Below are 115,343 nucleotides of genomic sequence, written 5' to 3'. Positions count from 1 at the left end.
TCGAGGAACGCGACGGCTCGCACGTCCTGCTTTCGGGGCCTGCGACCCTCGTCTACTCGGGCGAGGTCGCGCTCGCCTGATCGCCGGCGCGGCGGATCAGGCGCCGAGGCTCTCGAGCAGCACTGGCGGCGGGATGAAGAACACCGACCCGGTGCAGGCGCTCGAGGCATCCAGGATGCGATCGTGCTTTCCGGGCGGGTCGCCGATGAACATCCGCTCGAGCATGCGCTCGATCACCCACAGCTCGCGCGCGTAACCGATGAAGTACGTACCGAACTCGCCGTGAGCGGGCGAGCCGAAGGGCATGTTGTCACGCAGGATGTCGTGTTCCACTCCGGCGTCGTCGGTGATGGTCGACAGCGTCTTGTGCGACTTCTGGTCGGGCGCCGCGGCGTCGTCGAGCTCGACGTTGTCGAGCTTCGTGCGCCCGATGATCGCCTCCTGCGTCTCGGTCGAATGCGCCCGCCACACGCCCATGTCGTGGACGTACTTCTGCACGACGAGGTAGCTCCCGCCTTCGCCGGCCGGATCCTCCGCTCCGATGAGGGTGGATGCCGGCAGGGCGTCGCCGACCGGGTTCGCGGTGCCGTCGACGAACCCCAGCAGGTCGCGCGCATCGAAATAGCGGAAGCCGACGGTCTCGTCGGCGACCGCGACCGCTCCGCCGAAGGCGTCGAGGATCTGGCGCTCCAGTTCGAAGCACAGGTCGTGACGCTCCGCGCGGATGTGCACGAAGAGGTCGCCCGGGGTCGAGGGGGCCGTGTGCACCGCGCCGCGGACTTCACGGAAAGGGTGGAGCTCGGCGGGGCGCGGCGCGCCGGTCACGGCATCCCACACGTCCGAACCGATGCCGACCGTACACGCCAGCGCGCCCGACAGGTCGCGGACGGCGACGTTCTTCACGAGGTCGCCGACGGATGCCAGTGCGCTTCGCACCGTCGCGACCGCGTCGGGCGCGCTCGTCAGCGTGAGGGTCAGCATGATCGCGTTCGAGGTGAGCGGAGCGTCCACGCGCTGCGGCTCGATGGGGACACGGCGCTGCGCGGAATCGCTCACGATCACTCCTCGGGTGCAGACTCGGGAAAGGCGTTCACGGTGGGGACGGGGGCGGTGGGGGTCGCGCCGTGACGGCGCACTTTCAGCACGCGGAAGCCGCGCGCGGTGGCGGCGCGCGTCACGGAGTACCCGTCGTCGAAGGTCGCCGCGAGCCAGCGCTGCAGCGAATCGGAGCCGAGGTTCCGCTGCACGACGAGCCAGGCGTCGCTGCGCTCGTCGAGGCGGGGGAGCCAGCGCTCCATGAGTCCGTGGAGCTCGTTCTTGCCGACACGGATCGGAGGGTTCGAGCGGATCGAGCGGAAGACCACGTCGCCGGGAATATCGTCGGGGAGCACGGCGTTGACGTTGGGCAGGCCCCACTCCTCGGCGTTCCGACGCACGAGGTCGAGCGCCCGCTCGTTGACGTCGACCGCCCAGACGGTCGCGTGCGGCGAGGCGACCGCGAGGCTCAAGGCGATCGGGCCCCACCCCGCGCCGAGATCGAGCAGGTGGCCGCCCGGCGGAGGCGGGGGCGTGTTGGCCAGCAGCACCGCCGTCCCGCCGTCGACGTGGCCGGGGCTGAACACCCCGCCCGCGGTCGTCACCTCACCCGCGCGACCCCCCAGGGTCACCGGAATGCGGCGCAACTGCTCGGCACTGGACGGGGTGGCACTGAAGTAGTGGTCGCTCCCCATCCTGCGAGCGTAGCGGAGGCGCCACGCGCCGCACACGATGCTCCATCCGCTCTCACCGCCCGTACGTCCCCCGCCTTCTCGCCTCCGCCCCTGATCCGGTGGGAACGGCTAGACTGCAAGGCTCAGCACGAAAAGGACCGAATGACCCAGAACACCGGCACCACCCGCGGCACCGACACCGCCGACACCACCCCCACTCCGACGACCGGCGACGACGCCGTCGCCTCGGCCACGCCTATCGACCCGGTCGAGCGGGTGCTCGCGCGCGCGCAATCGCACGCCGACGTGCACGTGTTCGGTGCGCAGCAGGGGATCGGCACAGCGCAGGGGATCGGCACAGCGCAGGCGCTCCAGGACGCCGCGACGGTCGCGTACGGCGACACCGACGGCGACCAGTGGGATCGCGAGGAGCGCGCGGCGCTCCGCCGCGTCCCGGGCCTGTCCACCGAGCTCGAGGACGTCACCGAGGTCGAGTACCGGCAGCTGCGCCTCGAGAACGTCGTCCTCGTCGGCGTGTACCCGCAGGGGTCCCAGGAGGATGCCGAGAACTCCCTCCGCGAGCTCGCCGCCCTCTCCGAGACCGCCGGCGCGGTCGTGCTCGACGGCGTCCTGCAACGGCGTCCGCACCCCGACCCCGCCACCTACATCGGCCGCGGCAAGGCCGCCGAGCTGCGCGACCTCGTCGCCGCCGTCGGCGCCGACACGGTCATCGCCGACACCGAGCTGGCGCCCAGCCAGCGGCGCGCCCTGGAAGACGTCGTCAAGGTCAAGGTGATCGACCGCACCACCGTCATCCTCGACATCTTCAGCCAGCACGCGAAGTCCCGCGAGGGCAAGGCGCAGGTCGAACTCGCCCAGCTCGAGTACCTCCTTCCGCGCCTGCGCGGCTGGGGTGACTCGATGAGCCGTCAGGCCGGTGGCCAGGTCGGCGCGGGCGGAGCGGGCATGGGATCGCGCGGCCCCGGTGAGACGAAGATCGAGCTCGATCGGCGCAGGATCCGCACCAAGATGGCGCAGCTGCGTCATCAGTTGCGCGACTTCGCGCCCGCGCGCGAGGCGAAGCGGGCCGAGCGCAAGCGCAACACGATCCCCGCCGTCGCGATCGCCGGGTACACGAACGCCGGCAAGTCGAGCCTGCTCAACCGCCTGACCCGCGCCGGTGTGCTCGTCGAGAACGCGCTGTTCGCGACCCTCGACACCTCGGTGCGGCGCACAGAGACGGCTGACGGCCGCGTCTACACGCTCACCGACACGGTCGGGTTCGTCCGGAACCTCCCGCACCAGCTGGTCGAGGCGTTCCGCTCGACGCTCGAAGAGGTCGGCGAGGCCGACGTCATCGTGCACGTCGTCGACGGGTCGCATCCCGACCCCGCCGCGCAGCTGCAGACCGTGCGCGACGTGATCGGCGACGTCGGCGCGCGAGACCTGCCCGAGATCGTCGTGTTCAACAAGGCCGACCTCGTCGACGACGACATGCGCCTCGTGCTGCGCGGCCTCGCGCCGCAGGCGCTGTTCGTCTCGTCCCGCACCGGTGAGGGCATTGACGAGCTCCGCGAGCGGATCGAGGAGACCCTGCCGCTTCCGGCCGTCGAGGTGCACGCCGTCGTCCCGTACGACCGGGGCGAGCTCGTCTCGGCGGTGCACGAGCACGGCATCATCCTCAGCGAGGACCACGGCCCCGACGGCACGATCCTGCACGCGCACGTCCCCGCGATCCTCGGCGGGCGTCTGGCTCCGTTCGCGATCTGACGCGGCGCGCAGGTGCGGGCCGAGCGCCTCGGCGCCGGTGCTTCGGAGTCGCGGTTCTTCGGAGATCCTGCGTTCCTCGGAGGGTCGCGGTTCTTCGGAGATTCTGCGTTCTTCGGAGATCCTGCGTTTTTCGGAGATCCGGGGGCGAATCGGTCCGAAGTACGCGTGATCTCCGAAGGTGGGCGGGGCGATGCGCGGCGTCAGTCGAGGGCGATCGGCGGGATGCCGGGGGTGTCGAAGCCGAACACCGCGCCCAGGAACGCGAGCTCCGACTCGAGCGAGTGGACGATCGTCTCGCGGCGTCGGAAGCCGTGGCCCTCGCCTTCGTAGAGAACGTAGGCGTGCGGCACGCCGCGCGCGGCGAGGGCGTCGCGGATCGCCTCCGACTGGGCGGGCGGGACGACGGCATCCTCCGACCCCTGCAGCAGGAGCGTCGGGGTGCGGAACTCGTTCGCGCGCCCGAGCGGCGAACGCTCCCGGTACAGCGCCTCTGCCTCGGGGAGCGGGCCGATGAGCCCGTCGAGGTAGCGCGCCTCGAAGTCGTGGGTGTCTTCGGCGAGGGCGCGTGCATCGCCGACGCCGTACCGCGAGATGCCCACCGAGAAGACATCGGTGCCGACGAGCGCGCCGAGCACCGTCCAGCCGCCCGCCGATCCGCCCTCGATCGCGATGCGTGCGGGGTCGGCCAGGCCCGCGTCGATGAGCCCGCGCGCCGCGGCGGCTACGTCGTCGACGTCGACGATTCCCCACTGGCCGCGCAGCCGCTCGCGGTACGCGCGCCCGTATCCCGTCGACCCGCCGTAGTTGACGTCGAGCACGCCGATGCCGCGGCTGGTGAAGAATGCGGTCTTCGCGTCGGCGACGCCGCCGGCGTGCGCGGTCGGCCCGCCGTGGACGAACACGACGTACGGCGGGAGGGCGCCCTCTGCCGCGGCCGCGTCCGGATTCGTCGGAGGGAAGTCGAAGGCGTGCACCTCGCCGTGCGGCCCGGCGAAGGTGACCGGGCGCCCCACCGGCATCCACTCGGCATCCCCGGAACTCCCCGCGACCTGCGTGACCGCGCCGTCCGCGCCCACGAGCCAGATCCCGGTGCTGCCGACGCCCGCGCCCGAGACGAGGATGCCGTCGCCTGCGGCATCCTCGATCGACAGTCGCGCCGTCGCGGGCAGATCGACGATCGTCTCGGTGCCGTCGGCGTCGATCAGCACCAGCTCGTCCGCGCCGTGCGTACGGATCGCCGCGATGCGGCCGTCGGGGAGCAGCGCGTACCAGCGCGAGCCGAGAGCCCACAGCGGGCCGCCGGTGTCGGCGTCCGCTTCGGCGAGGGGCGACGGCTCGCCGAAGCCGTCGGGCCCTGAGACGCGGTGCCAGATGTTCCAGCGCCCCGTCGGCTCGTCGAGGTAGACGATCTCGTCGTCGCCACGCCATTCCGGCTGGAGAGCCGCGGTCGTGCCGTCGGTCATCGACGCCCACGAGGTGACGCGATCGTCTGTGAGGCGGCCGACGCGCACCTCGGTGCGGTCCCACGGCATGTGCGGGTGGTTCCACGCGACCCAGGCCAGGCGCGAGCCGTCGGGAGAGAGAGCGGGCTGGGCGACGAAGTCGCTTCCGGCGACGAGCTGCAAGACGTGCGGCGAATCGTCGACGGTGATCCGCACGATGCCGCGTCGAACCGCGGCGCCGTCGCCGTGCCACTCCCGGACGGCGAGCAGCGCGCCGTGCGAGAAGCGGAGCCCTCCGTAGCGGGTGGCGGGGTCCTCCGGGGTGAGCGGGCGAGGCTCGGCTCCGGGCGTGAGGAGCCACACGCGCTGGTCGCTCTTCTCGACGAATGCCAGTGCTCCGGCACCCGTCGCCGCCCACGCGCCGCCGCCGTACTCGTGCACGCTCGAGCGTGCGTTCCAGGGCGCGGGCAGGACGGTCTCCGTGTCGCCTGCGGCGGTGCGGCGACGGACGGTGGTGCGCCCTCCCTCGGCGGGGAGGGACTCGCCCCACCACACCTCGTCGCCGACGAACGCGGCGCCCTCGAAGCGCGGTGAGGCGGCGGATGCCCATTCGGCCGACAGCGGTGAGGGCCAGGAGCCGGGGGTGGAGACGGTGACCATGCCCTCACGGTACCCGTTGCCACGCACGCGGCGGCGGGTCGTGCGGGTCTCAGACGGCGCGGAGAACGGCGACGACCTTGCCGAGCACCGTGGCGTTGTCGCCGACGATCGGCTCGAACGCGGAGTTGCGCGGCAGCAGCCACGTGTGGCCGTCGCGCTGGCGGAACGTCTTGACGGTCGCCTCGCCGTCGAGCATCGCCGCGACGATGTCGCCGTTGTTCGCGGTCGACTGGGTGCGCACGACGACCCAGTCGCCGTCGCAGATCGCGGCGTCGATCATCGACTCGCCGCTCACCTTCAGCATGAACAGGTCGCCCTTGCCGACGAGCTGGCGGGGGAGCGGGAAGATCTCCTCCACCTGCTGATCGGCGGTGATGGGCACGCCCGCCGCGATGCGGCCCACGAGCGGCACGAGCGCGGCATCGCCGACGCTCGGCGCCTCGTCGGCGGGGTTCTCGGTCGCCGCGCCCGGCAGATCGATGAGGACCTCCATCGCGCGCGTCTTGCCCGCATCGCGCCGGAGGTAGCCGCTCAGTTCGAGCTGATTGAGCTGGTGGGTCACACTCGACAGCGACTTGAGCCCGACGGCGTCGCCGATCTCGCGCATGCTCGGCGGGTAGCCGTAGCGCGCGATCGACCGCTGGATCACCTCGAGGATCGCCAGCTGCTTCTCGCTCAGGCTCTTACGCCGACGCGTCTGCGGCTTCTCCATGGATCCTTCTCCTTCACTTCCCGTTCGTATGGCACTTGTGTGTCGTCCGCCTCGGTGCTCGTCTTCGAATGTCCGAGGTTGGTGATGGGGTCCTGTTGTCGAAACCGTATCCGGTTCCGACGGTCGGGGCCGGGAAGCGATCGCGTGTCGCGTTCGATCCGATTCCGACCGATTCATCGGTTGACAAGAACACTGTATCGAAGATAGCTTCGGAATGGAAGTTCGCTCCTGATCTCCCCGGCCGGAGATCGCGAGCGAAGATTCCGACATCCGACGCTCCAGATCCGAGTCCCACCTCGAGGAGGACCCCATGAGCACGATCGAGATCCACCCCCGCACGGCTTTCGACCCGCTGGCCACGACCCAGCCGCACCCCACCACGCGCGCGCACCCCACCACGCGCCCGCACCCCACCACGCGCCTGCGCCTCACGGTGCGTGGCCGCCGTGTCATCGCTGCAATCGCCGCCCTTCCCGCGGTCATCGCCGTGACGATCGCGATCCTGTCCGGTGGCGGAGCGCTCGCCTCCGGCGAACAGGGAGCTGCGGCGGGGACGTTCCAGTACGTCACCGTCATGCCCGGCGACACCCTGTGGTCGATCGCCGAAGAGGTCGCGCCCGCCGCCGACACGCGCGACGTCGTGGATGACATCGCTCGTCTCAACGCCCTGTCCTCCGGAGAACTCGCCGCCGGTCAGAGCCTCGCGATCCCCACCGAATACGCCGAAGCGCGCTGATCTCGACGCTCGGCGGGTGTCAGCGCGATCCTGTTCGCCGTCCCCGCACCGCTGAGCGCCCCTACGATGGATGCCGTGAGTGCCAGTCTCGACGACCTCCCTCTTCGCTCCGACCTGCGCGGCCAGATGCCCTACGGCGCACCGCAGGCTCCGCTTCCGGTCGCTCTCAACGTCAACGAGAACACGCACCCGGTGCCCGAAGAGGTCGCCGACGACATCCTCGACTCCGTCGCCCACGCCTTGCGCGAGGTCAACCGCTACCCCGACCGCGAGTTCACCGCGCTGCGCGAGGGTTTCGCGGACTATCTGGGTCACGGCCTCACCGCCGACCATATCTGGGCGGGCAACGGCTCGAACGAGGTTCTGCAACACCTGCTCCAGGCCTTCGGCGGGCCGGGGCGCACGGCGTTCGGTTTCGCGCCGACCTACTCGATGTACCCGTTGCTGACACGGGGCACCGGGGCCGAGTACGTCTCCGGGACGCGCGGGGTCGACTACACGCTCTCCGCGGAGTCCGCCGCCGAGCAGATCGCGGATGCCGCGCCCGACGTCACCTTCCTCTGCGCGCCGAACAACCCCACGGGCACACCCCTCGGCGTCGACGTCATCGAGGCGGTCTACGACGCGACCGACGGCATCGTCATCGTCGACGAGGCGTACCAGGAGTTCGCGCCGCGCGACTCGCGGTCGGCGCTCACGCTCCTTCCCGGCCGCGAGCGGCTCGTCGTCTCCCGCACCATGAGCAAGGCGTTCGCCTTCGCCGGCGCTCGCGTCGGCTACCTCGCCGCCGACCCCGCGCTCATCGACGCGCTGCGCCTCGTACGCCTGCCCTATCACCTGAGCGCCCTCACCCAGGCGGCCGCCACGGCGGCACTCCGGCACGCCCCCGAGATGCTCGCGATGGTCGACGAGATCGTCGGGCAGCGCGACCGCATCTCCGCGACGCTCGACGCGCTCGGCTACCACCCCTACGAGAGCTGGACGAACTTCGTCCTCTTCTCCGACGTCGACGACCCTGCTGCGACGTGGCAGGCGCTCTACGAGCAGGGCGTGCTCATCCGCGACATCGGGCTCCCGCGGAGCCTCCGGGTCACGGCCGGCACCGAGGCGGAATCGACCGCGTTCCTCGACGCTCTGGCGTCGCTCGGCCCCGGCGGCGCGCACGGCGTCACGGAGGAACGCGGCTGATCCGCCCTCGCTAGACTCGGCACCATGAGCACCCCCGCGCCCCGCACGGCCGAGATCCGTCGCGCGACGAGCGAGTCGACCGTCGAGCTCTCCCTCGACCTCGACGGCACCGGACAGAGCACGATCGACACGACCGTGCCGTTCTTCGACCACCTGCTGACCGCGTTCGCGAAGCACTCGCTCACCGACCTCACCGTGCGCGCGTCGGGCGACACCGACATCGACGCGCACCACACCGTCGAAGACGTCTCCATCGTCCTCGGCCAGGCGATCCGACAGGCGCTCGGCGACAAGTCGGGTATCTCGCGCTACGGCGACGCCCTCGTCCCGCTCGACGAAGCGCTCGCGCAGGCCGTCGTCGACATCAGCGGGCGGCCCTATCTCGTGCACACCGGAGAACCCGCCGGGTTCGAGTACCACCTCATCGGCGGCCACTTCACGGGTTCGCTCGTCCGACACACGTTCGAGGCGATCGCGTTCAACGCGGGGCTCACCGTCCACGTGACCGTCCTCGCGGGTCGCGACCCGCACCACATCGCCGAAGCGGAGTACAAGGCGTTCGCGCGCGCGTTCCGTCAGGCGAAGGCGCTCGACCCGCAGGTGCGCGGCATCCCCAGCACGAAGGGCGCCCTGTGACCGACGCCGGGGCGCCACGCGGCGGGGAGGTCGACGAAGGCCGACCCCTCGTCGCCGTCCTCGACTACGGCTCCGGCAACGTCCACTCCGCGGTCAAGGCCCTCGCCGCCGCCGGCGCCGACGCCCGGCTCACCTCCGACCGCGGCCTCATCACCGAGGCGGCGGGGCTCGTCGTGCCGGGGGTCGGGGCCTTCAGCGCCGTGATGTCGGCGCTCCAAGCGAGCCGCGGTGACGAGCTCATCGGGCGACGGCTCGCAGGAGGTCGTCCCGTGCTCGGCATCTGCGTCGGCATGCAGGTGCTGTTCGAGCACGGCGTCGAGCGCGGCGTCGAGACCGACGGCCTCGGCGAATGGCCGGGCGCGGTCACCGAACTCGATGCGCCCGTGCTGCCGCACATGGGCTGGAACACCGTGCGCGTCGGCGAGGGATCGGTCCTCTTCGACGGCATCGCGGACGAGCGCTTCTACTTCGTCCACTCGTACGGCGCGCAGCACTGGACGCTCGACGCGATGCCGCAGTTCCGCGCGCCGAGCGTGACGTGGTGCGACTACGGCACGCCGTTCATCGCCGCCGTCGAGAACGGTCCGCTGTCGGCGACGCAGTTCCACCCCGAGAAGAGCGGGGCGGCAGGCATCCGACTCCTCCGCAACTGGGTCTCCTCCCTCCCCGGCTCCGCGTGACCGCGTCGCCCGGGTAGTCTCTCTGTTTGTGCCCCGCCCGCTCGGGCCTGCGCGCACCCACCACCCCTTTCTGGAGCCATGAACGATTTCGCGTCGACCCCTGAACTGATCCTCCTGCCGGCCGTGGACGTCGCCGACGGCAAGGCCGTGCGTCTCACGCAGGGCGAGGCCGGCTCTGAGACGAGCTATGGCGACCCGGTCGACGCGGCGCTCGCCTGGGCGCATCAGGGCGCGCAGTGGGTCCACCTCGTCGACCTCGACGCCGCCTTCGGTCGCGGCACCAACACGGGTGTCATCCGCAAGGTGATCAAGCAGCTCAAGGGCGTGCAGGTCGAGCTCTCGGGCGGCATTCGCGACGACGCGACGCTCGAGGCGGCGCTCGAATCGGGCGCGTCGCGCATCAACCTCGGCACCGCCGCGCTCGAGAACCCCGAGTGGGCGGCGGATGTGATCAGCCGCTACGGCGAGGCGATCGCCGTCGGACTCGACGTCCGCGGCACGACCCTCGCCGCGCGCGGGTGGACCCGCGAGGGCGGTGACCTGTGGCAGGTGCTCGATCGCCTCGAGGACGCCGGCTGCAGCCGCTACGTCGTCACCGACGTCACGAAGGACGGCACCCTCAAGGGCCCGAATCTCGAGCTTCTGCGCGACGTGACTTCGCGCACCACCCGTCCTGTCGTGGCATCGGGCGGCATCTCGAGCCTCGACGACATCGCGGCGCTGCGCGAGCTCGTGCCGCTGGGCGTCGAAGGCGCGATCGTCGGCAAGGCCCTGTACGCGGGGGCGTTCACCCTCGCCGAGGCGCTGGATGTCGCCGCAGGCTGACCATCCCGCCGACTCCGCCGGCGTCCCCTGGGAGGGGCGGAGCTTCGAGCCGAACCCGCACGCCGGTGACGACGGGTCGGCCGACCCCGCCCTGCTCGCGGCGCTGACGGCCTTCCGCGCAGGGAGCGGGGATGCCGCGGCGATCGTCGACGCCTATCGTTCCGCACGCCTGCTGATCCCGCTGGTGGCCGAGGCGGGCGACGTCGGCGTCGCCCCGTCGGGGCTCGCCGTCGACAAGACGCAGGAACTGTCGATCGTCACCGTCGCCGCACCCGACGGACGCCGCGTCCTGCCGGTGTTCACGTCGGTGCAGGCGCTCGCCGCATGGGACCCGAAGGCGCGGCCCGTCCCCGCAGACGGAGTGCGAACGGCGCTGTCGGCCGCCGCCGACGACACCGACCTGATCGTCGTGGATCCGGCATCCGTCACGGAGTTCGTCCTTCGCCGCCCTGCCGTCTGGGCGATCGGCCAGGGACTTCCGTGGGAGCCGGCCTGGCGCTCACCCGAGGTCTACGCGGGGCTGCAGGAGTCGATCGGCGGAGAGCTCGGGGTCCTCGACCTCGCGGTCACCGACGGCGACCCATCGGGGCGGCTCCGCGGGCCGGAGCTCATCGTGCGCCTCCACCTCGTCGACGGACTCGATCAGGTCGAGCTCGACGCGATCCTGCAGCGCCTCGCCGCGCGCTGGGCGGCCGACGACCGCATCGCGGTGCTCGTCGACTCACTGACGGTCAAGCTTCTGCGCGGCTGATCCGTCCCGCGCGTCGCGTCGCCGGCCAGGTGACCGGGAACTCAGGTGACCGGGGACTCAGGTGACCGGGGACTCAGGTGACCGGGCCGGTCCACTTCTCGCCGGGTCCCTTGCCGATCGGATCGGGGATGACGGATGCTTCGCGGAACGCGAGCTGCACCGAGCGCAGCCCGTCGCGGAGCGACCGAGCGTGCATGTCGCTGATCTCGGGGGCGCCGGCGGTGATGAGGCCGGCGAGGGCGTTGATGAGCTTCCGCGCCTCGTCGAGGTCGGTCTGGGTCTCCGGGTCGTCGGCGAGGCCGACCTTGACGGCCGCGGCGCTCATCAGGTGGACGGCCGCCGTCGTGATGACCTCGACGGCCGGCACGTCAGCGATGTCGCGGCTGGCGGCGGCCGCCGCGCGCTCCTGCTCCTCCCAGCGGGCGAGGCGTTCGGCCTCCTGAGCATGGGCCGCGGGGTCGTGCGTGGCATCGTCGCGGGGGGCGGGGGAGGAGGAGGTCGTGTCCACGGGGGGCTTTCTGCTAGACTGGGCGCGCACCGGAGTGTTCTGCTCCGGATCGAAAGTGGATCACATCCCACCCGCGCTTGCCGCTCCAGGCTACCGGGTCCCGCACTCCGCCCCGGCATCGGGGTAGCCACGACCTGGGTTCAGGGCATGGGTCAGGGTGCAGAACTTCCCGCAGCGAACCGAGCTGCGCGGGGTGGATGAGAGGCGCTTCCGCCCGCGGCACACCCGTGCCCGGGGCATCCACCCGTACGACAGAGGAGTTCCGCATCAGCGATCCCCGCACCAACGACCGCATCCGCGTCCCCGAGGTCCGCCTCGTCGGGCCGAACGGTGAGCAGGTCGGCGTCGTCCGCATCGAGGCCGCTCTGCGCCTCGCGCAGGAAGCAGACCTCGACCTGGTCGAAGTCGCCCCCAACTCGAAGCCGCCCGTGGTCAAGATCATGGACTACGGGAAGTTCAAGTACGAAGCGGCGCAGAAGGCCAAGGAAGCACGACGCAACCAGGCCAACACGGTCCTCAAGGAAGTCCGCTTCCGCCTGAAGATCGAGGCGCACGACTACACGACCAAGCTCAAGCGCGCCGAAGGCTTCCTGCAGGCGGGCGACAAGGTCAAGGCCATGATCCTCTTCCGCGGTCGCGAGCAGTCCCGCCCCGAGCAGGGCGTGCGCCTGCTCAAGAAGTTCGCGGAGGATGTCGCCGAGTTCGGCACCGTGGAGTCCAACCCCACGATCGACGGCCGCAACATGGTCATGGTGATCGCACCGCACAAGAACAAGTCCGAGGTCAAGACCGAGCAGAACGCCCAGCGCGCTGCGAACAAGGAGGCGGCGCGCCAGGCGCGAACCGGCTCCGGTGAGACCGAGACCGCCCCTGCCGCCGAGGCCGTCGCCGAGTAAGCGGCGCCCCGGCCCCACAGACTCCCGCCGCGCGGGAACCACAACGAAGGATAGAGACATGCCGAAGCAGAAGACCCACTCGGGCGCCAAGAAGCGCTTCAAGGTCACCGGAAGCGGGAAGATCAAGAAGCAGCAGGCGAACCTCCGCCACAACTTCGAGGGCAAGCCCACCAAGCGCACCCGTCGCCTGTCGGCCGACAAGATCCTCGCCCCGGGTGACGCCAAGGTCGCCAAGAAGCTCCTCGGCATCTGACGCCGTCGCACGTTAGGAAAGACAAGAAATGGCTAGAGTCAAGCGGGCCGTCAACGCCCAGAAGAAGCGTCGCGTCATCCTCGAGCGCGCCTCCGGTTACCGGGGTCAGCGTTCGCGCCTGTACCGCAAGGCGAAGGAGCAGGTCACCCACTCACTCGTCTACGCGTACCGCGACCGTCGCAAGCGCAAGGGCGACTTCCGCCGCCTGTGGATCCAGCGCATCAACGCCGCGAGCCGCCAGAACGGCCTCACGTACAACCGGTTCATCCAGGGACTCGGCCTCGCGGGCGTGCAGGTCGACCGTCGCATGCTCGCCGAGCTCGCCGTGAACGAGCCGAAGACGTTCGCGTCGCTCGTTCAGACCGCGAAGGCGGCTCTTCCCGCCGACGTGAACGCGCCCAAGGCGTAAGTACCACGCAGCACCTCGAAGGGGCGTCCTCCACTCGGAGGGCGCCCCTTCGTCGTGAGTCGTGCTCCGCTCCCGCCCGTGCCCCCGTCTGGGCTCGCGAATCACCCGTGCCTTCCCGAATCACCGCCGAAATCACGCGAATCAGGCGGTGATTCGCGAATCAGGCGGTGATTCGCGAGAGAGAGGCGGGGCGAGGGGATGCCTCCGCTCGGCGCGGCACCCGCGCCTCCGCTCGGCGCGGCGCCCACGCCTCCCGACGAGCGGCCCTCTCGTCCCTAGGATGGGACCGTGCTCGAGAACCCCCGCTCCCCGCGCGTGCGCGCCGTCGCCAAGCTGACCAAGCGCTCGGCCCGTCAGGAGACCGGCCTGTTCCTCTTGGAGGGTCCGCAGGCCGCGCGCGAGGCGCTGGCCTACCGTCCCGACACCCTCGTCGAGATCTTCGCGACGCCGACCGCGATGGAGCGGCACCCCGGCATCCGCGACGCCGCCCGCGAGGCGGGCCTCGACGTCGAATACACGACCGAGGCCGTCCTCGACGCGATGGCCGACACCGTCACCCCGCAGGGCATCGTCGCCGTCGCCCGCCAATCGCCGACGGCACTCAAGGACGTGTTCGCGGCATCCCCCCGCCTCATCGCCATCTGCGAGGAGGTGCGCGACCCCGGCAACCTCGGCACGATCATCCGTGCCGCCGATGCGGCAGGTGCGGATGCCGTCATCCTCACCGGTCGGACGGTCGACCCTTACAACCCCAAGGTCGTCCGCGCCACGACGGGGTCGCTCTTCCACGTGCCGGTCGCCGTCGGCGCGGAGCTCGGCACGACCGTCGCGCGGGCCCACGAAGCGGGCCTGCGGGTCATCGCCGCCGACGTCGGGGGAGACGACTTCCTCGCGCGGCGCAGCCTGCTCGCCGAGCCGACCGCCTGGCTCTTCGGAAACGAGGCCCGCGGCCTCGACGAGGACGCCCTAGGCCACGCAGACCTGTCTCTGCGCCTGCCCATCTACGGGCGGGCCGAGTCGCTCAACCTCGCCACCGCGGCGAGCGTCTGCCTGTACGAGACGGCCTTCGCGCAGCGCGCGACCGCCTGAGCGGTCGATTGTTCCACCCGGGTTACGACTCGGTCAAGATCCTGTGCAGAAGTTGAGAGAGCGCCGGGTGCTCCGCCTAGGCTGACCCCATGGCGACACCCGATCCGGCTCCGCGTACCTCGAACATCTCGGTTCGCCGCGGCGATCCTCTCGTCGTGATCGACGGCGTGGAGAAGTACTACGGCGACTTCCATGCGCTCAAAGACATCGACCTCACCGTCAACCGCGGCGAGGTCGTCGTCGTCATCGGGCCGTCGGGATCGGGCAAGTCGACCCTCTGCCGCACGATCAACCGCCTCGAGACCATCTCGGAGGGCACGATCACGATCGACGGCAAGGAGCTCCCCAAGGAAGGCAAGGCGCTCGCCAACCTCCGCGCCGATGTCGGCATGGTCTTCCAGTCGTTCAACCTCTTCTCCCACCTCACGATCCTCGAGAACGTGACCCTCGGGCCCATCAAGGTGAAGAAGATGAAGAAGGCGGATGCCGAGCGCGAGGCGAAGACCCTCCTCGAGCGCGTCGGTGTGGCGCAGCAGGCGTCCAAACTCCCCGCCCAGCTCTCGGGCGGTCAGCAGCAGCGCGTCGCGATCGCCCGAGCGCTCGCGATGAAGCCCAAGGTCATGCTCTTCGACGAGCCGACGAGCGCTCTGGACCCCGAGATGATCAACGAGGTGCTCGACGTCATGGTGGGGCTCGCTCAGGACGGCATGACGATGATCGTCGTGACGCACGAGATGGGCTTCGCGCGTAAGGCCGCCGACCGCGTCGTGTTCATGGCCGACGGCCGCATCGTTGAGGAGAGCACCCCCGACGAGTTCTTCACGAATCCGCAGAGCGACCGCGCGAAGGACTTCCTCTCGAAGCTCATCACGCACTGACCGCTCCCGCACACGTCCGCGTCCTGCACCGTCGCGGCATCACAGAGAAACACACGAAACCTGGAGGATCACATGCGTAAGACCCGGATCGCCGGCGCCTTCGCCGGCATTGCCATCGCCGCCCTCGCCCTCACCGCGTGCAACAGCGGCACGCCGGGCGCCGAGACCTCGCCCTCGGGCGACGCGAGCGAGGCACCCGCGGGCAACCCGTGGACCGTCGCGACCGACGTCTCCATCGACGGCAGCCCCACCTTCGACCGGATCAAGAGCGCCGGCAAGGTCAAGATCGGGGTCAAGGAGGACCAGCCCGGTCTCGGCTACCTCGACCCGACGACGAACACGCGTACCGGCTTCGACGTCGACGTCGCCCGCTGGATCGCCGCATCGCTCGGCTACGACGAGGAAGACATCGAGTTCACGGCCATCCCGTCGGCGAACCGCGAGCAGGCGATCGTGAACGGCGACATCGACTACTACGTCGGCACCTACTCGATCACCGACAAGCGCAAGGAGCTGATCTCCTTCGCCGGCCCGTACTTCGTCACCGGCCAGGGCCTGCTCGTCGCGGCGGACAACGACACCATCACCGGTAAGGACTCGCTCACCGCCGAGGACATCGTGTGCTCGGCGACGGGATCGACCTCGATTCAGCGGATCAAGGACGAAACGCCGGCGGAGACGAAGGAGTACGACACGTACTCCGCGTGCGTCGAAGACCTGAAGAACGGACAGGTCGACGCCGTCACGACCGACGAGGCGATCCTCATCGGCTACGCCGCGCAGTCGCCCGACGAGCTGAAGGTCGTCGGCGACGTCTTCAGCGAGGAGCGCTACGGCGTCGGCATCGCGAAGGGTGACACCGCCCTGCAGGAGTTCATCAACACGATGTTCACCGACGGCGGCGACATCTGGCAGGCCATCTTCGACAAGAACCTCGGCGCCTCCGGCGTGAAGGCCACGCAGCCGGACGTCGACCCGGTCGGCTGATCCTGCAGACGGCCCTCGGGCCGTCACGGTGACCCGGGCGGCGGTATCCCCGCCGCCCGGGTTCCCTGTCCACCACCCCTTCTTCCTGCGAGGAGACCCAGCCGATGGGCGTCATCACCGATCACCTCGATCTCTGGCGTGAGGCGATCACGGGCACGCTGATCCTCTTCTTCGGCGGCGGCCTCATCGCGCTCGTCCTGGGCCTCATCGTCGGTGCGATGCGCGTGTCTCCGATTCCGATCGCCCGCGCCGTCGGTGCCGTCTATGTCAACTGGGTCCGCAACACCCCGCTGACCCTCGTGATGTTCTTCTTCGCGTTCTGCGTGCCGATCCTGCTGCGCGAGCGCATCGACCCGATCGTGCTCCCGACCATCGCGCTCGGCGTCTACACGGCGACCTATGTCGCCGAGACGCTCCGTTCGGGCATCAACACGGTGCCGATCGGGCAAGCCGAGGCCGCTCGAGCGCTCGGCCTCACGTTCTGGCAGGTCATGACGCTCGTGGTCCTGCCGCAGGCGACGCGATCGGTCATCCCGCCGATGATGAGCGTGTTCATCGCCCTGCTGAAGAACACGACCGTCGCGGCCGGATTCTCGGTCCTCAATCTCGGATCCATCCGTTCGTGGCTCAGTGAGCAGGGCGAGAACCAACTGGTCGTGCTCCTGTGGGTCATGGTCATCTTCGTCGTCCTGGTGCTGCTGCTCGCGTGGGTTCAACGCATTCTCGAGAACAAGTGGAGGGTCGCGCGATGAGCTCCGTCATGTACGACGTCCCCGGTCCCCGGGCCATCGTCCGCAACCGCATCATCGGTGTCATCACCGTCCTCCTGCTGCTCGCCGGTATCGCCTGGGTGATCTGGCGCTTCGCCGAGACCGGGCAGTTCACCGCGAAGAAGTGGGAGCTGTTCACCTACAGCTCGATCTGGGGCCTCTTCCTCGAGGCCACGCTCAACACGCTCGCCGCCTTCGCCGCGGCGGCGGTCGGCGCGCTGATCCTCGGATTCGTCCTCGCAATCGGTCGCCTCTCCGACCACGCTTTCATCCGTGTTCCCGTCGGCTGGATCGTCGAGGTGCTGCGCGCGGTTCCGGTGCTCATCTTCATGATGCTGCTGTACTACGGCCTGCCGGTCATCGGCATCCGGATGACCCCCTATTGGGCGGTGGTCATCGCTCTCATCGCCTACAACGGCTCCGTGCTCGCCGAAGTCATCCGCGCCGGCGTCGAGTCGCTGCCGCGCGGCCAGAAAGAGGCCGGGTACGCGATCGGCCTCCGGAAGTCGGGCGTCATGCGTCTCGTCCTGCTTCCGCAGGCGATCCGTGCGATGATGCCGGTCATCGTCGCCCAGCTCGTCGTCACGCTGAAGGACACGGCGCTCGGCTTCATCATCACGTACCAGGAGCTGCTGTACCTCGTGAAGCTCCTCGGTTCCAACGCGGTCTACGGTTCGCCGCTCATTCCCGCGGCGATGGTCGGGGGATCGATCTACGTCGTCCTCTGTCTCGCGCTCTCGTACGTCGCGTACCTCTTCCAGAAGCGGCTTGTCCGCCAGGAGAAGGCGCTGCGTCCGGTGGATGCCATGCACCACCCGGTCGGCGACGTCACGGACACCCAGCTCATCGGTCTGCAGGCTGCGACCGACCGGGCGACGGGCGCCGAGGGCGGCGGCTTCGCACGGCTGCCGCGCCGCGACGACTCCTGACCGCGCGGCTCCTGCCCGCCGGTCCTGATCTGAGGAGGACGACGGGCACGCCCGCGCCCCGCCGGTAGACTCGCTTCTTGTGTCCGACGCACCTCTCATCACGCAAGAAGCGGTGGATGCCGCTGTCGACGGCGCCCTCGCGGCGATCGACGCGGCCTCGTCCACGGCGGAGCTCAAGGCGGCCCGCGCGGCCCACAGCGGTGAGGCATCCGCCCTCGCCCAGCTGAACGCGCAGCTGCGGAACGTCCCGAACGACCAGAAGGCGGCGCTCGGCAAGCTCGTCGGTCAGGCGCGCGGCCGCGTGAACCAGGCGTTCACGACGCGCGAGGCGGCCCTCGTCGAAGCGGAGAGCTTCGCACGGCTCGAGGCCGAGCGGGTCGACATCACGGCGATCGCGCCGCGCGTGCGCGCGGGCGCACGGCATCCCATCTCGCTCCTGCAGGAGGAGATCGCCGACCTGTTCGTCGGCATGGGCTGGGAGATCGCGGAGGGACCCGAGCTCGAGCACGAGTGGTTCAACTTCGACGCGCTCAACTTCGACGTCGACCACCCGGCGCGCCAGATGCAGGACACGTTCTTCGTCGATCCCGTCGCGCGTCACCTCGTGATGCGGACGCACACGAGCCCCGTGCAGGTGCGGTCGATGCTCGAGCGCGGCGCTGCGCTGACCGAGGAGGGACGAGGGATCTACGTCCTGTGCCCGGGCCGCGTCTACCGCACCGACGAGTTCGACGCGACGCACCTGCCCGCCTTCACCCAGTTCGAGGGCCTCGTGATCGACAAGGGCATCACGATGGCGAACCTCAAGGGCACGCTCGACCACGCGGCGAAGGTGCTCTTCGGCGCCGAGGCGAAGACCCGCTTCCGCACGAACTTCTTCCCCTTCACCGAACCCTCCGCCGAGCTCGACCTGTGGCACCCGACCTTCAAGGGCGGGGCGCGCTGGATCGAGTGGGGCGGCTGCGGCATGGTGAACCCCAACGTCCTGCGCGCCACGGGCATCGACCCCGAGGTCTACTCCGGGTTCGCGTTCGGCATGGGCATCGAGCGGACCCTGATGTTCCGCTCGGAGGTGCAGGATATGCGCGACATGGCCGAGGGTGATGTCCGCTTCAGTGAGCAGTTCGGAATGGTGGTCTGATGCGCGTCCCTCTGTCGTGGCTGCGTGAGTACGTCGACGTCCCCGCGGATGCCGGGGTGGACGACGTCTTCGCGGCGCTCGTCTCGGTCGGCTTCGAAGAGGAGGAGGCGATCTCCTTCGAGGTGACCGGGCCCGTCGTCGTCGGGCAGGTGCTCTCCTTCGAGGCCGAGCCGCAGAAGAACGGCAAGACGATCCGCTGGTGCCAGGTCGACGTCGGCGAGGCGGAGCCGCGCGGCATCGTCTGCGGCGCGTCGAACTTCTTCGAGGGCGACAAGGTCGTCGTCGCGCTCCCGGGCGCGGTCCTCCCGGGCCCCTTCCCGATCTCGGCGCGGAAGACCTACGGGCACGTCTCCGACGGCATGATCGCCTCGGCGCGCGAGCTGGGTCTCGGCGACGAGCACTCCGGCATCCTGCGCCTGTCGGAGCTCGGCCTCGACCCGGGACCGGGCACCGACGCGATCGCGCTCCTCGGCCTCGACGACGTCGCGGTCGACGTGAACGTGACGCCCGACCGCGGCTACGCGCTGTCGATCCGCGGCATCGCGCGCGAGTACGCCCACGCGACGGGGGCCGCCTTCCGCGACCCGGCCGAGCATCTGTGGGACGACGTGCAGCCCGGCTCCGGCTTCGCGATCGCGGTCGACGACCAGAACCCCCTGCGCGGACGCGTCGGGGCGAGCGAGTTCGTCGCGCGGGTGGTGCGGGACGTCGACCCGTCGCGCCCGACCCCGGCATGGATGATCGCGCGGCTGACGCTCGCCGGCATCCGCTCGCTCGGCATCCTGATCGACATCACGAACTACGTCATGCTCGAGCTCGGAAACCCGATCCACGGGTACGACCTCGACCGGCTGCAGGGCGGCATCACGGTGCGCCGCGCCGCCGAGGGCGAGAAGATTACGACCCTCGACGGCAAGGAGCGGACGCTCTCTGCCGAAGACCTCCTCATCACCGACGAGTCCGGCCCCATCGGCCTCGCCGGCGTCATGGGCGGCGGCACAACGGAGATGACGGATGCCACGCGCAACGTGCTCATCGAGGCCGCGAACTTCGACACCGTGTCGATCGCGCGCACCGCCCGCCGGCACAAGCTGCCCTCCGAGGCGTCGCGCCGATTCGAGCGCGGCGTCGATCCGCTCATCCCGTTCGTCGCCGCGCGCCGGGTCGCGGACCTCATGGTGGAGCTCGCCGGAGGCACCCTCGACACCGAGTTCGGCGGCGCGCTCTACGGCGAGGTGTTCCTCGCATCGGTCGAGCTGCCGCGCGCCTTCGTGCCGCAGCTCATCGGCGTCGACTACACGGATGCCGAGATCACGGACGCCCTCGAGATGATCGGCTGCGAGGTGTCGGACCTCTCCGGCGATGTCAGCGGCGGGGGTGAGGGCTGGGAGGTCATCCCGCCGTCCTGGCGCCCCGACCTGACCGACAAGTGGACGCTCGCCGAAGAGGTCGCCCGCATCCACGGGCTCGATCGCATCCCCTCGATCCTGCCGACGCCGCCCTCCGGTCGCGGTCTCACGCCGCTGCAGAAGGGCCGCCGCCGCGTCGCGAACGCGCTCGCCGCGGCGGGCTACGTCGAGACGCCGTCGTTCCCGTTCGCGACCGCCGACGCTAACGACCTGCACGGGTCGGCGTCGGGCGAGCAGGCGCCGAGCATCCGGCTCGCGAACCCGCTCGACGGGCAGGCGCCGTACCTCCGCCGCTCGCTCGTGCCGGGCCTGCTGCAGGTCGCGCACCGGAACCTCTCGCGCGGCTTCACCGATCTCGCGCTCTTCGAGACCGGCCTCGTCTTCACCCCCGAGCCCGGCGTCGAGTACGGCACCGCCGAGGTGCCGCCCCTCGCCGTCCGCCCGGACGACGAGACCCTCGCCGCGCTGAACGCCGCGATCCCGCCGCAGCCCCGCCGCGTCGCGGTGCTCCTCACCGGATCGGTCACGGCGCGTCAGCCCGGGCATCCGCCCGTGCTCGCCGACCTCTCCGATGCGCTCGCGGCCGTCCAGACGATCGCGAGCGCCGCCGGCGTCCGCATCGACGTCGCCCAGGGCCAGCGCGCCGCGCTCCACCCGGGGCGCACAGGCGTGCTGACGGTGGGAGGCGTCGAGGTCGGCTACGTCGGCGAGGTGCTGCCGCAGGTGTCGGCGGACGCCGATCTGACCGGTCGCGTGTACGTCGCCGAGCTCGAACTCGACGGCATCCTCTCGCTTGCGGGCGAGCCCGACGTCGCCGCCTCGCTGTCGGGATACCCGGCCGCGACGCAGGACGTCTCGCTCGTCGTCGGCGAGGACGTCGTCGCCGGTGATGTCGCCGCAGCGCTCACCGACGGTGCGGGGGAGTTGCTGGAGTCGCTCCGCCTCGTCGACGACTATCGCGGCCAGGGTCTCGAGCCGGGCACCAAGAGCCTGACGTTCGCGCTGCGCTTCCGGGCACCCGACCGCACGCTCACGGCCGCCGAGGCGACCGAGGCGAAGCTTGCGGGCGTGGCCGTGGCGTCGGAGCGGTACGCCGCGACGATCCGCGAGTAGCGCCGGGAGCGCGGCCCGCCGGCCGCTGGCCGGGAGAATCGTCGGCGCGAATCGTCGCTTCCGCGCGGGATGACGACGATGTGAGCCGACAATTCCCCGCGTGAGCGCGATGTGCGCCGACGATCGGGCGCTCGGGCGCGAGGGCGCGATCTGCGCGACGATTGCCCACGCCGGGCGCGAGGGGATGCCTCAGCGCGAGCCCCAGTTCCACGCCGGGACGTCCATGAAGCCCTGACCGGCGACCTCGGTGCCGCCGGAGCCTCGGCGCAGCTCCACCCGCGCGGGGTCGGGGAGCGCCTCGACCAGGCCCGCCGCGTGCGAGACGACGAGCACCTGGGTGCGTGCGGCGGCGCGTTCGATGAGGCGGGCGAGGGGGCCGAGGAGCGACTCGTGCAGGCTCGCCTCCGGCTCGTTGAGGACGAGGAGGGGCCCCGGCCTCGCCGGCAGGAGCGCGGCGCACAGCAGCAGGTAGCGCAGGGTTCCGTCGGAGAGCTCTCCGGCATCCAGCGGGCGCAGGAGACCGCGCTGCCGCAGGGTCAGCCGGAAGACGCCGTCCTGAGCGGCCACGGTCGCCTGTGAACCGGGGAACGCCTCATGCACCGCCCGGTCGAGATCGGCGCCGAAGCCCGCGTCGACGATCGTCGCCCACGTCGCGGCCAGGCTCGCGCCGTCGTGCGACAGGGTCGGCGTCCGGGTGCCGACCTGCGGCCGGCGCGCGGGAGAGTCCTGATCGACCCGGAAGTGGTCGTAGAAGCGCCACCCGCCCATCATGCGACGCAGGGCCAGGAGTTCGGGTCCGGTGTCGCCGTCGGCGAGGTCGGTGATGATGCTCTCGTACGAGGCGAGTTGCTGATCGAGGGTGACCCACCCGGCGTCGCGGACGCGAGTTCGCTGGCGCAGTCGATCGATCAATAGGGTCGCCGGTTTCGCCACCGCGCCGGCGAACACCTGCTCCCGCTTGATCTCCGGGTCGCGGGAGAACAGCCCCGGTGAGGCGGAATCGGTCTGCGGGATGCCGAGATCGATCAGGTAGCCGAGTTCGTCCGACGAGAATCCCAGCTGCACGGCAATCGGCTTCTTCCGGATCGTGCCCTGGTCGCCGCCGTTCTCCGGCCCCGCCCACAGCACCGACGGCAGACCGCCCTCGCGGGCCAGCGCCCCCACGGCGCGCCCGTTGGCGGTCTGCGCCAGAAGGCGCAGCGCGCGGTACAGGTTCGATTTGCCCGATCCGTTGGGACCGGTGATGACGGTGAGGGGGCCGAGGGGGACGATCACGTCACGTAGCGACCGGTACCCCGCGACGGCGAGTGTGCGCAGCATGGGTTCAGCCTGGCATCCGCCGCGGACATCGCCGGGGCGACCCGGCCCTGTTCCGGCGGCGGGGCGCTCGGTAGGCTCGCGAAGGATGACCGAGACACCGCTTCCGCCCGCCGTCGCCCCTCCCGTTTCCACGCACGCGCAGGCGCTCCCGCCCGCCCTTGCCCTGACGGGCCTCGTCAAGCGATTCGGCGACACGCTCGCCGTCGCCGGCGTCGACCTGCTGGTGCCGCCCGGGTCGTTTTACGGCCTCGTCGGCCCCAACGGCGCCGGCAAGACGACGACGCTCTCGATGGCGACGGGGCTCCTGCGACCGGATGCCGGGACGGCGTGGGTGCACGGAGTGGACGTCTGGGCCGACCCGCCGCGCGCCAAGGCGATGATCGGGAATCTCGCCGACGGGGTGCGCCTGTTCGACCGGCTGACCGGCGAGCAGCTCCTCACGTACACGGCGATGATGTTCTCGGTGCCGCGCGAGGAGATCCCGACGCGCGTCGCCGATCTCCTCGACGTCATGGACCTGCGGGGTGCCGCGGGCGTCATCGTCGCGGACTACTCGGCGGGGATGACGAAGAAGATCGCCCTGGCGTGTGCTCTCGTCAACGCGCCGCGTCTGCTCGTCCTCGACGAGCCGTTCGAGTCCGTCGACCCGGTGTCGGCGGCCAACATCGAGGACGTCCTCCGTTCGTACACGGCATCCGGAGGCACCGTCATCGTCTCGAGCCACTCCATGGACCTCGTCCAGCGCATGTGCGACCACGTCGCGATCATCGCCGCGGGCCGCGTGCTCGCCGCCGGCACGGTCGACCAGGTGCGGGGTGCGCAGTCGCTGCAGGAGCGGTTCGTCGAACTCGTCGGCGGCCGGCACACCTCGGAGGGGCCGTCGTGGTTGCGACAGTCCTGAGGCTCCGGTACCGCATCCTCGGCAACACCCTCGCGCGGAGCCCGTGGCAGCTCGTCGGATTCTGCTTCGGCATCGTCTGGGCGCTGTCGATCCTGGGGCTCGTCGTCTCCGCGATGGTCGGCGCGGGCGCGCTCGCCGACCTCACCACGGTCCGCACGGTCGCGATCCTCGGCGGGTCCGCGCTGCTGGTCGGCTGGCTCGTCGGTCCGCTGCTCGTTGCCGGCACGGACGCCACGGTGGATGCCGTGAAGCTCGCGACCTTCCCCCTGACTCGGCGCCAGGTGATGCAGATCCTCACGATGGTGGGACTCACCGGCATCCCCGGCATCGCGACATCGGTCGCCGCGCTCGCCTCCGTCGCCCTGTGGGTGCGCTGGCCGGTCGCGGCCGTCGCCGCGGTGCCGTGCGCGGCGCTCGCCGTCGTGACGTGTGTGCTCGCCTCGCGCCTCGGCACCGCGCTGTCGGCGGGGCTCGGGGGGAACCGGCGTGGGCGTGAGATCGTCGGCACGGTGGTCCTCCTCCTCGTCGTGTTCGCGGGGCCTCTGCTGAGCGGCATCCTCGCCGTCGTGTCGGGGGCAGGGGATCTCGGCGGGCAGCTGCACCTCGCAGGAAGCGTGCTCGGGTGGACGCCGATCGGAGCGGCCTGGGCCGTGCCCGGCGACCTCGCGGCGGGAGCGTGGCTGACCGGCGCGGCGAAGTTCGTGATCGCTCTCGCGACGCCCGCGCTGCTCTGGCTCGCGTGGGGACGCGTGCTCGATCGCGCCGCGTCCTCGCCGCCGCGACGAACGGCGCGTACCGTGCGGGCCGGATCGTTGGGGCTGTTCGGGGTCATGCCGACGGGCGGCGTCGGCGCCACGTGGGCGCGGTCGCTGACGGGGTGGCTTCGCGACCCCCGCTACCTGCGGCAGCTCATCATCGCGCCGGTGTTCCCCCTGATCTTCGCGTTCACCGGTGGTGTGGACGGGTTCATGTTCATGGCCTCCGCGCTGTTCGCCGCGTTCGTCCTGTGCTTCGTCGGTTACACCGACATCTCCTACGACGGCACGGCGTTCGCCTCCGTCCTCGCGAGCCCCATCCGCGGGTGGGAGGACCGATGGGGGAGGGTGCTGGGGGCCGCGGGCGTCGGCATCCCGCTCGTCGTCGCCATCGCCGTCGTGACCCTCGCGATCGCGGGCCGCCTCGGGCTGCTGCCGGCGGTGCTCGGCGCGTCGCTCGGGCTGCTGCTCGTCGGGTACGGGGTGACGGCGGTCTCGTCGGCGCTCATCGTGACCCCCGTCGCCGCTCCCGGCGACAGCCCGTTCAAGACGGTGCCCGGGCAGACGTTCGTGAGCGGCCTGCTCGTCTTCGTCGTGATCGGGGTCAGCGCGGTCCTCGCCGCGCCCGCTCTCGTCGTCGCGGCGATCTCGCTGACCACGGGCGACGCGGCCCTCGCCTGGGTCGCGCTCGCCGTCGGCATCCTGACGGGCGTCGCGGTGGTCGTCGCTGGCGTGCTGCTGGGCGGGCGCACCCTCGAGCGGACCGGGCCGGACCTCCTCGTCCGGATCAAGGCGTTCCCCATGGGGTGAGCGGTCGCGGGGTCGCGTCGCGGCCGCAGGTTCCTGCACCGCGCACGGTGACTCCGTCGTAGGACTGGTGGGGCTGGTGTTATCTGGTGGGGCGTGGGAGTTCACTCCCGCACCACCGGGCCGACGACGGGTACCCGGCCTCGCCCGATGACGACGGGATGAGCCCGGATTTGCGCCCGCGCCCGTCCGGGCGCTATCGTCGCGGCATGCTCTCGGCCCCGATCACCGTCTTCGCGGTGTCCGGCGCGCGCCGACGCGGCATCCGTCTGGGCGACCGCCGACTCTAGGCGACCCCGCGCTCCTCGCCGTCCCGCGGCGGGTCGAGCCGTCGGAGTCGCCGTCGCCGGTCCCTGCCGCCCGCATCCCGCGTCGCGGCACCGCTTCAGACAATAAGGTTGGACAATGACCTATTCGGTCGCCGTCTCCGGCGCTTCCGGCTATGCGGGGGGCGAGATCCTGCGCGTGCTCGCCGCCCATCCCGACATCGAGATCACCACCGTCACGGCGCACTCGAACGCCGGTCAGCCCCTCGCGCTGCACCAGCCGCACCTGCGCCAGCTTGCGCACCTGACCCTCCAGGACACGACGCCCGAGGTCCTCGCCGGCCACGACATCGTCTTCCTCGCCCTGCCGCACGGCCAATCGGGGCAGTACACGGATGCCCTGGGAGATGTGCCTCTCGTCATCGACGCGGGCGCCGATCACCGCCTCACGTCGCAGGATGCCTGGGACGCGTTCTACGGCGGGGCGTTCCACGAGCCGTGGGCGTACGGCGTTCCCGAGTTGCCGGTCGCGGGTGCAGAGGGAAGCGGCACGCAGCGCGACAACCTCGTCGGTGCGCGGCGCATCGCGGCCCCCGGCTGCAACGCGTCGACGGTGTCGCTGAGTCTCGCGCCCGGCGTCGCGGCGGGGGTCATCGACCCCTCCGACATCGTGAGCGTCCTCGCCGTCGGACCGTCGGGCGCCGGCAAGAGCCTCAAGACCAACCTGCTCGCCGCCGAGATCCTCGGCTCCGCGAACCCGTATGCCGTCGGCGGCACGCACCGGCACATCCCCGAGATCCGCCAGGCGCTCGTCGCCGCGGGCGCGGCCGGGGACGTACGGATCTCCTTCACGCCCGTCATCGTGCCGATGGCCCGCGGCATCCTCGCGACCTCCTCGGCCCCGATCGCGGAGGGCGTGACGGATGCCGGGATCCGGGGTGCCTGGGAGGCCGCTTACGCCGACGAGACGTTCGTCGAGCTCCTTCCCGAGGGTCAGTTCCCGCGCACCGCCGACGTCCTCGGCGCGAACACCGCGCTCCTGGGCCTCGCGATCGACCGCGCCGCGAACCGCGTCGTCGTGGTCGCGGCGGTCGACAACCTCGTGAAGGGCACGGCGGGCGCCGCCGTCCAATCCATGAACATCGCCCTGGGTCTTCCCGAAGACCGGGGCCTCACCGTGAACGGAGTCGCCCCGTGAGCGTCACCGCACCGTCCGGCTTCGAGGCGGCGGGCGTCGCCGCGCAGCTCAAGTCCACCGGCAAGCCCGACGTCGCCGTCGTCGTCAACCGCGGCCCCCTGAAGGTCGGGGCGGCGGTGTTCACGAGCAACCGCGCGAAGGCGAACCCGATCCTCTGGTCGCAGCAGGCGATCGCCGACGGCACGGTCGAGGCGATCGTGCTCAACTCGGGCGGGGCGAACTGCTTCACGGGGTCGTTCGGGTTCCAGACGACGCACCAGACCGCCGAGAGTGCGGGGGAGCTGCTGGGGGTGAGCTCGGGCGACGTGCTCGTCTGCTCGACGGGTCTCATCGGCACGGGCGACGAGGTGTTCCGCGGCAAGGTGCTCGCCGGCACCGAGGCCGCGATCGCCGCGCTCTCCGCGGACGGCGGCGACGACGCGGCGCGCGCGATCATGACGACCGACACGGTCCCCAAGCTCAGCGTGTTCCACGGCGACGGCTGGACGATCGGCGGGATGGCCAAAGGCGCCGGCATGCTCGCGCCGGGCCTCGCCACGATGCTCGTCGTCCTCACGACCGATGCGGTTCTCACCGCCGCGGAGGCAGACGCCCACCTGCGCGCCGCGACTCGCGTGAGCTTCGACCGGCTCGACTCCGACGGCTGCATGTCGACGAACGACCAGGTGACGCTGATGGTCTCGGGGGCCTCGGGCGTGACGCCCGCCGCCGGCGCCTTCGAGGCGGCGCTCACGCAGGTCTGCGAAGACCTCGCGCGGCAGCTGCAGGCGGATGCCGAGGGAGCGAGCCACGACATCACGATCCGCGTCGTGAACGCGGCGAGCGAAGCGGATGCCGTCGAGGTCGGCCGGTCGGTCGCCCGCAACAACCTCTTCAAGGCGGCGATCTTCGGGAACGACCCGAACTGGGGCCGCGTGCTCGCCGCGATCGGCACCACCCAGGCATCCTTCGACCCCTACGCGGTCGATGTGTCCTTCAACGGCGTGCGCCTGTGCAGCGCCGGCGCTCCCGACCGTCCGCGCGAGGAGGTCGACCTGACCCCGCGCGCGACCGATGTGCTCATCGACCTCAAGGAGGGCGATGCGGCGGCGACGATCCTCACGAACGACCTGACGCACGACTACGTCCACGAGAACAGCGCGTACTCCTCATGAGCGATACGACGAGCGACACGACCGGCGACAACGTCCAGCGCACGACGCCCGAGCAGGCGGCCGAGAAGGCCGCCGTCCTGATCGAATCGCTGCCGTGGCTGCAGCGCTTCCGCGACCAGATCATCGTCATCAAGTACGGCGGCAACGCGATGGTGTCCGAGGAGTTGCAGGATGCCTTCGCGCAGGACGTCGCCTACCTCCGCTTCGTCGGGGTGAAGCCCGTCGTCGTGCACGGCGGGGGTCCGCAGATCTCCCAGATGCTCGATCGCCTGGCGATCCCGAGCGAGTTCAAGGGCGGCTACCGGGTGACCTCGACCGAGGCGATGGGAGTCGTCCGCATGGTCCTCACCGGTCAGGTCAACCCCCAGCTCGTGGCTCGCATCAACGCGTACGGCCCGCTTGCCGCGGGGCTCTCGGGCGAAGACGCGGGGCTGTTCGGCGGACGCCGGCGCGGCGTCGTCATCGACGGACTCGAGCACGACCTCGGCGCGGTCGGCGATGTCGTCGCGGTCGACCCGCGGCCGGTCCTCGACCAGCTCGCGGCCGGACGGATCCCGGTCGTCTCCTCGATCGCGCCCGACCTCGATCAGCCCGGCCATTCGCTCAATGTCAACGCCGACGCGGCCGCTGCGTCGCTCGCGATCGAGCTCGGCGCGGCGAAGCTGGTCGTTCTGACCGACGTCGCGGGCCTGTACGCCGATTGGCCGAACCGCGATTCGCTCGTCTCCCACCTCACCGCCGACGAGCTCCGCGCGATGCTGCCGAGGCTCGAATCGGGAATGATCCCGAAGATGCAGGCGTGCCTGGATGCCGTCGACGGCGGCGTCGACACGGCGGCGATCATCGACGGCCGCCAGCCGCACTCGGTGCTGGTGGAGATCTTCACGGAACAGGGAATCGGAACAGAGGTGGTCGCGCAGTGAGCGGGTCGGAGACGGGAATCCAGACGGCGGGGGTCCAGGCATCCTGGCAGGACGACGTGGCGCGCGACCTCGTGCGCAACTCGGGTGACCGGTACGCGCTGTTCGTCCGCGGCGAGGGCTCGTCGCTGTGGGATGCCGACGGCCGCCGCTACCTGGACTTCCTCGGCGGCATCGCGGTGACCTCCCTCGGCCACGCGCACCCCGTGTTCGTGGAGGCGATCGCCCAGCAGGCGGCGACCCTGGCGCACGTCTCGAACTACTTCGCGACCCCGCCGCAGCTCGCGCTCGCCGCGCTCCTCAAGCGCCTCGCGGGCACGGGGGAGTCGGGCCGCGTCTACTTCGGGAACTCCGGCGCCGAGGCGAACGAGGCGGCCTTCAAGCTCGCGCGCCTGCACGGCGGTTCCGACCGCCCCCGCATCCTGTCGCTCAAGAACGCGTTCCACGGACGGACGATGGGCACGCTCGCGCTCACCGGCAAGCCGCAGATGCAGGAGCCGTTCCTCCCGATGACCCCGGGGGTGGAGTCCATCGACTCGACCGTCGAAGCGCTCGAAGCGGCGATGGACGACTCGGTCGCCGCGCTCTTCGTCGAACCGATCAAGGGCGAGGCGGGTGTCGTCGAGCTTCCCGATGGGTACCTCGCCGCGGCGCGCGAGATCACGGCCCGCCACGGCGCGCTCCTCATCATCGACGAGATCCAGACCGGCGCCGGCCGGACCGGCGCATGGTTCGCGTTCCAGCACGAGGGGATCGTCCCCGACGCGATCACGGTCGCGAAGGGCATCGGCGGCGGCTTCCCGATCGGCGCGCTCGTGACCTTCGGCGCGGCGAGCGACCTCTTCTACCCCGGCACGCACGGCTCGACCTTCGGCGGCAACGCCCTCGGCACGGCGACCGCGACCGCCGTCCTCGGCGAGATCGAGCGGGCGGGCCTCGTCGAGAACGCGCGCGTGCGCGGTGACCAGGTGCGTCAGGCTGTCGCGGCGATCGGTTCGAGCCTCGTCGAGGGATGCCGGGGCCGCGGCCTTCTGATCGGCATCGCGCTCACCGCGCCCGTCGCGGGCGCCGTCGTCGCCGCCGCGCAGCAGCACGGGCTGATCATCAACGCCGCGAACGACTCTACGATCCGCATCGCGCCGGCGCTCACGATCGGCGACGTCGAGATCGACGAGTTCCAGGACCTCTTCGCGCGGGCCCTGCGCACCGTGCAGGACGCCCTGCTGCTCGATTCCCCGTCCACGCCCGACAGCCAGACGCCCGACACCTCGGAGGTGCCCGCATGACCCGCCATCTGCTCCGCGACGACGATCTGAGCCCGGCCGAACAGTCCGAGATCCTCGATCTGGCCGTGTCGCTGAAGAAGGACCGCTGGAAGCTGAAGCCCCTCGAGGGCCCTCAGACGGTCGCCGTCATCTTCGACAAGAGCTCGACGCGCACGCGGGTCTCGTTCGCCGTCGGCATCGCCGACCTCGGCGGCTCGCCTCTCGTCATCTCCACCGCGAACAGTCAGCTCGGCGGCAAGGAGACCCCCTCCGACACGGCCCGTGTGCTCGAGCGCCAGGTCGCGGCGATCGTGTGGCGCACATACGCCCAGGCGGGACTGGAGGAGATGGCGCGGGGGACGACCGTTCCCGTCGTCAACGCGCTGAGCGACGACTTCCACCCCTGCCAGCTGCTCGCCGACCTTCTGACGATCCGCGAGCACAAGGGAGAGCTGAAGGGACTCACGCTGACGTTCTTCGGTGACGGCAAGTCCAACATGGGTCACTCGTACGTCCTCGCGGGGGTCACCGCGGGCATGCACGTGCGCGTGGCCTCGCCGGCGGAGTACGCGCCGCGCGAGGACGTCATCGCCGACGCCGACCGCATCGCCGCGCAGACCGGCGGCTCGGTCACGCTGTACTCCGACCCGCACGAGGCGGCATCCGGCGCCGACGTGATCGTCACCGACACGTGGGTGTCGATGGGCAAGGAGGAGGAGAAGCTCCAGCGCTTGCGCGACCTCGGCGGGTACAAGGTCACCCAGGAGACGATGTCGCTTGCGAAGCCCGACGCCATCTTCATCCACTGCCTCCCCGCCGATCGCGGCTATGAGGTGGATGCCGAGGTCATCGACGGACCGCAGTCGGTCGTCTGGGACGAGGCCGAGAACCGCCTCCACGCGCAGAAGGCGCTTCTCGTGTGGCTGCTGCGCCAGCAGTAGCGCGGACGCCCACCGGCTACCTCTCCGGGCCCGCACGCCTGCAGGGGGTCGACCTCGCGCGCGGATTCGCGGTGCTCGGCATGCTCGCCGCGCACCTCGTGACCCTTCCGACGTGGCGGTGGGACGACCCCGCGACGTGGGGCGACATCGTGAACGGGAGGTCGTCGATCCTGTTCGCGACGCTCGCGGGCGTCTCGATCGCGCTCGTCTCCGGCGGCGCCGTGCCGCTCTCGCCCGGCCGGGCGCTGCGGCGTGTCCGGGCCTCGCTGGCCGTGCGCGCCGTGCTCCTGTGGGCCGTGGGCCTCGCGCTGATCGCGACGGGCGTGCCGGTGTACGTGATCCTGCCGGCGTACGGCGTCCTCTTCCTCCTCGCCCTGCCGCTTCTGCGCCTGCGGGCGCCCGCGCTCTGGGCTCTCGCGGCCGCGCTCGCGCTCGTCATGCCGTGGGTGCAGCCGGTGCTCGACGCGCTGCCGCTCTGGGCCGGCGACACCGGGCGTGACGTGTCGAACGCGGTCGGCTGGCATTACCCGGTGACGGTCTGGATCGCATTCGTCGTCGCCGGGCTCGCGGCGGGCCGGTCGGATCTCGCGGCCGCGCGGACGCCGCCCGTCCTCCTCGGGGCCGGCGCGTCGCTGGCGCTCATCGGCTACGGCACGGATGCCGCCGTCACCGCGTCGGGCGCCGTCCCGACCGGAGGTTACCTCTCCGAGGTGCTGGCCGGTGAGGCGCACTCGAGCGGACTGCTCGAAGTGATCGGCTCGGGCGGGTTCGCCCTGGCATCCCTCGCCGTGTGCCTCCTGCTGTGCCGGGTGCGCGCCGCCGCCGCCGTGAGCCTGCCGCTCCGCGCCGTCGGCGCGATGCCCCTCACCGCGTACGTCGGTCAGATTGTCGCCTGGGCGCTCGTGGCCGCTGCCGTGCTCGGAGACACCGGCGACCTCCTCGGCATGCGGGACCTCTCACCCTTCTGGCCGTTCGCGCTCGGCACGATCGCCTTCTGCACCGCGTGGGCGCTGCTGGTGGGCCGCGGCCCGCTCGAGTGGGTGTTCGCGCGCGTCGCCCGTCTCGCGACCCGCCGGGTCGCGTAGCGCGTCGCGCCGGGGTTTCGTCGGCGCGTATCGTCCTCACGTGGGGTTTCGTCGGCGCACCTCGTCGTCATGCGGGTGAATGACGGCGATATGCGCCGACGAAGACGGATGCCGACGATGACGGATGCCGACGATGACGGATGCCGACGAAGACGGATGCCGACGAAGACGGATGCCGCGCTCGCGCGGTCGCGGTTCGCGTGCCTGCCTCCAGGCGCGCGCGGCGGCCTCGGTAGGCTGTCGGGGTGAGCGAAACCACTCCCGGCGCACCCGAGAACCCCGACGCCGCGCACGGCACGAACGAGGGTGCCCTGTGGGGGGCGCGCTTCGCGACCGGGCCGTCGCCCGAGCTCGCCGCGCTCAGCCGGTCGACCCAGTTCGACTGGGTGCTCGCTCCCTACGACATCGCGGGCTCGCACGCGCACGCCGCCGCGCTCGCCGCCGCGGGCTACCTCACCGCCGATGAGGAAGAGCGCATGCACGCGGGCCTCGATGCGCTGCTGGCCGCATGGCAGAGCGGGGAGCTCACGGCATCCGACGCCGACGAAGACGTGCACGGTGCGCTCGAAGCCGCCCTCATCGCCGAAGTGGGTCCCGAGCTCGGTGGAAAGCTCCGTGCCGGCCGCAGCCGCAACGATCAGATCGCAACCCTCGTGCGCCTCTACCTGCTCGAGCACGCCCGCATCATCGCTCGCGACGTGCTCCGCCTCATCGACGCGATCGTGTCGCAGGCGGGCGCCCACCCCGAGGCGATCATGCCCGGGCGCACGCACCTGCAGCACGCGCAGCCCGTGCTCCTCGCCCACCACCTGCAGGCGCACGCCTGGCCGCTCGTGCGCGACCTCGAGCGCCTCCGCGACTGGTCGGCGCGCGCGTCGGTCTCGCCCTACGGCGGGGGAGCGCTCGCCGGGTCGTCGCTCGGTCTCGACCCCGCCCTCGTGGCCGCGCGCCTCGGTCTGTCGCGCCCCGCGGAGAACTCCCTCGACGGCACCGCCGCGCGCGACGTCGTGGCGGAGTTCGCGTTCATCGCCACGATGATCGGGGTCGACCTCTCGCGCTTCGCCGAGGACATCATCCTCTGGAACACCGCCGAGTTCGGCTTCGTCCGCCTCGACGACGGCTACTCGACCGGATCGAGCATCATGCCGCAGAAGAAGAATCCCGACATCGCGGAGCTCGCCCGGGGGAAGGCAGGTCGTGTCATCGGCAACCTCACGGGACTCCTCGCGACGCTCAAGGGCCTCCCGCTCGCGTACAACCGCGACCTCCAGGAGGACAAGGAGCCCGTCTTCGACTCCGTCGCCACCCTCGAGGTGCTCCTTCCGGCTTTCGCGGGGATGGTCGCGACGATGCGCTTCGACACCTCCCGCATGGCCGCGCTCGCCCCGCAGGGGTTCTCGCTCGCGACGGACGTCGCCGACTGGCTCGTGCGACGCGGCATCCCGTTCCGCGACGCGCACGAGGTCTCCGGATCGCTCGTCCGCGCGTGCGAGGAGCGGGGGATCGGGCTGGAGGATGCCGACGACGCCCTCCTCGCGAGCGTGTCGCCCGACCTCACGCCCGACGTCCGCGACGTGCTGACGATCGAGGGCTCGGTCGCGAGTCGCGCGGGCGCGGGCGGCACGGCTCCCGTGCGCGTCACCGAGCAGCGTGCGGAGTTGACGGCGCGCGCTCAGGCGGCCGCCCACGCGCTCGGGCTCTAGAGAGTCCCGCCCGCCCCACCGCCTGCGGCCGGGTCATTCGGCTCGGCCGTGAGCAGGTGCGCCGTGTCGGCGAGGATGCCGCGCTGCACCGCGACGACGGCGGCGACCGCATCGGCGTCGAGCGCTCCGCGCATGCCGTCGAGCCACGCGAGCGTCACGACGGCATCCTGTCTCTCGCCCAACGCGTCTTGCAGCGCACGCAGACGATCATGGGTGTCGTCGGCATCCGCTTCGAGCACGGGGCGTGCGAGTTCGACCGCGTAGCGGTGGCGCTTCGCGGCTTTGCGCGCGGAGTGGATCCGCTCGGCGGCGTCCGCCTCGCCGCGCGCGATCGCCCGCGCCGCGCGCCGCAATCTCCGGTCGAGGCTCGCGCCCGCCTCGTCGACCGCGGGTCGGGCGGCCGAGGCCGGGAGCATCGCCGCCGCACCGAACGGCGGAGCTGTTCGCCACCGATCGAGCTCCGCGGCGAGCGCGGCGAAGCGCGTGCTCGTCGCCGCGGTGTCGCACGCCCGCCACGCGGCGGCGCGGTCGTCGGCGAGCTCCGCGAGGGCGGAGGGATCCGTCGCGTCGAGCGCGGCGGTGACGTGCTGCTCGATGATCTGCAGATCGCGGAGGCGTCCGAGCGTCTCGCCCCACCACCGCAGTTCTGTCGCGAGGTGGTCGCGTCGCCCGCGCAGGTAGACGCGCGGGAAGGTCCGCAGCGTCGCCCGCAACCGGCGCACCGCGACCCGGGTCGGATGGACGGCCTCCTCGTCGTGGGCCGCGAGGGCTTCCGCGGCCGCGAGGATCGTGGTGCACTGGACGTTGACGTACGCCTGCGCGAGCGCGCCGAGTGTTCCAGGGGCGGAACCGTCTGCGACCGGCATGTGTCGAGTCTGGCATGGCGGAGTGGGCGACTTCAGCTATTCACTTATATTTGCCGAATATAAGTGATATACCTCTTTTGTGACGATCGCCGTGATCGCCGACATCGTCGGCTCCCGCGCCCTCGCCGACCGCACGGCGGCGCAGGCGGCGATCGACGACGCGATCCTCCGCGTCGAGCGAGACCTCCCGCTCGCAACCCGCCCGCTGATCCCGACGGTCGGCGACGAACTCCAAGGCACATACGCGACGCTCACCGACGCGATGGCGGGGCTGCTCCTCGTGCGTCTCGCGCTCCCCGACGGCGTCGACTGCCGATACGGCCTCGGGATCGGGGCGACGGCGGAGGTCCCCTCGCGCGCCGGCGCGCTCCCCGAGGGCCCCGCCTGGTGGGCGGCACGCGAGGCCATCGACACCGTCCATGCGCTCCAGTCGCGGACCGTCCCGGGCGCCCGCACGTGGGTGTCCGCGGCCGAGGGCGTCGACGAGGCATCCGTCGCCCTCTCCAACGCCTACCTGCTCGCCCGCGACGAGATCGTCAGCGGCATGAGCGCCCGAACACGCCGCCTCGCCTACGGCAGGATCCAGGGGCGCACGCAGGTCGACCTCGCGCGCGACGAGGGGATCAGCCAGTCCGCCGTCTCGCAGGCGCTCGCGTCGGCCGGCGTCGGTGCGCTCGTGGAGGGCTTCCGCCTGCTGCGCGGGGAGTGAGCCCTGCGGGGAGTGAGCTTCGCGGGGAGTGGGCCGCTCTCACACCAGCGCGAGCGGAACGATGCCGCCCACCGCGCACGCCCAGAGGAGGCTCGCGAGCGTCCCGACGATGAACCGCTCGCGGGCGGCGGGCGTCGCGAGCTCGGTGAACCGCCCGATGCCCTTCAGCGCGACGATCACGGCGATCGCGGCGGGGAAGCCGGCGACGATGCTGAGGGCCGCGGCGAGACGCTCGAGGTAGCCGATCGTCGTGCCGCCGCGGAGGATCTCCTCCTGCAGCGGAGGCGCGGGCGGCTCCGCCATGAGTTCGACGAGGATGCCACCGCGCGGTCCCTCCGGAGTGCGCCCGCCGTCGGCGGCGTTCAGCACCCAGCGCACGAGCGGATTGCCGCCGAAGGTGGCCAGCGCCACGGCGAGGAGAGCGAGCACGGCGACGGAGAGCGACGGCAGCGGCCAGGGCAGGATCGCGACCACGATGACGCAGAGCACGACGAGACCGGCGGCGATCATCAGCGGAAGACCGCGCGGGCGCCGCAGCGACACCGTCACCAGCACGAGCGCGGCGCACAGCGCGCCGAACACGAAGATCGCCACGATCGTCGTCGCGAGCAGGTCGGTGGTCACGCGCTCAGTCTGGCATGCGACTCCGACACGCGACCGGCGCGGCGCGAGGGAGGAGGCTCCGCCGCGCGCTGATAGCCTGAACGGGTGTCTGAAACCGTCTCCGTGAGCGCACCGGCCGCCGCCGTGCGCGCGCTGGCGCCGGCCAACGATCCCTCGTTCGACAACGTCTGGGACGAGATCGTCTGGCGCGGCCTGGTGCACGTGTCCACCGACCAAGAGGCGCTGAGCGCCCTCCTCGCCGGCGACCCGATCACGTACTACTGCGGCTTCGACCCCACCGCGCCCAGCCTGCATCTCGGCCACCTCGTGCAGCTTCTCCTGCTGCGCCGCCTGCAGCTGGCCGGTCATCGCCCGCTCGGTCTCGTCGGCGGGTCGACGGGTCTCATCGGCGACCCCCGCCCGACCGCTGAGCGCACCCTCAACACGCGCGAGACCGTTGCCGAGTGGGTGGAGCGCCTACGCGGCCAGGTCGAGCGGTACCTCAGCTTCGAGGGCGAGAACCCCGCGCGCATGGTCAACAACCTCGACTGGACCGCGCCGCTGTCGGCGATCGACTTCCTCCGCGACATCGGCAAGCACTACCGGGTCGGCACGATGCTGAAGAAGGATGCCGTGAGCGCGCGCCTCAACTCCGAGGCCGGCATCAGCTACACCGAGTTCAGCTACCAGATCCTGCAGGGTCTCGACTTCCTCGAGCTGTACCGGCAGTACGACTGCGTCCTGCAGACCGGCGGGTCCGACCAGTGGGGCAACCTCACGAGCGGCACCGACCTCGTCCACCGTGTCGAGGGTGCGAGCGTCCACGCGATCGGGACGCCACTGATCACCAACAGCGACGGCACCAAGTTCGGCAAGAGCGAGGGCAACGCGATCTGGATCGACGCCGAGCTCACGAGCCCGTACGCGTTCTACCAGTTCTGGCTCAACACGCTGGATGCCGATGTGATCGAGCGGCTCAAGGTTTTCACGTTCCTCTCGCGCGCCGAGATCGAGGAGTACGGGGCGCTCGTCGAGACCGAGCCGTTCCGCCGCGCCGCCCAGAAGCGGCTGGCGGAAGAGGTCGTCACCCTGGTGCACGGGGCGGCCGCGGCGCAAGCGGCCATCGCGGCATCCGATGCGCTCTTCGGCTCGGGCGACCTGCACGCGCTCGATGCGGCGACGCTCCGCAGCGCGCTCGAGGAGCTTCCGCACGCAGAGATTCCTGCGGGCACGCCGGTCACTCAGGCGCTCGTCGACACCGGACTGACGTCGAGTCTGTCCGAGGCGCGGCGCGCGATCGCGCAGGGCGGTGTCTCGCTCGACGGTGCGAAGGTCGACGATGAGGATGCCGTCGTGACCGGCTCCCTGCCGGGTGGCGTCTCGGTGCTCCGGCGCGGCAAGAAGACCCTCGCCGGACTGTTCGTCACGGCATCCTGACCTCCGACTGAGAGCCGCGCGACGACGACATGCCGTTCACACCGTCGCATGCCGTCGTCGCGCTGCCGTTCCTGCGCACGCCGCTGCTGCCGGCGGCGATCGCCGTGGGGGCGATGACGCCCGACCTGCCGCTGTTCCTGCGCGGCACCCCGCTCACGTATCAGGCGACGCATACGAACGTCGCGCTCTCCGCGGCGATCGCGCTCGTGCTCCTTGCGGCGTGGTACCTCCTCTTCCGTCCGGCGGTGCGCGAACTCGCGCCCGCGTGGCTGGCCGAGCGACTGCCGGGGGAGTGGGACACGACGGGGATCGCGGCGCTCCGGAGCGTCCGGTCCGGCGCACGGAGCGACGTATGGCGCACGCCCGTCGTCTTCGCCGTCGCCGTCGCGATCTCGCTCGTCCTCGGTGTGCTGTCGCACATCGTGTGGGATGCCTTCACGCACGAGGGTCGATGGGGCGTGCGCATGATCCCCGCGCTCGCGCAGATGTGGGGACCGCTGCCCGGGTACAAGTGGGTGCAGCACGGATCGAGCATCCTCGGCCTCGTGATGCTCGCGGTCTTCGGGGTGGTCTGGCTCTCGCGCCGGCGCCCGGCATCCGTCCGGCGCGTCCTGGCCGCCAGCGTGCGGACGGCGTGGTGGGTCTCGCTTCCGATCATCCTGATCGCGGCGTGGGTGTGGGGGCTCGTCGCGTACGGGCCGATCACCGACGCCTGGACGGTGCAGCATCTCGCTTATCGCGTGCTTCCGCCGGCGTGCGCCGTGTGGGGTGCGCTGACCCTCGCGCTGTGCGTCGTCGTCATCGCCCGGCGCCGTCTCGCCGACTGATTCGGGCGCTTTCGCCCCGTGACCGGCCGGAACCCGCCGGCACTGCGCACGCGACACGCCCGGGATGCGGGCACGATTTGCCGGAACCCCAGAACCCACGTAACTTATTACTTGTTCGCCCCACAGGGAAGAGCGAAGGGCCGGAAGGCCTCGCCCCCTCAAGCGGAGAACCACTCCATCCCAAACCTCTCGATTGAGAGAACAAGACCTCCTGGTCTAGGATGGAATCCCACTCCTCACCACGCGGTCGAAGAGTGCTGCTGGAGACGACAGAAATCAGTCACGGCGGCCGATTTGACACGCTGAGCGAGAGGGATAAGATAGAGAAGTTGCCCGGCGGGCTGGCTTGAAGCCGAAACGCCGAGCGCCGATCTAGCTTCGTGAACTGCGAGTCATCGCGTCCGACCTCGAGTCGAAAACGCCGATTTGACAAGCGAAACACGAAGTGTAAGATAGAGAAGTTGCCCTGCAAGGAAGGCCGAGAGGCCGAACGGCAGGAGCATCCGATCCTTGAGAACTCAACAGCGTGCACTTGTCAAATGCCAAATAACCTCGTGCCGGCCTAGCCGGCAGAGATTCCTTTGGATCAAAGTCGGGCACTTCGGTGTCCGCAACGGATAGTCAGCAATGACATCCCTTTGGTCAGATCAAACTCGCTGCTTCAGTCATTTTCCGGCTGATCGCAGCAACATTTCTTTACGGAGAGTTTGATCCTGGCTCAGGATGAACGCTGGCGGCGTGCTTAACACATGCAAGTCGAACGGTGAAAGCGGAGCTTGCTCTGCTGGATCAGTGGCGAACGGGTGAGTAACACGTGAGCAATCTGCCCCTGACTCTGGGATAAGCGCTGGAAACGGCGTCTAATACCGGATACGAGCTGCGAAGGCATCTTCAGCAGCTGGAAAGAACTTCGGTCAGGGATGAGCTCGCGGCCTATCAGCTTGTTGGTGAGGTAACGGCTCACCAAGGCGTCGACGGGTAGCCGGCCTGAGAGGGTGACCGGCCACACTGGGACTGAGACACGGCCCAGACTCCTACGGGAGGCAGCAGTGGGGAATATTGCACAATGGGCGCAAGCCTGATGCAGCAACGCCGCGTGAGGGACGACGGCCTTCGGGTTGTAAACCTCTTTTAGCAGGGAAGAAGCGAAAGTGACGGTACCTGCAGAAAAAGCGCCGGCTAACTACGTGCCAGCAGCCGCGGTAATACGTAGGGCGCAAGCGTTATCCGGAATTATTGGGCGTAAAGAGCTCGTAGGCGGTTTGTCGCGTCTGCTGTGAAAACCCGAGGCTCAACCTCGGGCCTGCAGTGGGTACGGGCAGACTAGAGTGCGGTAGGGGAGATTGGAATTCCTGGTGTAGCGGTGGAATGCGCAGATATCAGGAGGAACACCGATGGCGAAGGCAGATCTCTGGGCCGTAACTGACGCTGAGGAGCGAAAGGGTGGGGAGCAAACAGGCTTAGATACCCTGGTAGTCCACCCCGTAAACGTTGGGAACTAGTTGTGGGGTCCATTCCACGGATTCCGTGACGCAGCTAACGCATTAAGTTCCCCGCCTGGGGAGTACGGCCGCAAGGCTAAAACTCAAAGGAATTGACGGGGACCCGCACAAGCGGCGGAGCATGCGGATTAATTCGATGCAACGCGAAGAACCTTACCAAGGCTTGACATACACGAGAACGCTGCAGAAATGTAGAACTCTTTGGACACTCGTGAACAGGTGGTGCATGGTTGTCGTCAGCTCGTGTCGTGAGATGTTGGGTTAAGTCCCGCAACGAGCGCAACCCTCGTTCTATGTTGCCAGCACGTAATGGTGGGAACTCATGGGATACTGCCGGGGTCAACTCGGAGGAAGGTGGGGATGACGTCAAATCATCATGCCCCTTATGTCTTGGGCTTCACGCATGCTACAATGGCCGGTACAAAGGGCTGCAATACCGCAAGGTGGAGCGAATCCCAAAAAGCCGGTCCCAGTTCGGATTGAGGTCTGCAACTCGACCTCATGAAGTCGGAGTCGCTAGTAATCGCAGATCAGCAACGCTGCGGTGAATACGTTCCCGGGTCTTGTACACACCGCCCGTCAAGTCATGAAAGTCGGTAACACCTGAAGCCGGTGGCCCAACCCTTGTGGAGGGAGCCGTCGAAGGTGGGATCGGTAATTAGGACTAAGTCGTAACAAGGTAGCCGTACCGGAAGGTGCGGCTGGATCACCTCCTTTCTAAGGAGCATCTGGCACCCTCGGGTGTCCAGGCGCCGGATCGAGACGAACGTTCTCGCCGGTTAGCTCATGGGTGGAACATTTGACGAGGTGTCGAGGAGCGAACCTCGAGTCAGTACGGCCTTCGGGTCAGGAAAGCTCGAGTCGAGCAAGACGGCACATGCACGCTGTTGGGTCCTGAGGGACCGGATGCGGTTTCGACCGCGACCAACCTCAGGACCTTTTCTGATGCCGGCAGCGCCGGCGGCGGAGAAGGTACCGCCCGTACTTTGAGAACTACACAGTGGACGCGAGCATCTTCGAGATGAGCAATCATCTCGTGAAGATGATCTTAAAGATCATTAGTCAATTTCAATTGACGATTCAACTCATGTGATTTCAAGTCTTTAAGAGCAAACGGTGGATGCCTTGGCATCTGAAGCCGAAGAAGGACGTAGCAATCTGCGATAAGCCTCGGGGAGTGGATAAGCACACTTTGATCCGAGGATCTCCGAATGGGGAAACCCCGCTGGGCGGCGTGCCGACCCAGTGACTCCCGCCTGAATATATAGGGCGGGTAGAGGGAACGTGGGGAAGTGAAACATCTCAGTACCCACAGGAAGAGAAAGCAACCGCGATTCCGTTAGTAGTGGCGAGCGAAACCGGAACAGGCTAAACCGAGTACGTGTGATATCCGGCAGGAGTTGCGTATTCGGGGTTGTGGGACTTTTCAGTCATCTCTGCCGAGGTGGCGGCGTTACAAGAAGGTATAGACGAACCGCATTGAAAGGCGGGTCATAGAGGGTGCCAACCCCGTAGTCGAAATGCCTCCCTTGACGCGAAGAGTATCCCAAGTAGCACGGGGCCCGAGAAATCCCGTGTGAATCTGTCAGGACCACCTGATAAGCCTAAATACTCCCAGATGACCGATAGCGGACAAGTACCGTGAGGGAAAGGTGAAAAGTACCCCGGGAGGGGAGTGAAATAGTACCTGAAACCGTTTGCTTACAAACCGTTGGAGCAGCCCTAGCAGCTGTGACAGCGTGCCTTTTGAAGAATGAGCCTGCGAGTTAGCGATACGTGGCGAGGTTAACCCGTGTGGGGTAGCCGTAGCGAAAGCGAGTCTGAATAGGGCGATTCAGTCGCGTGTCCTAGACCCGAAGCGAAGTGATCTATCCATGGCCAGGTTGAAGCGACGGTAAGACGTCGTGGAGGACCGAACCCACTTAGGTTGAAAACTGAGGGGATGAGCTGTGGATAGGGGTGAAAGGCCAATCAAACTTCGTGATAGCTGGTTCTCTCCGAAATGCATTTAGGTGCAGCGTTGCGTGTTTCTTGCCGGAGGTAGAGCTACTGGATGGCCGATGGGCCCTACAAGGTTACTGACGTCAGCCAAACTCCGAATGCCGGTAAGTGAGAGCGCAGCAGTGAGACTGTGGGGGATAAGCTTCATAGTCGAGAGGGAAACAACCCAGACCACCAACTAAGGTCCCAAAGCGCGTGCTAAGTGGGAAAGGATGTGGAGTTGCTCTGACAACCAGGAGGTTGGCTTAGAAGCAGCCACCCTTGAAAGAGTGCGTAATAGCTCACTGGTCAAGTGATTCCGCGCCGACAATGTAACGGGGCTCAAGCACGCCACCGAAGTTGTGGCATTGACATTATTGGTAGGCCTTCGTGGTCCAGCCGTGTTGATGGGTAGGAGAGCGTCGTGTGGCCAGCGAAGCGGCGGTGTAAACCAGCCGTGGAGGCCACACGAGTGAGAATGCAGGCATGAGTAGCGAAAGACGTGTGAGAAACACGTCCTCCGAAAGACCAAGGGTTCCAGGGTCAAGCTAATCTTCCCTGGGTAAGTCGGGACCTAAGGCGAGGCCGACAGGCGTAGTCGATGGACAACGGGTTGATATTCCCGTACCGGCGAAGAACCGCCCAAGCTAATCCAGTGGTGCTAAGTGCCCGAATTCCTCTGTATCGATCCCTTCGGGGTGAGAACGTTGGAGCTAGCGCACGACCCCATGCTGGTGCGGTTAGCGTATTAACAGGTGTGACGCAGGAAGGTAGCCCAACCCGGGCGATGGTTGTCCCGGGGCAAGTGCGTAGGCCGAGAGATAGGCAAATCCGTCTCTCACATAGGCTGAGACACGATGCGGATAAAAAGTGGGTGATCCTATGCTGCCGAGAAAAGCATCGACGCGAGGTTCAAGCCGCCCGTACCCCAAACCGACTCAGGTGGTCAGGTAGAGAATACCAAGGAGATCGAGAGAATCGTGGTTAAGGAACTCGGCAAAATGCCCCCGTAACTTCGGGAGAAGGGGGGCCTTCGACGTATTAGGACTTGCTCCGAAAGCGTTTGGAGGCCGCAGAGACTAGTGGGTAGCGACTGTTTACTAAAAACACAGGTCCGTGCCAAGTCGCAAGACGATGTATACGGACTGACGCCTGCCCGGTGCTGGAAGGTTAAGAGGACCGGTTAGCCGCAAGGCGAAGCTGAGAATTTAAGCCCCAGTAAACGGCGGTGGTAACTATAACCATCCTAAGGTAGCGAAATTCCTTGTCGGGTAAGTTCCGACCTGCACGAATGGCGTAACGACTTCCCAACTGTCTCAACCGCGAACTCGGCGAAATTGCACTACGAGTAAAGATGCTCGTTACGCGCAGCAGGACGGAAAGACCCCGTGACCTTTACTACAGCTTGGTATTGGTGTTCGGTGTGGCTTGTGTAGGATAGGTGGGAGACTTTGAAGCGGTGACGCCAGTTACCGTGGAGTCATTGTTGAAATACCACTCTGGTCACTCTGGATATCTAACTTCGAACCGTAATCCGGTTCAGGGACAGTGCCTGGTGGGTAGTTTAACTGGGGCGGTTGCCTCCCAAAAAGTAACGGAGGCGCCCAAAGGTTCCCTCAACCTGGTTGGCAATCAGGTGGCGAGTGTAAGTGCACAAGGGAGCTTGACTGTGAGACTGACAGGTCGAGCAGGGACGAAAGTCGGGACTAGTGATCCGGCAGTGGCTTGTGGAAGCGCTGTCGCTCAACGGATAAAAGGTACCTCGGGGATAACAGGCTGATCTTGCCCAAGAGTCCATATCGACGGCATGGTTTGGCACCTCGATGTCGGCTCGTCGCATCCTGGGGCTGGAGTAGGTCCCAAGGGTTGGGCTGTTCGCCCATTAAAGCGGTACGCGAGCTGGGTTTAGAACGTCGTGAGACAGTTCGGTCCCTATCCGCTGCGCGCGTAGGAAATTTGAGAGGATCTGACCCTAGTACGAGAGGACCGGGTTGGACGAACCTCTGGTGTGCCAGTTGTTCTGCCAAGAGCACCGCTGGTTAGCTACGTTCGGGATGGATAACCGCTGAAAGCATCTAAGCGGGAAGCCGGCCTCAAGATGAGATTTCCATGCCTTCGGGCGAGAGGCTCCCAGCCAGACTACTGGGTTGATAGGCCGGATGTGGAAGCGCGGTAACGCGTGAAGCTGACCGGTACTAATAAGCCGATGACTTGATAACACACCGTTTTAGGTGCTTGCGTCCACTGAGTGGTTCTCGATGTACGGTCGAGAACCGCATGACAATGACTATTGTTATGCAGACTGAAACATCAATAGTGTTTCGGCGGCCATAGCGTGAGGGAAACGCCCGGTTACATTCCGAACCCGGAAGCTAAGCCTCACAGCGCCGATGGTACTGCAGGGGGGACCCTGTGGGAGAGTAGGACACCGCCGGACTTCTTTCGTGAAAAGGCCACCCAGTGTTGGGTGGCCTTTTCTCGTTTGTGCGCATGAAAGGATCCCACCATGGCTGAAGAGCAGCGACCTCGTTCGAACGACGATCGACGTCGATCGTCGGCAGGTGGGGCTTCAGTGGGCGGCGCACGCCACGGCGACAAGAAGCCGTACGCGAAGCGTGACGGTGAGAGAAAACCCTACGTGAAGCGCGACGGCGATCGTAAGCCGTACGCGAAGCGTGACGGTGAGCGGAAGCCGTACGCGGGACGCGACGGTGACCGTCGGACCTCACGCCCGCCGCAGGGGTCCGATCGTCGCGCGCAGCCCGCCGGCCCCGCACTGCCCGACGACATCACTCCGCGCGATCTCAACAATGCCGCACGCAACGAGCTGAAGACGCTGAGCAAAGAGAACGCCGAGCAGGTCGCCCGCCATCTCGCGATGGCTGCGCGTCTCATCGACGACGACCCCGCGCTCGCGCACGAGCACGCGCTCGCGGCGTCGCGGAGCGCCGGGCGCATCGCGATCGTCCGTGAGACCGTCGCCATCACCGCCTATGCGACGGGTGACTTCGCACTCGCGGTTCGCGAGCTGCGCACCTTCCGCCGGATCTCCGGTCGCGACGACCAGATCGCACTCCTCGTCGACAGCGAGCGAGGCGTCGGCCGACCCGACCGCGCCCTCGAGGTCGGCCGCGCCGTCGACCGCGCCGCCCTCCCGGTCGACGTCCGCGTCGAACTCGCGATCGCGATGTCGGGTGCGCGTCTCGATCTCGGGCAGGCCGACCGCGCCCTGCAAGAGCTCGACATCCCCGAACTCGACCCCGACCGCGCCTTCAGCTGGAGCCCGGGTCTTTTCGCGGCCCGCGCCGCCGTGCTCGAGGAACTCGGCCGCGTCGACGAGGCCGCCCAGTGGCAGCGACGCGCGGAGATCGCCGAAGACGTGCTGTCCGCCGCCGACGCCGACCTCGAAACGCTCGTCGTCGACGAGATCGAGGAGCTGCCGCTCGACGATGACGATGACAAGGACGGCGCCGACGGCGAAGCCCCGGAGCACGACCACGTCGACGACGCGGCCTCGCACGACGTCGCCCCCTCCGTCCAGGACGAGGTCGACGAGATCCTCGCCGAAGCGGGCGTCGACGAACCCGCGGCAGACGGTGCCGATGAGCGCGAGGGCGACCGCTGATGGCGCTGTTCGGACGACGCGCGGACACGCCTCCACAGTCGACACCACAGTCGGCGGCTCAGCGTCCGGCCCCGCTCGACGGCGTGGACACCGTCCTCGCTGACCTCGACGGCGTCGTCTACGCCGGCGCGCACGCCCTGCCGCACGCCGTCGAGAGTCTGAACCGCGCGGGAAAGACCCGCCGCCTCGGCTACATCACGAACAACGCCTCGCGCCGAGATGCGACCGTCGCGGAGCACCTGCGCGAACTCGGGCTCGCCGCCACCCGGCCGGAGGACGTCGTCACCAGTCCGCAGGCCGCGATGCGGCTGCTCCGCGAGCGCGTCGCGCCGGGTGCTCGGATTCTCGTCGTCGGGGGAGACGGACTCGTCTTCGAGGTCGAGAAGGCCGGATACACCGTGACCCGGAGTGCGGATGACGCCCCGGCGGCCGTCGTCCAGGGGTTCGCGCCGGATGTCGGGTGGCTGCAGCTGGCCGAGGCATCCTACGCACTCGCCCTTCCCGAGGAGGGGGGCGGCATCCCCTGGATCGCCACGAACACCGACTGGACGATCCCGCAGGCACGCGGGATCGCGCCGGGAAACGGCACGCTCGTTTCCGCCGTGCACACCGCCGTCGGCCGGCTCGCCGTCGTCGCCGGAAAGCCGGAGCGGCCGATCTTCGACGAGGCGGTCGCGCGGTTCGGCGCGCAACACGCCCTCTTCATCGGCGACCGCCTCGACACCGACATCGCCGGCGCGCAGGCGGCGGGCCTCGAGTCGGTGCTCGTCCTCACCGGCGTCGACCGTCCCAAGCACGTCCTCGCCGCGCCCTCGACCTCGCGCCCGACCTACATCGTCGGCGACCTCCGGGAACTCCACGAGCCCTACCCCGAGACCATCGTCGACGGTGACGTCACGCGGGTGGGCGCCGCGGCGGTCCGGATCGACGGGCCCGACGTGCAGATCCTCGCGGCCGGTGACCGTCCCATCGACCTCGTGCGCGCCGGCGCCGCCGCGATCTGGCGGACGGGGCGCGCGATCTACGGATTCCGCGTGCCCGAAGCGCTCTACGCAGACCCGTTCCACCGGCCCTGACCGCCCGGATCGCCCATCCGGCTCGCCCGCCCAGATCGACGCGGCCGCGTATCGTGGAGGCATGTCCCTCGAAGCCGACAGCGATGCACACGCCGCTGACTCCGCCGCACGCCGCGACGACCTGCTCTCGGCGCTCGAGGTGATCGAGCAGCAGCCGCTCGCCGAGCGGGCCGCTGCGTACGGCGCGCTGCACGACGACCTCGCACGGCGTCTCGAGTCCGGTCCCCGGGACCTCTCGGCGTGACCGACACGGAACACGCAGCGACGCCCGCGCAGCGCCTCGACGCCGCCGTCGCCGGCCGGGGACTCGCGCGCTCGCGGACGCAGGCCGCGCAGCTCATCGAAGGCGGCCTCGTGTCGGTCGACGGACTGCCCGTCGTAAAGCCCTCCGTCAAGGTCCGCGGAGACCAGGAGATCACCGTTGCGGCATCCGATCATTACGTCAGCCGCGCCGCGCACAAGCTGATCGCCGCGCTGGATGCCTTCGACGTGCGCGTCGCCGGGCGTCTCGCCCTCGACATGGGGGCGTCGACCGGGGGGTTCACGCAGGTGCTCCGTGAGCGCGGAGCGGCGCGCGTGCTCGCCGTCGACGTCGGTCACGGACAGCTCGACGCGGCGATCGCGGCCGATGCGGGTGTCACCGTCGTCGAGGGATTCAACGTCCGCTACATGACGCCCGAGGGCCTCGCGGAGGCCGCCGGCACGGGCGGCCCGGCTCAGCCGACGCTCCTCACCGGCGACCTCTCCTTCATCTCCCTCACCCACGTGCTCCCGGCGGTCGCCGCCGTCGCCGCGCCGGATGCCGATGTCGTCCTGCTCGTGAAGCCGCAGTTCGAGGTGGGGCGCACCGGCGTGCGCGAAGGACTGGTGACGGATGCCGCGGCGCGCGCCGACGCCGTCATGGGCGTCCTCTGGGCGGGGTGGGATGCGGGCCTCGGCACCCACGGCGCGATCGCCTCGCCGATCGCGGGAACCCACGGCAACCACGAATACCTCGTGCACCTGCGCCCGACCGGCGATCGATGCTCCGAGGCCGGCAATCCGACAGAATATCTGGAGACCGTGAACCGACTGGCGGGAGCCGCATGACGCCCACGACGCCCACGACGAGCGACGCGACGACCGACGCGCCGCAGAGCGAGCCGCGCGAGATCCTCGTCGTCGCGCACGCGCGCCGCGAGGACACCGTCGCCGCCGCCCGCCGCGTCATCGACGCGCTGACCGCCGCCGGCGCGCACGCCGTCCTCCCGGACGGCGACGACGAGCTGCGGGCGGAGCTCGGCGACACGAGCGATATCGCCACCTTGGGTGTCGACGTCACGGTCACCGCCCTCGATCTCGCGATCGTCCTCGGTGGCGACGGCACGATCCTCCGCGCCGCCGAGCTCGTCCGCGAAGGCACCGCACCGATCCTCGGCATCAACATGGGACACGTCGGCTTCCTCGCCGAGATCGAAGCCGACGTCATCGACGACGCCATGCGGCGGGTGATCGCCCGCGACTACGACGTCGAGGAGCGCATGACGCTCGCGGTCGACGTGCGGGATGCCGACGGGCGGATCATCTACGAGACGTGGGCCCTCAACGAGGCGACCGTCGAGAAGGCGGCTCGGGAACGCATGATGGAGGTCGTCATCGAGATCGACGGGCGTCCGCTGTCGAGCTTCGGCTGCGACGGAGTCGTCGTGTCGACGCCGACGGGGTCGACGGCGTACAACTTCTCCGCCGGGGGCCCGGTCATCTGGCCGACGGTCGAGGCGATCGCCGTGGTGCCGCTGTCGGCGCACGCCCTCTTCGCGAAGCCGCTGGTGCTCGGACCCGAGACCGCCGTCGCGATCGAGGTGCTCGCCCGGACCGACGGCCAAGGCATCCTGTGGTGCGACGGGCGCCGCTCGCACGATCTGCCTCCGGGGGCGCGCGTCGTCTCGCGCCGCTCACCGAAGCCCGTGCGTCTCGCGCGCCTGCACCCCGCCTCGTTCACCGACCGGCTGGTGCGGAAGTTCCAGCTGCCCGTCGCCGGGTGGCGGGGCGCCGCGCCGCGGACGACCGAGCAGACGGACGCGAGCCGGGGAACGCCGGGATGATCGAGCAGATCACCCTCCGCGACCTGGGCGTCATCGCGCGCGCGACCCTGCCGATCGGCGCGGGATTCACGGCGATCACGGGGGAGACCGGCGCCGGCAAGACGATGGTCGTGACGGGCCTCGGACTCCTCATGGGGGCGCGGTCGGATGCCGGCGTCGTCCGCTCCGGCGCCGACCTGGCCGCGGTCGAGGGAGTGTGGCTCGTCCCGACATCCGGCCCCGTCGCCGAACGTGTCGCGGATGCCGGGGGAGAGATCGAACCCGTCGACGACGCACACGGCGAGCTGTACCTCGCCCGCACCGTGACCGCCGAGGGGCGCAGCCGCGCGAGCGTGGGCGGGCGAAGCGCCCCCGCGGGGGTCCTCTCCGACCTGGCCGACGAGCTCGTCGTCGTGCACGGCCAGTCCGACCAGTTGCGGCTGCGGTCGGCCGCCGCGCAGCGCGATGCGCTCGACCGCTTCGGCGGTCAGCCGGTGACGAGCGCGCTCGCCGCGTACGCGGCGCTCTACGACGACGTCAAGACGCGCACCGCCGAGCTCGACGACCTCATCGAGCGTCAGGGGGAGCGGGCACGCGAGGCCGACGACCTCCGCGCCGCGCTCGCCGACCTCGAGCAGGTCGACCCGCAGCCGGGGGAGGATGCCGAGCTCGCCCAGCGCGCGGAGCGCCTGGCCAACGCCGAGGAGCTCCGCCTCGCCGCCACCCTCGCCCACGCCGCCCTGTCGGGCGACGACGACGCGCCCGACATCGTCACCCTCCTCGCCGAGGCGCGTCGCGCCCTCGAGCGCGCCGCCGGCAGCGACGCCGCGCTCGCCGCCCACGCGGCGACCGTCGAAGACCTCGGCTACCGCGCGTCGGACCTCGCGACCGAGCTGAGCGGCTACCTCGCCGACCTCGACGAATCGGGCCCGCACGAGCTCGCCGCCGTCGAGGAGCGGCGCGCTGCCGTCGGGGCCATCGTCCGGGCGCACGGGAGCCTCGAAGACGCGCTCGCCCTGCGCGAGAACGGCGCTCTCCGCCTCGCGGAGCTCGACGACGACGGCGACCGCGTCACCCGGCTCGGCGACGAGATCGCCGCCCTCCGCGCCGAGCTCGACGCCGCGGCATCCGTCCTCACCGCCGCCCGCGCCGCCGCCGCCGAGCGGCTGTCGACGGAGGTGACCGCCGAGCTTCGCGCCCTCGCTCTCCCCGACGCCCGCGTCGTCGTCGCGGTCGAACCCGGAACCGCGACGGCCGCGGGGCGCGACGACGTCACGATCCTCCTCGCCCCGCACCCGGGTGCCGAGCCGCGGCCCGTCGCGCGCAGCGCGTCGGGGGGCGAGCTCAGCCGCGTCATGCTCGCGATCGAGGTCGTCATCGCCGGGACGGGGAGCGTCCCGACGTTCGTCTTCGATGAGATCGACGCCGGCATCGGCGGGGCGGCCGCCATCGAGGTCGGCCGTCGCCTGGCCGCGCTCGCCCGCTCCAGCCAGGTGATCGTCGTGACGCACCTCGCGCAGGTCGCCGCGTTCGCGAACAACCACCTGAGCGTCGTCAAGGCCAGCGACGGCACCGTCACCGCATCCAGCGTGCGTGCACTGGGCGGCGCCGAGCGCGAAGCCGAGATGGCGCGTCTGCTGTCGGGACTGCCCGATTCGGAGGCGGCGCTCGAACACGCCCGGGAGCTCCTCAGCCTGGGATCCGAACCGGCCCAGGCCTGACCCACGATTCCGACTGATAGGATGAAAGCCCGTGACGGACACTCATTCAGACGCGGCCCACACGGCGGACACCACCACTGACGGCACCACCAAGCACATCTTCGTGACGGGCGGTGTCGTCTCCTCGTTGGGCAAGGGCCTGACCGCCGCATCGCTCGGCAATCTGCTCACCGCGCGGGGCCTGCGCGTCGTGATGCAGAAGCTCGATCCGTATCTCAACGTCGACCCCGGGACGATGAATCCGTTCCAGCACGGCGAGGTGTTCGTCACCGACGACGGCGCCGAGACCGACCTCGACATCGGTCACTACGAGCGCTTCCTCGACATCGAGCTGAGCCAGGCAGCGAACGTCACGACGGGGCAGATCTACTCGCAGGTGATCGCGAAGGAGCGGCGCGGCGAATACCTCGGCGACACCGTGCAAGTCATCCCGCACATCACCGACGAGATCAAGCGGCGCATGCGCCTGCAGGCCTCCGAGACGCCTCAGCCCGACGTCATCATCACGGAGATCGGCGGCACCGTCGGCGACATCGAGTCGCAGCCGTTCATCGAGTCGGCGCGGCAGATCCGTCACGAGCTCGGCCGGAAGAACGTCTTCTTCGTGCACGTCTCCCTCGTCCCCTACATGGGCGCGTCCGGCGAGCAGAAGACCAAGCCCACCCAGCACTCCGTCGCCGCCCTCCGCTCGATCGGCATTCAGCCCGACGCCCTCGTGCTCCGCAGCGACCGGCCCGTCACCGACGCGAACCGCCGCAAGATCGCGCTCATGTGCGACGTGGATGAGGATGCCGTCGTCAACGCCGTCGACGTGCCGTCGATCTACGACATCCCCACGATGCTCAACGAGCAGCACCTCGACGCGTACATCGTCGACGCGCTCGGCCTGTCGCAGAAGGCGGCGGACGTCGACTGGACTCGGTGGAGCGCGGTGCTGAACGCCGTCCACAACCCCAAGCACGAGGTCACGATCGGTCTCGTCGGCAAGTACATCGACCTGCCTGACGCGTACCTCTCGGTCACCGAGGCGCTCAAGGCCGGCGGCTTCGCGCAGGAGACGAAGGTGCAGATCCAGTGGATCGCCTCCGACCTCTGCGAGACCCCGGAAGGCGCGGAGAAGGCCCTCGGCGCGCTCGACGGCATCGTCGTGCCGGGCGGATTCGGCATCCGCGGCATCGAGGGCAAGCTCGGCGCGCTCCGCTTCGCGCGCGAGCAGGGCATCCCCACCCTCGGCATCTGCCTGGGCCTGCAGTGCATGGTCATCGAGTACGCGCGGCACGTCGCCGGCATCGAAGACGCCTCCTCGAGCGAGTTCGACCCCGACACCGCGCACCCGGTCATCGCAACCATGGCCGAGCAGGTCGACATCATCGCCGGCGGCGACCTGGGCGGCACGATGCGTCTCGGCCTCTACGAAGCCGACCTCGCCGAGGGGTCTCTCGCGGCCGAGGTGTACGGCGCGACGCGCGCAAGTGAGCGCCACCGCCACCGCTACGAGGTCAACAACCGCTACCGCGACCAGATCGCGGAGGCCGGCCTCGTCTTCTCGGGCCTTTCGCCCGATCGGAACCTCGTCGAGTACGTCGAGCTCCCGCGCGACGTGCACCCGTACTACATCGCGACGCAGGCCCACCCGGAGCTGCGCTCCCGGCCCACCGAGGCGAACCCGCTGTTCCGCGGCCTCATCGCCGCGTCGCTCGACCGGCACCGCGCGAGCGAGCTGTTCAAGGACGAGGTCGACGGTGAGTGACCTCGCCGACGAGCAGGCGGAGGTCGAGATCGTCGCGAGTGAGACGGTATACGCGGGCCGGGTCTGGGACGTCGTCAGCGACACGTTCCGCTACGGCGACGACGAGATCGTCCGCCAGTACGTCGACCACCCGGGGGCGGCCGCGGTCGTCGCGATCGACGACGACGAGCGTGTCCTCCTGATCCAGCAGTACCGGCATCCCATCCGCACGCGCGACTGGGAGGTGCCTGCGGGGCTCCTCGACGTCCCGGGCGAGCCGCCGATCGAGGCGGCCCGCCGCGAACTCGCCGAAGAGGCGGACCTCGCCGCCAAGGCGATCGAGCCGCTCCTCACGATCTTCACGACGCCCGGCGGCAGCGACGAAGTCATCCACCTCTTCCTCGCGCGCGGCCTCACCGCGCTGCCGGCCGCGTTCGAGCGGGAGGCGGAGGAAGCCGACATCCGCCTGGAGTGGGTGCCGCTCACCGAGGCGGTCGACGCCGTGCTGGCGGGGCGGATGCGCAACGGCATCCTCGTCTCCGGCATCCTCGCGGCGGCGGAGCGCCTGCGGCGCGGCTGACCCGCACCTGACCCATCGGCGCCCTGCCACCCTCGATCATGGACCTCGACCGCGCGATCGATGCCTACCTGCGGCACATCACGATCGAACGCGGCCTGTCGGAGCACACCGTCGCCGCCTACCGGCGCGACCTCGCGGCGTACCGCGCGTGGCTCGCGGCGCAGGGCGTCGACGACACGGACGCCGTCACACCCGCGCTCGTCTCGGCCTTCGCGGCGGAACGGGCCTCGGCGGTGCCGCCCCCGGCGGCGACCTCGCTCGCGCGGCTGCAGTCGTCGGTGCGGGGACTCCACCGCTTCCTAGTGCGCGAAGGGCGGTCGGATGCCGACCCGAGCGAGCGCCTGCGCCCGCCCAAGGCCCCGCAGCGACTTCCGAAGGCGCTGTCGATCGATCAGGTCGAGGCGCTGCTGGATGCCGCCGGCCCCGCCCCGGGAGACGCCGTCGACACCGACATCCTGCGCCTGCGCGACCGGGCCCTTCTCGAACTGCTCTACGCGACCGGCGCGCGCGTGTCGGAGATCATGCAGCTCGACGTCGACGACCTCGCGCACGGCGACGTGCTGCGCGTCCGCGGCAAGGGCGCGAAGGAGCGGATCGTCCCGGTCGGCTCGTACGCCCGTGCTGCGGTCGACGCGTACCTGGCCCGCGCCCGCCCGGAGCTCTCGCGGCGGGGGAGGGCGACGCCGCGCCTGTTCCTCGGCGCGCGCGGGGCTCCGCTCTCGCGGCAGAGCGCGTGGCTCGTCCTGCAGGATGCCGCCGAGCGCGCGGGCCTCGCCGCGCACGTGTCGCCGCACACGCTCCGGCACTCGTTCGCGACTCACCTGCTGCAGGGCGGCGCCGACGTCCGCGTCGTGCAGGAGCTCCTCGGCCACGCCTCGGTCGCGACGACGCAGATCTACACGCACGTCACCGTCGACGCCCTCCGCGACGTGTACCTCACCTCTCACCCCCGCGCCCGCTGAGCGCCCTCACCCGGCCGCGAAACCGCGCAGATGCACGCTTCCCGGCATCCTTTCGTGACAATTGCGCGGTCTCGCGGGCTGGTGAGGAGCGCGGGGCGGGGTTTTGACGGCGCGGGGATGCCGGTAGCGCCCGCGCCCGCGGCAGGATGAGCGTCATGAGCACAGACGTCGCCGCGTACCGCCCGGCGCGGGGAATGGCGATCTGGTGGATCGTCGCGGGACTCGCCGGATGGACGGTGTCGTTCCTCCTCTACCACGAGTACATCGGGCAGCTCTCGGGCGGCGACGCGCTCATCTCCTGCAACATCAGCCCCGTCGTCACGTGCGGCCCGAACCTCCTGTCTCCCGGCGGAAACCTCCTCGGCTTCAGCAACTCGATCATCGGGATGGTCCTCTTCACCGGGCCCGTGTTCGCCGGTGCCGCCGCGCTCGCCGGCCCGGAGGGCCTGCGCGCCTGGTTCTGGCGGACCTACGCCGTGTTCGTGACGGGGGCGTTCCTGCTCGTCCACTTCTTCGCCTACCGGAGCGTGTTCGAGTACTCATCGCTCTGCCCGTGGTGCATGATCATCTGGCTCGTGACGATCCCGCTCTTCTTCACGGTGCTCGGCTGGACGCTCCGTGCGGGCGTGTGGGGTGACGCGCCGCCGGCGCAGGCCGTCGGGGAGAAGATCCTCTCCTGGCTCCCGCTCATCGTCCTCGTCGACTACCTCGCCATCGCGCTCGCCGCCCAGCTCCGACTCGACGTCATCGGGAGCCTCTGACAGGAGCTGCGGTGTCGTCCGCGCGCATCGCGCGGGCACGCCGCGCCCGCCGCGTTATTCACGGCGGGCGCCCCCGCGCTCCGCTTCGGCGAGGAGGACGCTGGGGGCATGGGCCTCCTCCGCGCGCGAGCGCGCACCAGCCCGGAGGCGCCGTCGCAGGCCGATGACCGTTCCCGCGACTTCCCGGCTCTGGGCCCCGACGACGTCTACCTCGACGCCGCGTGCCAGTCGCTGCGCCCCGACGCGGTGCGCCGTGCGATGCGCGCCTACGACACCGAATACCCGGCCTGCGGGGGACGGGCCGCGTACGCGTGGGCGACCCGCGTCGAACGCGAGGTCGACGAGGTGCGTCGCCGCGCGCTCGACCGCTTCGGCCTCTCCCCGCGCCGATTCTCCTGCGCGTTCACGCTGAACACGACGTATGCGCTCAACCTGCTGCAGCAGCAGCTTCCGGTGGGGCGTTATGCGCGTGTCGTCACGACGCACACGGAGCACAACGCCGTCTTCCTCTCGACGATCACCGCCGCGCGGCGGCTCGGCGTCCCGCGCCTCGTCATCGAGCGAAGCCCCGACGGCCGCCTCGATCTGAGCGGCGTCGACCTCACGGACGCCGTCGTCGTGATCTCCGCGATGGACAACGTCACCGGCACCCCGACGCAGGGCCTTTCCGATCTCGTCGCCGCCGCGCACGCGCGGGGCGGGATCGTGCTCGTCGACGCCGCCCAGGCCGCCCCGCACGACACGGCGGCGCTGCGCGGCCTCGGCGCCGACGCGCTGTGCTTCTCGGCGCACAAGATGTCGGGGCCCGCCCTCGGTGTCGCGCTGGTTGCCCACGACCTGCTGCAGAGCCTCGACATCTCCTTCCTCGGAGGCGGTCAGGTCGCGACGGTGCGCGGCGACGCGCCCGAGCTCCTCCCCGATCTCCACACGCGGCTCGAACCGGGGCTGCAGGCATGGGGCGAGATCATCGGTTTCGGGGCCGCGCTCGACTGGCTGGGCGCGCAGGGCGCCGCGCTCCCCGAGCGGGAGCGGACGCTCGGTGCCCGGCTCTACGACGGACTCTCCCAGGTGCCGCACCTGCGGATGTTCAGCCCCGCGGCATCCACCGTCGTCTCCGCCATCCCCGAGCGCGTCGACGCCCACCGCCTCGCCGTCTTCCTCTCGCACGCCGGCGTCGCGGCGCGCAGCGGCCACTTCTGCGCGCACCACTGGCTGTCCGAGCGCGAGGGCCTGCCGCCGCTCATCCGCTTCAGCGTCGGTCCGCATTCGAGCGAGCACGACATCGACCGGGCGCTCGAGATCGTCGGGCGCATGCTGAGGGGGCTGTAGCCGTGGTCTGCGTCGTCGCCTTCGTCGTGGTGCTCGTCGCGTCGGCCGTGTCGGCGAAATACCGGCGCTACCTCGGCACGGCGTGGGGATGCTTCTCCCGCCGCGTCACCTTCCGCCCGTGCGACACCACGTTCCGCGACGACGTGAAGAGCACGATGCTCGCCCCGCTCGCCGTCCGCGCGCCCGCACTCGTCCGCCCCGCGAGCGTCGCGATCGAGGTCGTCGCGTGGTTCATGGTGCTCTCGCTCGTCGTGAGCCTGTATCTCGTGGGGCGCAGCGGCCTGAACCTGTTCGTCTACGGCACTTGCGACAAGCAGGACGCGCAGGCCTGCTCGCTCGCCGCGCAGGCGTGCGCGATCGGCGACGATCAGCCGGGATTCTGGGCCTCGATCGGTTCGGGCGATGTCATCGGCGCGTTCGGGCGGGAGTTCGCCTCGGTCGCCGACACCGTCGCGACCGTCCCCAGCCGGCTGAAGACGTGGGATGCCGCCGACTACGCCGCCCCTGACGCCACCTACATCGGCGGGTACGTGGCGGGTCGCCCCGTCGCCGTCGAGGTGCTCGACCCCGGGTGCCGCTATTGCGCGGAGCTGTTCCGCAACATGCAGGCATCCGGTTTCGACGACACCCACAACGTGACCTACCTCGCCTACCCGATCCACGCGGCCTTCGGCGACAAGTTCGCCAACTCGCAGCTGATCGCCGCGTACCTGGCCGCGGTGCGGGCGTTCGAGGCGGACCGTGGGGGATCGGCCGGGGAGACGGGCGACACCCGCATCCTCGCGGAGCTGTTCACGACCGAGCGCCCCGACGGGCAGCCGACACAGGAGTGGATGAACGCCGCGACCGCCGACGAGGCGCGGGCGCAGCTCGAGCGGTGGCTCACGGATGCCGGGTACACGCCCGACGAGGTGGCGCAGATCACCCGCACCTCGGCCTCTCCCGAGGTCGCGGCGGAGCTCGAGCGCACGCGCCGGGTCGTCGAGGACGACATCCGCACCGTCGCGATCCCGTCGCTCATCGCCGGAGGACGGCTGCACGCGGGCCTCGTGGACGTCGACACCCTGCGCGCCATGGACTGACCGCACGGCGCCTGTGCGAGAATCGATCCACGAGTCCCGGGAGGGATACGAGGAAGCAGGAGTGTCGGTGGCGGAGAAGGTGCGGACGGCGACGAAGTCCGAAGCAGGAGACGTCCCCCTGGGACCGACCGGACGCCCGTATCACGGCTTCCCGACGCCCGCTCCGCTCGAATCGCACGGCCCGGCGCGCATCATCGCCCTCTGCAACCAGAAGGGCGGCGTCGGCAAGACGACGACGACGATCAGCCTCGCCGCCTCGCTCGCCCAGTACGGGCGGAAGGTCCTCGCCGTCGACTTCGACCCGCAGGGCGCCCTGTCGGCGGGCCTCGGCATCGCGACGCACGACGTCCCGACGATCTACGACCTGCTGCTGGACACCAAGCGCGACCCGCACGAGGTGATCGTCCACACCTCGGTCGACGGGCTCGACGTCATCCCCGCGAACATCGACCTGTCCGCCGCCGAGGTGCACCTGGTCAACGAGGTCGCCCGTGAGACGATCCTCTCGCGCGTCCTCCGGAAGGTCGCCGGCGAGTACGACGTCATCCTCATCGACTGCCAGCCGTCCCTGGGCCTTCTCACCGTCAACGCGCTCACCGCGAGCCACGGGGTGCTGATCCCGCTCGAGTGCGAGTTCTTCGCCCTCCGCGGTGTGGCGCTCCTCATCGAGACGATCGACAAGGTGCGCGACCGCCTGAACCCGGCGATCGAGCTCGACGGCGTCCTCGCCACGATGTACGACCCGCGCACCCTGCACTCCCGCGAGGTGCTGGAGCGTGTCGTCGAGGCGTTCGGCGACGACGTGCTCGAGACCGTCATCGGGCGCACGGTGAAGTTCCCGGATGCCTCGGTCTCGGGCGTCCCCATCACGACGTTCGCGCCGGAGCACGCCGCCGCGCAGGCCTACCTCCGCCTCGCGCGGGAGCTGGTCGACCGTGGCGCCGTCGCCTGAGGACGACGCTCAGCCCGCCGCGTCGCCGGAGGACGGCGCTCAGCCCGACGCGTCGCCCGACGCCGCCGCGTCCGAGCCCGGCTTCCGCGTCTCCCTCGCGGGCTTCGACGGCCCGTTCGACCTGCTGCTCACCCTGCTCGGCAAGCACGAGCTCGACATCACCGAGATCTCGCTCAGCAAGGTCACCGACGAGTTCATCTCGTACCTCAAGGGCCTCGACGCCGAGGAGGAGCTCGAGCAGGCATCCGAATTCCTCGTGGTCGCCGCGACCCTGCTCGACATGAAGGTCGCGGGTCTTTTGCCGCAGGGGGAGCTCGTGGACGCCGAGTCCGTCGCTCTCCTCGAGGCGCGCGACCTGCTGTTCGCGCGCCTGCTGCAGTACCGCGCGTTCAAGGAGGTCTCGGCCTGGTTCGAGCGCTCCCTGCGGCGCGAGGACCGCCGGCACGTGCGGGCCGTCCGTCTCGACGAGAAGTACCGCCGTGCCGTGCCGGAGCTCGTCTGGACGCTCTCGGCCGACGACTTCGCCGCGATCGCGCTCCTCGCCTTCACCCCGAAGGAGATCCCGCACGTCGGGCTCGACCACCTGCACGCGCCGCTCGTGTCGATCCGCGAACAGGCCGCCGTCGTCGTGACGCTCCTGCGCGAGGCCGGGACCCGGAGCTTCCGCGAACTGGTCGCGGGGGTCACGCAGCCGGGCATCGTCGTCGCGCGCTTCCTCGCGGTGCTCGAGCTCTACCGCCACGCCGCCCTCTCCTTCGAGCAGCTCGAACCGCTCGGAGAGCTCACCCTGCGCTGGACCGCGGAACGCTGGTCCGACGAGAACCTCGCCACTCTGGGAGCCGACTATGACCGATGACCCCGCCTCCGACATCGCCCGACGCCTCGAGGCGATCCTCCTGATCGTCGACGAGCCGCAGAGCCTCGTCGCGCTCGCCGCCGCCGTCGGCTCGCCGGTGCCCGCCGTGCGCCAGGCCGTCGAGGGCCTCGTCGCCGACTACGACGGCGAGACGGGCGGCCCGCGCCGCGGTTTCGAGCTGCGCGAGGTCGGGGGAGGCTGGCGTCTCTACGTCCGCGAGGAGCACGACGATCTCGTCTCGGAGTTCGTGAACGCGCAGGCCCCGAGCCGGCTGTCGCAGGCGGCGCTGGAGACCCTCGCCGTCATCGCCTACAAGCAGCCCGTCACGCGCAGCCAGGTCGCCGCGATCCGCGCCGTCAACGTCGACTCCGTCGTCCGCACGCTCCTCGCCCGCGGACTCGTCACGGAGCTCTTCTCCGACCCCGAGACCGGGGCGATCAACTACGGCACGACCGACGCCCTACTGGTCAACCTCGGCATCAACAGCCTCGACGAGCTGCCGCACATCTCGCCGCTGCTGGACGACGGCGCGGACGGCTTCGACAGCGAGGTGATCCGATGAGCGCGGCAGAGGGCACCGAGAGCACCGAGGGCGTCCGCCTGCAGAAGGCGCTCGCGAACGCGGGAGTCGCCTCGCGACGCGTGTCGGAGCAGTACATCGTCGAGGGGCGCGTGCGGGTCAACGGGCAGGTCGTGACCGAACTCGGGACGCGCATCGATCCGGCATCCGACCTCATCGACGTCGACGGCACCGCCGTCCAGCTCGATCAGACCAAGCGCTACGTCATGCTCAACAAGCCGACCGGCGTCGTCTCGTCGATGAAGGACGAGCACGGCCGCCCCGACCTCCGCCGCTTCACGAAGGAGTGGCCCGAGCGGCTGTACAACGTGGGTCGGCTCGATGCCGAGACGAGCGGGCTGCTCGTCCTCACCAACGACGGCGACCTCGCGCACGTCCTCGCCCACCCCTCCTTCGGGGTCACCAAGGTGTACATCGCGAAGGTCGAGGGGCGCGTGTCGCCGCAGACGATCGCCCGCCTCACGAAGGGGGTCGAGCTCGAGGACGGACCGATCGCCGCCGACAAGGCGCGGCTGCTGGATGCCTCGGGGGGCACGAGCCTGGTCGAGCTGACCCTCCACTCCGGCCGCAACCGCATCGTCCGGCGCATGATGGCGGAGGTCGGCCACCCGGTCGTCGAGCTCGTGCGGCGCCAGTTCGGGCCGCTGCACCTGGGCACGCTCCCAGCGGGCCGGGCGCGCGAGTTGACTACAGTGGAACGCGGCGCTCTGCTCACCGTGGCGCGCCAGGCGGCCGATGAGCCGCGCAGCGATTCTGCAGACTCTGCCGCATCAGACTGACTCCGACTGACATCCCACCTCCGAGGCGGATACCGTGACCGATTCGACCGTCGCCGACGCGCGCCCGGGAAGCAACCCCGGGAAGCACCCGGTCGCGCGCACCTCGGGGACCGTCCGCATCGTCGGTGCGGGCCTGCTCGGGTCGAGCATCGGGCACGCGCTGCGCGCCCTCGGTGTCGACGTCGTGCTGGCGGATGCCTCGCCCGCGCAGCTGCGGCTCGCGATCGACTACGGTGCCGGGCGCGCCGCCGCCGCGGGCGATGATCCGCGCCTGATCGTCGTGGCGACCCCGCCCGATGTCATCGCCGACGTCGTCGAGCGAGAGCTCCGCGACCACCCGGGTGCCGTCGTCACGGACGTCGCGAGCGTCAAGCTCGAGCCGCTGCACGAGCTCCAGTCGCGCGGCGTCGACCTCACGCACTACATCGGCTCGCACCCGCTCGCGGGCCGTGAGCGCGGGGGAGCGATCGCGGCGCGCGCCGACATCTTCGTGGGGCGCCCGTGGGTCGTGTGCCGCGACGGCGAGACCCCGGCATCCGATCTCGCGCTCGTCGAAGGACTCGCCCTCGACCTCGGGGCGACGCCGATCGAGATGACGCCCGGCGAGCACGACCGCGCCGTCGCGCTCATCTCGCACGTGCCGCAGCTGGTCGCCTCGCTCCTGGCCGCGCGCTTCGTCGACGCGCCCGACGACTCGCTCCGCCTCGCGGGGCAGGGGGTCCGCGACACGACGCGCATCGCGGCGTCGGCGCCCGAGCTGTGGGTCCAGATCCTCGGGGCGAATGCCGCACCCGTCGTCGACGTGCTCGACGCGCTCGCGGGCGACCTGCGCGGCGTCGCCGATGCGCTTCGCGCTCCCGACGCCCCCGGCTCGCGCCGGTCGGTCGCCGACACCATCCGGCGCGGGAACGACGGCGTGCAGCGGCTGCCCGGCAAGCACGGCGTCAAACGCCGCTTCGAGACGATCGTCGTCATGGTCGACGACACCCCCGGCCAGCTCGGGCGCCTGTTCGGCGACCTCGGCGAGCTCGAGGTGAACGTCGAGGACCTGCGCCTCGAGCACTCGCCCGGCGCGCAGTTCGGCCTCGCCGAGATCAGTGTCACCCCGACGGTCCTCCGCCGCGCCGTCGACGGCCTCGAGGCCCGCGGCTGGAAGATTGCGAGCGTCCCCTCATGAGCACCGACCCGTCGATCCTGTCCGCCCAGCCGCCCGTCACCGTCGCGATTGACGGGCCCGCAGGCTCCGGCAAGTCGAGCGTGTCGAAGCAGGCCGCGCGGCGCGTCGGCTACGGATACCTCGACACCGGCGCCGCCTACCGCGCGCTCGCCTGGCACGTGCTCGACCGCGGTGCCGACACGGCCGACGAGACGGCGGTGCTGGATGCCGCGGAGGAGTTCCCCTACGCGATCTCGCTCGACCCAGACGATTACTGGGTGCGCGTCGGCGACGTCGACGTGACAGGCGCGATCCGTGAGCCCCGCGTCACCGCCGCCGTCAGCGCCGTCGCGCGCATCGGTGCGGTGCGCGAGCGCGTGAACGATCTCTTCCGGGCGCTCGTCGCCGCGTCGGGTCGCCCCGGCGTCGTCGTCGAGGGTCGTGACATCACGACCGTCGTGGCCCCCGATGCGCCCGTGCGGATCCTCCTCACCGCGGCGCCCGAGGTGCGCGCCGCGCGGCGCAGCGCCGAACTCGTCACGCACGACGCGGCATCCGTCGCCGCCGCCCTGCACCGCCGCGACGCCGCCGACAGCCAGGTCGTCGACTTCCTCACCGCCGCCCCCGGCGTGACGGTCGTCGACTCGACCGATCTCGACTTCGCGCAGACCGTGGATGCCGTCCTCGACGTCATCTCCGCGGCGCGCGCCACCCCGACACCGGAGGACACCGATGGCCGCTGACGAAGAGTACGAGGGCGGCCCCGACCACCTCGAAGAGAAGCTCGCGAACCTCGACGAGGAGCTCGCCGAACAGCGCGCGGTAGCCCTGCGCGCCTCGCTCGCCGATTACGACCTCGACGAGGACGACGCCGAGCTCCTCGCCGGCTTCACCGCCGGCGGCGAGGTCGTCGAAGTGCTGCCCGCGCTCCCGGTCGTCGCGATCGTCGGGCGCCCGAACGTCGGCAAGTCGGCGCTCGTGAACCGCATCCTCGGCCGCCGCGAGGCGGTCGTCGAGGACACACCCGGCGTCACCCGCGACCGCGTCTCGTACAAGGCCGAGTGGATGGACCGCCGCTTCACGCTCGTCGACACCGGCGGGTGGGAGCCCGACGCCCGCGGCATCGACCGGTCGGTCGCCGCCCAGGCCGAAGTCGCGATCGACCTGTCCGACGTCGTGCTGTTCGTCGTCGACGCGATGGTCGGCGCCACCGCGACCGACGAGGCCGTCGTGCGGCTGCTGCGCACGACCAAGAAGCCCGTCTTCCTCGTCGCGAACAAGATCGACGACGCCCGGCAGGAGCCCGAGGCCGCGGCCCTGTGGAATTTGGGGCTCGGCGAGCCGCACCCCGTCTCCGCGATCCACGGTCGCGGCGTCGCCGACCTGCTCGACGAGGTCATGAAGGTCCTCCCCGACGTCTCCGCGGTCGCCAAGAGCGAACTCGGAGGGCCGCGCCGCGTCGCGATCCTCGGGCGCCCGAACGTCGGCAAGTCGTCGCTGCTCAACAAGGCGGCCGGCGAAGAGCGCGTCGTCGTCAACGAGCTCGCCGGCACCACCCGCGACCCGGTCGACGAGATCGTCGAGCTCGGCGGCAAGCTCTGGAGGTTCGTCGACACCGCCGGCATCCGCCGCCGCGTGCACCTGCAGCAGGGCGCCGACTTCTACGCGTCCCTGCGCACCTCAGCCGCGCTCGAGAAGGCCGAGGTCGCGGTGGTCGTGCTCGACGTGTCGCAGTCGATCAGCGTGCAGGACCTCAACATCATCGACCTCGTCCTCGAGTCGGGTCGTGCCCTCGTGCTGGCGTTCAACAAGTGGGACCGTCTGAACGACGACGACATGGAGAACGCCGATCGTCGCCGCTACCTCGAGCGGGAGATCGAGCAGGACCTCGCGCACGTCGCGTGGGCGCCGCGCGTCAACATCTCGGCGCGCACGGGGCGTCACCTCGACAAGCTCGTACCCGCGCTCGAGACGGCACTCGAGTCGTGGGATCAGCGCATTCCGACCGGCAAGTTCAACGCGTTCCTCTCCGAGCTCGTCGCCGAGCACCCGCACCCGCTGCGGGGCGGCAAGCAGCCGCGCATCCTGTTCGGCACGCAGGCCTCGACCCGCCCGCCGACATTCGTCCTGTTCACGACCGGCTTCCTCGACCCGGGCTACCGCCGCTTCATCCAGCGACGCCTGCGCGAGATCTTCGGCTTCGAGGGCACGCCCATCGTCACGAACATGCGGGTGCGGGAGCGTCGCCAGCGCTGACGGGCGGCGCGGTGAGCAGGGCGTCGAGCTCGCGTCGGATCGACGCGAGCGCATCGTAGCGGGCGATCGTCGCGCGCATCCGCTGGGCATTCGCGCGGTAGCTGTCGTCCTCGAGCACGCGCAGCACGGCGCCTCGCACCTGCGCCGCCGAGGGGCGACCCGTCCGCAGGTCTATGCCTACCCCGAAGTGCGCCACCCGCGCCGCGACCTCCGGCTTGTCTTCGGCGTCGCCCGCGACGACGAGCGGGACCCCCGCCGACAGCGCCGCCCACGTGCCGCCCGAGCCCCCGTTGGTGACCATGACGCGCGTCAGGGGAAGGAGGTCGGCGTACGGCAGGAACTCCGCAACACGCGCGTTGCGCGGCACCGGGCCGAGCGCGTCGACCGGGCGGCGTCCGGTGCTCGCGACCACGTGCACGTCGAGGTCGGCGAGGCCGTCGAGCGTCGGGCGCAGCACGGTCGTGACGTCCCGGTTGTCGAGCGTGCCCTGGGTCACATGGACGACGGGTTTGCCGTCATGCAGCTCCGACCACCACGCGGGCACGTCGCCCTCGCCGATCGAGGCCTGCGCCGGGAGCGGGCCGACGAACCGCACGTTCGGCGACAGGTCGCGCCGGTCGTATTCGAACTCGCGCGGGCCGAGCTGAAGGTACAGATCGGGGTCGCGGGAGAAGTCCACGACGAAGCCCCGGGGCGCGTGCGCACCGGCCTCTTCGAGGAGCCGGCCGGCGAGCTTCTGGGCGTGCGCGAAGAACACGCGGCGCGCGGCCAGGTTCAGGGCGCGGTTGCGGAGGCGGCCCAGCCGTCCCGGCAGCACCCGGATGCGCGAGTTGGCGGGCGGCACGTCGACGCTCAGCTGGGCGAGCGGGCTCACCCCGAAAGCCACGACGGGCGGTCGATCGGCCGCGGGGCGCTGCAGGAGGGGCAGGGCGCCGGCGAAGAAGCTGTCGATGAGGACGGCGTCAATCTGCTCGTCGTCGAGGATCGCGCTCATCGCCCGCCACTGATCGGGGATCGGGCGGAGGAAGGTCGACTCGACCTGATACTGCGACAGCGCGATGCCGCGGTACCGCCCTTGATCGGGCACGAACGTGGCCGGGTCGCGCTCGTTGAAGTCCGCCACCTCGCCGAGCGCGTGGAACTCGAGGCCCGCGTCTTCGGCGGCACGCCGGAAACGCGAGCCGGAGAGGACGATGATCCGGTCGCCGCGGCGGGCGAGGTCGACGCCGATCTTGAGCATCGGATTGACGTGGCCGTACAGCGGCGAGGCGCACAGGAGGAAGGTGCTCACGAGGGTCGGTCTCCGTTCCGGCGGACGATGAGGCGGTCGAGGGCGTCGCGCAGCCAGTCCGCGTAGCGGGCGCGTGACCAGCCGAAGGTGTCGACGAAGTGCTCGAAGGTCTCGTGCGCGACGAGCACCGACAGGGTCGCGATCGCGTCCTCCATCTGCGCGGGCGCGATCAGCCCCCGCGAGACGAGCCACGGCCCCGCCTCCGCGACGTCGGCGGTGCGCCGGGCCTGCGCGCGCGCGAGGAGCGCGGCGATCTCCGGCTCCGCATCGGCTGCGGCGCGGGCCGTGCGCCACAGCGGGTCGGAGCGTTCGATCGACGCGGTGACGAGGTCGACGTAGAGATCCAGAGCCTGTGCCGTGGGCAGCGCGAACACGGCGGCGTACCGATCGTTCTGGCTGAGCGGGCCGTCGTCGTCGCCACCGGTGAAGGCGCGGGTCATGGCGGCGGCGAGCAGCTCGGCTTTCGACCCGGCGAGGTACACCGACTCCACCGAGACGCCCGCGCGGCGGGCGATCGCCTTCATCGTCGTGGGGGCGTAGCCGCCGGCGAAGAGTTCACCGGCGGCTGCGAGGATCCGCGCGCGCGTCTGCGCGGCTCGTTCGGTGCGCCGCGGGTAGGTGCGCGCGGATCGCTCGCTCGGTGATCCCCCCACACAAGGACTGTATAACTACAGTCGGACTGTAAGCAATACCCGTCGACGAATTGGCGGAGGTCCTCACCGCACGACGAGGCTCGCGAACCGATCGACGGGCAGGTCGTCGAGAGCGAGCGGGGCGGATGCCTCGGCATCCACCCCCACTCTCGGCAGCGGCGAGCGCACACCCGTGTCGCGGAACCGCTGCACGGCCCAGTGCTCGACGCCCGCGTCGGCGAGGAGGCAGCCGAGCTCGCGCAGGCCGGCGTCGTCGATCGCCGCGGGATGCACGGTGGTGCGGACCTCGACGTCGAGCGGGCGATCGGTGCCCTCTCGGAGGATCTGATCGGCGCGCACCAGTTCGAGCGAGCGCCACGCATTATCCGCGCTGTGCGGGCGACCGGTGACGAGGTCGTAGCCGCCCGGCAGCGCCTTGATGTCGAGGCCCACCCAGTCGACGTGCGGCAGGACCCGCGCGAGCAGCCCCGGGTAGGCGCCGCCCGTGTGCAACCCGATCTTGAACCCGAGCGAGCGGACGAGATCCATCGCGGGCACGACGGCTCGCTGCAGCGTCGGCTCGCCGCCCGAGAAGACGACCCCGTCGAGCAGACCCATCCGCTCGCACAGGAGGTCGACGACGTCGCCCCAGGAGAGGTCGCCCTCTGCGCGCGGGTCGATGAGGGCCGGGTTGTGGCAGTAGAAGCAGTTCCACGGGCACCCCTGCAGGAAGACCGTCGCCGCGAGCATGTCGGGCCAGTCGACCGTCGAGAACGCGGTGACGCCCGCGACGTTCAGCTCGCTGGCTGCGGCTGTGCGGACCATGAGTCCTCCTGCGACGACAGGGCCTGCGTGGACAGGGTGGGGGCGACGAAGTACGTCCTCTCCGAAGCTTCGCCCTTCTTGCCGATGTTGAACCCCGACACGGGCCGGAAGTAACCCATCACGCGCGTCCAGACCTCGCAGACCGCGGCGCACGTCGGGCAGGTCTCGTGGTGGCCGGAGACGTAGCCGTGCTGCGGGCAGATCGAGAACGTCGGCGTGATCGTCAGGTAGGGCAGGCGGAACCGCTCGAGCGAGCGGCGCACGAGGTCGCGGCACGCGCGGGCCGACTCCATCGCCTCGCCGAGGTACAGGTGCAGCACCGTCCCGCCCGTGTACTGCTGCTGCAGCGGCTCCTGCAGGGCCATCGCGAGGAACGGGTCGGAGGTGAAGCCGACCGGCAGCTGCGACGAGTTGGTGTAGTACGGGTTCTCGGTGGTGCCCGCGTGCAGGATGCCGTCGAAGCGCGCGATGTCCTCCTTCGCGAACCGGTAGGTCGTGCCCTCGGCCGGCGTCGCTTCGAGGTTGTACATGCGGCCTGTCTCGGCCTGGAACCGGGTGATCCGGGTGCGCACGCGGTCGAGCAGACGCATCGCGGCGGCGGCGCCCGTCTCGTCGGTGATGTCGTGGGCGTCGCGGGTGAGGTTCCGGACGTACTCGTTGACGCCGTTGACGCCGATCGTCGAGAAGTGATTGTCGAGGGTGCCGAGGTACCGCTTCGTGTACGGGAAGAGCCCGCCCTCGAGGTGGCGGGAGATCACCGCGCGCTTGGCCTCGAGGCTGTCGCGGGCGATGTCGAGCAGGTCGTCGAGGCGCGCGAGCGCGGCATCCTCATCGCCGGAGTGCAGGAACCCGAGGCGCGCGCAGTTGATCGTGACGACGCCGATCGAGCCGGTCTGCTCGGCCGAGCCGAACAGCCCGTTTCCGCGCTTGAGAAGCTCGGTGAGGTCGAGCTGCAGGCGGCAGCACATCGAGCGGATCATGTGCGGGTCGAGGTCGGAGTTGACGAAGTTCTGGAAGTAGGGGAGCCCGTACCGGGCGGTCATCGCGAAGAGGGCCTCGACGTTCTCACCGTCCCAGTCGAAGTCCTTCGTGATGTTGTAGGTCGGGATCGGGAAGGTGAACGCGCGGCCGTCGGCGTCGCCCGCCGTCATCACGTCGATGAAGGCGCGATTGATGAGCGCCATCTCGGGGGCGAGGTCGCCGTAGGTGAAATCCTGCACCTCGTAGCCGATGAGGGGGCGCTGATCGGCGAGGTCGTCGGGGCAGACCCAGTCGAAGGTGAGGTTCGTGAACGGCGTCTGCGTGCCCCACCGGCTCGGGACGTTGAGGTTGAAGACGAACTCCTGCATCGCCTGGTGCACCTCGTCGTAGGTGAGAGCGTCGCGGCGGACGTAGGGGGCGAGGTAGGTGTCGAACGAGGAGAACGCCTGCGCACCGGCCCACTCGTTCTGGAGCGTTCCGAGGAAGTTGACGAGCTGCCCCAGCGCGCTCGCGAAGTGCCGCGGGGGAGCGCTGGCGATGCGCCCCGGGACGCCGTTGAACCCCTGCTCGAGGACCATGCGCAGCGACCAGCCGGCGCAGTACCCCGCGAAGACGTCGAGGTCGTGGATGTGCAGGTCGCCGGCGCGGTGCGCGTCGCCGGCGGCTGTGTCGTAGACCTCGTCGAGCCAGTAGTTGGCGATGAGCTTGCCGGCGGCGTTCAGGACCATGCCGCCCAGCGAGTACCCCTGGTTCGCATTCGCGTTGACGCGCCAGTCGGTGCGGGCGAGGTACTCGTCGATCGTGCTCTGCACGGAGACGGTGCCGGTAACGGTGCGGGGGGATGCCATGGTCGTCCTACTCTCCCTAGGGCTGTCGTTGTGGTCTGACCACCATATGTTGTGGTCTGACCGCAGATCGCGCGCATATGTGGCGTGTCGCACGATCTGTGACGCGCGCTCGCCGTCGTGCCCCGGACCTGTGACAGGCTGAACGAGTGACGATCGAGCCTCCCGCACCCGGAGAGCCGCGCCGGCCGCACGGCCCGCGCGACCCCGGTGACGCGTGGGTGGTCCACGACGACGGCACGCGCTTCTGGGGTGCGTTCGGCGCGGCGGGACTGCTCGCCGTCGATCCGGAGCGCGGCGTGCTGCTGCAGCACCGCGTCGCGTGGAGTCACTTCGGCGACACGTGGGCGCTGCCCGGCGGCGCGCGACACGCGGGCGAGTCGGCGTGCGACGGCGCCCTGCGCGAATCCGCCGAGGAGGCCGGGGTGCCGGCCGATGCCGTGTCGCCGCGGTTCATCAGCGTGTTCGACGCCGACGTCTGGACCTACTCGACGGTCGTCGCCGATGTCGTCACACCGTTCGAGGCGGTGATCAGCGACCCGGAGAGCCGCGAGCTCGCGTGGGTGCCGGCGGACGCCGTCGACACCTACCCCCTGCACCCGGGCTTCGCGGCGTCGTGGCCGCTTCTGCGCTCGCTCCTTCCTGTGCGCCCCGCCGTCGTCGTGGACGCCGCGAACGTCGTCGGGTCGGTTCCCGACGGGTGGTGGCGCGACCGCGCGGGTGCGACCGAGCGTCTGCTCGGAAGGCTCGCGGTCACGGCATCCGAGGGCATGCCCGCGGAGCGGCTGGGGCTTGCCGCCGACGTGTGGTTCCCGGAGTTCTCGGTGGTGGTCGAGGGGCAGGCGAAGGCGGTCGACGACGTGACGGGTCTGCACGTGGTGCGGGCGCCGGGGGAGGGCGACGACGAGATCGTCGCTGAGACGGCGCGCCTCGTGGATGCCGGGCGCACCGTCACGGTCGTGACGAGCGACCGCGGGCTGCGAGAGCGGGTCGAGGCGCTGGGCGCGGTCGTGCACGGACCGTCGTGGCTGCGCGCGACGGCGTGACGCGGCGTGCGACCTCGTCGTCTACGTGATCACCGTCGCGCTGTGTTCCCTGGTGGATTCCGGGGTGTCGCGCGGCGCGAAGCGGCGTCAGTCGTCGTAGGCGTCGCGCCCGCGCAGTCGGTCGATCTCGCGGCGCTCGCGCTTGGTGGGGCGGCCGGCGCCGCGGTCGCGCACGGCGAGTTGGGCGACCGGTTCGCGAGGCGGCGTGCGGTCTTCTGCCGCGAGGGCCGCGAGCGGCGCGCCGACGCGCTTGGTCAGGAGCTGCCGGACGACGAGGATGCGGTCGAACCCGGCGATCCGGACGCGCAGCTCATCGCCGATGCGCACGGGCTGCGCGGCCTTGGCGCGCTCGCCGCCCACGCGGACGTGCCCGGCGCGGCACGCGGTCGTCGCCGCCGACCGGGTCTTGTACACGCGGACCGCCCAGAGCCAGGCATCCACCCGCACGGATGCGCTCACGGCTCGCTCCGGATCAGGCGGACGGCCCCGTAGACGAGGAGCCCCTGCCCGATCGTGTAAGTCAGCATGACCCACCCGTCGCCGAGGGACTCGCCGCCCGGGAAGAAGAGCCGCAGCGCGAGGATCGTGTCGGAGACCAGGAAGAACGCGCCGCCGATCGCCGTGATCGTTGATCCGCGCGTCGCGGCGACGGCGGTGCCCCCGAGAATCAGCCCGTACAGTGCAACCGCGATCGTGAGTGCGCCCAGGTGCGGCCACAGCACGGCGAGCATGACGCCCCACCACACGGCGTATACGAGGGTCCACGGTGCGAGCGGGCGTCTCGGCAGGAGGCGAACGAACAACACGATGTAGGCGAGGTGCGCGAGGCCGAAGCAGAGGAGCATGAACGGAAGCTCGTCGCCCGCGAACGGGAAGAAGAACGCCGCGCCGTCCCCGAGCCACGAGAAGCCGATGGCTGCGAGCAGGACGGATGCCGCAGCGATGCCCGTCCGCGTCGTCCCCGCGCCGCGCATGCTCCCGCGCAGCGCCCAGAGCGTCGCGAGGGCGAGCGCCGGCATGAGCGCGAGCTTGGTCGGGTAGACGAGGTCGGCCGGCCCGACGAGGAGGGTGATGAGGTGCACGGCGGCCACGAGGGCGTAGAGCGCGAATCCCCACCACCGGGTGCGGTCGGGCGCGGCGCGCGTCTCAGTCGTCGTGTGCCCTGCCGACGGGGGGTGTGGTGCCACGATGCTCCCTCTCGAGTCCCTCTCGCCCGAGCTTATGCGAGCGTGAGGGAGACGATCGGCCTCGCCGGTTTCGGGCGCGCCACCTCGGTGAACCCCGCGCCGAGGAAGCTCGACAGGGCGCCGTGGAAGAGCGCGTTCGGACTGGTCGTCTTCACCGACGTGTCGACCGGGTAGCCCTCGATCACGCGCGCACCGTTCGCGCGCGCGTGCGCGACGGCCGCCGCGAGGAGCGCGTCGGCGATCCCTTCACCGCGGTGTTCCTTGCGCACGACGAAGCACGTGATCGCCCAGACGCTCGCATCGTCGATCGGCTCGGGCGATTGCCTGATGTCACGCGTGGCTTCCAGCCGTGGCTGCGCCGGACGCGACGCGACTTTGACCCAGCCGACGGCCTCGTCGCCGACGTAGGCGAGGAGCGCGGAGGGAATCGGCGCTCGCAGGTCGGTGCGTAGCAGCTCGCGCTTCTCTATGGCTGTCGTCGCGTCGAAGTCCTTGTTGCGCAGCATCCACCACTGGCACCAGCACGAAGCGCCGTCACCGCCGCCGGTCAACGCGTGCTCGACGTCGGTGAAGCGTTCATCGGATGCCGGTTCGATGCGGATCTCGGTCATGGCCACAACCTACGCATCCCCTCCGACATCCGCCATGGGGATCGGGCGTCTCGGTTCGCGAGCACTGCGCGGAGCGGCTAAGATGGGGGAGTTGTCCGCGTGCGGGCAACGGACCGGGATGTGGCGCAGCTTGGTAGCGCACTTGACTGGGGGTCAAGGGGTTCACCCCCTCCGGTTAGCCCGAAATAACTGGAAATCGATGCCACGGGATGTGGCGCAGCTTGGTAGCGCACCTGACTGGGGGTCAGGGGGTCGCAGGTTCAAATCCTGTCATCCCGACAGAAAAGCCCTGATGAGAAGACATTCTCATCAGGGCTTTGTCATGTCCGCCGACGGGTTTTTGTGGTTCCCTCGTGGTCCCCCTGCTCGATCGACAGAAGCAGTCGACCGCCCTCCGGAACCCCTTTGGCGGCCCAAGCTGTGGATAAGGGGACCAAAAGGGGACCAGAGCGCTCTGCGAGTTGTGCGGCGCATCGCTACAAGGTCCTCGATGTGCCTCGACGGGACGGCCTGGCGGCCTTGGCTGAGCGGGCGAGGAAGGCGTTGGCCTGTTCGGCGGCGGAGGCGAGGTGCCGGTCGTCGGGGTGGAGGTAGCCGCGGGTGGTCTCGACGGAGGCGTGGCCGAGGATGTCTTGGAGGACGTGCAAGGGGATGCCGGCGTCGGCGAGCCAGGTCGCGCCGGTGTAGCGGAGGCCGTGGCGGGTGAGGTCGGGCAGGCCGATGTCTTTGACGATCTGGTCCCAGTTCGTGGCGTCTCGCACCGGTGACCCCTGCGGCCTAGCATGAGGGCAGGAACGGACGGGGGCACGGATGCCGGATATCGACGCCGCACGGGTCATGATCGAGCACCGGGAACGCATCCGCGAGGTGGCCTCGGTCCTGGCGAAGTACGGTCTGGCGCAGATCGTGGACGCCTCGGGGGATGCCGCCCCCAGCTCAGCTGGGCGCGCAACATCGCGGCGTCGCACGTGTCGCCGGAGATCGCGGCGATGTCGCCGGGGCAGCGCCTCCGCGCCGCCTTCGGTGAGCTCGGCACAGCCTGGATCAAACTCGGACAGACCCTCAGCACCCGCCCCGACGTCGTCGGCCCCGAGATCGCGGCGGAGCTGTCCGGCCTCCAGTCCGACGCGCCGCCCGATGCCTCCGGCGCTGCGCTTGTGACGGTCGAGGCCGAGCTCGGAGCGCCCGTGGCGAAACTCTACGGTTCGTTCCATCGGCCCGCCATGGCCTCCGCGTCGGTCGCTGAGGTCCACAAGGCGACTCTCAAAGACCACACCCGCGTCGTCGTGAAGGTGGTGCACCACAACGCCGCCGCGCAGGTGCGCGCGGACCTCGACGTGATGCGCGTCGTGGCCGTATGGCTCGAGCAGTCCGACGCCGATCTGCAGCGGTACCGGATCGTCGACCTCGTCGACGATTTCGCCGCGATGCTGGCGGATGCCCTCGATCTTCGGACGGAGGCGGCGCACCTGGAGGCGTTCGGCCGGAACTTCTCGGGCGATCCGGCCATCGTGATACCGCACGCGTACGAAGAGCTGTCCGGCCCCTCCGTGCTCACGATGACGAGGGAAGAGGGCCGCAGTCCCGTCGATCGGGCCGCGGTGGAGCGAGCCGGCTGGGACGTCGAGGAGCTCGTGACGACGGTCGCGGACGCCTACCTGGAGATGATCTTCCGCGACGGACTGTTCCACGCCGACCCGCACCCCGGAAATCTGCTGCTCACTCCCGACCATCGCATCGCGATCCTCGATTTCGGAGATGTCGGGCGCGTGCCGGCATCCCGCCGCGCACAGCTGGCGCGGATGGGCGTGGCGCTCGTGGTGCGCGACGACCGCTCGCTCGCGGACGAGATCCTGGCGGTCACGGACCCTCCTCCCGAGACGGACCTCGACGCCGCGCGGCGCGATCTGGCGGACTGGATCGACGGCTCGCTCTACACCGACGTCGACGAGATGGACGTCCCCGCCATCGCCGACGAGTTCGCCGAGATCATGCGACGGCATGCGCTGCGCGTACCCGACGACCTCGCGCTCCTCGCGCGGACCCTGCTGCGGCTCCAGGGCCTCGCGCAGAGCTACGGGGCCCAGCTCGACCTCGTCGGCCTCATCGCGCCCTACGCCCTGCGCCTGGCCCGCGAGCAGCTCGACCCGATGACGCTGGTCTTCTCCACGGCGCGCGCCGTACGACGGTGGACGCAGCTTCTCGGCGACCTTCCCGACGAGACACGGCAGACGCTTCAGGCGCTTGGCGCCGGCAAGATCGCGGTGGAGTTCCGCTTCCACGACGAGGATCGCGTCACCGAGAGTCTCGTCGGCGGGATCGTGGCGGGGTCGTCGATCCTCGCGGCGGCGCAGCTCCTCTCGCGCCGCACGCCCCCGACGATCGCGGGGATCTCGCTCCCCGGCGCGGCGGCGCTGATCGCCTCGGGTGTCATGTGGGTACGGCGGCCGCGGGTCGATCGGCCGCGTACCGGGTCTCCCGTGCAGGTCGCGGTGGAGGCGCTTCGCCGTCGTCGTCGGGCCTAGCCGGGCGGAGGGATGCCTCACCGCGCGAGCGCGGCATCCAGCTGGTCGAGGATGCGGGCACAGGCATCCACGTCTTCCGGGGTGCCGGAGAGCTCGAACTCGAACAGCACCGGGCGACCGGACTTCTCGGAGAGCTCCCGCGCGGCGGCCTGGTAGTACTCACCGAAGTTGCGGTTGCCCGACCCGATGATGCCGACGAGGCTCCGCCGGTTCGCGGGGGAGCGGAGGAACGCCTTCACCGGCGCGGGGAGGGTCACCTCGTCGGCGTTCCCCGCCTTGTACGACGGAGTGAGGAGCACCCAGTGTCCGGCGGGTTCACTGCGGCGCACGTCCGCGTCGGCGAGGTTGCGGACCTCGCGCCCCGTCTGCGCCGCGAGGTGCTCGGCGAAGCGGCCCGTCAGGTTCGACACCGACGAGTAGTAGTAGACGGGAACGGGGCTCACCCCTCCAGTGTGCGCGCCGGAGGGGTGGGGTGCACGCAGGGGGCGCCGTCGATATCCGTCGGTGACAGGCAGGGGCGTTTCGACCCGCTGTGCTCGCGACCGGTGGGGGCTTGCCCTCGCGTCGTCAGCGCTGCCAGGCGCGCTCGATCGGGATCTCCCGTCCGAGCGCGTTCTCGGCGGCGCGGTGTCCGGACAGCATCGCTCCCGGCACCGTTGCCGGGTCGTCCGACCACGTCGCCTCACCGGCGATGTGCAGGACCCCCCGCAGCGGCACGGCGAGCAGATCATGGTCGGATGCCTGAGATCCGCGCGCCATGTAGGCGTAGGCGCCGTGCGAGAAGGGGTCGTCCTGCCAGTCGGTGCGGAGCACCGAGGCCGGTTCCGGCACCGCATCGCCGTAGAGGCGCCGCAGCTGGACGAGGATCGAGTCGACCACCTCGGCATCCGTCCACGATCGCGTCTCGATCGCTGCGGGGCCGGCGGCGAAGGTGAGGAGCGTCGGCGTCCCGTGCAGGCGCGTCAGGTCGTACCAGGAGTGCCACCAGCGGCCCTCCGGCCCCTGCTGCCGGATGGCGTAGACGTCGTCGTCCCAGAAGCGCTCGTCGAAGCGCAGGAACACCTTCTCGAACGCGTTCATCTCCAGACGCGCCAACGCGCTCGCGTGCGGGTCGGGAAGCGGCGGGTCGAGCACGAAAGCCTCGGCGCGGAGCACTCCGACCGGCACCGTGACGATGACGTCGTCGGAGGTGAAGGCGCCATGGTCCGTCCTGACCGTGACGCCGCCCGACCCCCATTCCACGCGTGACACCGCGTGCCCCAGACGGATGTCGAGCGCACCGGCACCGGCGCCCGAGCCGCCCGCGAGACCGGCGGCGAGCCCCGCCGCCAAGCGGTCGTAGCCCTCGGGGAAGACGACCTCGTCGCCGTTGACGGTGTCGTCGTCGAGGCCGTGGGCGCCGAGGTCGTCGATCCACACGCCGTACTGCTCTTCGGTGCGGTGCTCGAGGTACTCGCGCACGCGCTGTGCGCGCTCGGCATCCCACCCCTGCGCGCCCCCGACCTCGGCGAGCGCCGCCTCCGTGACGTCGCGGTAGGAGTCGTCGGGCGCGGATGCCGCGATGGCGGAGGTGAGCGCCGCGTCGACGGCGTGGATGTCGGCGACGTAGCGCGCGGCCTCATCGTCCGTGAGTCGTCGTCCGTCGGGGGAGTAGTGCGCGATCGGGCGGCTGTCGGGCTGGTAGCCGCCGACGGTGAACTCGGCCATCGGCATGCCGAAGGCGAGCGCCGCGGCGTGGACGGGGCTGTCGTCGATGCCGTGGATCCACGAGGCGCCGCGGTCGGTGACGTGCCCGTCCGACCGGTCGGTCCACGTGCGGCCGCCGATGCGGTCGCGCGCTTCGAGCACGACGACGCGGCGCCCGGCATCCTGTAGCAGACGCGCCGCGGTGACACCAGCGACCCCCGCGCCGATCACGATGGTGTCGGCATCCGTCATGGTCTTCTCCTTCGATGCATTCGCTGCTTCACAGCCTGTGCGCGTCGAGCCAGGCGAGGAGCGCCGGCAGTGCGAGCTACGCGACGGTGCCGTGGTCGGCGACCGCGATCTTGTGGAACGAGACGTCCATCCCCTGCGCTCTCTCACGCGCCACGAACTGTTCGGTCGCCGAGGGTACGACGAGCTCGTCGGCGAGGCCTTGCGCGACGAACAGGGGAGCGGCGAACGGCACTGCTCCGGCGGAGTTCTCCGCGAGGATGTCCTTCCACGGCTCGACCGTCGCGGGGTCGGCGGTGACGAAGTGGCCGACGACGGGCTGCCCGATCTCGTGCAGCCGATCGATGTTGGTCAGCAGGCACATCTCGTTCATCTCGGGGAGGATCGCCCGCGCCTCGGGCGTGAGGATGCTCTCGAGCGTCGCCCCGCGGTCGGCATAGACGCCGGCGTAGGCGGCGAATGCGTAGGACCCGATGGTGACGCCGGAGATGTCGTCGATGTGGTCGCTGAGGAGCGAGCCGAGGTCGGCGGCGGGGGCGGCCACCGCGACGCCCGTGATGTCGAGCTCGGGTGCGTACTGCTGGGCGCGCTGCGCCGCGAACAGGACCGCCTGCCCGCCCTGCGAGTGGCCCCACAGCACCACTGTCTCCGACGCGTGTGCGGCGGGGAGCTGCCGGGCGGCTCGGACGGCATCGAGCACGGCGTTGCCGCCCGTGTCGCCGACGAGATACGAGTCGGGGCCAGCGGTGCCCATGCCGACGTAGTCGGTCGCGGCGATCGTGTAGCCGCGGTCGAGCATGGGCCGCATGCCCTCGATGAGGGCGTAGGGGTCGAACCCGCGTGAGGGGGCGCAGTCGGGCGCCGATCCCGTCGTCGGGTGGCCCCACGAGAGCACGGTGCGGCCCCCCGCGGGCGCTGCGCCGAGAGGGGTGATCACGAGGCCTGTCGAGACGACCGTGTCGCCGTGGACGTCGGTCGTGCGGTACATCACGCGCCACGCGCGGGCGTCGAACGGCAGTCCGACGAGCTCTTCGCTGCGTACGAGGGTGCCCGGAGCGCCGTCTGCGGCATCCGCCGGCTGTGCGTAGAACGCGTCGAGGTGGCGCCGCTCGACCGCATCTCCCGCCAGGCGGGCCTCGATCACGACGACGAATGCGGCGACGAGGGTGAGGAGCGCGGCGCCCGCCAGGAGGGCGAAGGGATGCCTCCGGTGTCGCCGCCGTGCCATCGCGGGTCCTCTTCGCCGAGCCGTCTTCCCGCGTCGCCTGCGGGTCTCTCGGCATTCTCCCACGATCCGATCTTGTGTGGTCAGACCACACGTGGCATACTGGATTCACAGGCCCGAGAGCCCTCGGACCCGGAAATGCGAAGACGCGGACAGGGCGTCCGCGCAGGGTAGGAGAAACCCAGATGTCCACCTCGATCGATGCTCTGGTCGAAGGCGCACAAGAAGCGCTCGCCGAGTACGCATCATTCACGCAGGAGCAGATCGACCAGATCGTCCGCAAGGCGTCGGTCGCCGCGCTCCACCACCACGGCGAGCTCGCCGTCATGGCCGTCGAAGAGACCGGCCGCGGCCTCTTCGAAGACAAGGCCGTCAAGAACATGTTCGCGTGCGAGCACGTGACCCACTCGATCATCAAGCAGAAGACCGTCGGCGTGATCTCGCACGACGAGATCACCGGCATCACCGAGATCGCCGACCCGGTGGGCGTCATCTGCGCCCTCACGCCGGTCACGAACCCGACCTCGACCACGATCTTCAAGTCGCTCATCGCGCTGAAGACCCGCAACCCCATCGTCTTCGGCTTCCACCCCTCCGCGCAGAAGTGCTCCGTCGCCGCCGCGACCATCGTCCGCGACGCGGCCATCGCCGCCGGCGCCCCTGAGAACTGCATCCAGTGGATCGAGGAGCCCTCGATGGATGCCTCGGGTCAGCTCATGAACCACCCGGGTGTCGCGCTCATCCTCGCCACCGGCGGCAACGCCATGGTGCGCGCCGCCTACTCGTGCGGCAAGCCGGCCCTGGGCGTCGGCGCGGGCAACGTCCCCGCCTTCATCGAGCGCACCGCCAAGGTCGGTCGCGCCGTCAACGACATCGTCCTGTCGAAGTCGTTCGACATGGGCATGGTGTGCGCGAGCGAGCAGGCCGTCATCCTCGACGAGCCGATCGCCGAAGAGGCCCTGGCCGAGTTCGAGCGTCTGCACGCCTACCGCGCGTCGGCGTCCGAGAAGCGCATGCTCGAGGAGTTCATCTTCGGTGTGACCGCCGACAGCGAGAACTGCGCCGGCGCCAAGCTCAACCCCACCGTCGTCGGCCAGTCGCCGCAGTGGATCGCCGAGCAGGCCGGATTCACCGTTCCCGAGGACACTTCGATCATCCTCGCCGACGTGTCGTCGGTCGGCCCGCAGGAGCCTCTCACGCGGGAGAAGCTCGCCCCGGTCCTCGCGGTGCTGCGCGCCTCGAGCCCCGCCGAGGGCATCGACCTCGCACGGCAGATGGTCGACTTCGACGGCCTCGGCCACTCGGGTGCCATCCACTCCAACGACCAGGACGTCATCGCCGAGTTCGGCAAGGTCGTCAAGGCCGTCCGCATCATCGAGAACAGCCCCTCGGCCCTCGGTGGCATCGGCGACATCTACAACGCCTTCATGCCCAGCCTCACCCTCGGCTGCGGCTCGTACGGTCACAACTCCGTGTCCAACAACGTCTCGGCGGTGAACCTCTTGAACGTCAAGCGCATCGGTCGTCGCAACAACAACCTGCAGTGGTTCAAGGTTCCGGCCAAGACCTACTTCGAGCCGAACGCGATCCGCTACCTCATGGACATGAAGGGCATCGAGCGCGTCACCATCGTCACCGACGGCGGCATGACCCGCATGGGCTTCGTCGACAAGGTGATCGACGTGCTCAACCGTCGCCCGGGCCGTGTGCACCTGCAGATCATCGACAACGTGCAGCCCGAGCCGAAGCTCTCGAGCGTCCAGGCGGGGGCCGCGCTCATGCGCGAGTTCCAGCCCGACACGATCATCGCGCTCGGCGGCGGTTCGCCGATGGATGCCGCGAAGGTCATGTGGCTGCTGTACGAGAACCCCGAGACGCAGTTCTCCGACATGCGCGAGAAGTTCTTCGACGTGCGCAAGCGCGCGTTCAAGTTCCCCGAGCTCGGCAAGCTCGCGAAGCTCGTGTGCATCCCGACCACGTCGGGCACGGGCTCGGAGATGACCCCGTTCGCCGTCATCACCGACGACGAGACCGGCATGAAGTACCCGCTCGCCGACTACGCGCTGACCCCGTCGGTCGCGATCATCGACCCGGTGCTGACCGCCGCCCTGCCGAAGTTCCTCGTCGCCGACGCCGGTTTCGACGCGCTGACGCACGCCACCGAGGCCTACGTCTCGGTGTACGCGAACGACTACACCGACGGCCTCGCGCTTCACGCGATCAAGCTGATCTTCGAGAACATCGAGCGTTCCGCGAACGCTCCGGCGAACTCGACGGATGCCGAGGACATCAAGGCCCGCGAGAAGATGCACAACGCGGCATCCATGTCGGGTATGGCCTTCGGCAACGCGTTCCTCGGGATCGTCCACGCCATGGCGCACGTGACCGGCTCGACGTACCACCTGGTGCACGGCCGCACGAACGCGGTGTACCTGCCGCACGTGATCCGCTACAACGGTCGGGTGCCGTCGAAGCTCAACGCGTGGCCGAAGTACGAGCGCTATGTCGCTCCCGAGCGGTTCCAGCAGATCGCCGCGCACCTGGGCCTTCCGGCCTCCACCCCGGAGGAGGGCGTCGAGAGCTACGCCCGCGCCGTGGAGGAGCTGCGTGACAAGGTCGGCATCGAGCGCTCGTTCCAGCAGCAGGGCGTCGACGAGACCGCCTTCATCGGCGGGCTCCACGACCTGGCGATGGCCGCCTACGGCGACCAGTGCGCCCCGGCCAACCCGCGCATGCCGATGATCGCCGACATGGAGACCCTCATGGAGGCGGCCTACTACGGCACGTCGTTCGACGAGGTGCGCGCCGCCCGCAAGGGCACGCACGCCGAGAGCGACGCGGTGACCGGAACGGTCTCGACGGCGAAGGTCGCGAAGGCCGCGAAGGGCGGACGTCGTACGAAGACGAACGCCTGAGTGGATGCCTGACAGACACCCCGAGTGATCGGGGTGAAGGGGGCCGGGGGAGCATACCCGGCCCCCTTCGTCGTGCCCCGGGTTGTCCTGGCCGCCTGACCCGCCGACCATAGATACATGCCCCGCGCCACCACCCACCCCCGAGCCCCGTGGATAATCACGGGGCTTGCGGCGTTGTGCGGGGTCGCGCTCGCGGTCGCTGTGGCCGTCGCGCCCGGTGCGTCGGGGGCCGCGACCTCGTCGCCCGGGGTCGACCCGATGCCCGGGTCGCCGGCATCCGGCCTCACCGTCGAGTCGCCGACGGAGACGACTGCGGATGTCCGCACGGGCGCGCCCGAGAACACGACGGTGTACCCGCTCGAGTCGCTGCCGCAGATCGATGTGTGGTCGGTGGATGCCGCGCTGCCCATCGACGACGATCCCTTCGGGGAGCTGACGGGAGAGCTCGCGCGTCCGCGCGCGGCGGCGCCGGTGTTCGCGGACCCGGCGGGGGAGCCGATCGGTTACCTCGCGCACGATGCCGCGTACGGCGGGTCGGTGGTTCCCGTGGTGGTGCACGACACGTACTGGGTGAAGGTGCTCCTGTCGGGCCGGCAGGGTCTGCCGCCGTCGGGGAGCTCGGCGCAGGCGGTCGGCTGGCTGCGGATCGCCGACGTCGATCTCAGTCCCGTGGAGTCGTACGTCGAGGTGCATCTCGAGGCGCGGACGATCGACATCGTGAGCGCGACGGGACTGGAGCGGGTGGCGAGCGACTTCGCGTGGGGGAAGCCGTCGACGCCGACGCCCGTGGGCCGGACGTTCGTGATGCTGACGACGGTTGTGCCGGAGTACGCGTACACGCAGGGGCACCCGCTGGTGTATCTCGGCGTCCAGTCGCCGACGCTCCCGGGTTTCGACGGGGGAGAGGTCGCCGTGACGGCCTTCCACTTCTACCGGGAACGGTCGGGCCCGAACTCGTTCGGCTGCATCTACCTCGACGGGCCGGCGACCGATCGCCTGGCCCAGCTGCCGGCGGGGACGCCGGTGATCATCCACCCGTGACGTATCCCGCTCGCGGGTGAGGGCGGCGCGGGCGAGGTCGTCGTCGCGGGTGAGGTCGTTGTCGCGGGTGAGGGCGGCGCGGGCGAGGTTGTCGTCGCGGGCGAGCCGGGCGATGTCGGGCCGACTCGGTCAGAAGGGTGCGGGGTCGTCGCGCGCGCTGCCGCGCGACCGCTCGTCCGAACGGTCTGGTGGCACGTCGGGCGGGTCATCACCCGCGGCGGGGACGAAGCGCACCATCGACGGTGGCCGGTCGACGTAGCGGCGGCCGGTCGGCCCGCGCCATTCGATGACGCCGTTGCCGAGTTGGATCACCCGCCAGTTCTGCTGGTGCTTGCAGGTGTGGTGTCGTCGGCAGAAGTTCGCGAGGTTTCCGGCGCAGGTCGAGCCGCCCTGCGACGCGGGAATCGAGTGGTCGTGGTCGCACCGGTGCACGGGACGCGTGCATCCGGGTGCACGGCAGCGCTCGTCGCGCGCGGCGAGGAACCTCGTGATGGCCGCGTTCGGCCGGCAGCGGTCGACGGCGAGCGTTGCGCCGGTACAGGGATCGGTGAAGACGCGATCCCACCCGGGAGCGCGTGCCGCGAGGCGTCGCGCGAGGTCGGAGTCGACGGGGCCGTACCCGGCGAGGAGCGCCGGTCCGCCGGAGTCGTCGCCCGCGAGGGTCAGGGCGGGGACGAGAACCTGGATGTGCGCGTCGATGCTCGCGAGCGGATCGTCGGGCCCCGATGATCCTGGGATGCCGGTGAGCAGCAGCTCGCAGAAGAGATCGGCACGCACCTGACCCATGGTGCGCGGGTCGACGTAGCCGCGGCGCGGCTCGGCCCCGGCGCGCGGCTCGGTGCGAAAGGTCTGCGTGTCCGGGTCCGCGGGATCGGCCGAGGCCGGGAACGCGGCGCGGATGCTCGCGGCATCCCCGTCAGCGGCATCCGTCTGCGCGGCGTGTTTCTGCGCGGCATCCGTCTGCGCGGCCTCTGTCTGCGCGGGGTCCGCGCTCGCCGCCGCGTCCTCCTGGCGGACCGCCAGCGTGGCGCGCGCTCGCGCGGTGAGTTGGTCGTAGATGGCGTGGGCGAGGGGAGCGGGCAGGTCGGCCATGAGGCGGGCCATGCCCTCTTCGAGGTCGTACAGGCGCACGTCGCGCTCATCGGCCGCTGCGCGGGCAGCCTCGGCGAAGGCTTCGGGGCACAGCTGCGCGGCGATCGCCTTGAGCGCGTGTCGCGTGCGCGTCGGAGATTCGGTCGCGGCCACGTCGAGCGCGAGCTCTGCGAAGCGCTCGCGGTGCTCCTGGGGGAGCGACGCCCCCGTGTGCGCGATCGCCCACGCGTGGCCGGCGTCGATTTCGCCGCGGGTCCAGGCGGCGAGCGCGGTCGGGAACTGTGTGCAGAGCCCCCACGCGTCGGAGATCCGGCTCTGCACGGTGCGGTCGGACGCGCGCATGGCCATGGCGAGTTCGAGCGAGACTTCGCGCAAGGGCAGGTCGGCTTGAGAGGCACGGTAGCCGGCGGCCTTCGTCGCCTCTTGGCTGGCCTTTGTCGCCTCTTGGCGGGCCTTTGTCGCCTCACGGCGGAGGAGCTCCGTGCGATCGGTGATGACGGTGACGGCCTCGGCGAGCAGAGCGGCTTCGGATGCCTGTGCTTCGGCCACCGCGCGCCGCGCCTCGATGACGCGCCCGACGAGGTCGTCGAGTGCGGGCCATTGCGTCTCAGCGGGCGCGTGCATGTCACCTCCACTCCGGGGTTACCGAAGGGAACAGAACCCGCGATTCGGTGGGCACGAGCGGGGCTTCTTGATCTCAAGAATAGAACATAAAGACGATATAGACAAGGCTTCTGCGAAAGAAAACACGCATCTATATCTGTCTGATAGACGCTACGCTGGCCGACATGCGCATCATGTTCGAGGGCGAGATCTTCCGGTGGACCGCGCGCGAGCAGGACTGGTATCTCGTCGCCCTCCCCGCCGATCTGAGCGAGGAGATCCGCGAGATTCCGCGGATGCCGCGCGGTTTCGGTTCCGTGCGGGTCGAGGTCGCGATCGGTTCCTCGCGCTGGCGCACCTCGATCTTTCCGGACGCCTCGCGTGGGGTCTACGTGCTGCCGCTCAAGCGCGCGGTGCGGGATGCCGAGGGGATCGGTGTCGAGGGGGTCGTCACGGTCGATCTGGAGATCCTGGACGTGTGACGGCAGCGGCATCCGTCAACTCGTTACACATCAGTAACATGAGACCCGCGTTTCTCATTGACACCATCATGAGAGATCTCTCATGATTACTGCGGGAGGCAAGCCTCGCGGCGGGCCTTCTGCAGTTCCCAACACCTCGGTGCAGGTGTCCTTCCTATCCCCCCGGTAGGCAGTCATTCGAAACACGAGACCCCCCGGATCGTGTCCGTGCCGAGTGCCCTGTTCGCATACCCGAAAGGCACGTGGATGTTCAGCGCACCTTCACGCGTTCAGGCAGGGAAGGCCCGCCGCGACGCGGTCATCGACCGCTCCCTCGTCGACAGGATGTGTCCGCCGTGGTGAACGACGCGTCGTCGGAGCGATCGGCGACCGACCGGCCCTCGTCCGAATTGTCGACGGATGACCTGATCTGGCAGGCGCTTCTGACCGGATCGGGTATCAACCTCGACCTGGCACCCCCGCCCCCGCTTCCGTCGACGCGGGTCACCTCAGATTCCGCGCCCCGGAACGGTCTCGCACCGCTCCCGCGCCGCACGCGCGTACGTGCCGTCGCCGAGCCGTCGCTCAGCGAGCAGACGGAACGCGAGATGTCGGCGGAGTCCGTCGCCGTCCTCGACGCTCCCCAGGGCGCCGTCGACCACAGCGTTCTGCCGGCGGCGGACCCCGCGCTCCCCGACACACGCGCGCTCCCCGAGACGCCCGTGATCTCCGAAGCGCCCGTGGTGCCCGAAGCGCCCGTGGTGCCCGAAGCGCCCGTGGTGCCCGAAGCGTCCGTGGTGCCCGAAGCAGACGACGAGCTCGGTGCGATCGACTGGCTGGCCTCCTTCGCGTCGTCGACGCGACAGGCCGAGGATGCCGAGGAACTCCGCGCTCTTGCCGGGCATCGCATCGACAGTGCCCCAACGCTCGTCGAGAACGAACTCAAGCCGGAGCACCACGACGAACCCGAGCCCGGGCACGAACTCGAGCCGGAGCCCGAACCTCAACCCGAGCCGGAACCCGCCACTCCCCGAGAGCGCGCCGTGGCGCTCGCCGCGCGGCTGGGCCTCGCGTATGTCGACCTCACAGAGTTCGCGGTGGACGCGAGCGTCGTCGCCCTCGTTCCCGACGCGATGGCGCGCCGCAACATCGCGCTGCCGATCTCACGCGCCGGCGACCGCATCGTCGTCGCCTTCGCCGACCCGCAGAACGTCGTCGTGCTCGACGACGTCGCCGCGGTCGTGCGTGCGCCGATCGTCTCGGTCGTCGCCGAGCCCGAGGCGATCCTCGCCGCGATCGACCGCTACCACCGCGTCGACTCCGAGGTCGAAGAGCTGACCTCCGCGTTCGCGGGGGGAGCCGAGGCCGAGGTCGACCCGTGGAGCCAGGACGTCGGCGACCAGGGGACCGACGAAGCCCCGATCATCCGCTTCGTGAACCTCATCATCAGCCAGGCGATCACCGACCGGGCATCCGACATCCACATCGAGCCCGGTCGCGACGAACTGCGCGTGCGGTACCGCATCGACGGCGTGCTCACGACCGTGCAGCGCGTGCCGCGCTCGATGATCCCCGGTGTCATCAGCCGGCTCAAGGTCATGGCCGAGCTCGACATCGGCGAGCGGCGCAAGCCCCAGGATGGTCGCATCTCGGTCTCCCACACCGGGCGCACGGTCGACCTGCGTGTCGCGACGCTTCCCACCGTGTGGGGCGAGAAGGTCGTCGCCCGTGTGCTCGACTCGCCCGTCGCGAGCCTGCAGCTGGCCGACCTCAACATGCTCGATCGCAACATGGACGTCTTCTCGGCGAGCTTCTCGAAGCCGTACGGGATGATCCTCGTCACGGGCCCGACCGGTTCGGGAAAGTCCACGACGCTCTATACGACGCTCGCGACCATCTCGAAGCCGACGGTCAACGTCATCACCGTCGAGGATCCGGTCGAGTACCGGATGCCGGGCATCAATCAGGTCCAGGTGAACACGAAGGCCGGCATGACGTTCGCCGCGGCGCTGCGGTCGATCCTGCGATCCGACCCCGACGTCATCCTCATCGGTGAGATCCGTGACGAGGAGACCGCGAAGATCGCGATCGAGTCCTCGCTCACCGGTCACCTCGTGCTCTCGACGCTGCACACGAACGATGCCCCCAGCTCGGTCACCCGCCTCATCGAGATGGGTGTCGAGCCGTTCCTCGTCGGATCGGCGCTCGACTCCGTCGTCGCGCAGCGTCTCGCCCGGCGCCTGTGCGGCCGGTGCAAGCAGGAGGTGCAGGCCACGGAAGCGGAGCTCCGCGTGCTCGGTGTTCCGATCGAGGGCGAGCTCCCGGTCGTGCATCGTCCGGTGGGATGCCCGCAGTGCTCCAACACCGGGTACCGCGGGCGCATCGCACTGCACGAGGTGATGGGCGTCGACGACGAGATCGAGCGGCTGGCGTCCCGTAACGCCCCCGCCGCCGAGATCGCCGGGCACGCCGAGGCCACGGGAATGACGCGACTGCGCGGAGACGGCTGGGCCAAGGTGCTGCTGGGGCACACCTCCATTGAGGAGATTCTGCGCGTCACCCTCTAGGGGCGACAGCAGATCTACGGCCTCGACCAGTGCGGACACGACCAATGGGGGACACAGAAAGAAGGACATGGTGACCGACGACGAAGGTTACTTCAGCCCCAGCCACGGCGGCGCCGGCTCGCGCTTCGACGATCTCTTCGGCGGCCGCGAAGTCGACGCGGACCTCCGCTCGTTCCTCGACGGCGTGCCCGGGATCACGCTGCCCGGCGCGGCGGCCACGGTCGCGGCGCACGCGCCCGCACAGCCCGCCGCGCCGATCGCGTCGACGACCGCCGCGGCTGTCCCCGCGGAGCCCGTCGCGTCATCGGTGACGGTTCCCGCGCCGGATGCCGCGCCCGTGGACGCCGCACCCGCCCGCGACTCGGTGCACATCGTCTCGAGCCCCGAGGACATCGACCGGACCATGGCCGAGCTCTTCGGCACGGCGGTCATCGAAGCCCCGACGGCCGCGCCGGAACCGGAGCCGACGACGCACGCCTGGCCCGCACCCACGGAGAGCGAGCGCATTGTCGCCGCACCGCCGCGCGACTTCGATGCGGCGCTCGCAGCGACGGCGGCGCCCACAGGGCGACGGGCGCACGCGCTCGCCGCGCAGCCCGTGGCCCCGAGCGTCGAGTCGCAGAACGCCGTGGCCGCGCGCGCTCCCGAGGTCGACGCGGTCCTCCGTCGTCAGATCGAGAACGTCGACCCCGAGTTCGTCGCCGCGATTCGCGCGGTGCTCACGCTCGGGGCATCCGATCTGCATCTGGTCGCCGAATCGACACCGGTCGTGCGCGTCGACGGCGAACTGAAGTCGGTGGCGGGAACGACCCGCTGGGACAAGGCGCGCATTCGGTCCGTCATCGAGAGCTTCGTCCCTGCCGAGTTGCTGCAGACGTTCGAGCGCGAGCTGGAACTCGACCTTGCGTACGCGGTCGGTGACATCGCGCGCTTTCGCGTCAACATCTTCCAGGACCAGCGCGGGCTCGGCGCGGCGATGCGCATTATCCCGACCGAGATCAAGTCGGTCGCGCAGCTCGGTCTTCCGCCCGAGCTCATCGACCTCGCACACCTCCCGCGCGGTCTCGTGCTCGTGTGCGGACCGACCGGCTCCGGCAAGTCCACGACGCTCGCAGCCCTCATCGACAAGGCGAACGCGAGTCGTGCGGCGCACATCGTGACGGTCGAGGACCCGATCGAGTTCCTCCACCATCACAAGCGCGGCATCATCAATCAGCGCGAAATCGGCGCCGATACACACAGCTTCTCCGACGCGCTCAAGCACGCGCTGCGCCAAGACCCCGACATCATCCTCGTCGGCGAGATGCGCGACCTCGAGACGATCTCGACTGCCCTCACCGCAGCCGAGACCGGTCACCTCGTCTTCGCGACGCTGCACACGCAGGATGCCGCACAGACGATCGACCGCATCATCGATGTCTATCCGGCACACCAGCAGGCGCAGGTGCGCACGCAGCTCGCCGCCACCCTCCGCGCAGTGGTCGTGCAGACGCTCATCCGCCGGTCCGGCGGGAAGGGCCGCACGGTCGCGACCGAGGTCATGTTCTCGACGCCCGCGATCGCGAGCCTCATCCGTGCGGGAAAGACCCACCAGATGCGCACAGCGCTGCAGGCCGGCAACGCGATCGGCATGCACACGCTTGATCAGGATCTCGCGCGACTCGTGCTCGCCGGAGAGATCGAGCACGCGCAGGCACGAGACCTCGCCCAGGAGGCGACGGAGTTCGAGCAACTGGTGCGTAACCGGGGCCTCGGCCGCGGCGCGATGGGCGACGTGCTGCCTGAGGGCGCCCGCCAGGTCGCCGGCGATGCGGGAGGGATCTGACGATGGCGACGATCGCGAAGACGCCGCAGTGGACGTACAAGGGCGTCGACGGTTCGGGAAAATCGGTGAAGGGAGTCCTCGAGGCGTCGAGTGAGGCGCAGGCCATCCAGCAGCTCAAGGCGCGCGGGGTCATGCCCGACAAGCTCGCCGAGAAGGGCGCGGGAACCGGCCTGCAGCAGGAGATTGCGATCCCCGGGCTCGAGCGAGGGCCGTCGCTGAAGGACCTCGCCCTGCTCACCCGGCAGCTCGCGACGATGGTCGGCGCGGGGGTGTCGATCCTGCGCGCGCTCTCCATCGTGAAGGATCAGACCGAGAATCCGAAGCTCCGCCGTACGGTGGTCGAAATCTCCGCGAAGGTCGAGAGCGGTACGGCGCTGTCGGATGCCTTGGAGGAATTCCCGCTCGTCATCCCGCCCATCATGGTCCATCTTGTGCGGGCAGGGGAGACGGGCGGCTTCCTCGACAAGTCGCTCGTGATGGTGGCCGACAACTTCGAGGCGGAGACGAAGCTCCGGAGCAAAGTCAAGGCGGCGCTCACGTATCCGGTCGTCGTTCTGATCGTGGCGTTGCTGGGTGTCGCCGCGATGCTGATCTTCATCGTTCCGGTGTTCGAAAAGATGTTCTCCGATCTCGGCAGCGATCTACCGGCTCCGACACAGCTTCTCGTCAACCTCTCGAACGCGATGCCGATCGTCGTTCCCGTGGTCATCGTCGCCAGCGTCGCGTTCGCGATCTGGTGGGGGAGATCCAAGAATACGGAAGCCGTGCGGAAGGTCGTGGACCCCCTCAAACTCAAGCTGCCGGTGTTCGGCAAGCTCAATACCAAGATCGCCCTCACGCGCTTCACTCGGAACTTCGCGACGATGCTCGCATCGGGCGTGCCGATCCTCCAGTCGCTCACGATCGTCGGAGCGACGAGCGGCAACCACGTCATCACGTCGTCGCTCGACGCCGTGCAGGCGAAAGTCCGCGAAGGGCGGCCGATCGCGGAGGCCCTGGGTGGGGCCGAGATCTTCCCCGACATGCTCGTGCAGATGGTCGGAATCGGTGAAGAGTCCGGCTCGATCGACCAGATGCTTGAGAAGACCGCGGACTTCTACGACGACGAGGTCGAGACGATGAGCTCGCAACTGACCGCGATGCTCGAGCCGCTCATGATCGTCTTCATGGGCGCTCTGCTCGGCTTCATGATCGTCGCGTTGTACATGCCCATGTTCATGGTCTTCCAGTCGATCCAAAGCATGTAACTTCTTTCACAATATTCACATTAGAGTCTTCTCATTTACCTCCGTAACCGCTAGTGTCACGGATGTCGGTCACACCCCGGAGACCGAAGCACCACAGCAGGACCCACACCATCCCCCTGGAATCGAAGGAATCTTCATGAACAAGATCGTCGCGCAGACGCTCGCCAAGAAGGAGAACGGCGAAAAGGGCTTCACCCTGATCGAGCTCCTCGTCGTCGTCATCATCATCGGCATCCTCGCCGCCATCGCCATCCCCGTCTTCCTCAACATGCGCACCGGCGCCTGGAAGTCGTCGGTCGAGTCGGATGTCAACAACGCGATTCTCGCGGTCGAGCAGGCCGCGCAGGCGAACAACGGCGCCTACGCGAGCCTGACGTCTACCCCTGCCACTGGGAAGATCGGCGCCACCGCGGCCGTCCAGGGTTCCGTCGGAACGCAGAAGTTCAGCGCCAGCGACGGAAACACGATCACAGTCTCTGCGATCACCAAGGACGGTTACACGGTGACCGGCACCAATGTCGACTACGGCGTGAAGAACGAGTACAGCTACACGAGCGCTGATGGCGCGAAGAAGTGGACGACGAAACCCTGATATCGGTGCGATCGAACGCTGTGCCTGCGCGGAGCAATCCGCGCAGGCACAGCGCTCTACCCACGGTGCGACACGGAGGGAGGCTCACGTGCACCGACGGTTCTCGGCCCGAAACGAGGACGCAGGGTTCACCCTGGTGGAGGTCGTCGTCGCGATGATCGTGTTCGCGGTCATCGCTACGGGCTTCCTCTATGTGCTGACGTCCGCGATGACGATGTCACGCGACACCCGCGCGCGCATCGTGGCCGCGAACCTCGCCTCGCAGCAGATCGACCTGATCCGCTCGGCGAAGACCGTGTTCGACGTCAAGAACGAGACGCGTACCGCAACGCTCAACGGTGACCGGTTCGAGATCGCCACGTCGTGGTCGTGGGCCACCAGCACGGGCGCGACCGTCACGTGCGAGGCCGGCGCGGCGTCGGGCAGCTTCTCGTACAAGAAGGTGACCGTGGAAGTCACGTGGGACAACATGAGCGGTCGCCCTGTCTACAGCGACACCGCGTATACCCCGCGCGCGAAGATCAACGACCCGACGAAGGGCACCGTGCTCGTCGGCGTCATCGACGCCTACGGCGAGGGCGTCAGCGGCGCGACGGTGACCCTCGACCCGTCCCCGGGCATTGATGCGGTCACGACCGACAGCGACGGCTGCGCCTACCTCCTGAAGGTGCCCGAGGGCGAGTACGACGTGATCGTCAACAAGAGCGGCTTCATCAATCAGGCCCAGCTCACCGCTCCGAAGGCGGGCGTGTCGGTCACCGCCGGCGGCTCCTCGCGCGTGAGCTTCGCCTACGACCGTGCGGCGACCTTCCGCCTGACGTTCGCCGGCGGCACGACACCCGTGCCCTCGCTGCCCACGAACCTCTCGGCGACGTTTCTCTCCACCTACGGCGCCTTCCCGGTCACCCTGTCGAAGCCCGCGGGCGTGGTCCCCGTCAGCCGCTTTCCCGTCGCGTCGGGCTACAGCATCGTCGCGGGCACCTACGTCGAGGCTCCCGACAGCCCGGCGACCAGCTGCCTTGCACCCGACCCCGGTCGGTGGGTCGCCGACGCGACCAAGTTCGGCGTTCGGCCCGATCCTGTGGCCGCCGCACCCGCCGGCACCGTCTCGGCATCGGTCGCGATGGGAACGGTGAAGCTCGCGAGCATCGCCGGGACGGGCAAGTATCTCACCGCCGTCTATGTCGGCGGTGGACCGGGAGATCCCGGCTGCGCGGCGGTCACCACGTCTGGGACGAAGACGCCGGACCTGCTCACCTATACCTTCGCCGACATCGTCGTATCGAATGGCGCGACGATCGCGCTGCCCTACGGCACCTGGAATATCTACCGCGGCGCGTCGTCGGGGGCGAAGTCCACCCTCCTCACATCGGGCGTGACCGTGCTGAACGGGGGCGAGGTCAGCGGCGCCCGCGTCACCCTCGACCCGAGGGTGGCCGGATGATCGCGCGATCGCAGAACCGCCGCGACAGCGGGCTGACGCTCATCGAGCTGCTCGTGGCGATGGGAGTGTCCAGCATCCTCATCGCGCTCGTCGCCACGATGTTCGTCACGACGTCGCGCGCCTTCTCCGACCAGGAGGGGGCGACCGAGAGCGCCCGCATGGCGTCCACCGCTATGAACGAAGTGACCCGCATCGTGCGTGCGGGCACCGAACTGCCCGAGGCAGGTAAGACGCTGAACCTGCCCGTCTTCACCTTCGCCGGCGCCGAGAAGATCGACATGGCCGCGTTCATCGACGCCGAAAGCTCCGTGGACCCGGCGCCCGTCCGCGTCTCGTTCACCCGCAATGCCGCCAATGAACTCGTCGAGACGCGGTGGGCGGCCTACCGGTCCGGCAAGATCTACTGGAAGTTCCAGTCGGCGGCGTCATCGTCGCGTACGATCGCGCGCTCCCTCCTTGCCCCTGACTCCTCACGCCCCCTGTTTCGCTACTTCGACAAAGACGGCAACGCTCTGACGCCCGCCGCGGGCGCGAGCCTCACCGAAGATCAGCGACGGAACATCGCGAGCGTCCAGATCAGCATGCAGGTCCAGGCGAACGGCAGCGGACGGACCGCCCCGGTGGCCATTCAGAACGTGGTCGGACTGCCGAACCTCGGCGTCGCCAGAGTGGAGGTCAAGTGATGTCACGCCTCAGAGAAGAAGGTGCGCATCGCTTCGCGGACGACCGCGGTGCGGCGCTCGTGATGGTGATGGCCGTCGGTGCGCTGCTGTCGATGCTCATGGCGATCCTCGTCGCGGTCTCCGTCAACGGGGCACGGCAGGCATCGGAGGATGCCGACTGGAACGCCGCCCTCGCTGCCGCCTATGCCGGCGTCGACGAGTATCAGTCGCACCTCTCCGCCGACACCAGCTACTACCGGTTCGGCAATTCCGCGGCTCCGTTCTCGAAAGAGAGCGGGAGCGTACTGACCACGCCGAGCGGGTCGAACGCGAATCCGGCGTTCGGGATCGGTGCGGGCGGAACGTGGGGAACCGTGAACGGCAGCGACGGCCGCGCCCAGTTCCGCTACGAGGTGGACAACGCGAAGTATGCGACGACCGGACGCATTCGCGTGCGATCGACGGGCAAGGTCGGCGACGTGACCCGCACCGTCACCGCTGACCTGAAGCAACAGGGTTTCATCGACTTCCTCTACTTCACCGACTACGAGGTGCAAGATCCCGACATCGTCGGCAAGCCCGACAAGGGGTGCTACAAGGACCCCGACACACGCACGGTCCTGAAGTACGCGTGGGAGACGCGCACCGCCAGCGACTGCAACGAGATCACGTTCGCCTCGGGTGACGTGATCACGGGTCCCGTGCACTCCAACGACACGATCCGCACCTGCGGCACCCGATTCGAGGGCACGGTGACGACGGCGAACACAAAGACTCCCATCACCGTGAACACTGGGGGATGTGCCGCAGCGAAGTTCACGCTTTCCGGCTACCCGACTCGCAGCGACGGCGTCATCGGCATGCCGGCGACGAACTCCGAGCTCAAAAAGGAGACACGCTCCGACCTGACCGAGAGCGACGTGCCTCGACCCGGGTGCCTCTACACCGGTCCAACACAGTTCACTTTCTTCTCCAACGGCACGGTCAATATCAAGTCCCCCTTCACGAAGGTGACACGCATCGCCAACGCTGCCGCGACCGAGGGGTCCGCGCCGGATGAGTGCGGCAAGGTGGCCGAGCTCGGTGCTGTCGGTGGCGCGACGATCCCAGTACCCGAGAACAACGTCATGTACGTGCAGAACGTGCCCGCGGTCACTGGTGACAAGAACTACTGGGCGCCCGGCGCCACGCCGTCAGGCTTCACCTGCACGAGTACCGCGAAGGACAAAGGGCGCCGCGGGTGGACCTTCGGAGCGGGGGGCTATCCGATCACGGGCGAAGTGGCGGCCGACCCGACGCCCTACGGATGCCGTTCCGGAGACGCCTTCGTCAGCGGGTCGTTCCAGGGCGCGTCCACGATCGCGGCCGAGAACTACGTCTTCGTCGTCGGGGACGTCACCTACGTCGACAGCAAGGAAGACATCCTCGGACTTGTCGGCAACAACGCGGTCTGGGTCTACAATCCGGTCAACAGCTCGAACAAGCCCATCCTCGGCAAAGACCGCACGATCCACGCGGCGATCCTGTCGGTCGCGCACACGTTCCAGGTGCAGAACTACAGCGTCGGCGGCAAGCGCGGCAACCTCACGGTGCTGGGAGCCATCGCGCAGAAGTACCGCGGCCCCGTCGGCACGAGCTCTGGTGGCGTGATCAACAACGGCTACATCAAGGCGTACACGTACGACGAGAGGTTCAAGTTCAAGGCGCCGCCGAAGTTCCTCAACCCTGTGACGACGACCTACGGCGTCACGACGTGGGTCGAGAGTGCTGCCGCGTTCGATGCGAGCGGAGCCGCTCCGTGACCGATCCTCTTGTGCCTGCCGCCATCGGCATCCCGCTCGCGTTCCTGTTCGGGGCGCTGATCGGCTCGTTCCTCAACGTCGTCATCTGGCGGGTGCCACAGGGGCTCAGCGTCGTCCGCCCCGGTTCGGCATGCCCCGAGTGCGGTCACGAGATCGCGTGGTATGACAACGTCCCGATCGTTTCCTGGCTCGTCCTCCGTGGGAAGTGCCGTGCGTGCGGCACGCGGATCTCCGCGCGTTATCCGCTCGTCGAGGCGGGCGCGGGCGTCGCCTTCGGGCTCGTGGTGGCAGGAGCATACGGGGGCCTATACCCCGCCGGCCTGTTGCCCGCTCTGCTGTACTGGGCAGCCGTCGGCATCGCACTGACCCTGATCGACCTCGACCACCACCGGCTTCCCAACGCCATCGTCCTGCCGAGCTATCTCGTGACCGCCGCGCTGCTCGCTCTGGCGTCCATCCTCACCGGCGACTACATCCGGCTGCTCACGGCGACGATCGGCGCGGCGGTGCTCTTCGCGCTGTACTGGATCCTCGCGATCGCCTATCCCGGCGGCATGGGGTTCGGCGACGTCAAGCTCGCCGGCGTCCTCGGGATGCTGCTCGGCTGGCTGGGCTGGGCGGCGCTGATCGTCGGCGGCTTCAGCGCCTTCCTGCTCGGCGGACTGGTCGGCGTGGTGCTCATGATCGGCGGGCGCGCAACACGCAAGTCCCGAATCCCCTTCGGACCCTTCATGATCGCGGGTGCCTGGATCGGCGTCTTCGCGGGTGAGGCGATCGCCGACGCCTACCTCACCGCGACGGGGATCATCTGATGCTCGCGCACCACCACATACACCCCACGGCCGGGAGGCACATATGGCAGGAGTAGTCGCGCTGGATCTCAGCCGCAGCGGGATTCGCGGCGTCCAAGTCGATGCACCGTATTCGACCCGACCGACGATCAGCCGCTTCGCCGCGGTCGAGGTGCCTGAAGGCACCATCTTCGACGGCGAGATCGTCGACCAGCGGCGTGCGATCACGGCGATCCGACAGCTCTGGAAGGTGGGCGGGTTCACGACGAAGAAGGTCGTCTTCGGGATCAGCAACCGCAAGGTCGTGGTGCGCGAGGTGAGCCTGCCCGTGCTCAGCGGACCGCGTCGCAAGACGAGTCTGCGCTTCGCGGTTGAGGGGCAGGTGCCGATCGATCTCGATGACGCGATCCTCGACTTCCTGCCGCTGCGCAACGTGGAGAGCGCATCGGGGATCCAGCAGGAGGGTCTGTTGGTGGCGACGGTGCGCAGCAGCCTGGAGTCGACGGTCAACGCGATCGAACGGTCCGGTCGTTCGATCGACGCGATCGACTTCTCCGGCTTCTCGCTCCTCCGCCTCCTGCCGGGGTCGCAGCGCGGCACGCAGGCGATCATCAACATCGGCGCCTCCAGCACGACGGTCGTGATCTCCACCGGCGGAGCCCCTCAGTTCGTCCGCATCGTCGCGAGCGGCGGTGACGACATCACGCGCAGCATCGAGCGTGCGCTCGGGGTCGGGTTCGCAGAGGCGGAGAAGGACAAGATCGCGCGGGGGCTGCAGGGCGGCGCGGCGACGCCGCGCGATGTGGATGCCGAGACAGTGCTCCGCGAGAACGTCGCCGGCCTCATCGACAGTATTCGCAACACGTTCACGTTCTGGGCGAATGCGCACCCTCACGCTCCGGTGTCGAGCGTGGTGCTCACGGGTGGAGGAAGCCGACTGGGCGGCCTCACCCTCGTCCTTTCTCGCGCGCTCGAGGTGCCCACGACGTACGGCAACCCCTTCGGGCCGTTCACCGTCAACCCGAAGCTGCGTGAGAGCGGCATCGACCAATGGGCGCTCGAAATCGCCGCACCGCTCGGCCTCACCATCGGCGCGAAGGCGGGGACCAAGAGCGAGCAGAAGGCGGAACGCGCGGCCGTGAAGGCGTCGGCCCGCGCCCCGAAGAAGGCCGCTAAGGCGGCGAAGGGAGGCCGCAAGTGACCACCGAGACCGTCGAGCGCCGCCAGCGCCAACGCCCCGAGACGACAAGCCCGCTGGAGGGCGATGTCGAACACGTCAGCACAGCAGTCCGCTCGGTCGCTCGCGTCGACCTCGTCCCCCCGATCGTCGAGACGCGTCGTCGGCACGCGGCGACAGAGCGCAAGCTCATCGCGGGGGTGCTGGCGCTCCTCGTGCTCGTGGTCGTCGCCGGCCTCGCCGTGGCGATGATGGCGATGAGCGCGGAGAACGCTCTGACCGCCGAACGCACTCGCGCGCAGGTCCTCATCAACGAGCAGAAGCAATACAGCGAAGTATCTTCGGTGAAGTCTCAGCTCGGCGCCTACAAGGGTGCGGAGCTGGTCGCCTTGTACTCCGAGGCGGACTGGTCACGACTGATGACCGAGCTCGACTCCGTCCTGCCGGAGGACGTGACTCTCGCGACCGAGTCCATCACCGTCAAGGGGGTCTCGGATGCTGGGCCCTCGATCGAATCCACGGGGCTCGACGCGCCCGGTGTCATCGAGATCTCGTTCACGGCGAACGCCGCCCGCTTCGATTCGCCCACGCCTCTCCTGAACGCGCTGAGCCGGTTGACGGGATACGTGAGCGCCACCGTCGACGCGGTCGCCTCGAACGAGTCGGGCTACCTGATCACCGGGGTCGTTCAACTCGGTTCGGGCGCGCTCGGGGGAACACAGCGGGTCACCGCGCTCGACGCCGAGCAGATCGCGCAGCTGCACGAAGCTCTCGGGCTCGCGGCGACCACGACGCCCGATGCGGCGAGCTCCGAGACGACCGATGACGCGGACGCGACGTCCGCGGGGGAGTGAGACCATGGACAAGCACCGTTTGACCCTCATCGTCATCGGAGTCTTCGGCGTCGCGATCGTCCTCGGCGGGTGGCTCGTGGGCGTCCAGCCCCAGCTCGACCGCATCGACGCGGCGAACGAGCAGACGGCGTCGCTCACGCAGCTCAACGACGTGCAACAGGCCAAGAACGACGCACTGGCGGCGGACAACGAACGTCTGGGGGAGTTCTCGGCGGATCTCGCTGCCAAGCAGCAGGAGATCCCGGCGAGTCGAGCGCAGCAGGAACTCATCAACCAGATCGACGCCGCGGCGACCTCCGCGGGTGTCACGGTCAAGGACCTCCGGTTCGCGCCGGCATCCCTCTACGTCGCCCCCGCCGCTGTAGAGATCTCCGGCCCGTCGAGCGGCGCGTTGGTCGACGTTCCGCTCACCCTCACCGCGCAGGGTGATCGTCCGCAGCTCGAGGCCTTCGTCGCCGCGCTGCAGCAGTCTTCGCGCATCGTCACGATCGAGTCGAGTCAATACTCCGGCGGCGACCAGGCGGCGCTCACGCTCACCGGCACGACCTGGGTGCTGATGCCGAGGTCGTAGCGACCCCGCCCTGTCAAGACCCTCTCGTCGTGGGACACCGCGCAATATCCTGAGCGGCATGGACATCGCGCGCATCACCGCCAAGGCTCTGTCGCTCACCCCTGTCCGTGCGTTCCTGCGCTACAGCGAGCGGCGCGGCGCGATGCTGGCCGACAGCGTGACGTACCGGGCGCTGTTCAGCATCTTCGCCGCGGTGCTTCTCGGCTTCTCGATCGCGGCCTTGTGGCTCGCCGGCAACCCTGAGGCGTGGCAGGCGCTCATCGATGCCGTCAATCGCGCCGTCCCCGGTCTCGTCGGCGAGAACGGTCTGATCAAACTCGACAGCATCGACGCGCCGGCGGGCCTCTCCATCGCGGGCATCATCGCGATCATCGGTCTCGTCGGCGCTGTGATCGGCGCGATCGGGTCGCTGCGCACCTCGATCCGGCTCATGTGCGACGAGACGGTGGACGACGTCCCGTTCTACTGGGTGATGCTCCGAAACCTCGCCCTCGCGATCGGTGCCGGCGGCGCGCTGGTGCTGTCCGCGGCCGCCACGATCCTCGGCACGGCCGGGCTCGGCCTGGTCGCCGGCTGGTTCGGCGTGCCCGAGACCGACGCCTCGATCCGGTGGGGGAGCCGCCTCCTCGCGATCTTCGTCACCTTCGCGCTGGATGCCGTCGCGATCGCGGTCCTCTTCCGTGTGCTCTCGGGCATCAAGCCCTCGGCGAAGGCGCTCTGGACCGGATCGCTCCTCGGCGCGGTCGGCCTCACGGTGCTGCAGCAGCTCTCGGGCCTGTTCGTCGGGGGAGCGACCTCGAACCCGCTGCTCGCGACCTTCGCGAGCCTCATCGCCCTTCTTCTGTGGATCAACCTCTCCGCCCAGGTCATCCTCATCGCCTCGTCGTACATCTACACACTCGTCCTCGAGGGCCGAGACCGGGTCCGGGAGCGGTACGGAGCGAGCACCTTCACCGAGCGTCGCGTGCAGCAGGCGGAGAACGCGGTGGCCTCGGCATCCGCCGACCTGAACCGTGCGCGCGACGCCCTCGCCGCAGAGCGCGCGGCAGCGGTGGAGAAGGAAGCGGAGAAAAACGCGGACGAGAAGGAGAAGGAGGACGCGTCCGCCTGATCGGGTCGCCCGCGCTGATCGCGTCGCGCGCGCGAACGACCGTGTAAATTCTCCGATTCTCCTGGCTGGGAACGGTCACACCCGAGCGTCGCAGTGTGTATTTTGACTACGTGACAGCATCCGAGAGCACACCCGAGCCCACTCCGCAGCACAGCACTTCGAACAACAGCGCGGTCGCGACGCACCCCCTCGCGCTCGCGCCGGTCACCGGCCCCGCCTCAACGGTCGACGGCTTCGTCCGCCAGTTCCTGCGGAACCTCAACTACGAGCGCGGCGTGCCGCTGTCGGCCTCCAGCGACAACGACCGTTACTTCGCCTTCGCCCTCACCGTGCGCGACTACCTCGTCGCGCGCTGGCTCGAAGACCTCCGCCGCCAGCGTGAGACCCAGGCCAAGGGCGTCTGCTACCTCTCCGCCGAGTACCTCCTCGGACGTCAGCTCGACAACGACCTGCTCGCGTCGGGGCTCACCGAGATCGCCACCGAGGCGATGGCCTCGTGCGGAATCGACATCGACGATCTGCGCGCGCAGGAGGTCGAACCGGGCCTCGGCAACGGCGGTCTCGGCCGCCTCGCGGCGTGCTTCATCGACTCTCTCGCGACCATGTCGGTGCCCAACATCGGCTACGGCATCCGGTACGAGTACGGCATCTTCCGCCAGACCTTCGAAGACGGCCAGCAGGTCGAGCAGCCCGATGCGTGGCTGACGCTCGGCTCGCCGTGGGAGTTCCCCCACCCCGAGTTCGCCCGCACCATCTCGTTCGGCGGCCACACCGAGACCTACGACGACGAGGGCACAACCCGCACCCGCTGGGTGCCGGCGTGGAACGTGCAGGCCGTGCCCTACAACTACATGGTCCCCGGCTACCTCAACGGGCGCGTCAACACGCTGCGGCTGTGGGGCGCGAAGGCGACCAACTCGTTCGACCTGCGGGTCTTCAACTCGGGCGACTTCCAAGACGCCGTCAGCGCACAGACCCAGGCCGAGACGATCTCGAAGGTGCTCTACCCCGAAGACTCGACGCCGCAGGGCAAAGAGCTGCGCCTGCAGCAGCAGTACTTCTTCGTCGCGGCATCCATCGGTGATTTCCTCGACCACATGCTCGCGCCGGGCTTCGACCTCGAGAACCTGCCCGACCGCGTCATCTTCCAGCTGAACGACACGCACCCCGTGATCGGCGTCCCGGAGCTCATGCGCGTGCTCGTGGATGAGAAGAAGCTCGAGTGGGATGCCGCGTGGGCGATCACCCAGAAGTGCTTCGCGTACACGTGCCACACCCTCCTTCCCGAAGCGCTCGAGGTGTGGTCGGTCGACCTCGTCGGGCGTCTGCTGCCCCGGCACCTCGAGATCATCTACCGCATTAACGAGGAGTTCCTCGCCGAGGTGCGCGAGCGCTACGGCGACGACGAGATCAAGATCCGCAATATGTCGATCATCAGCGAGTTCCCCGAGCGGAGCGTGCGCATGGCGTACCTCGCAACGGTCGCGGGCTCGAAGGTCAACGGCGTCGCGGAGCTGCACTCCCAGCTGCTGCGCGAGAAGGTGCTGCCCGATTTCAACGAGTTCTACCCCGGCAAGTTCACGAACGTCACGAACGGCGTCACCCCGCGCCGCTTCATGCGCCTCGCGAACCCCGGGCTCTCGGAGCTCATTACCGAGGCGATCGGCACCGGCTGGCTCACCGACCTTGAGCGCCTGCGCGAGCTCGAGTCGTACGCCGAGGACCCCGTGTTCCGGAAGGCCTTCACCGACGTCAAGGCCGCCAACAAGCGTCACCTCGGCGAGGTGCTGCGCGTGCGCGACGGATTCGAGATCAGCGACGGACACATGCTCGACGTGATGGTCAAGCGCCTCCACGAGTACAAGCGCCAGATGCTGAAGCTCCTGCACATCGTGACGCTCTACGAACAGATCATCTCGGGGCGCGTCGCCGCCTCCGACGTCACGCCGCGCACGTTCATCTTCGGCGCGAAGGCGGCTCCCGGCTACGTCATGGCGAAGCGGATCATCCACCTCATCAACGCCGTCGGCACGGTCGTCAACGAGGACCCGCGCGTCGAGGGGCGCCTGAAGGTCCTCTTCCCGCCGAACTACAACGTGACCCTCGCCGAGAGCCTCATCCCCGCCGCCGACCTGTCGGAGCAGATCTCGCTCGCCGGCAAGGAGGCATCCGGCACCGGCAACATGAAGTTCGCCCTGAACGGTGCGCTCACGATCGGCACCGACGACGGCGCGAACGTCGAGATCCGCGAACTCGTCGGCGACGAGAACTTCTTCCTCTTCGGCATGAGCGAGCCCGAGGTCGAGGCGCTGTGGGCGAAGGGGTACAAGCCGACGGAGTTCTACCAGGGCGACGAGAACCTGCGGCGCGCGATGGACCTCATCGCGTCGGGTGCGTTCTCGGGCGGCGACAAGAGCGTGTTCGAGCCGATCGTGTCGAACCTGCTCTACGACGACCGGTTCATGGTGCTCGCCGATTACTCGTCCTACATCGCCGAGCAGGCGAAGGTCGATACGGCGTATGCGGATCAGGATGCCTGGACGCATGCGGCGATCCTCAACGTCGCCCGCACCGGGTTCTTCTCGTCCGACCGCTCGATGCGCGACTACATCGACCGCATCTGGCACACCCGCCCGCTCCTCTGACGCGCCGGGTCAGTCGCGGGCGTAGCGCTCGACGAAGGTGCGGAGGAGCCGGCCCGTGTGCGTCACCGGCGCCCGGCGGACGGCCGCGAGCGTGAGGTCGAGCTCGTGCGCGGCGAAGTACCCGTGGTCCGCGTACGCGCGGATGCGGGTGGAGATCCCTTCGACGTCGAGCTCGGGGTGGAACTGGGTGGCGTAGACGTTCTGCCCGACCCGGAACATCTGCACCGGGCAGGCCGCCCCGGTCGCGAGGAGCGTCGCCGACGGCGGCAGCACCGAGATCGCCTCCTTGTGCCCGACGAAGGCGGTGAAGGCATCCGGGAGCCCCGCCAGCAGCGGATCATCCGCGCCCACCGCCGTGCGCGTGACCTCGATGACGCTGATGGGCTCGCGGTAGGTCCCGTCGATCACGGCGCCCTCGTGGGTGCCGACCGTGCCGATGCCGTAGCAGGCGCCGAAGAACGGGAAGTCGCGCGCGATGACGGCATCCAGCAGCGCGGAGATCTCGGCCTCGACGCGGTGCTGCACCGCCGACTTCTTCTCGGGCGGGTCCGACGCGTTGAACGGTCCGCCGCCGACGAAGATGCCCGACCAGTCGTCGAGGTCGATGTCGCCGAGCGGCTCGGCCTCGAGCCGGTGCCGGACGAGCTGGTGCTCGGCGAGCCCCGCGTAGCGGCGGAAGAGGGCGTACTCCTCGTCGGCGGGCACGTCCTCGGCCCGCGTCGCGAGGAGGAGGAACGGCTTCACGCGGCACCTCCCGCCGGTCGTCGAGTGGACGCGAGGTCCTCGCCGAGGGCCTCGCCGAGGGCCTCGAGGGTCGCCGCGACCGCGGGATTGCGCGGCCCCTCGTCGCGGGCGACCGCCCAGTACGCGAGCGGATGCGCCCATGCTCCGTCGAGCACTCGCACGAGACGCGGGTCGGCGTCGCCGAGGAAGTCGGGAAGGATGCCGATGCCCGCGCCCGCCGCCGTCGCCTCGACGTGCGCGAAGACGCTCGTCGAGCGGACCGACGGGGGAGAGGCGGGGAGCTCCTGCAGCGCCCGGTCGAGTTCGTCGACCTGCAGCGACGATTCGACGTAGTAGACGAGCGGGTGGCCGGCCAGGTCCGCGACCGTCGCCGGTGTCCCGTTCTCGGTGAGGTAGTCAGGCGTCGCGTAGAGCCGCAGGGCGTACGACGACACCGGCGTCGCGTAGGCGCGGAGCACCTGCGGGCGCCCGACGACGATCTCGAGGTCGACGCCCGAGCGGTTCTGCCGCACGCGCTGCGTCGCCGAGAGCAGTTCCACCGCGAGCCCCGGATGCGCGCGGCGCAGGCGCGTCATCGCGGGCGCGAGGAAGACGGCGGTGAAGGCATCCGGCGCAGAGATGCGCACCATCCCGTGCACGGGGTCTCCGTCGTCGCCGTCGACGAGTTCGCGCAGCGACCCCTCGATGCGCTCGGCGATCGCGACGGCGCGACGCCCGAGATCGGTGACCTCCCACCCGCCGGTGGTGCGGACGAGCACCCGCCCGCCCATCGCGCTCTCGAGCGCGGCGATCCGCCGCGACACCGTCGAGTGGTTCACGCCGAGCACGTCGGCGGCCGCCGTGTAGCGGCCGAGGCGCGCGACAGCGAGAAAGGTCATGAGGGCGTCGAGCGGGGGTTCGACGGTGGCGGTCTGCACCCGAACAGTGTGCACCAGCGCACATTCATCGTGCAAGAACGCCGTGGCGGTGTGCATTGATCCGCAGCGGATGCCGTGTCTACAGTGGCCGAAGGGACACGCTCGACGAGGAGCGTTCCTCACGACATCCACCGCACCTCCATCGACGCAGGGAGCACCACCATGGCCACCATCGCCTTCATCGGACTCGGACGCATGGGTACGCCCATGGCCGCACATCTCGTAGACGCGGGGCACACGGTCCGCGGTGTCGAGATCAATCCCGTGGCCGCCGACGCCGCCCGCGCGCGCGGCATCGAGATCGTCGACTCGGTCGCCGCGGCGCTCGCGGGCGCCGACGCCTGCCTCACGTCGCTGCCGAAGCCCGAGCACGTCCGCGCCGTCTACGGCGGCGAGGACGGCATCTTCGCGCACGCCGAGCCGCAGACCCTCCTCATGGACACCTCCACGGTCGACGTCGAGACCTCGCGCTGGTGCCACCGCGAGGCGGCCGCACGCGGACTCACGTTCGTCGACGCGCCGATCTCCGGAGGCACCGCCGGGGCCGAGGCCGCAACCCTCACCTTCATGCTCGGCGGCGAGCCGGGCGACGTCGAGCGCGCCCGCGAGATCGTCGCCCCGATGGCCGGCAACGTCATCGCCTGCGGTGAGGCCGGGGCCGGCATCGCGGCGAAGCTCGTCAACAACATGATGCTCTTCATCGGCGTCATGGCGATGTCGGAGGGCTCGCAGCTCGCCGAGCAGCTCGGCCTCGACGCGAAGGTCTTCTGGGACGTCGCGCGCGTCTCGTCGGGCGACTCCTGGCCGCTCCGCACCTGGTACCCCGTGCCGGGAGTGCTCGAGAAGTCGGCCGCGAACAACAACTTCGACGCGACGTTCTCGGTCGACCTCGCGCGCAAGGACTGCGGCCTCGCCGTACGGGCGGGGGAGACGACCGGGGTGCACCTGCCCGCGGCGTCCCTCGCCCTCGCCCAGCTCGACGAGCTCATCGCCGAGGGACTCGGCGGCAAGGACTGCACCCTCGTCGCGAAGCTCGCCTCACCCGACGGCACCCTGCGCGGCTACGATCCCGCCCAGGACGCATCGGCAGCCCCGGCATCCGCCGCGGCCTCCGCCCAGCCCGCCCACGTCTGAACGAACCGGAGGACACCCACCATGAGCACTCCCACCATCGACCAGGCCGCCGCGGCGACCGGCCCGCTGACCGCCATCCCGCACGTCGTCGGCGGCGTCCGCGTCGCCGCCGACGGGCGCACCGGCCTCGTCTTCAACCCCGCGACCGGCGTGCAGACCGGCGAGGTCGCCCTCGCCTCGGCCGACTTCGTCCACGAGGCGGCGCGGACGGCCCAGGCCGCGCAGCGCGCGTGGCGCGAGACGGGTCTCGGCAAGCGGCAGCAGGTGATGTTCCGCCTGCGCGAGATCATCTCCTCGCGTGCCGAGGAACTCGCCCGCATCATCACCGCCGAGCACGGCAAGACCGTCCCCGACGCGCTCGGCGAGGTCGCGCGCGGTCTCGAGAACGTCGAGTTCTGCACGAGCCTCATGCACCACCTCAAGGGCGAGTACTCCGAGCAGGTCGCCGCCGGCGTCGACGTGCACCAGGTGCGGCAGCCGATCGGCGTCGTCGCGTGCATCACGCCGTTCAACTTCCCCGCGATGGTGCCGCTGTGGATGGTCACGACCGCGATCGCCGCGGGCAACGCGGTGATCCTCAAGCCCAGCGAGCGCGACCCCTCGGCCGCCGTGTGGCTTGCCGACGCGTTCGCTGAGGCGGGCCTTCCCGCCGGCATCCTCAATGTCGTCCACGGCGACAAGGAGGCGGTCGACGCGATCCTCGACGACCCGATCATCGGCGCGGTCTCGTTCGTCGGTTCGACGCCGATCGCGAAGTACATCTACACGCGGGCCGCCGAACAGGGCAAGCGCGTGCAGGCGCTCGGCGGCGCGAAGAACCACATGATCGTCATGCCCGACGCCGACCTCGACGCTGCTGCCGACGCCGCGATCTCCGCCGGCTACGGCTCGGCCGGAGAGCGCTGCATGGCCGTCTCGGTCGTCGTCGCGGTGGGCGATGTCGCCGACGCACTCGTCGCGAAGGTCGCCGAGCGGATGCCGCAGGTCACCGTCGGTGACGGCACCGAGCCCGGCATCGAGATGGGCCCGCTCATCACCCGCGACGCGCTCGAGCGGGTCACCGGATTCGTCGCGGGTGCCGCCGGGGAGGGCGCCGAAGTGGTCGTCGACGGGCGCGAGCTCGACATCCCCGGCGACGGCTTCTTCATCGGCCCCTCGCTCGTCGACGGCGTGCGTCCCGGCATGCGCGTTTACGACGAGGAGATCTTCGGGCCGGTGCTCTCGGTCGTCCGCGTCGACACGTACGACGAGGCGGTCGCCTTGATCAACGGCAACCGGTACGCGAACGGCACCGCGATCTTCACGCGCGACGGCAAGACCGCGCGGCAGTTCGAGTTCGACATCGAGGTCGGCATGGTCGGGGTCAACGTCCCGATCCCCGTCCCCGTGGGCGCGTTCTCCTTCGGCGGGTGGAAGGACTCGCTCTTCGGCGACACGCACATGTACGGTCCCGAGGCGTTCCAGTTCTACACGCGCCGCAAGGTCGTCACGACCCGCTGGCCCGACCCGAGCGAGAGCCAGATCAGCCTCGGGTTCCCGACCCACTGAGGCCCGCCCGCTCGAGGGCGCCGAAACGCGGGTGCGCCGCCACGCGACCCGCAGATCGGCGCCCTCGAACGCACATCGCGCCCCCGGGACTACGCTGGAGGCATCCCAACCCAGGAGGTTCACATGGCGATCGCACGACTGCACGGCGGCCCGCTCGACGGCCAGGTCCTGCCCCTCGACGACGAGACCGAGGACTCGCTCGTCATGCCCTACAGCGAAACGCAGGTCGTCTACATGCGCCGCGGCGGCCTCGACAACACGGGTGAGGGCGACGGTCCCACCTCGAGCGACTTCTACTTCTTCGAAGCCGAAGACGACATCGACCCCGACGCCATCCGCAACGACTGATCGCGTGGGCGCCGAGCACGAAGCGGGCGCGCGGTCCCTCGAGATCGAGCGCAAGTACGACGTGGATGCCGAGGCGGCACTGCCCGACTGGGCGGCGCTCCCCGGCGTCGCGCGCGTCGGAGCCCCCGAGGAGCGCGCGCTCGACGCCCGCTATCTCGACACGGCCGATGCCGCGCTCGCGCGCGCCGCGACCGCCCTTCGTCGCCGTACGGGCGGCCCCGATGAGGGCTGGCACATCAAGCAGGCGACCCGCGAGGGGAAGCTCGAGACGCACTGGCCCCTCGACGAGGCGGCCGATCCGGAGGCCGATCCCCTCGTCCCGGCCGAGGTCGTCGCGGCACTCGCCGGCGTCGCGGAGCCGCCCTTCGCCGTGATCGCCCGCATCCGGAACGCCCGGGTCGCGTATGCGCTGCAGGATGCCGCGGGCGCGCTCGTCGCGGAGTTCGTCGACGACCACGTCACGGCCACCGACGTGCGCCGAGGCGCCTCGAGCACCTGGCGCGAATGGGAGCTCGAACTCGGCCCCGCCGCCCCCGCCGACGCCCGGGGCCGCGCGGCGCTCTTCGCCGCCGCCGACGCGCTGGTCGCCGCCGCGGGCGGCCGACCCGCGGCATCCGCGTCGAAACTCGGCCGCGCCCTCGGCGCCTGACGTGCCCCATCCCTCCGCGAGACCGCGCGAATGCACGCTTCCCGTGCGTTATTCGTGACATTTGCGCGGTCTCGCGGACGAGACGCGCTGCCCCCGGAAACCACTGACGCCGCCCCCGGCTTCGATGGGGCGGCGTCAGTCGTGGTTGCCAGATTACAAATTGATCATGTGACCGGCAAGGCCGTGGAAGGCCTCCTGCAGCGCCTCCGACAGCGTGGGGTGCGTGTGGACGTTGCGCGCCAGTTCGAGCGCGGTGAGGTCCCACTTCTGCGCGAGGGTGAGCTCGGGAAGGAGCTCGGCGACGTCGGGGCCGATGAGGTGACCGCCGACGAGTTCGAGGTGCTCGGCATCTGCGATGAGCTTCACGAAGCCGACCGGCTCGCCGAGGCCGTGCGCCTTGCCGTTCGCCATGAACGGGAAGGTCGCGACCTTGTACTCGCGGCCGGTCTCCTTGTACTGCGCCTCGGTGTAGCCGAACGAGGCCACCTGCGGCGAGCAGAAGGTCGCGCGCGGCATCATGCGGTAGTCGCCGAGCGCCATGGTCTCGGCGCCGCCGATGGTCTCCGCAGCGACGACGCCCTGCGCCTCGGCGACATGGGCGAGCTGCAGCTTCGCGGTGACATCGCCGATCGCGTAGATGCCCTCGACGTTCGTGCGCATGAAGTCGTCGATCTCGATCGCGCCGCGATCGGTGAGCTTCACACCGGTGTTCTCCAGCCCGAAGCCCTCGACCTGCGGAGCGAAGCCGATCGACATCAGCACCTTGTCGGCCTCGATCGACGACTGGGCGCCGCTCTTGTTGTCGGTGTAGGTGACCGTGACCTTGTCGCCCGAGTCGACGACCGACTCGACCTTCGTGGAGACGAGGATGTCGACGCCGAGGTTCCGGTACTGCTTCGCGATCTCCTTCGACACGTCGGCGTCCTCGTTGGGGAGGGCGCGGTCGAGGAACTCGATGATCGTGACCTTCACGCCGTAGTTGGTGAGGACGTAGGCGAACTCCATGCCGATCGCGCCCGCGCCGACGATGACGATCGATCCGGGGAGCTCGCGGGAGAGGATCTGCTCTTCGTACGTCACGACGTTCTCGCTGAGCGAGACGCCGGGGAGGAGGCGCACCGTCGAGCCGGTCGCGATGATCACGTTGTCGAACGTGAGCTCCTCGGCGGTGCCGTCGGCCTTGGTCACCGTGATGGCCTTCGGGCCCGTGAACGAGCCGCGCCCGTCGTACTCGGTGATCTTGTTCTTCTTCATCAGGTAGTGGATGCCCTTGACGCGCCCGTCGGCGACGACCCGCGAGCGGTCGAACGCGGCGCCGTAATCGAGCGACCACTCACCCGAGATGCCGAAGAAGTCGGCCTTGTGGTTCAGGGTGTGCGCGACCTCGGCGTTCTTCAGGAGCGACTTGGAGGGGATGCAGCCGACGTTGAGGCAGACACCGCCCCAGTACTTCTCTTCGATGACGGCGACCGACTGGCCGAGCTGAGCGGCACGGACGGCCGCGACATACCCGCCGGGGCCCGCGCCGAGGACGACGACGTTGTAATGAGGCATGCCTCCAGCCTAGTCCTCGCGGCGACGCCGGTTCGCGGACGAGGTGACCGCGAACACGCCGATCAGCGAGGCGAAGATCGCGACGCCGACGCCGATCCAGACGGCAGGTGACACGCCCTCGTCGTCGCTCGCCGGCGCGGTCTCGGTCGGCGAGGGAGCGGTGCCGGTGGGTGCGACCGCCGAGCCGTCGCCGACGGTGAAGGTGAACTGGTCGGAGACCGGATGCCCGTCGCTGGAGACGACGCGCCAGATGACGGTGACCTCGCCCGACGCGTCGCCCTGCAGCGGCTGGGTCAGACGCGTGCCGTCGAGGACAGGGTCGGATGCCGTGAGGTCGGTACCCGCGGCATCCGTCACGACGACCTCCGCCGCACCGGGTTCGTCGAGCAGCACGCCGCTGAAGGTGAGGGTGATCTCCGCGGGAAGGGCATCGACCTGTGCGCCGGAGGCGGGGTCGGAGCCGATCAGCTCGTCGTGCGCATAGGCCGGGGAGGCGAGGAGGACGAGGGCCAGCGCGGCCAGGAGAGCGGTGGCGGCGGCGCCGAGACGGGCGAGGGGACGGGGCGTGTGAATTCCTTGTGACATCACCCTCTCGAGCCTACGTGAGCCTGTCGCGGAGCGGCGCGGCGCGGTACCGTGGCCGCAGGCGGGCGGCCTGCGACGCGCGCACTCCAGCCGCAGGTCCCGTGGCCCGTCTCCGACAGAGAGCTGGGACCCGATGGACGCGATGATGATGAACGCGATGTCCGAGAAGATGGCGTCGATGGACGGCATGCCCGCGATGGACATGCAGGTGATGCAGGCGTGCCTCGACGCGTGCGCCGCGTGCGAGCAGGCGTGCACCGTCTGTTCGATGCAGCTGATGGACTGCGCGCCGGCCTGTATGAACTGCGCGGACATGTGCAACACGATGATGCGCTCGATGCTGCGCATGCAGGGCATGACCCCCGCCGTCATGATGGCCATGCTCGACGCGTGCATCGCCATGTGTCAGATGTGCATGGACGAGTGCATGATGCACGCCGACGAGAGCCCGGTCTGCAAGATGTGCGCCGAGGCGTGCAAGGCGTGCATGGATGCCTGCTCCGCCACGCGCTCCGCGATGGTCACCGCCTGATCTCGATACACACCGCCGCGGACTCGTCCCCGGTCGTTGAGCGAGGCGCGCAGCGCCGAGTCGAAACGTCCGGTCAGAGGGCGAGCGCGTTGAAGAGCGTGCCGCCGACCGACAGCGCGTGATAGCGCGGGTGGAACGCGACCGGCGTGCCGATCTCGACCGCCGCGGCGGCCCCGGCGCCGTTCCACAGCGCCTGCGCGCGCCCGTCGAGCGTATGCACCAGGATGCTGCCCTCCGCGGCATCCGTCGTCGTCACGATCGCGTCGACCCATTCGGTCGGCGTCGCCGAGGCCAGGCGCGCCTGGATGAGGTGCACCGCGTGGCCGGGCGCGAACGATGAGCAGGCGCCGCCGTGCACGCACATGCAGAGCGCGCCCTGACGCACCGAGATGGGCGTGAGGCGGTTCTGCGGCGTGGACACGGTGGGACTCCTTCGTTGGTCGGAAGGCCAGGCTATGGCGGGAGGTCACGGCGCCGCGCGGCGCCTGTCACACGGTGCAACATTGCGGGCACACGGTGCAACATTGCGGGCCGAGCCCTCGCGATCGCGCCGCGGGGGTTTCCAGCTCGGAGGCATCCGTTAGGGTGAACAGGAGGGAGGCCAGCGTGAACGAGAACGATCGTGACGGCGCCGCGGATGCCGGCGCAGACGACATCCGACGCGACGCGGACGGCGGTCGCGCCGTCGATTCGACGCAGACGTTCGGACACGACTCCGATCTGTCGTTCATCCCGTTCGGCAGCGACCTGACCGAGGCCGAGATCGAGGCGATCGGCGCACTGCCCGCGCGGTCCGCGCTGCTGCTCGTTCGCTCCGGACCGACGGCCGGCGCGCGCTACCTGCTCGACACCGACGTCACCACGGTCGGCCGTCATCCCGAAGCCGACATCTTCTTCGACGACGTCACGGTCTCCCGCCGTCACGCCGAGGTCACCCGCACGGGCGGATTCTTCGAGATCGTCGACCAGCGCTCGCTCAACGGCACGTACGTGAACGGGGAGCGCGTCGACCGCGCCGTCCTCAACGACGGCGCCGAGGTGCGCATCGGCAAGTTCCGCCTCAACTTCTTCGTCTCGCCGGCAGACCGGGGCACGGGCGCGTGAGCCCCGCAGCAGCACCCCGCGGCCGGGCCTCGGCCACGGGGCCGTTGAGCATCGGTCAGGTCCTCGCGCGGCTGACCCCCGAGTTCCCCGACCTCACCGCCAGCAAGCTGCGCTACTTCGAGGACCAGGGGCTCGTGACGCCGCTGCGCACCGAAGCCGGCTACCGCAAGTTCACGCCCGCCGACGTCGCACGGGTGCGCACCGCGCTGACGCTGCAGCGCGACCACGACTTCAAGCTCGCCCGCATCCGCGAGTACCTCGACGCGCACGACGGCGAGGCCGAGGTCACCCTTCCGCCGTCGATCCTCGAGGCGCCGCGCCGGTACCGCCGCGACGAGCTCCTCGCCGCCGCCGGGGCAGCGCCCGCCCTCCTCGACGACGCGGTGAGCGCCGGCATCGTCCCGGCATCCGACGCCTATGACGAACGCGCGCTCACGGTGCTCCGCGCCCTCGTCGCGCTCGATTCCCACGGCATCCAGCCGCGGCACGTGCGCGGTATGCGGCAGGCGGCGGAGCGCGAGGTCGCGCTCGTCGGAAGTGCGCTCGCGCCGCTCCTGCGTCGCACCGACGGCGGGTCACGGGCCCGCGCCAGCGAGCTCGCACCCGAGCTCCTGCGCCGACTCGACGAGGTGCGCGCGAGCTTCGTGACGGCGGCGCTCGACCGTCTCGTCCCGTGACCGGGCGCGGGGTCCGCGCGCGACACGCCGAGGGCGCGAGAGCGGATGTCGTTGCCGGTGGGGTCACCCTCATCTACCGTGGAAGCACAACAGAGTTCGGCTGGAGGCGACGATGACCGCGCATGATGCGCCCGTGGGTGGGTCTGCAGCTGGATCCGCAGCGGGACCCGCCGAGCCGACGTTCGCCACCGAGCTCCTCTTCACCGACGGGCTGCCGCAGATGGACGACGAGGTCGGCTACCGCGGCGCCGTCGCGGCCCGCGCCGCCGGCATCACCTATCGCCAGCTCGATTACTGGGCGCGCACCGAGCTCGTCGAGCCGACCGTCCGTGGGGCGAGCGGCTCGGGATCGCAGCGACTCTACGGGTTCCGCGACATCCTCGTGCTGAAGCTCGTCAAGCGCCTCCTCGACACCGGGATCTCCCTGCAGCAGATCCGTACCGCCGTCGAGCAGCTGCGTGCCTCCGGCATCCGTGATCTCGCCGGCACCACCCTCATGAGCGACGGCGCCTCGGTCTACCTCTGCACCTCGAACGACGAAGTCATCGACCTCGTCAGCCGCGGGCAGGGTGTCTTCGGCATCGCCGTGGGCAAGGTGCTGCACGAGGTGGAATCGACGCTCGTCGATTTCGACCCGCAGGTGCCCGACCCGGTCGACGAGCTGGCCGCCCGTCGGGCGCAGCGCTCGGCCTGATCTCGGCGGAGCTCTCCGGAGCTCGATACACGGCGGCTGCGTCGTGATCTCCCTACACCACGGCTCCGCCGCGGCACTCGATCAGCGAGGCGTGGTCAGGCGCGCTGTTCGCCGGCGGCGATGCGGCCGGTGCGCATGACGCGGTCGAGAAGCGCGTCGAAGTCGCCCGCGAGTTCCTGAGCGGAGTCGCCGGGCCAGATGTGCAGCGGCTTCGCCGCGCCCTGCGCCTGCTGGAGCGACGTGCGCTCGGGCAGCTGGGGGGAGAGGACGAGCGGGCCGAACATGTCGCGGAGCTCCTTGATGCGGAACTGGTGCTCGATCGACTGCGGGCGCACGCGGTTCACGACGATGCCGAGGGGCTGCAGGCGCGGCGAGAGGCCACGACGGATCTCCTCGATCGCGCGCAGTGCGCGGTCGGCGGCGGCGACGGAGAAGAGCCCGGGCTCGGTCACCACGATGACGCGGTCGGATGCCGCCCACGCGGTGCGCGTCAGGGCGTTGAGGGAGGGCGCGCAGTCGATGAGGACGAGGTCGTAGTCGGCCTCGATCGTCGCGAGGGCCTCTTCGAGCTTCCAGACATCGCGCACCGACGGGTGCGGACCGTCGAAGTTGATGGCCGAGGGGCTCCCGATCATGACGTCGATCGTGCCGGCGTGGACCTTCGACCACCCGCTCGAGGTGATCGCCTGACGGACGACCTTCTCCTTGGGGTTCGCGAGGACGTCGGCGACGTTGAGGCGCCCGGCGACCTGGATGTCCATCCCCGTCGACACGTCGGACTGCGGGTCGAGGTCGACGACGAGAGTCCGCACGCCACGGGCGAACGCCGCAGAGGCGAGGCCGAGCGTCACGGTCGTCTTGCCGACACCCCCCTTGAGCGAGGAGACGGAGAGTACGTGCACGAGGCTCTACGTTACCGTCCCCTAGGCTGTGAGGACACTCAGGCAGCCCGATGCGTGATGTCGCGCATCGCACTCTCCCCCACGAGGTGAGCATGTTCCGAAAGATCCTGGTCGCGAACCGCGGCGAGATCGCGATCCGAGCCTTCCGCGCCGCCTTCGAGCTGGGTGCCCGGACCGTCGCGGTCTACCCGTACGAAGACCGCTTCTCGCTGCACCGGCTGAAGGCCGACGAGGCGTACCAGATCGGTACGAAGGGTCAGCCCGTGCGGGCCTACCTCGACGTCGACGAGATCATCCGGGTCGCGCTCGAGTCCGGCGCCGATGCGATCTACCCCGGCTACGGCTTCCTCTCGGAGAATCCCGATCTCGCCGCGCGGGCCGCCGAGAACGGCATCGTCTTCATCGGTCCGCCCGCCCGCGCCCTCGAGATGGCCGGCAACAAGGTCACGGCGAAGGAGCACGCGATCGCCGCGGGCGTCCCGGTGCTGCGGAGCACTCCGGCATCCGACGACGTCGACCTCCTCCTCAGCCAGTCGGACGACATCGGCTTCCCCATCTTCGTCAAGGCGGTCGCCGGCGGCGGCGGGCGCGGCATGCGCCGCGTCGAGACGAAGGATGCCTTGGCCCCCGCGATCGCCGAGGCCATGCGCGAGGCCGACAGCGCCTTCGGTGACGCCCGCGTCTTCCTCGAGCAGGCGGTGCAGCGCCCCCGCCACGTCGAGGTGCAGATCCTCGCCGACAAGACCGGCGAGACGGTGCACCTGTTCGAGCGGGACTGCTCGGTGCAGCGCCGCCACCAGAAGGTCATCGAGATCGCCCCCGCGCCGAACCTCGCCGACGATGTCCGCACCGCGCTGCACGGGTATGCCGTCGCCTTCGCCCGCTCGATCGGGTACGAGAACGCCGGCACGGTGGAGTTCCTCCTCGAGACCGCCGGACCGCGCACGGGCGAAGTCGTCTTCATCGAGATGAACCCGCGCATCCAGGTCGAGCACACGGTCACCGAAGAGGTGACCGACGTCGACCTCGTGCAGTCGCAGATGCGGATCGCCGCGGGGGAGACCCTCGGCGACCTGGGCCTGCACCAGGAGGACATCCACCTGCGCGGCGCGGCGCTGCAGTGCCGCATCACGACCGAGGACCCCACGCAGGGCTTCCGCCCCGACACCGGCAAGATCACGACGTACCGCTCGCCCGGCGGCGCCGGCATCCGCCTCGACGGCGGCACGACCGCCGCGGGCTCGCAGGTGAGCCCCCACTTCGACTCGATGCTCGCGAAGCTCACGTGCCGTGGCCGCGACTTCGCCGCGGCGGTCGTGCGTTCGCGCCGTGCCCTGGCGGAATTCCGCATCCGCGGCGTCTCGACGAACATCCCGTTCCTGCAGGCCGTGCTCGACGACCCGGCCTTCGTCGCGGGCGACCTCAGCACCTCCTTCATCGACGAGCGCCCCGAGCTCCTCCTCGGCCGCCCCTCGAAGGACCGCGGCTCGAAGATCATCTCCTGGCTCGCCGACACGACCGTCAACCGCCCGAACGGCGACAACCCGCTCACGGTCGACCCGGCATCCAAGCTGCCGCACATCGACCTCGGCACGACGCCGCCGGCCGGCACGCGTCAGCGCATCCAGGAACTCGGTCCCGCCGGCTTCGCCGCGCAGCTGCGCGCGCAGACCCCGCTCGCCGTCACCGAGACGACGTTCCGCGACGCGCACCAGTCGCTCCTCGCGACCCGCGTGCGCACGCGCGACCTCCTCGCCGTGGCGCCCTACGTCGCCCGCATGGAGCCGCAGCTGCTCTCCGTCGAGGCGTGGGGCGGGGCGACGTACGACGTCGCGCTGCGCTTCCTCGGCGAAGACCCGTGGGAGCGGCTCGACGCCCTGCGCGAGGCGCTTCCGAACGTCGCGATCCAGATGCTTCTGCGCGGGCGCAACACGGTCGGCTACACCCCGTACCCGACGCAGGTGACCGACGCGTTCGTCCGCGAGGCGGCGGCGTCGGGCGTCGACATCTTCCGCATCTTCGACGCGCTCAACGACGTCGCCCAGATGCGTCCCGCGATCGACGCGGTCCTCGAGACCGGCACCGCCGTCGCCGAGGCCGCGATCTGCTACACCGCCGACCTGCTCGACCCGAGTGAGAGCCTCTACACGCTCGACTACTACCTGAACCTCGCAGAGCAGGTCGTCGACGCGGGCGCCCACATCATCGCGATCAAGGACATGGCCGGGCTCCTCCGCCCCGCCGCCGCCTCGAAGCTCGTGACGGCCCTCCGCGAGCGGTTCGACGCGCCCGTGCACGTCCACACCCACGACACGGCGGGCGGCCAGCTCGCGACACTCCTCGCGGCGAGCCAGGCGGGGGCGGATGCCGTGGACGCGGCCGCGGCGCCCATGTCGGGGACGACGAGCCAGCCGTCGCTGTCGGCGCTCGTCGCCGCGCTCGCGCACACCGAGCGCGACACCGGCCTCGACCTGCAGGCGGTGTCGGATCTCGAGCCGTACTGGGAGGCGGTGCGGCACCTGTACCGTCCGTTCGAGTCGGGCCTGCCCGGCCCCACCGGCCGCGTGTACCATCACGAGATCCCCGGCGGACAGCTCTCCAACCTCCGCCAGCAGGCGATCGCGCTCGGCCTCGCCGACGACTTCGAGCTCATCGAGGACATGTACGCGGCGGCGAACGACATCCTCGGCCGCGTGCCGAAGGTGACGCCCTCGTCGAAGGTCGTGGGCGACCTCGCGCTCCACCTCGCCGCCGTGAAAGCGGACCCCGCCGACTTCGCGGCGAACCCGGAGAAGTACGACGTGCCCGACTCGGTCGTCGGCTTCATGGCGGGCGAGCTCGGCGACCTGCCGGGCGGCTGGCCCGAGCCCTTCCGCAGCAAGGTCCTGCAGGGTCGGAACGTGCGGGTGGGCGTCACCGAGATCTCCGACGAGGATGCCGCAGCGCTGGATGCCGATTCGGCGACCCGCCGCACGACGCTCAACACGCTCCTCTTCCCCGGGCCGACGAAGGCGTTCCGCGAGGTGCGCGACACCTACGGCGACCTCAGCGTCCTCGACACGGCCGATTACCTGTACGGGCTCACTCCCGGTGCCGAGCACGTCGTCGAGATCGAGCGCGGCGTGCAGCTCTATGTGGGCCTCGAGGCGATCGGCGAAGCCGACGACAAGGGCATGCGCACCGTCATGACGACGCTCAACGGCCAGCTGCGGCCCGTGTTCGTCCGCGACCGGTCGATCGACGTCGAGACGCGTCAGGCCGAGAAGGCCGACACGTCGAAGCCCGGTCAGGTCGCGGCGCCGTTCTCGGGTGTCGTGACGCTCAAGGCTGCGGTCGGCGACCGCGTGCAGGCGGGCCAGCCCGTGGCATCCATCGAGGCGATGAAGATGGAAGCCGCCATCACCGCTCCCGTCGACGGGGTCATCGAGCGCCTCGCGATCGCCGCGACGGCACCGGTCGAGGCCGGCGATCTTTTGGTCGTCATCCGACCCGCCGACTAGCCTGGGTCGGGGCGTTCGCGCCCTCGGAAGATCTGGGAGAGTGCACCGTGGCGTCTGATCGCAACGACAATCCGGCCGACGACGCCGACAACGGGGTCCTCGAGGGCCCCGTGGGCGCCGAGACGACCGGCATCGGCATCGTGGGAGGCGCGACCGCTCAGGTCGACGTGACGCTCCCCGCGCACGCCGACGACGACGACGACCTCGTCGACGACGACGTCGTGGGCGGTGACATCGTGGGCGGCGACGCGACGCTCGGTGCTTCGCGCGCGTACACGGCCGAGCCCGCCTCCGCCCTCCCGGCGGCGCCCGCGCCGGATGCGGCCTCCGCGATCGCGGTCCCCGACGCCGACCACGCCGAGCGCGTGCGCCCGCGCACCTCGGAGATCACGCTCCAGTCGCGGCGCCTCGGCGACTTCGACGCCGACCGGGAGAGCTCCGACCTGCTCACCCCCGACCGGCTGCTCGACCCGGCGCACGTCGTCCGCCCCGAGCCCGAGGGCACCTGGCAGAACCTCGTCTACCGCCTCTCCGGACGCCGCATCAACCTCGGCGACGGGCGCCGCGCGCAGGCGCGGAAGGCCCTCGACCGCCGCATCGCCGCACCTCTTGCCGGCGGCGCCCGCTTCGTGCCGGTGCTCTCGCGCAAGGGCGGCGTCGGCAAGACGACCGTCACGACGCTCCTCGGCATGGCTCTCGCCGACGCCCGCGAAGA

103 protein-coding genes, 1 tRNA gene and 3 rRNA genes (2 of these 107 cut by a window edge) are annotated in these 115,343 nt (G+C 69.8%); 81 read left to right on the top strand and 26 right to left on the bottom strand.

Going from position 1 to position 115,343, the window contains the following annotated elements; genetic code table 11:
• Positions 1 to 80: the final stretch of a diaminopimelate epimerase gene (gene dapF / locus AC3ENQ_RS09960; protein ID WP_431804156.1), read on the top strand. The gene continues 805 nt to the left of window position 1, outside the view; the window shows 80 of its 885 coding nt (coding positions 806-885); its start codon lies off the left edge, out of view; it ends in the stop codon at positions 78 to 80.
• Between the two features lie 16 nt (positions 81 to 96).
• Here the strand turns inward: dapF and AC3ENQ_RS09955 are convergent, their stop codons facing one another.
• A complete protein-coding gene (locus tag AC3ENQ_RS09955) occupies positions 97 to 1,056 on the bottom strand; it encodes a Dyp-type peroxidase (RefSeq protein ID WP_431804154.1) in 960 nt (319 codons plus the stop codon).
• Positions 1,057 to 1,058: 2 nt separating this feature from the next.
• On the bottom strand, positions 1,059 to 1,730 hold the full coding sequence (locus tag AC3ENQ_RS09950; RefSeq protein WP_431804152.1) for a class I SAM-dependent methyltransferase: 672 nt from the start codon (positions 1,728 to 1,730) through the stop codon (positions 1,059 to 1,061).
• 141 nt (positions 1,731 to 1,871) lie between these two features.
• Here AC3ENQ_RS09950 and hflX point away from each other — a divergent pair, with 141 nt between their 5' ends.
• Positions 1,872 to 3,479 (top strand): GTPase HflX, encoded by a 1,608-nt coding sequence (hflX, locus tag AC3ENQ_RS09945; protein WP_431804150.1) that lies wholly within the window; start codon positions 1,872 to 1,874, stop codon positions 3,477 to 3,479.
• A gap of 200 nt (positions 3,480 to 3,679) precedes the next feature.
• Here hflX and AC3ENQ_RS09940 read toward each other — a convergent pair whose 3' ends face one another.
• Positions 3,680 to 5,581 (bottom strand): S9 family peptidase, encoded by a 1,902-nt coding sequence (locus tag AC3ENQ_RS09940; protein ID WP_431804148.1) that lies wholly within the window; start codon positions 5,579 to 5,581, stop codon positions 3,680 to 3,682.
• A 49-nt stretch (positions 5,582 to 5,630) separates the two neighbouring features.
• Positions 5,631 to 6,293, bottom strand: a complete 663-nt coding sequence (lexA, locus tag AC3ENQ_RS09935) for a transcriptional repressor LexA (protein ID WP_431804146.1) — start codon at positions 6,291 to 6,293, stop codon at positions 5,631 to 5,633.
• 310 nt (positions 6,294 to 6,603) lie between these two features.
• Between lexA and AC3ENQ_RS09930 the strand changes: the two genes are divergently transcribed.
• The 6 genes from AC3ENQ_RS09930 (at position 6,604) to AC3ENQ_RS09905 (ending at position 11,109) form a co-directional block, all read left to right on the top strand.
• The gene (locus AC3ENQ_RS09930) at positions 6,604 to 7,029 is read left to right on the top strand and encodes a LysM peptidoglycan-binding domain-containing protein (protein ID WP_431804145.1); all 426 of its coding nucleotides are present in this window, start codon (positions 6,604 to 6,606) and stop codon (positions 7,027 to 7,029) included.
• A gap of 66 nt (positions 7,030 to 7,095) precedes the next feature.
• Entirely contained in the window at positions 7,096 to 8,217 is a 1,122-nt protein-coding gene (locus tag AC3ENQ_RS09925) for a histidinol-phosphate transaminase (RefSeq protein WP_431804143.1), read from the top strand.
• A gap of 24 nt (positions 8,218 to 8,241) precedes the next feature.
• The gene (hisB, locus tag AC3ENQ_RS09920) at positions 8,242 to 8,853 is read left to right on the top strand and encodes an imidazoleglycerol-phosphate dehydratase HisB (RefSeq protein WP_431804141.1); all 612 of its coding nucleotides are present in this window, start codon (positions 8,242 to 8,244) and stop codon (positions 8,851 to 8,853) included.
• Complete coding sequence (gene hisH, locus AC3ENQ_RS09915; protein WP_431804139.1) at positions 8,850 to 9,533, top strand: imidazole glycerol phosphate synthase subunit HisH; 684 nt, start codon at positions 8,850 to 8,852, stop codon at positions 9,531 to 9,533. Before hisB ends, hisH begins: the two co-directional genes overlap by 4 nt.
• A gap of 78 nt (positions 9,534 to 9,611) precedes the next feature.
• A complete protein-coding gene (gene priA, locus AC3ENQ_RS09910) occupies positions 9,612 to 10,358 on the top strand; it encodes a bifunctional 1-(5-phosphoribosyl)-5-((5-phosphoribosylamino)methylideneamino)imidazole-4-carboxamide isomerase/phosphoribosylanthranilate isomerase PriA (protein ID WP_431804137.1) in 747 nt (248 codons plus the stop codon).
• Positions 10,342 to 11,109, top strand: a complete 768-nt coding sequence (locus AC3ENQ_RS09905; protein ID WP_431804135.1) for an SseB family protein — start codon at positions 10,342 to 10,344, stop codon at positions 11,107 to 11,109. The genes priA and AC3ENQ_RS09905 overlap by 17 nt, the downstream gene beginning before the upstream one ends.
• Positions 11,110 to 11,182: 73 nt before the next feature.
• Here the strand turns inward: AC3ENQ_RS09905 and AC3ENQ_RS09900 are convergent, their stop codons facing one another.
• Positions 11,183 to 11,617 (bottom strand): DUF1844 domain-containing protein, encoded by a 435-nt coding sequence (locus AC3ENQ_RS09900; RefSeq protein ID WP_431804133.1) that lies wholly within the window; start codon positions 11,615 to 11,617, stop codon positions 11,183 to 11,185.
• Between the two features lie 197 nt (positions 11,618 to 11,814).
• On the opposite strand from AC3ENQ_RS09900, the gene infC reads away from it, so the two are divergent.
• From infC to pheT, 10 genes are all read left to right on the top strand, one after another.
• Complete coding sequence (gene infC, locus AC3ENQ_RS09895) at positions 11,815 to 12,513, top strand: translation initiation factor IF-3 (RefSeq protein ID WP_431804131.1); 699 nt, start codon at positions 11,815 to 11,817, stop codon at positions 12,511 to 12,513.
• A 58-nt stretch (positions 12,514 to 12,571) separates the two neighbouring features.
• Positions 12,572 to 12,766 (top strand): 50S ribosomal protein L35, encoded by a 195-nt coding sequence (gene rpmI, locus AC3ENQ_RS09890; protein ID WP_005048908.1) that lies wholly within the window; start codon positions 12,572 to 12,574, stop codon positions 12,764 to 12,766.
• Between the two features lie 28 nt (positions 12,767 to 12,794).
• Positions 12,795 to 13,175, top strand: coding sequence for a 50S ribosomal protein L20 (rplT, locus tag AC3ENQ_RS09885; protein ID WP_431804128.1), 381 nt, complete (start codon positions 12,795 to 12,797; stop codon positions 13,173 to 13,175).
• A gap of 288 nt (positions 13,176 to 13,463) precedes the next feature.
• Entirely contained in the window at positions 13,464 to 14,264 is an 801-nt protein-coding gene (locus tag AC3ENQ_RS09880) for a TrmH family RNA methyltransferase (protein WP_431804126.1), read from the top strand.
• 89 nt (positions 14,265 to 14,353) lie between these two features.
• Positions 14,354 to 15,142 (top strand): amino acid ABC transporter ATP-binding protein, encoded by a 789-nt coding sequence (locus AC3ENQ_RS09875; protein WP_431804124.1) that lies wholly within the window; start codon positions 14,354 to 14,356, stop codon positions 15,140 to 15,142.
• Between the two features lie 72 nt (positions 15,143 to 15,214).
• On the top strand, positions 15,215 to 16,129 hold the full coding sequence (locus AC3ENQ_RS09870; protein ID WP_431804122.1) for a glutamate ABC transporter substrate-binding protein: 915 nt from the start codon (positions 15,215 to 15,217) through the stop codon (positions 16,127 to 16,129).
• Between the two features lie 104 nt (positions 16,130 to 16,233).
• Complete coding sequence (locus AC3ENQ_RS09865) at positions 16,234 to 16,881, top strand: amino acid ABC transporter permease (protein WP_431804120.1); 648 nt, start codon at positions 16,234 to 16,236, stop codon at positions 16,879 to 16,881.
• On the top strand, positions 16,878 to 17,828 hold the full coding sequence (locus tag AC3ENQ_RS09860; RefSeq protein ID WP_431804118.1) for an amino acid ABC transporter permease: 951 nt from the start codon (positions 16,878 to 16,880) through the stop codon (positions 17,826 to 17,828). Before AC3ENQ_RS09865 ends, AC3ENQ_RS09860 begins: the two co-directional genes overlap by 4 nt.
• Before the next feature lie 79 nt (positions 17,829 to 17,907).
• Complete coding sequence (pheS, locus tag AC3ENQ_RS09855) at positions 17,908 to 18,969, top strand: phenylalanine--tRNA ligase subunit alpha (RefSeq protein WP_431804116.1); 1,062 nt, start codon at positions 17,908 to 17,910, stop codon at positions 18,967 to 18,969.
• Positions 18,969 to 21,491 (top strand): phenylalanine--tRNA ligase subunit beta, encoded by a 2,523-nt coding sequence (gene pheT / locus AC3ENQ_RS09850; protein WP_431804114.1) that lies wholly within the window; start codon positions 18,969 to 18,971, stop codon positions 21,489 to 21,491. Before pheS ends, pheT begins: the two co-directional genes overlap by 1 nt.
• A 189-nt stretch (positions 21,492 to 21,680) precedes the next feature.
• On the opposite strand, the gene AC3ENQ_RS09845 is transcribed toward pheT, so the two are convergent.
• A complete protein-coding gene (locus AC3ENQ_RS09845) occupies positions 21,681 to 22,811 on the bottom strand; it encodes an AAA family ATPase (RefSeq protein WP_431804112.1) in 1,131 nt (376 codons plus the stop codon).
• Positions 22,812 to 22,896: 85 nt separating this feature from the next.
• Between AC3ENQ_RS09845 and AC3ENQ_RS09840 the strand changes: the two genes are divergently transcribed.
• The 9 genes from AC3ENQ_RS09840 (at position 22,897) to argH (ending at position 33,806) form a co-directional block, all read left to right on the top strand.
• Positions 22,897 to 23,712 carry an ABC transporter ATP-binding protein gene (locus AC3ENQ_RS09840; protein WP_431804110.1) on the top strand — a complete coding sequence of 272 codons (816 nt, stop codon included), beginning with the start codon at positions 22,897 to 22,899 and terminating at the stop codon, positions 23,710 to 23,712.
• Positions 23,694 to 25,277 (top strand): hypothetical protein, encoded by a 1,584-nt coding sequence (locus tag AC3ENQ_RS09835; protein ID WP_431804109.1) that lies wholly within the window; start codon positions 23,694 to 23,696, stop codon positions 25,275 to 25,277. The genes AC3ENQ_RS09840 and AC3ENQ_RS09835 overlap by 19 nt, the downstream gene beginning before the upstream one ends.
• A 402-nt stretch (positions 25,278 to 25,679) precedes the next feature.
• A complete protein-coding gene (gene argC, locus AC3ENQ_RS09830; protein WP_431804107.1) occupies positions 25,680 to 26,738 on the top strand; it encodes an N-acetyl-gamma-glutamyl-phosphate reductase in 1,059 nt (352 codons plus the stop codon).
• The gene (gene argJ, locus AC3ENQ_RS09825) at positions 26,735 to 27,892 is read left to right on the top strand and encodes a bifunctional glutamate N-acetyltransferase/amino-acid acetyltransferase ArgJ (protein ID WP_431804105.1); all 1,158 of its coding nucleotides are present in this window, start codon (positions 26,735 to 26,737) and stop codon (positions 27,890 to 27,892) included. Before argC ends, argJ begins: the two co-directional genes overlap by 4 nt.
• Entirely contained in the window at positions 27,889 to 28,815 is a 927-nt protein-coding gene (gene argB / locus AC3ENQ_RS09820; RefSeq protein WP_431804103.1) for an acetylglutamate kinase, read from the top strand. The genes argJ and argB overlap by 4 nt, the downstream gene beginning before the upstream one ends.
• Entirely contained in the window at positions 28,812 to 30,098 is a 1,287-nt protein-coding gene (locus AC3ENQ_RS09815; protein ID WP_431804101.1) for an acetylornithine transaminase, read from the top strand. Before argB ends, AC3ENQ_RS09815 begins: the two co-directional genes overlap by 4 nt.
• On the top strand, positions 30,095 to 31,018 hold the full coding sequence (gene argF / locus AC3ENQ_RS09810; RefSeq protein WP_431804099.1) for an ornithine carbamoyltransferase: 924 nt from the start codon (positions 30,095 to 30,097) through the stop codon (positions 31,016 to 31,018). Before AC3ENQ_RS09815 ends, argF begins: the two co-directional genes overlap by 4 nt.
• Positions 30,997 to 32,103, top strand: a complete 1,107-nt coding sequence (locus AC3ENQ_RS09805; protein ID WP_431804097.1) for a heparan-alpha-glucosaminide N-acetyltransferase domain-containing protein — start codon at positions 30,997 to 30,999, stop codon at positions 32,101 to 32,103. The genes argF and AC3ENQ_RS09805 overlap by 22 nt, the downstream gene beginning before the upstream one ends.
• Before the next feature lie 245 nt (positions 32,104 to 32,348).
• Positions 32,349 to 33,806 carry an argininosuccinate lyase gene (gene argH / locus AC3ENQ_RS09800; protein WP_431804096.1) on the top strand — a complete coding sequence of 486 codons (1,458 nt, stop codon included), beginning with the start codon at positions 32,349 to 32,351 and terminating at the stop codon, positions 33,804 to 33,806.
• Here argH and AC3ENQ_RS09795 read toward each other — a convergent pair.
• On the bottom strand, positions 33,803 to 34,672 hold the full coding sequence (locus AC3ENQ_RS09795; RefSeq protein ID WP_431804094.1) for a CHAD domain-containing protein: 870 nt from the start codon (positions 34,670 to 34,672) through the stop codon (positions 33,803 to 33,805). The two genes, argH and AC3ENQ_RS09795, sit on opposite strands and share 4 nt — an antisense overlap.
• A gap of 79 nt (positions 34,673 to 34,751) precedes the next feature.
• Between AC3ENQ_RS09795 and AC3ENQ_RS09790 the strand changes: the two genes are divergently transcribed.
• Positions 34,752 to 35,381: a SatD family protein gene (locus AC3ENQ_RS09790; RefSeq protein WP_431804092.1), complete on the top strand. Its 630-nt coding sequence runs from the start codon at positions 34,752 to 34,754 to the stop codon at positions 35,379 to 35,381.
• A gap of 39 nt (positions 35,382 to 35,420) precedes the next feature.
• On the opposite strand, the gene AC3ENQ_RS09785 is transcribed toward AC3ENQ_RS09790, so the two are convergent.
• Positions 35,421 to 36,005: a hypothetical protein gene (locus AC3ENQ_RS09785; RefSeq protein WP_431804090.1), complete on the bottom strand. Its 585-nt coding sequence runs from the start codon at positions 36,003 to 36,005 to the stop codon at positions 35,421 to 35,423.
• Between the two features lie 84 nt (positions 36,006 to 36,089).
• Between AC3ENQ_RS09785 and tyrS the strand changes: the two genes are divergently transcribed.
• The 24 genes from tyrS to der all read left to right on the top strand — a co-directional run bounded on the left by tyrS (position 36,090) and on the right by der (position 63,237).
• The gene (gene tyrS / locus AC3ENQ_RS09780; protein ID WP_431804088.1) at positions 36,090 to 37,421 is read left to right on the top strand and encodes a tyrosine--tRNA ligase; all 1,332 of its coding nucleotides are present in this window, start codon (positions 36,090 to 36,092) and stop codon (positions 37,419 to 37,421) included.
• A 29-nt stretch (positions 37,422 to 37,450) separates the two neighbouring features.
• Entirely contained in the window at positions 37,451 to 38,248 is a 798-nt protein-coding gene (locus tag AC3ENQ_RS09775) for a DUF4184 family protein (protein WP_431804086.1), read from the top strand.
• 695 nt (positions 38,249 to 38,943) lie between these two features.
• Positions 38,944 to 40,467: ribosomal RNA gene (locus AC3ENQ_RS09770) — 16S ribosomal RNA — on the top strand.
• 376 nt (positions 40,468 to 40,843) lie between these two features.
• A 23S ribosomal RNA gene (locus tag AC3ENQ_RS09765) occupies positions 40,844 to 43,949 on the top strand.
• 101 nt (positions 43,950 to 44,050) lie between these two features.
• Positions 44,051 to 44,167, top strand: a 5S ribosomal RNA gene (gene rrf / locus AC3ENQ_RS09760).
• Together the 16S, 23S and 5S rRNA genes form the textbook arrangement of a ribosomal RNA operon.
• 69 nt (positions 44,168 to 44,236) lie before the next feature.
• The gene (locus AC3ENQ_RS09755) at positions 44,237 to 45,355 is read left to right on the top strand and encodes a hypothetical protein (protein ID WP_431804084.1); all 1,119 of its coding nucleotides are present in this window, start codon (positions 44,237 to 44,239) and stop codon (positions 45,353 to 45,355) included.
• On the top strand, positions 45,355 to 46,431 hold the full coding sequence (locus AC3ENQ_RS09750) for an HAD-IIA family hydrolase (RefSeq protein WP_431804082.1): 1,077 nt from the start codon (positions 45,355 to 45,357) through the stop codon (positions 46,429 to 46,431). Before AC3ENQ_RS09755 ends, AC3ENQ_RS09750 begins: the two co-directional genes overlap by 1 nt.
• A gap of 61 nt (positions 46,432 to 46,492) precedes the next feature.
• Positions 46,493 to 46,675: a hypothetical protein gene (locus AC3ENQ_RS09745; protein ID WP_431804080.1), complete on the top strand. Its 183-nt coding sequence runs from the start codon at positions 46,493 to 46,495 to the stop codon at positions 46,673 to 46,675.
• Positions 46,672 to 47,520, top strand: a complete 849-nt coding sequence (locus AC3ENQ_RS09740) for a TlyA family RNA methyltransferase (protein WP_431804078.1) — start codon at positions 46,672 to 46,674, stop codon at positions 47,518 to 47,520. Before AC3ENQ_RS09745 ends, AC3ENQ_RS09740 begins: the two co-directional genes overlap by 4 nt.
• The gene (locus AC3ENQ_RS09735) at positions 47,517 to 48,515 is read left to right on the top strand and encodes an NAD kinase (protein WP_431804076.1); all 999 of its coding nucleotides are present in this window, start codon (positions 47,517 to 47,519) and stop codon (positions 48,513 to 48,515) included. The genes AC3ENQ_RS09740 and AC3ENQ_RS09735 overlap by 4 nt, the downstream gene beginning before the upstream one ends.
• Positions 48,512 to 50,215 carry a DNA repair protein RecN gene (gene recN, locus AC3ENQ_RS09730; RefSeq protein ID WP_431804074.1) on the top strand — a complete coding sequence of 568 codons (1,704 nt, stop codon included), beginning with the start codon at positions 48,512 to 48,514 and terminating at the stop codon, positions 50,213 to 50,215. The genes AC3ENQ_RS09735 and recN overlap by 4 nt, the downstream gene beginning before the upstream one ends.
• Positions 50,216 to 50,246: 31 nt before the next feature.
• Positions 50,247 to 51,965 (top strand): CTP synthase, encoded by a 1,719-nt coding sequence (pyrG, locus tag AC3ENQ_RS09725; RefSeq protein ID WP_431804072.1) that lies wholly within the window; start codon positions 50,247 to 50,249, stop codon positions 51,963 to 51,965.
• Positions 51,958 to 52,524 (top strand): NUDIX domain-containing protein, encoded by a 567-nt coding sequence (locus AC3ENQ_RS09720; RefSeq protein ID WP_431804070.1) that lies wholly within the window; start codon positions 51,958 to 51,960, stop codon positions 52,522 to 52,524. Before pyrG ends, AC3ENQ_RS09720 begins: the two co-directional genes overlap by 8 nt.
• 38 nt (positions 52,525 to 52,562) lie before the next feature.
• Positions 52,563 to 53,486, top strand: coding sequence for a site-specific tyrosine recombinase XerD (xerD, locus tag AC3ENQ_RS09715; protein ID WP_431804068.1), 924 nt, complete (start codon positions 52,563 to 52,565; stop codon positions 53,484 to 53,486).
• Between the two features lie 155 nt (positions 53,487 to 53,641).
• Complete coding sequence (locus tag AC3ENQ_RS09710; RefSeq protein ID WP_431804066.1) at positions 53,642 to 54,247, top strand: vitamin K epoxide reductase family protein; 606 nt, start codon at positions 53,642 to 53,644, stop codon at positions 54,245 to 54,247.
• Between the two features lie 108 nt (positions 54,248 to 54,355).
• Positions 54,356 to 55,576, top strand: coding sequence for an aminotransferase class V-fold PLP-dependent enzyme (locus AC3ENQ_RS09705; protein ID WP_431804065.1), 1,221 nt, complete (start codon positions 54,356 to 54,358; stop codon positions 55,574 to 55,576).
• Between the two features lie 2 nt (positions 55,577 to 55,578).
• Positions 55,579 to 56,658, top strand: a complete 1,080-nt coding sequence (locus AC3ENQ_RS09700) for a DsbA family protein (protein ID WP_431804063.1) — start codon at positions 55,579 to 55,581, stop codon at positions 56,656 to 56,658.
• A gap of 67 nt (positions 56,659 to 56,725) precedes the next feature.
• The gene (locus tag AC3ENQ_RS09695; RefSeq protein WP_431804296.1) at positions 56,726 to 57,610 is read left to right on the top strand and encodes a ParA family protein; all 885 of its coding nucleotides are present in this window, start codon (positions 56,726 to 56,728) and stop codon (positions 57,608 to 57,610) included.
• Positions 57,594 to 58,466, top strand: a complete 873-nt coding sequence (locus tag AC3ENQ_RS09690) for a segregation and condensation protein A (protein WP_431804061.1) — start codon at positions 57,594 to 57,596, stop codon at positions 58,464 to 58,466. The genes AC3ENQ_RS09695 and AC3ENQ_RS09690 overlap by 17 nt, the downstream gene beginning before the upstream one ends.
• Complete coding sequence (scpB, locus tag AC3ENQ_RS09685) at positions 58,456 to 59,028, top strand: SMC-Scp complex subunit ScpB (protein ID WP_431804059.1); 573 nt, start codon at positions 58,456 to 58,458, stop codon at positions 59,026 to 59,028. Before AC3ENQ_RS09690 ends, scpB begins: the two co-directional genes overlap by 11 nt.
• Positions 59,025 to 59,825, top strand: a complete 801-nt coding sequence (locus AC3ENQ_RS09680; protein ID WP_431804057.1) for a pseudouridine synthase — start codon at positions 59,025 to 59,027, stop codon at positions 59,823 to 59,825. The genes scpB and AC3ENQ_RS09680 overlap by 4 nt, the downstream gene beginning before the upstream one ends.
• A 34-nt stretch (positions 59,826 to 59,859) precedes the next feature.
• The gene (locus tag AC3ENQ_RS09675) at positions 59,860 to 61,002 is read left to right on the top strand and encodes a prephenate dehydrogenase (RefSeq protein ID WP_431804055.1); all 1,143 of its coding nucleotides are present in this window, start codon (positions 59,860 to 59,862) and stop codon (positions 61,000 to 61,002) included.
• The gene (gene cmk, locus AC3ENQ_RS09670) at positions 60,999 to 61,724 is read left to right on the top strand and encodes a (d)CMP kinase (RefSeq protein ID WP_431804053.1); all 726 of its coding nucleotides are present in this window, start codon (positions 60,999 to 61,001) and stop codon (positions 61,722 to 61,724) included. The genes AC3ENQ_RS09675 and cmk overlap by 4 nt, the downstream gene beginning before the upstream one ends.
• Complete coding sequence (gene der, locus AC3ENQ_RS09665; protein WP_431804051.1) at positions 61,714 to 63,237, top strand: ribosome biogenesis GTPase Der; 1,524 nt, start codon at positions 61,714 to 61,716, stop codon at positions 63,235 to 63,237. Before cmk ends, der begins: the two co-directional genes overlap by 11 nt.
• On the opposite strand, the gene AC3ENQ_RS09660 is transcribed toward der, so the two are convergent.
• The 4 genes from AC3ENQ_RS09660 to AC3ENQ_RS09645 all read right to left on the bottom strand — a co-directional run bounded on the left by AC3ENQ_RS09660 (position 63,200) and on the right by AC3ENQ_RS09645 (position 67,814).
• Positions 63,200 to 64,528, bottom strand: coding sequence for a glycosyltransferase (locus AC3ENQ_RS09660; protein WP_431804049.1), 1,329 nt, complete (start codon positions 64,526 to 64,528; stop codon positions 63,200 to 63,202). The two genes, der and AC3ENQ_RS09660, sit on opposite strands and share 38 nt — an antisense overlap.
• Positions 64,525 to 65,181: a TetR/AcrR family transcriptional regulator gene (locus AC3ENQ_RS09655; RefSeq protein ID WP_431804048.1), complete on the bottom strand. Its 657-nt coding sequence runs from the start codon at positions 65,179 to 65,181 to the stop codon at positions 64,525 to 64,527. The genes AC3ENQ_RS09660 and AC3ENQ_RS09655 overlap by 4 nt, the downstream gene beginning before the upstream one ends.
• Positions 65,182 to 65,244: 63 nt before the next feature.
• Entirely contained in the window at positions 65,245 to 65,985 is a 741-nt protein-coding gene (locus AC3ENQ_RS09650; RefSeq protein ID WP_431804046.1) for an anaerobic ribonucleoside-triphosphate reductase activating protein, read from the bottom strand.
• Entirely contained in the window at positions 65,955 to 67,814 is a 1,860-nt protein-coding gene (locus AC3ENQ_RS09645; protein WP_431804044.1) for a ribonucleoside triphosphate reductase, read from the bottom strand. Before AC3ENQ_RS09645 ends, AC3ENQ_RS09650 begins: the two co-directional genes overlap by 31 nt.
• Before the next feature lie 146 nt (positions 67,815 to 67,960).
• Here AC3ENQ_RS09645 and AC3ENQ_RS09640 point away from each other — a divergent pair, with 146 nt between their 5' ends.
• Complete coding sequence (locus AC3ENQ_RS09640) at positions 67,961 to 68,857, top strand: NUDIX domain-containing protein (protein WP_431804042.1); 897 nt, start codon at positions 67,961 to 67,963, stop codon at positions 68,855 to 68,857.
• A gap of 87 nt (positions 68,858 to 68,944) precedes the next feature.
• Here AC3ENQ_RS09640 and AC3ENQ_RS09635 read toward each other — a convergent pair whose 3' ends face one another.
• From AC3ENQ_RS09635 to AC3ENQ_RS09625, 3 genes are read right to left on the bottom strand one after another with little or no spacing between them, the layout of a single operon-like run.
• Entirely contained in the window at positions 68,945 to 69,316 is a 372-nt protein-coding gene (locus AC3ENQ_RS09635; RefSeq protein ID WP_431804040.1) for an RNA-binding S4 domain-containing protein, read from the bottom strand.
• A complete protein-coding gene (locus AC3ENQ_RS09630; RefSeq protein WP_431804038.1) occupies positions 69,313 to 70,044 on the bottom strand; it encodes a lysoplasmalogenase in 732 nt (243 codons plus the stop codon). Before AC3ENQ_RS09630 ends, AC3ENQ_RS09635 begins: the two co-directional genes overlap by 4 nt.
• Before the next feature lie 32 nt (positions 70,045 to 70,076).
• Positions 70,077 to 70,655 (bottom strand): GNAT family N-acetyltransferase, encoded by a 579-nt coding sequence (locus AC3ENQ_RS09625; protein ID WP_431804036.1) that lies wholly within the window; start codon positions 70,653 to 70,655, stop codon positions 70,077 to 70,079.
• A 205-nt stretch (positions 70,656 to 70,860) separates the two neighbouring features.
• On the opposite strand from AC3ENQ_RS09625, the gene AC3ENQ_RS09620 reads away from it, so the two are divergent.
• Positions 70,861 to 70,934, top strand: a tRNA-Pro gene (locus AC3ENQ_RS09620).
• Between the two features lie 197 nt (positions 70,935 to 71,131).
• Here the strand turns inward: AC3ENQ_RS09620 and AC3ENQ_RS09615 are convergent.
• On the bottom strand, positions 71,132 to 71,416 hold the full coding sequence (locus AC3ENQ_RS09615; protein ID WP_431804034.1) for a tyrosine-type recombinase/integrase: 285 nt from the start codon (positions 71,414 to 71,416) through the stop codon (positions 71,132 to 71,134).
• 207 nt (positions 71,417 to 71,623) lie between these two features.
• Between AC3ENQ_RS09615 and AC3ENQ_RS09610 the strand changes: the two genes are divergently transcribed.
• The gene (locus AC3ENQ_RS09610; protein WP_431804032.1) at positions 71,624 to 73,180 is read left to right on the top strand and encodes an ABC1 kinase family protein; all 1,557 of its coding nucleotides are present in this window, start codon (positions 71,624 to 71,626) and stop codon (positions 73,178 to 73,180) included.
• A gap of 17 nt (positions 73,181 to 73,197) precedes the next feature.
• On the opposite strand, the gene nrdI is transcribed toward AC3ENQ_RS09610, so the two are convergent.
• The 3 genes from nrdI to AC3ENQ_RS09595 form a co-directional block, all read right to left on the bottom strand.
• On the bottom strand, positions 73,198 to 73,623 hold the full coding sequence (gene nrdI / locus AC3ENQ_RS09605; RefSeq protein WP_431804030.1) for a class Ib ribonucleoside-diphosphate reductase assembly flavoprotein NrdI: 426 nt from the start codon (positions 73,621 to 73,623) through the stop codon (positions 73,198 to 73,200).
• A 124-nt stretch (positions 73,624 to 73,747) separates the two neighbouring features.
• On the bottom strand, positions 73,748 to 75,118 hold the full coding sequence (locus AC3ENQ_RS09600; protein WP_431804028.1) for a flavin monoamine oxidase family protein: 1,371 nt from the start codon (positions 75,116 to 75,118) through the stop codon (positions 73,748 to 73,750).
• 76 nt (positions 75,119 to 75,194) lie between these two features.
• Positions 75,195 to 76,343, bottom strand: coding sequence for a lipase family protein (locus tag AC3ENQ_RS09595; RefSeq protein WP_431804026.1), 1,149 nt, complete (start codon positions 76,341 to 76,343; stop codon positions 75,195 to 75,197).
• A 182-nt stretch (positions 76,344 to 76,525) separates the two neighbouring features.
• Between AC3ENQ_RS09595 and adhE the strand changes: the two genes are divergently transcribed.
• Together adhE and AC3ENQ_RS09585 are read left to right on the top strand one after the other, a co-directional pair.
• Positions 76,526 to 79,255 carry a bifunctional acetaldehyde-CoA/alcohol dehydrogenase gene (gene adhE, locus AC3ENQ_RS09590; RefSeq protein ID WP_431804024.1) on the top strand — a complete coding sequence of 910 codons (2,730 nt, stop codon included), beginning with the start codon at positions 76,526 to 76,528 and terminating at the stop codon, positions 79,253 to 79,255.
• Between the two features lie 117 nt (positions 79,256 to 79,372).
• The gene (locus tag AC3ENQ_RS09585) at positions 79,373 to 80,296 is read left to right on the top strand and encodes a L,D-transpeptidase (protein ID WP_431804022.1); all 924 of its coding nucleotides are present in this window, start codon (positions 79,373 to 79,375) and stop codon (positions 80,294 to 80,296) included.
• Between the two features lie 129 nt (positions 80,297 to 80,425).
• On the opposite strand, the gene AC3ENQ_RS09580 is transcribed toward AC3ENQ_RS09585, so the two are convergent.
• Positions 80,426 to 82,012 carry an HNH endonuclease signature motif containing protein gene (locus AC3ENQ_RS09580; protein WP_431804020.1) on the bottom strand — a complete coding sequence of 529 codons (1,587 nt, stop codon included), beginning with the start codon at positions 82,010 to 82,012 and terminating at the stop codon, positions 80,426 to 80,428.
• A gap of 164 nt (positions 82,013 to 82,176) precedes the next feature.
• Here AC3ENQ_RS09580 and AC3ENQ_RS09575 point away from each other — a divergent pair, with 164 nt between their 5' ends.
• From AC3ENQ_RS09575 to AC3ENQ_RS09510, 14 genes are all read left to right on the top strand, one after another.
• On the top strand, positions 82,177 to 82,473 hold the full coding sequence (locus tag AC3ENQ_RS09575; protein WP_431804018.1) for a DUF1905 domain-containing protein: 297 nt from the start codon (positions 82,177 to 82,179) through the stop codon (positions 82,471 to 82,473).
• Between the two features lie 335 nt (positions 82,474 to 82,808).
• On the top strand, positions 82,809 to 85,019 hold the full coding sequence (locus AC3ENQ_RS09570; RefSeq protein ID WP_431804016.1) for a GspE/PulE family protein: 2,211 nt from the start codon (positions 82,809 to 82,811) through the stop codon (positions 85,017 to 85,019).
• Between the two features lie 70 nt (positions 85,020 to 85,089).
• Positions 85,090 to 86,844, top strand: coding sequence for a type IV pilus twitching motility protein PilT (locus AC3ENQ_RS09565; RefSeq protein ID WP_431804014.1), 1,755 nt, complete (start codon positions 85,090 to 85,092; stop codon positions 86,842 to 86,844).
• A 2-nt stretch (positions 86,845 to 86,846) separates the two neighbouring features.
• Positions 86,847 to 88,091: a type II secretion system F family protein gene (locus tag AC3ENQ_RS09560; protein WP_431804012.1), complete on the top strand. Its 1,245-nt coding sequence runs from the start codon at positions 86,847 to 86,849 to the stop codon at positions 88,089 to 88,091.
• Positions 88,092 to 88,227: 136 nt separating this feature from the next.
• Complete coding sequence (locus tag AC3ENQ_RS09555; protein ID WP_431804010.1) at positions 88,228 to 88,683, top strand: type II secretion system protein; 456 nt, start codon at positions 88,228 to 88,230, stop codon at positions 88,681 to 88,683.
• Between the two features lie 88 nt (positions 88,684 to 88,771).
• Positions 88,772 to 90,127, top strand: a complete 1,356-nt coding sequence (locus tag AC3ENQ_RS09550) for a carboxypeptidase regulatory-like domain-containing protein (RefSeq protein ID WP_431804008.1) — start codon at positions 88,772 to 88,774, stop codon at positions 90,125 to 90,127.
• The gene (locus tag AC3ENQ_RS09545; RefSeq protein WP_431804006.1) at positions 90,124 to 90,810 is read left to right on the top strand and encodes a PilW family protein; all 687 of its coding nucleotides are present in this window, start codon (positions 90,124 to 90,126) and stop codon (positions 90,808 to 90,810) included. The genes AC3ENQ_RS09550 and AC3ENQ_RS09545 overlap by 4 nt, the downstream gene beginning before the upstream one ends.
• The gene (locus tag AC3ENQ_RS09540; RefSeq protein WP_431804004.1) at positions 90,810 to 92,591 is read left to right on the top strand and encodes a hypothetical protein; all 1,782 of its coding nucleotides are present in this window, start codon (positions 90,810 to 90,812) and stop codon (positions 92,589 to 92,591) included. Before AC3ENQ_RS09545 ends, AC3ENQ_RS09540 begins: the two co-directional genes overlap by 1 nt.
• Complete coding sequence (locus AC3ENQ_RS09535; RefSeq protein WP_431804002.1) at positions 92,588 to 93,403, top strand: prepilin peptidase; 816 nt, start codon at positions 92,588 to 92,590, stop codon at positions 93,401 to 93,403. The genes AC3ENQ_RS09540 and AC3ENQ_RS09535 overlap by 4 nt, the downstream gene beginning before the upstream one ends.
• Positions 93,404 to 93,446: 43 nt before the next feature.
• On the top strand, positions 93,447 to 94,583 hold the full coding sequence (pilM, locus tag AC3ENQ_RS09530) for a type IV pilus assembly protein PilM (RefSeq protein WP_431804000.1): 1,137 nt from the start codon (positions 93,447 to 93,449) through the stop codon (positions 94,581 to 94,583).
• On the top strand, positions 94,580 to 95,413 hold the full coding sequence (locus AC3ENQ_RS09525; RefSeq protein ID WP_431803998.1) for a hypothetical protein: 834 nt from the start codon (positions 94,580 to 94,582) through the stop codon (positions 95,411 to 95,413). Before pilM ends, AC3ENQ_RS09525 begins: the two co-directional genes overlap by 4 nt.
• Before the next feature lie 4 nt (positions 95,414 to 95,417).
• Positions 95,418 to 95,984, top strand: a complete 567-nt coding sequence (locus tag AC3ENQ_RS09520) for a type 4a pilus biogenesis protein PilO (protein ID WP_431803996.1) — start codon at positions 95,418 to 95,420, stop codon at positions 95,982 to 95,984.
• A gap of 58 nt (positions 95,985 to 96,042) precedes the next feature.
• A complete protein-coding gene (locus tag AC3ENQ_RS09515; protein ID WP_431803994.1) occupies positions 96,043 to 97,095 on the top strand; it encodes a YihY/virulence factor BrkB family protein in 1,053 nt (350 codons plus the stop codon).
• Positions 97,096 to 97,205: 110 nt separating this feature from the next.
• Positions 97,206 to 99,740 carry a glycogen/starch/alpha-glucan phosphorylase gene (locus AC3ENQ_RS09510; RefSeq protein WP_431803992.1) on the top strand — a complete coding sequence of 845 codons (2,535 nt, stop codon included), beginning with the start codon at positions 97,206 to 97,208 and terminating at the stop codon, positions 99,738 to 99,740.
• Positions 99,741 to 99,749: 9 nt separating this feature from the next.
• On the opposite strand, the gene AC3ENQ_RS09505 is transcribed toward AC3ENQ_RS09510, so the two are convergent.
• Both AC3ENQ_RS09505 and AC3ENQ_RS09500 read right to left on the bottom strand, forming a co-directional pair.
• The gene (locus AC3ENQ_RS09505; protein ID WP_431803990.1) at positions 99,750 to 100,484 is read right to left on the bottom strand and encodes a glutamine amidotransferase; all 735 of its coding nucleotides are present in this window, start codon (positions 100,482 to 100,484) and stop codon (positions 99,750 to 99,752) included.
• Positions 100,481 to 101,362 (bottom strand): LysR family transcriptional regulator, encoded by an 882-nt coding sequence (locus AC3ENQ_RS09500; RefSeq protein WP_431804294.1) that lies wholly within the window; start codon positions 101,360 to 101,362, stop codon positions 100,481 to 100,483. Before AC3ENQ_RS09500 ends, AC3ENQ_RS09505 begins: the two co-directional genes overlap by 4 nt.
• 201 nt (positions 101,363 to 101,563) lie before the next feature.
• On the opposite strand from AC3ENQ_RS09500, the gene AC3ENQ_RS09495 reads away from it, so the two are divergent.
• From AC3ENQ_RS09495 to AC3ENQ_RS09480, 4 genes are all read left to right on the top strand, one after another.
• Entirely contained in the window at positions 101,564 to 102,535 is a 972-nt protein-coding gene (locus tag AC3ENQ_RS09495) for an NAD(P)-dependent oxidoreductase (RefSeq protein WP_431803988.1), read from the top strand.
• Between the two features lie 21 nt (positions 102,536 to 102,556).
• A complete protein-coding gene (locus AC3ENQ_RS09490) occupies positions 102,557 to 104,083 on the top strand; it encodes a CoA-acylating methylmalonate-semialdehyde dehydrogenase (protein WP_431803986.1) in 1,527 nt (508 codons plus the stop codon).
• 123 nt (positions 104,084 to 104,206) lie between these two features.
• Positions 104,207 to 104,431, top strand: coding sequence for a response regulator (locus AC3ENQ_RS09485; RefSeq protein WP_431803984.1), 225 nt, complete (start codon positions 104,207 to 104,209; stop codon positions 104,429 to 104,431).
• Between the two features lie 4 nt (positions 104,432 to 104,435).
• Complete coding sequence (locus AC3ENQ_RS09480) at positions 104,436 to 105,080, top strand: CYTH domain-containing protein (RefSeq protein WP_431803982.1); 645 nt, start codon at positions 104,436 to 104,438, stop codon at positions 105,078 to 105,080.
• A 153-nt stretch (positions 105,081 to 105,233) separates the two neighbouring features.
• Here AC3ENQ_RS09480 and lpdA read toward each other — a convergent pair whose 3' ends face one another.
• Together lpdA and AC3ENQ_RS09470 are read right to left on the bottom strand one after the other, a co-directional pair.
• Positions 105,234 to 106,634 carry a dihydrolipoyl dehydrogenase gene (lpdA, locus tag AC3ENQ_RS09475; RefSeq protein WP_431803980.1) on the bottom strand — a complete coding sequence of 467 codons (1,401 nt, stop codon included), beginning with the start codon at positions 106,632 to 106,634 and terminating at the stop codon, positions 105,234 to 105,236.
• A 9-nt stretch (positions 106,635 to 106,643) separates the two neighbouring features.
• Positions 106,644 to 107,219 (bottom strand): copper resistance CopC family protein, encoded by a 576-nt coding sequence (locus AC3ENQ_RS09470; RefSeq protein ID WP_431803978.1) that lies wholly within the window; start codon positions 107,217 to 107,219, stop codon positions 106,644 to 106,646.
• 178 nt (positions 107,220 to 107,397) lie between these two features.
• Here AC3ENQ_RS09470 and AC3ENQ_RS09465 point away from each other — a divergent pair, with 178 nt between their 5' ends.
• Entirely contained in the window at positions 107,398 to 107,751 is a 354-nt protein-coding gene (locus tag AC3ENQ_RS09465; RefSeq protein ID WP_431803976.1) for a four-helix bundle copper-binding protein, read from the top strand.
• Positions 107,752 to 107,824: 73 nt separating this feature from the next.
• On the opposite strand, the gene AC3ENQ_RS09460 is transcribed toward AC3ENQ_RS09465, so the two are convergent.
• Positions 107,825 to 108,172, bottom strand: a complete 348-nt coding sequence (locus AC3ENQ_RS09460; RefSeq protein WP_431803974.1) for a hypothetical protein — start codon at positions 108,170 to 108,172, stop codon at positions 107,825 to 107,827.
• 185 nt (positions 108,173 to 108,357) lie between these two features.
• Here AC3ENQ_RS09460 and AC3ENQ_RS09455 point away from each other — a divergent pair, with 185 nt between their 5' ends.
• The 3 genes from AC3ENQ_RS09455 (at position 108,358) to AC3ENQ_RS09445 (ending at position 110,226) form a co-directional block, all read left to right on the top strand.
• Positions 108,358 to 108,855: an FHA domain-containing protein gene (locus AC3ENQ_RS09455; RefSeq protein WP_431803972.1), complete on the top strand. Its 498-nt coding sequence runs from the start codon at positions 108,358 to 108,360 to the stop codon at positions 108,853 to 108,855.
• On the top strand, positions 108,852 to 109,532 hold the full coding sequence (gene ftsR / locus AC3ENQ_RS09450; RefSeq protein ID WP_488185852.1) for a transcriptional regulator FtsR: 681 nt from the start codon (positions 108,852 to 108,854) through the stop codon (positions 109,530 to 109,532). The genes AC3ENQ_RS09455 and ftsR overlap by 4 nt, the downstream gene beginning before the upstream one ends.
• Positions 109,533 to 109,644: 112 nt before the next feature.
• Positions 109,645 to 110,226: a MerR family transcriptional regulator gene (locus AC3ENQ_RS09445; RefSeq protein WP_431803969.1), complete on the top strand. Its 582-nt coding sequence runs from the start codon at positions 109,645 to 109,647 to the stop codon at positions 110,224 to 110,226.
• A 95-nt stretch (positions 110,227 to 110,321) separates the two neighbouring features.
• Here the strand turns inward: AC3ENQ_RS09445 and AC3ENQ_RS09440 are convergent, their stop codons facing one another.
• Positions 110,322 to 111,128, bottom strand: coding sequence for a ParA family protein (locus tag AC3ENQ_RS09440; protein WP_431803967.1), 807 nt, complete (start codon positions 111,126 to 111,128; stop codon positions 110,322 to 110,324).
• Between the two features lie 92 nt (positions 111,129 to 111,220).
• On the opposite strand from AC3ENQ_RS09440, the gene AC3ENQ_RS09435 reads away from it, so the two are divergent.
• Positions 111,221 to 114,628 (top strand): pyruvate carboxylase, encoded by a 3,408-nt coding sequence (locus tag AC3ENQ_RS09435; RefSeq protein WP_431803965.1) that lies wholly within the window; start codon positions 111,221 to 111,223, stop codon positions 114,626 to 114,628.
• Between the two features lie 47 nt (positions 114,629 to 114,675).
• A protein-coding gene (locus AC3ENQ_RS09430; RefSeq protein WP_431803963.1) for a MinD/ParA family ATP-binding protein crosses the window boundary here: on the top strand, positions 114,676 to 115,343 show its 5' portion. 658 nt of this gene lie beyond the right edge of the window; the window shows 668 of its 1,326 coding nt (coding positions 1-668); the start codon lies at positions 114,676 to 114,678; its stop codon lies off the right edge, out of view.

This window comes from Microbacterium sp. bgisy203, from assembly GCF_057706945.1.
This window is presented reverse-complemented; position numbering and strand designations above follow the sequence as displayed.

Bases quoted from the DNA above. Each gene is read 5' to 3' on its own strand.
- AC3ENQ_RS09950 (WP_431804152.1), bottom strand. From the start codon at position 1,730: ATGGGGAGCGACCACTACTTCAGTGCCACCCCGTCCAGTGCCGAGCAG.
- hflX (WP_431804150.1), top strand. From the start codon at position 1,872: ATGACCCAGAACACCGGCACCACCCGCGGCACCGACACCGCCGACACC.
- AC3ENQ_RS09940 (WP_431804148.1), bottom strand. From the start codon at position 5,581: ATGGTCACCGTCTCCACCCCCGGCTCCTGGCCCTCACCGCTGTCGGCC.
- lexA (WP_431804146.1), bottom strand. From the start codon at position 6,293: ATGGAGAAGCCGCAGACGCGTCGGCGTAAGAGCCTGAGCGAGAAGCAG.
- AC3ENQ_RS09930 (WP_431804145.1), top strand. From the start codon at position 6,604: ATGAGCACGATCGAGATCCACCCCCGCACGGCTTTCGACCCGCTGGCC.
- AC3ENQ_RS09925 (WP_431804143.1), top strand. From the start codon at position 7,096: ATGGATGCCGTGAGTGCCAGTCTCGACGACCTCCCTCTTCGCTCCGAC.
- hisB (WP_431804141.1), top strand. From the start codon at position 8,242: ATGAGCACCCCCGCGCCCCGCACGGCCGAGATCCGTCGCGCGACGAGC.
- priA (WP_431804137.1), top strand. From the start codon at position 9,612: ATGAACGATTTCGCGTCGACCCCTGAACTGATCCTCCTGCCGGCCGTG.
- AC3ENQ_RS09905 (WP_431804135.1), top strand. From the start codon at position 10,342: ATGTCGCCGCAGGCTGACCATCCCGCCGACTCCGCCGGCGTCCCCTGG.
- infC (WP_431804131.1), top strand. From the start codon at position 11,815: ATGAGAGGCGCTTCCGCCCGCGGCACACCCGTGCCCGGGGCATCCACC.
- rpmI (WP_005048908.1), top strand. From the start codon at position 12,572: ATGCCGAAGCAGAAGACCCACTCGGGCGCCAAGAAGCGCTTCAAGGTC.
- rplT (WP_431804128.1), top strand. From the start codon at position 12,795: ATGGCTAGAGTCAAGCGGGCCGTCAACGCCCAGAAGAAGCGTCGCGTC.
- AC3ENQ_RS09875 (WP_431804124.1), top strand. From the start codon at position 14,354: ATGGCGACACCCGATCCGGCTCCGCGTACCTCGAACATCTCGGTTCGC.
- AC3ENQ_RS09870 (WP_431804122.1), top strand. From the start codon at position 15,215: ATGCGTAAGACCCGGATCGCCGGCGCCTTCGCCGGCATTGCCATCGCC.
- AC3ENQ_RS09865 (WP_431804120.1), top strand. From the start codon at position 16,234: ATGGGCGTCATCACCGATCACCTCGATCTCTGGCGTGAGGCGATCACG.
- AC3ENQ_RS09860 (WP_431804118.1), top strand. From the start codon at position 16,878: ATGAGCTCCGTCATGTACGACGTCCCCGGTCCCCGGGCCATCGTCCGC.
- pheT (WP_431804114.1), top strand. From the start codon at position 18,969: ATGCGCGTCCCTCTGTCGTGGCTGCGTGAGTACGTCGACGTCCCCGCG.
- AC3ENQ_RS09845 (WP_431804112.1), bottom strand. From the start codon at position 22,811: ATGCTGCGCACACTCGCCGTCGCGGGGTACCGGTCGCTACGTGACGTG.
- AC3ENQ_RS09840 (WP_431804110.1), top strand. From the start codon at position 22,897: ATGACCGAGACACCGCTTCCGCCCGCCGTCGCCCCTCCCGTTTCCACG.
- argC (WP_431804107.1), top strand. From the start codon at position 25,680: ATGACCTATTCGGTCGCCGTCTCCGGCGCTTCCGGCTATGCGGGGGGC.
- argB (WP_431804103.1), top strand. From the start codon at position 27,889: ATGAGCGATACGACGAGCGACACGACCGGCGACAACGTCCAGCGCACG.
- argF (WP_431804099.1), top strand. From the start codon at position 30,095: ATGACCCGCCATCTGCTCCGCGACGACGATCTGAGCCCGGCCGAACAG.
- AC3ENQ_RS09795 (WP_431804094.1), bottom strand. From the start codon at position 34,672: ATGCCGGTCGCAGACGGTTCCGCCCCTGGAACACTCGGCGCGCTCGCG.
- AC3ENQ_RS09775 (WP_431804086.1), top strand. From the start codon at position 37,451: ATGCCGTTCACACCGTCGCATGCCGTCGTCGCGCTGCCGTTCCTGCGC.
- AC3ENQ_RS09755 (WP_431804084.1), top strand. From the start codon at position 44,237: ATGGCTGAAGAGCAGCGACCTCGTTCGAACGACGATCGACGTCGATCG.
- AC3ENQ_RS09750 (WP_431804082.1), top strand. From the start codon at position 45,355: ATGGCGCTGTTCGGACGACGCGCGGACACGCCTCCACAGTCGACACCA.
- AC3ENQ_RS09745 (WP_431804080.1), top strand. From the start codon at position 46,493: ATGTCCCTCGAAGCCGACAGCGATGCACACGCCGCTGACTCCGCCGCA.
- AC3ENQ_RS09735 (WP_431804076.1), top strand. From the start codon at position 47,517: ATGACGCCCACGACGCCCACGACGAGCGACGCGACGACCGACGCGCCG.
- recN (WP_431804074.1), top strand. From the start codon at position 48,512: ATGATCGAGCAGATCACCCTCCGCGACCTGGGCGTCATCGCGCGCGCG.
- xerD (WP_431804068.1), top strand. From the start codon at position 52,563: ATGGACCTCGACCGCGCGATCGATGCCTACCTGCGGCACATCACGATC.
- AC3ENQ_RS09710 (WP_431804066.1), top strand. From the start codon at position 53,642: ATGAGCACAGACGTCGCCGCGTACCGCCCGGCGCGGGGAATGGCGATC.
- AC3ENQ_RS09705 (WP_431804065.1), top strand. From the start codon at position 54,356: ATGGGCCTCCTCCGCGCGCGAGCGCGCACCAGCCCGGAGGCGCCGTCG.
- scpB (WP_431804059.1), top strand. From the start codon at position 58,456: ATGACCGATGACCCCGCCTCCGACATCGCCCGACGCCTCGAGGCGATC.
- AC3ENQ_RS09680 (WP_431804057.1), top strand. From the start codon at position 59,025: ATGAGCGCGGCAGAGGGCACCGAGAGCACCGAGGGCGTCCGCCTGCAG.
- cmk (WP_431804053.1), top strand. From the start codon at position 60,999: ATGAGCACCGACCCGTCGATCCTGTCCGCCCAGCCGCCCGTCACCGTC.
- der (WP_431804051.1), top strand. From the start codon at position 61,714: ATGGCCGCTGACGAAGAGTACGAGGGCGGCCCCGACCACCTCGAAGAG.
- AC3ENQ_RS09650 (WP_431804046.1), bottom strand. From the start codon at position 65,985: ATGGTCCGCACAGCCGCAGCCAGCGAGCTGAACGTCGCGGGCGTCACC.
- AC3ENQ_RS09645 (WP_431804044.1), bottom strand. From the start codon at position 67,814: ATGGCATCCCCCCGCACCGTTACCGGCACCGTCTCCGTGCAGAGCACG.
- AC3ENQ_RS09625 (WP_431804036.1), bottom strand. From the start codon at position 70,655: ATGACCGAGATCCGCATCGAACCGGCATCCGATGAACGCTTCACCGAC.
- AC3ENQ_RS09600 (WP_431804028.1), bottom strand. From the start codon at position 75,118: ATGACGGATGCCGACACCATCGTGATCGGCGCGGGGGTCGCTGGTGTC.
- AC3ENQ_RS09595 (WP_431804026.1), bottom strand. From the start codon at position 76,343: ATGGCACGGCGGCGACACCGGAGGCATCCCTTCGCCCTCCTGGCGGGC.
- adhE (WP_431804024.1), top strand. From the start codon at position 76,526: ATGTCCACCTCGATCGATGCTCTGGTCGAAGGCGCACAAGAAGCGCTC.
- AC3ENQ_RS09585 (WP_431804022.1), top strand. From the start codon at position 79,373: ATGCCCCGCGCCACCACCCACCCCCGAGCCCCGTGGATAATCACGGGG.
- AC3ENQ_RS09580 (WP_431804020.1), bottom strand. From the start codon at position 82,012: ATGCACGCGCCCGCTGAGACGCAATGGCCCGCACTCGACGACCTCGTC.
- AC3ENQ_RS09575 (WP_431804018.1), top strand. From the start codon at position 82,177: ATGCGCATCATGTTCGAGGGCGAGATCTTCCGGTGGACCGCGCGCGAG.
- AC3ENQ_RS09560 (WP_431804012.1), top strand. From the start codon at position 86,847: ATGGCGACGATCGCGAAGACGCCGCAGTGGACGTACAAGGGCGTCGAC.
- AC3ENQ_RS09555 (WP_431804010.1), top strand. From the start codon at position 88,228: ATGAACAAGATCGTCGCGCAGACGCTCGCCAAGAAGGAGAACGGCGAA.
- AC3ENQ_RS09545 (WP_431804006.1), top strand. From the start codon at position 90,124: ATGATCGCGCGATCGCAGAACCGCCGCGACAGCGGGCTGACGCTCATC.
- AC3ENQ_RS09540 (WP_431804004.1), top strand. From the start codon at position 90,810: ATGTCACGCCTCAGAGAAGAAGGTGCGCATCGCTTCGCGGACGACCGC.
- pilM (WP_431804000.1), top strand. From the start codon at position 93,447: ATGGCAGGAGTAGTCGCGCTGGATCTCAGCCGCAGCGGGATTCGCGGC.
- AC3ENQ_RS09520 (WP_431803996.1), top strand. From the start codon at position 95,418: ATGGACAAGCACCGTTTGACCCTCATCGTCATCGGAGTCTTCGGCGTC.
- AC3ENQ_RS09515 (WP_431803994.1), top strand. From the start codon at position 96,043: ATGGACATCGCGCGCATCACCGCCAAGGCTCTGTCGCTCACCCCTGTC.
- AC3ENQ_RS09500 (WP_431804294.1), bottom strand. From the start codon at position 101,362: ATGACCTTTCTCGCTGTCGCGCGCCTCGGCCGCTACACGGCGGCCGCC.
- AC3ENQ_RS09495 (WP_431803988.1), top strand. From the start codon at position 101,564: ATGGCCACCATCGCCTTCATCGGACTCGGACGCATGGGTACGCCCATG.
- AC3ENQ_RS09490 (WP_431803986.1), top strand. From the start codon at position 102,557: ATGAGCACTCCCACCATCGACCAGGCCGCCGCGGCGACCGGCCCGCTG.
- AC3ENQ_RS09485 (WP_431803984.1), top strand. From the start codon at position 104,207: ATGGCGATCGCACGACTGCACGGCGGCCCGCTCGACGGCCAGGTCCTG.
- lpdA (WP_431803980.1), bottom strand. From the start codon at position 106,634: ATGCCTCATTACAACGTCGTCGTCCTCGGCGCGGGCCCCGGCGGGTAT.
- AC3ENQ_RS09470 (WP_431803978.1), bottom strand. From the start codon at position 107,219: ATGTCACAAGGAATTCACACGCCCCGTCCCCTCGCCCGTCTCGGCGCC.
- AC3ENQ_RS09465 (WP_431803976.1), top strand. From the start codon at position 107,398: ATGGACGGCATGCCCGCGATGGACATGCAGGTGATGCAGGCGTGCCTC.
- AC3ENQ_RS09445 (WP_431803969.1), top strand. From the start codon at position 109,645: ATGACCGCGCATGATGCGCCCGTGGGTGGGTCTGCAGCTGGATCCGCA.
- AC3ENQ_RS09435 (WP_431803965.1), top strand. From the start codon at position 111,221: ATGTTCCGAAAGATCCTGGTCGCGAACCGCGGCGAGATCGCGATCCGA.